Origin of the sequence: Pseudomonas sp. S60 (assembly GCF_016647865.1) — a bacterium.
In the GTDB taxonomy this organism is placed as follows: Bacteria; Pseudomonadota; Gammaproteobacteria; order Pseudomonadales; family Pseudomonadaceae; genus Aquipseudomonas; species Aquipseudomonas parafulva.
In genome coordinates, this window is the sequence record NZ_JACVVH010000004.1 from 1 (window position 1) to 115,343 (window position 115,343).

A 115,343-nucleotide genomic window follows, 5' to 3' on the forward strand; every position below is an offset into this window, starting at 1 on the left:
ATTTCTCGCATGGCCACTTGTGATGCTGATAATCTTTGTGACTATCAGTCCATACTCACAAGCACCCACACGAATTGCTTGATTCAATTTGTTAAAGAGCGTTTGGCTGAGAGCGTTTCGTCTCAACCGAGGCGCGCATTCTACGCTTTCCTCATTTGCTGTCAAGCGTTTATTTTGAAGTTTTTTGCGAGAAACTCGTTTAGCTTCAAACACTTGACTCGCTGCGATCGCTCGTAGCGGGAGGCGAATCATACAGCACTCAAGCGCGCTGTCAACCTTCATCTCAACCGCTTTTGATCGGGTGATCGTAGCGCCTCCAGAAACCCGTTAATCGCTTAACTCATTGAATCTCAAGAAGTTTTGCGTTCCGTTGTCGCTGGAAGTGGGGCGCATTATAAGGGGATTCGAGAGGGCGTCAACCGTTTATTTCATTAAAGTGAAACAAAAGCTGAAACAGCGCCGCCAATGGCGGCGCATCGCGAGCTACGCTCGCTCCTACGTTATAAAAGGTTACTCAGACTTGAGGGTAACTCGGGCGAACGACTTCTTGCCGGCTTGGCACACATGGCTGGCACCCAGGGCAAACATGAAATCACGGTCGACTGCAGCGCCATCAACCTTTACCGCTCCCCCGGCCAGCAGGTCACGTGCCTGCGCCGAGTTCTTCACCAGGCCAGCGCGATTCAGCACGGCAGCAATAGGCAGGCTCTCGGCAGACACCACTTCAACCTCCGGCAGGTCTTCTGGAAGCTCGCCTTCCTTCATACGGTTACCGGCCGCACGGTGGGCATTGGCCGCCGCCTCCTCACCATGGAAACGCGCAACGATTTCCTCGGCCAGCTTGATCTTGATGTCTCGTGGGTTGGCACCCTTTGCCACATCAGCACGCAGCCCCTCGATCTCTTCCATCGAGCGGAAGCTCAGCAGTTCGAAATAGCGCCACATCAAGGTGTCAGGAATCGACACCAACTTGCTGTACATCACCCCTGGCGCTTCCTGGATACCCACATAATTGCCCAGCGACTTGGACATCTTCTTCACGCCGTCCAGCCCCTCGAGCAATGGCATGGTGACGATGTTCTGGGCCTCCTGGCCATAGGCACGCTGCAACTCGCGCCCCATCAGCAGGTTGAACTTCTGATCGGTACCGCCCAACTCGACGTCCGCCTTCAGCGCTACCGAGTCATAACCCTGCACCAGCGGGTAAAGGAACTCATGGATGGCAATGGGCTGATTGGTGGTATAGCGCTTGTCGAAGTCATCACGCTCGAGCATGCGCGCCACGGTGTATTGCGACGCCAGGCGAATGAAGTCTGCCGGTGACAGGGTGTCCATCCAGGTGGAGTTGAACGCGACCTCGGTCTTGGCCGGGTCGAGAATCTTGAACACCTGCTGTTTATAGGTTTCGGCGTTTTCCAGCACCTGCTCGCGGGTCAGGGGTGGGCGCGTGGCGCTCTTGCCGCTGGGGTCGCCGATCATGCCAGTGAAGTCACCAATGAGGAACACCACCTGATGGCCAAGGTCCTGGAACTGACGCAGCTTGTTGATCAGCACCGTGTGGCCGAGATGAAGATCGGGCGCCGTGGGATCGAAGCCTGCCTTGATGCGCAAGGGCTGACCGCGCTTGAGCTTCTCAACCAGTTCCGACTCGACCAGTACTTCTTCGGCACCGCGCTTGATAAGCGCCAGCTGCTCTTCAACCGACTTCATAGACAAACCCGCAAGGCTCAGATTCAGGGGGAGCCAACCATACAAGATCGGCCGTCAAATACAAGTTCGCAAAGGGATGTGACCCGGACCCGGCATCGCGACGTCTACGCGCCCTTGCGTGAAAATGCTTTTGGTTATATTTTATACAGTTATTTCATCTTCATCATGTCATTCATCTTTTCCATTTCACCTTTTTCAAAGTCCTTAGCCCATGACCAACGAACCGCCTAAAGCGCCTCCGCTTTATCCGAAGACCCATATTCTGGCCGCCAGTGGCATCGCGGCCTTGCTCAGCCTGGCCCTGCTGGTATTCCCCTCCAGCGACGTAGAAGCCAAGAAAACCACCCTTAACCTGGAGCTGGAAAGCCCCGCCGAGCAGCTCAAGGACGAATCGCGCACTGCCCCGTTGGTACAGGCCGAAGGTGAGCAAGGCTCGCCGTTCGCCCAGATCGAAGAGCCGGCACCCAGCACACAGAATGCTGAGCAAAAAGCGTCGGCGACCGAGCCCGCCGCACAGGCTGCCAAGGCACCTGGCCACCGCGAGGTGACCGTCGCCAGCGGTGACACCCTCTCTACCTTGTTCGCCAAGGTTGGCCTACCTGCCAATGCCGTCCACGACATCCTGGCCAGCAGCAAGCAGGCCAAGCAGTTCAGCCAGCTGAAGCATGGCCAGGTACTGCAGTTCGAGCTGGACAAAGACGGCCAGCTCGCCAACCTGCACAGCAAAGTCAGCAGCCTTGAAACCATTCGCCTGAGCAAGACCGACAAGGGCTACACGTTCAACCGAGAAATCAGCAAACCGGTCGTACGCACCGCTTACGCCCACGGCGTGATCAAAAGCTCCCTGTCGGCCTCTGCCCAACGCGCCGGGCTGTCCCACAGCCTGACCATGGACATGGCACGGGTGCTGGGCTACGACATCGACTTTGCCCAGGATATTCGCCAAGGCGATGAATTCGACGTGGTCTACGAGCAGAAGGTCATGGATGGCAAAGTGGTCGGCACCGGCAACATCCTGTCAGCGCGCTTTACCAACCGCGGCAAGACCTACACCGCTGTGCGCTACACCAACAAGCAGGGCAACACCACCTACTACACGGCCGATGGCAACAGCTTGCGCAAGGCGTTCATCCGCACGCCGGTAGACTTTGCCCGTATCAGCTCGCGGTTTTCTGCAGGCCGCAAGCACCCCATTCTGAACAAGATCCGTGCGCATAAAGGCGTCGACTATGCAGCGCCTCGCGGCACACCGATCAAGGCTGCAGGCGATGGCCGTATCGAACTTGCCGGGCGCCGCGGCGGTTACGGCAATACGGTCGTTATCCAGCACGGCAACCGCTACAAGACCCTTTACGGGCACATGCAAGGTTTCGCCAAGGGCATCAAGACCGGCGGCACGGTCAAGCAAGGCCAGATCATCGGGTATATCGGCACCACCGGCCTGTCCACTGGCCCTCACCTGCACTACGAGTTCCAGGTGAACGGTGTGCACGTCGACCCGCTGAGCCAGAAAGTGCCGATGGCCGACCCGATCGCCAAGAACGAGCGCCAGCGCTTCCTGCAGCAGAGCCAGCCCCTGATCGCCCGCATGGATCAGGAAAAGGCCACGCTGCTCGCTTCCAACAAGCGCTGACAGCATGGCCCTCTACATTGGGGTAATGTCCGGCACCAGCCTCGACGGCCTGGACATTGCCTTGGTAGAACAAGGCGAGCAGCTTCAACTGCTCGCCACCCATTACCTGCCGATGCCCGACGACCTTCGCCAGGCGCTACTCAGCCTGTGCAGTAGCGGGCCCGACGAAATCGCCCGAGCCGCACTGGCGGAAAACCGCTGGGCCACACTGGCCGGTGAAGGTATTGCGCAGTTGCTGGCACGTCAGGGGCTGCGCCCCGAGGACATCCGCGCCATTGGCAGCCATGGGCAGACCATTCGCCATGAACCTGCACGCGGGTTTACGGTGCAGATTGGCAACCCGGCGCTGCTGGCCGAGGTCACGGGCATCCGCGTTGTGGCCGATTTCAGACGCCGCGATGTCGCTGCCGGAGGCCAAGGTGCGCCCCTGGTACCGGCCTTTCACGAAACCTTGTTCAGCCACATTGGCCAGCGCCTGGCAATCCTCAACGTCGGTGGTTTCAGCAACCTGAGCCTGATTGCACAAGGCACACCCGTACACGGCTTCGACTGTGGCCCCGGCAACGTGCTGCTGGATGCCTGGGTAGAACGCAAGCGCGGCCAGGCCTACGATGCTGACGGCGCATGGGCCGCAACCGGGAAGGTGCAACCTGCCCTGCTCGGTACATTGCTGGCTGATCCGTTCTTTGCGGGGAGTGGCCCAAAAAGCACAGGCCGTGAGGTGTTCAACCTGCCCTGGCTGGACAGCCACCTGGCCACGCTGCCCGCTTACCGCGACGAAGACGTGCAGGCGACGCTGCTGGAACTGAGTGCGCGCAGCATCATCGACTCGCTGAACAATGCGCAACCGGGTACCCATGCCCTGCTGGTATGTGGGGGCGGCGCCCGCAACGGCGCATTGATGGCTCGCCTGGCCCAGTTGCTGCCGCAGGCGAAGGTTGCAAGCACAGCCGCCTATGGCATCGACCCTGACTGGGTGGAGGCCATGGCGTTCGCCTGGCTGGCCCATTGCTGCCTCGAAGGGGTTGCTGCCAACCGCCCCAGTGTCACCGCTGCACGTGGGCTACGCATACTGGGCGCCATCTACCCTGCATAGCACCCTGCTGCAGGTAGCAAAACGCCGCGCAATTGCGCGGCGTTTTTTTGCAGCAAACTTCAGATCGAGAAGGAAGAGCCACAGCCGCAGGTGGTGGCGGCATTCGGGTTCTTGATCACGAACCGCGAACCTTCCAGGCCTTCCTGGTAGTCCACTTCGGCACCCGCCAGGTACTGGAAGCTCATCGGGTCAACCACCAGCGACACCCCTTCGCGCTCGACGATGGTGTCATCTTCGGCGACATCTTCATCAAAGGTGAAACCGTACTGGAAGCCCGAGCAGCCGCCACCGGTGACGAATACACGCAACTTCAGGCGGTCATTGCCTTCCTCGGAAACCAGTGTCTTCACCTTTTGCGCAGCGCCGTGGGTAAATTCCAAAGCCGTGGGGGTGAAGGTTTCGACGCTCATGTTGATTCTCCCGGCGTGGTAGCCGCCATAAAACTCGATGGCGGCTATTATCCGCTTTCCCGAGAAAATCGGTCAACAATAGCAAGCGTCACCCTGCCGCTTGCCATTCATCTGTGTCAGGGCAACAGGCCGGCATGGCCAAGGCCCATACGCTCGTCCAGGCCGAACAGGATGTTGAGGTTCTGCACCGCCTGGCCGGAAGCACCTTTGACCAGGTTGTCGATGACCGACAGCACCACCACCAGGTCGCCACCTTGTGGCCGGTGAACGGCGATGCGGCAGACGTTCGCACCGCGCACGCTGCGGGTTTCCGGGTGGCTGCCGGCGGGCATCACGTCGACGAACGGTTCGTTGGCGTAGCGCTTCTCGAACAGTGCCTGCAGGTCTACCGACCTGTCGGCAACCGTGGCGTACAGGGTCGCGTGGATGCCGCGGATCATCGGTGTCAGGTGGGGCACGAAGGTCAGGCCGATGTCCTTGCCCGCAGCCAGTCGCAAGCCCTGGCTGATTTCTGGAAGATGGCGATGGCCCTTGACCGCATAGGCTTTCATGCTCTCACCAGCCTCGCAGAACAAAGAGCCCACGGCCGCGCCACGGCCCGCGCCACTGACACCGGACTTGCAGTCGGCAATCAGGCGGGTCTCGTCAGCCAGCCCCGCCTCCAGCAAGGGCAAGAAACCCAGCTGGGTAGCGGTAGGGTAGCAGCCCGGTACCGAAATAAGGCGTGCCTGGCGAATCTTGTCGCGGTTCACCTCAGGCAAACCATACACCGCATCTGCCAGCAACTCCGGGGCGCCGTGGGGCTGACCATACCATTTGCCCCATTCTTCAGCGTCCTGCAGGCGGAAGTCTGCCGAAAGGTCGATCACCTTGGTGCCGGCAGCCAGCAGTTCACCCGCCAAGGCATGGGCCACACCGTGTGGCGTAGCAAAGAACACCACATCGCAGGCACCCAGCGCCTTGCTGTCAGGCACGCTGAATGCCAGCCCGTCGTAATGACCGCGCAGGTTCGGGTACATGTCCGCCACTGGCAAGCCTGCCTCGGAGCGCGAAGTGATGATCGCCACTTCCGCCTGTGGGTGCTGTGCCAGCAGGCGCAACAGTTCGACGCCGGTGTAACCCGTGCCGCCGACGATACCGACCTTGATCATAACGCTTGCCCCTTATCAACGAGTCGCCTGGAAAAGTCACGATGATAGGGGCGCGATGCGTCTGTAACAACTCTTCGGGTGCCCCTGATGACACTTGGGCACTACTATCTGACGACCGTGAATACCCTGAAGGAACTACCTCGATGCTCTATCTATGGATCAAAGCGCTGCATATCGTCAGCGTGGTCTGCTGGTTTGCCGGCCTGTTCTACCTGCCACGGCTGTTCGTGTACCACGCCCAAAGCCAGGACAGCGTCAGCCAGGACCGTTTCGTGACCATGGAGCGCAAGCTGTACCGGGGCATCATGAACCCGGCGATGATCGCCACGTACGTGTTCGGCATCTGGATGCTCTACCTCACGCCGGGCTGGCTCAGCCAAGGGTGGCTGCACGCCAAGCTGACACTGGTAATCCTGCTGACCGGCTACCATCACATGTGCGGCGCCCAGCGCAAACGCTTTGCCAGCGGCAGCAACACCCGCAGCCATGTGTACTATCGCTGGTTCAACGAAGTGCCCGTGCTGTTTCTGCTGGCTATCGTGATCCTGGTGGTGGTCAAGCCCTTCTGACGCAAAACGCAACGCCAGGCACCACAAGCTGTACACTACGCGCCCTCTTCAGCCCCAGGAGCCTTGCATGACCCGTTACGCCATGATCACCGGTGCTTCCAGCGGCCTGGGCCTGGCCCTGGCGGAAGCCCTGGCAAGGCGTGGGCGCAACCTGATCCTGGTGGCCCGCCACCGAGAAACGCTGGAGCCGGTGGCTATCGAGCTGACCCAGCGTTTTGGCGTTGAAGTGCTGTTGCGCGCCTGCGACCTCAGCCAGCCCCTGCGCCTGTCGGGCTTCGTGCTGGAACTCGAAGAAGGCGAGCGGCGCATCGACCTGCTGGTCAACTGCGCCGGCCAACGCACCTACGGGCCGTTCCTGGCCCACGAGTGGGCAGACGAGCAGGACCTGCTGGAAGTCAACGTTCTTGCCCTGAGCCGCCTGTGCCACGCCATTGGCAACCTGATGGCGGTACAGGGCGGTGGCCAGATCCTCAACGTGGCCGGCCTTGCGGGTGTTGCACCCGGCCCCTGGCTTGCTGCCTATGCCGCCAGCAAGGCATATGTCATGAGTTTTACACTGGCCCTGCGTGAAGAACTCGGGCGCACCGGCATCAAGGTTTCGGTGCTCTGCCCAGGCCCGGTGCGCTCATCGCGCCGGCGCATACCCCGCCTGGATGGCAAGGCCCGGTGCATCAGCCCGGAGGAACTGGCACTGTACACCGTACGTGCGCTGGACAAGAACCGCGCAGTGATCATGCCGGGCAGGCGCAACCGTTGGCTGGCATTCGCCCCTCGCCTGCTGCCGCGCTGGCTGGTGCGCAAGCTGGCCGGGGTCATCCACAGGCGCTATTGCCCGGCTGGCATGGAATAGCCACTGGGCGAGCGCCGCCCGGCTGAGTACACTCGGGCCGGACCTTCACCATGGAGCAAGTGCTGTGGACGATTTATTCATCAAGATCATCAACCGGGAAATCCCGGCAAAGATCATCTACGAGGACGACCAGGTTCTGGCGTTCCACGACATCGCCCCCCAGGCGCCGGTGCACTTTCTGGTCATTCCGAAAAAGCACATCCGCACCCTCAACGACCTGACCGAGCAAGACAAGGGCCTGGCCGGCCACATCCTGTTCACCGCCCAGCGTCTGGCCAAGGAGCTAGGCTGCGAAGAGGGTTTCCGGGTGGTCATGAACTGCAATGAACAGGGCGGCCAGACGGTGTACCACATCCACATGCACGTGCTTGGCCAGCGCCAGATGAACTGGCCGCCGGGCTGATCCACGGCAAGCGACCCTGATGCTATTGGGGTAAACTGTCGGGCACATTCTTGCGGAGGTGCCCGATGGCTACCGAACGTCACTATTCCCCGCTCGACCGCTTGTTGCTGCAGGCCGATACCGCCATGCGCACCTTGCTGCCTTTCAGCGGCCAGCCGTCCCGGCCTTCACCGGCCATCATCCAGCCCGACGTCGACCTCGATGCCCAACAGGCGCGCCATGTTGCCGGGCTGATGCGCATCAACCACACCGGTGAAGTCTGTGCTCAGGCGCTGTACCAGGGCCAGGCCCTGACGGCGAAACTGCCGGAAGTGCGCAAGGCCATGGAACACGCTGCAGAAGAAGAAATCGACCATCTGGTGTGGTGCGAGCAGCGCATTCGCCAACTCAACAGCCACCCCAGCGTGCTCAACCCCCTTTTCTATGGCATGTCGTTCGGCATTGGCGCACTTGCCGGGCTGGTCAGCGACAAGGTCAGCCTGGGCTTCGTCGCCGCCACCGAGCACCAGGTGTGCAAACACCTCGACCATCATCTCCAGCAAATCCCTGCCGATGACCAGAAATCCCGGGCGATTCTCGAGCAGATGCGCATCGACGAGGAACAGCACGCCGAAACCGCACTTGAGGCGGGCGGCTACCGCTTCCCGGCGCCCGTACGCTTTGGCATGAGTCTGCTGGCCAAGGTCATGACCAAGAGCACCTACCGTATCTAAAGGGCAGGCATGACCGAACGCTACCAAGCAACGGACCTGGCACGTGCGGTTGAGGCCGGGGTTCTGCAACCCGGCCAGGACCGGGCGCTGTTGGCGTTTCTGCGCCAGCAGCCGGCCGCTACCGGCAACCTGCAACTGGCGCACACGGCGTTCTACTTCGGTGCCCTGTTGATCATGGCGGCCATGGGCTGGCTGCTGAATGAGGCCTGGTTGCGCGTGGGTGACGGCGCCTTGTTGCTGGTCGCCAGCCTCTACGTCTTGTTCATTACCCTGTTCGCACTCAGGCTGCAGCGGCGGGCACAACCGGTGGCGGCCGGCGCACTGGCAGCAGTGGCGGTCAGCATCGTGCCCCTGGCGGTTTTTGCCGTCGAACGCCTTCTGGGTTGGTGGCCGCTGGAAGACACCCAAAGCAACTATCACCAGTACTACACCCATGTTCAGGGCGGCTGGCTGTTGATGGAGGCCGCAACCATCCTGGCCGGGCTGCTGATGCTGCGGCTTGTGCCCTACCCTTTCATCGTGATGCCGATTGCCGTGGCGCTGTGGTTCATGTCGATGGACATGAGCGAGTGGTTCTTCGGCTCGCCGTTCACCTGGGAGCAGCGCCGTGAAGTGTCACTGTGGTTCGGGTTGGCGACCTTACTGGTGTTTCTGGTGGTAGATGGCCGCACCCGGCAGGATTATGCCCACTGGGGTTATCTGGCGGGCCTCGCCGCGTTCTGGGGAGGGCTGACGCTGGTGGATAACGGCAGCGAATTGGGCAAGGCCGTGTATTGCCTCATCAACCTCGTACTGATCGCCATGGCCGTGCTGCTGCGCCGGCCGGTGTTCATGGTGTTCGGCGCGCTGGGCGTGGCGACCTACCTGGGGTACCTGGCTTACGAGGTATTTGTCGACTCGTTGCTCTTCCCGGTCGTACTGACCTTGATCGGGCTGGGGGTGATCGGCCTGGGGTTGTTTTACCAGAAGCGGCGTGAGCGGTTGAGCCAGTGGATGCGGGGAAGGTTGCCGGGGTGGGTACAGGTGGCCCTGCCAGCGCTGCGCAGCTGATGGCACGGGTCACCCCGCCAAATCAAGCCGTCACGTACAGTTCTGCCAGAGCCGGCGATGTAACCCAAAAACCTGCTTCAACCGAGCTCTACAATTTCGTAGCCATGGGTAATCTCGACCCCGGCACGCTCTAGCATGATCGATGCAGAGCAATACTTCTCAGCGGACAACTCAACCGCCCGTTTAACCTGGGCTTCCTTCAGCCCGCGGCCTTTGACCACGAAGTTCATGTGGATCTTGGTAAAGACTTTCGGGTCTTCGCTGGCACGTTCGGCCTCAAGGAACGCTTCGCAGCTTTCCACTGCCTGACGCGACTTCTTGAGGATGCTGACCACATCGAAGCTGCTGCAGCCGCCCAGGCCCAACAGCAGCATTTCCATCGGCCGCACACCCAGGTTGCGACCACCCGCCTCGGGCGGGCCGTCCATCACCACGACGTGGCCGCTTCCCGATTCGCCGAGGAACATTGCCTCACCGGCCCACTGGATACGTGCCTTCATCTGCCTGGACTCCTGAATTCAAAAAAGGGTGTCAGCTTAGACCTTGTGCAGCCGCGGGAAAAGTACATGAAGCACCGGTTTAATACCGAAACATTTTGTAAGCGTCTGATAAGCTGGCGCCAAATGACTGGCGCCTTCGCCGGCTTGCTGTTGTAAAAGCCTATGGGTCGTATCGAACAGGATTTCGTGATGGTTGCTTCTGCCACAACCCCCAAGCTCAAGAACATCGACAGGCTGCTGGCGCACTGTCAGCGCCGCCACTACGCCGCCAAGAGCAACATCATCTGCGCCGGTGATCGAGCAGAGACGCTGTCGTTCATCATCAAGGGTTCGGTCACCATCCTCATCGAAGACGACGAAGGCCACGAAATGATCATCGCCTACCTGAACAGTGGCGACTTTTTCGGTGAGCTGGGCCTGTTCGAACCCGGGGGAGCCGAACAACACCGCAGTGCCTGGGTCAGGGCCAAAACCGAGTGTGAAGTGGCAGAGATCACCTATGGCAAGTTCCGCGAACTGGCACGCCAGGACCCGGACATGCTCTACGCCCTCGGCAGCCAGATGGCCCAGCGCCTGCGCAACACCACGCGCAAGGTAGGCGACCTGGCCTTTTTCGACGTCACTGGCCGGGTTGCCCGCTGCCTGCTTGAGCTGTGCAAGCAACCCGACGCCATGACCCACCCCGACGGCATGCAGATCAAGATCACCCGTCAGGAGATCGGCCGCATCGTGGGGTGCTCAAGGGAAATGGTTGGCCGCGTCCTGAAAGACCTCGAGGAGCGCAGCCTGGTACAGGTCAAGGGCAAGACCATGGTGGTGCACGGTACCCGCTAGGTTTTGGGGACATCGGCCAGCACCTTGGCATACGCCTGGGACAACCGTGCGAACCACGGCGCTTCGGGCGCCACTTCATGTAGCGCAATATGCGCATCGGCACGGCAGCGCTGTTCAAGCTCACAGCACTGGTTGAACCGATTGACGGCAGCCACCATCGATTCGCGCTCGTTGTCCAGCAGCAGCGCCCCGTGCACCAGCACCACCGGGCGCTTGCCCGCCAGGCTCTGCCGCCAGCGCTGGGCGGTACCGACCAGCTTGCGGCCGTTGAGGTTGACGTTGTAACGGCCGTCGCAGAACGCGCCTTCAATTTCCCCCACCGAGGCCACACCGCCCCACTCACGCAGCACGTCGCACAACGGCAGGCATAGACGCTGATAGGCGTTTTCGATGCGGCCGTGGTCGCCTTCACTACGAGGAGCGGGGTAAACCAGCGCGATGTTCACAGTGGAATGCGATTGAGGCACTGGCTCACCGCCGGTCTCACGCAGCAGCACCGGCCAGCCGCCAATCGCCAGTTCTGCGCAGGCGGCCTCGAAGTGTTGCAGCCGGCTCATACGACGGGGCATGACCAGCGCATGGTCCGTCGGGCGCCAGAACAGCACGCCACTTTCACGTTCGCCGCGGCACACTGCCCCCAGCAGTTGCTGCTCGGCGTGCAGGCCTTGTTCCACAGTCAGGGCAAGGGGTTGATCGGTCATTGATCCACCTATGATCGTTTCTTCGCTGCCTTGAAGGCCTGCCCCGGAAGCGGCAATGGCAGGGCCTGTAAAAAAGCCGGCAGTTGCGCCGGCTTGTTTTGCTCAGTCCAGTTGCTGAACGGTTTTCTTCACCTGCTCGGGGAAGAACAGACGCTGCAGCTCAAGGCCCGGCTGCTCGGCCCGCATGAACGCCTCGCCCACCAGGAACGAGTAGACGTCGTTGATTTCCATCAGCTCGACGTCGGCACGGTTGAGGATACCGCTCTCGGTGATGGCCAGGCGGTCACGAGGAATACGCGGCAGCAGGTCCAGGGTGGTCTCCAGGCTGACCTCGAAGGTGTGCAGGTTACGGTTGTTCACCCCTACCAGCGGTGTGTCCAGGGTCTTCAGGGCACGCTCCAGCTCATCGCCGTCATGCACCTCCACCAGTACATCCAGCCCGACGTCTTTGGCCGTGGCGGCAAGCTCAGCCATTTTCACATCGTCGAGCGCAGACACGATCAGCAACACACAGTCGGCGCCCAAGGCACGGGCCTCGACGATCTGGTACGGGTCGACCATGAAGTCCTTGCGGATAACCGGTAGCGACACCGCGGCGCGAGCCTGCTGCAGGTACTCATCGGCGCCCTGGAAGTAATCCACATCGGTCAGCACCGACAGGCAGGTGGCACCGCCCTTTTCGTAGCTGACCGCAATCTCGGACGGCACGAATACCTCACGGATCACGCCTTTGCTGGGCGACGCTTTCTTGATCTCCGCAATCACCGCCGGCTGCTTGCGCTTGGCCTGCTCGATCATGGCATTGGCAAAACCGCGGGGGGCATCTGCTGACTTGGCCAGCACTTCCAGCTCGGCAAGGCTCACCCGAGCCCGGCGCTCTGCCACTTCCTGAAATTTGCGGGCGATGATCCGTTCCAGCACCGTTGGCACACTCATGCTTCGTTCTCCACCTTGAATACCGCCGTAAAGGCGCCCAGCTCCTGCATTTTCTCCCAGGCCAGCCCCGTGTGCAGTACATCGCTGGCCAGTTCCACGCCAGCCTTCAGGCTCATGGCATGGTCGGCTGCATAGAGCGCCGCACCTGCGTTGAGAACGATCATTTCTGCAGCCTTCTGGCCGTTCTCGGTCTTGCGCCTGCCGAGGGCGTCACGAATAAGCGCCAGCGAAGCCTGCGGGTTTTCTACGGCGAGGCCATGCAGACTCTGGCTCTTCATGCCGAGGTCTTCAGGCTCCACCCAGTACTCGGTGATTTCGCCGTTTTTCAGTTCCGCCACGAACGTGGGGGCGGCCAGGCTGAACTCGTCCAGGCCGTCCTTGGAATGCACCACCAGGACATGCTTGCTGCCCAGGCGGTGCAGCACTTCAGCCAGCGGGCGGCACAGGGCCTGGGTGAACACCCCGACTACCTGGTGCTTCACTCCGGCCGGATTCGTAAGCGGGCCGAGCATGTTGAACAAGGTGCGCAGCCCCAGGTCGCGGCGCGGGCCAGCGGCATACCTCATAGCAGTGTGATGGCTTTGCGCAAACATGAAGCCGATGCCCAGGCTGTCGATGCAACGGGCGACCTGCACAGGCGTGAGGTTCAGGTAGATGCCGGCTGCCTCCAGCAAGTCGGCACTGCCGCTTTTACCCGAAACGGCCCGGTTGCCATGTTTGGCCACCGTGCACCCCGCCGCCGCCAGCACGAACGACGAAGCGGTGGATACGTTGAAAATGTTGGCGCCATCACCGCCTGTGCCAACAATATCCACCACGCCATCAAGATTCTGCAGTTCGACCTTGTCGGCCAGTTCGCGCATCACGGAAACGGCGCCGACGATTTCATCGATGCTCTCGCTCTTCATGCGCATGCCCATCAGGAAGGCGCCAATTTGCGCCTCGCTGCACTGCCCGGTCATGATTTCGCGCATGACACTGCGCATTTCTTCGGTGGTCAGGTCCAGGTGGCCGACGATACGGCTCAACGCGCTCTTGATATCCATATTCGATCCTTAGCGGTGGCCGCCAGTCTGCTTGAGGAAGTTGGCGAACAGCTCGTGCCCTTGTTCGGTCAGTATCGACTCAGGGTGGAACTGCACCCCTTCAACATTCAGCGTCTTGTGGCGCAGCCCCATGATTTCATCCACCGAGCCGTCTTCGAGGGCCGTCCAGGCGGTGACTTCCAGGCAGTCTGGCAGGGTGTCGCGCTTGACCACCAGCGAGTGGTAGCGGGTAACGGTCAACGGGTTGTTGAGGCCGGCAAACACACCGAGGTCACGGTGGTAGACCGGGCTGGTCTTGCCATGCATCACCTGGCGCGCGCGCACTACATCACCACCGTAGGCCTGGCCGATGGACTGGTGCCCCAGGCACACACCCAGAATCGGCAGCTTGCCGGCAAAATGCAGAATGGCCTGGATGGAGACACCGGCCTCGCTCGGCGTGCAAGGGCCGGGGGAAACGACGATGCGCTCAGGCTGCAGGGCTTCGATCTGGGCGATGGTCAGCTCGTCATTGCGAATGACCTTGACCTCGGCACCCAGCTCGCCAAGGTACTGCACGACGTTGTAGGTGAATGAGTCGTAATTGTCGATCATCAGTAACATCGGGTTAAACCTCTTGAATCTACTGACTTCATAATTCGAACCTTCCCACACCTGTGGCAGGCGCGGCTTCGCCACAAAGGGCTGATACAGGAAGGCAAACAGGGACGGGCCGGGCAGGCCGGCAGGGGATAAAGTCAGGCGCGCCAACGCCAACGGGCGTGGGCCTTGATTACGCGCATCAAGAGTTTGCTGACGATCAACACAGGGTAGGTCTCGCTCATACGTTCGGGCACAGTAGCCTACCGGGGCGGCGGGCGCAATACGCCCGTAAACACTGGGAAACGAATGGACTTCGGAGCGATGCCCGCCGATTTGCTAAGGTCGATGGGGCTCCCCTGATAAAAACAAAGAAAAGGATGTTCCATGATGCGAAAACCCGCACTGCTGCGCCTCACCCTCAGCACCTTGGCCCTGGCCTGCAGCCAGGCATTCGCCGGCCCATCGCCCTACTCCAACCTGATCGTGTTCGGCGACAGCCTCAGCGATGCCGGGCAGTTTGGCGGCATGCGCTTCACCAACCGTGACGCCAACGGCAACTACGCACCCGTGTCGCCGATGATCCTGGGCGCACACCTTGGCGTGAACCCGGCAGCCCTTGGCCCTTCCACCTCCCCGCTCAACCAGGCCGTAGGCCTGCCTGACGGAAACAACTGGGCGGTAGGCGGTTACACCACGCGGCAAATTCTGGACTCCATCACCACCACCTCGCAGACGGTGATCCCGCCAGGGCGCCCAGGGGCCGGTCAGTTGCTGCGGGAAAAACCGGGTTACCTGGCCAACGGCCTGCGCGCGGCCCCCAACGCACTGTATTACCTCACCGGCGGAGGCAACGACTTCCTGCAGGGGTTGGTCAACGGCCCTGCTGATGCCGTGGCAGCCGGCGCCCGGCTGGCCGCCAGCGCCCAGGCCCTGCAGCAGGGGGGCGCGCGCTATATCATGGTCTGGCTGCTGCCTGATCTAGGCCAAACCCCCAACTTCAGCGGCACGCCGCAACAAAACCCGCTGTCCCAGCTATCCGGCGCGTTCAACCAGTCGCTGCTCAGCCAGCTCAGGCAGGTGGACGCGCAAGTCATTCCCTTGAACATTCCGGGGCTGCTGAGCGAAGCCCTGGCCAACCCCAACGCGTTCGGGCTGGCCAGCAACCAGAACCTTGTCGGCACCTGCTACAGCGGCGAAGGTTGCGCAGGCAACCCCGTGTACGGCCTCAATGGCACAACACCCGACCCGAGCAAATTGCTGTTCAACGATGCGGTACACCCCACCATCGCCGGCCAGCGGCTGATTGCCGATTACGCCTACTCCCTCATCGCCGCCCCGTGGGAGATCACCCTGCTGCCCGAGATGGCCCACGCCAGCGTGCGTGCCCATCAGGATGAACTCCGCAACCAGTGGCAGGCGCCCTGGCAGGCCGTTGGCACGTGGCAACCCTTTGTTGCCACAGGTGCCCAGGACCTGGATTTCGGTAGCCAACCTGGCGCCGCCAGCGGTGATGGCCGTGGCTACAACCTGACCGTGGGCGCCAGCTACCGGCTCGACGATGCCTGGCGCCTGGGCCTGGCCGGTGGCGCCTACCGACAGAAGCTGGAAGCAGGGGCACAGGACTCTGACTACAGGCTGGACAGCTACCTGGCCAGCGCATTCGCCCAGTACCGCGAACACCGCTGGTGGGCAGACGCTGCATTGACTGCGGGCCACCTGAACTACGGCGACCTCAAGCGGACCTTCGCCCTGGGTACCCATAACCGCAGCGAAAAGGGCAACACCGATGGCGAGACCTGGGCCGTGTCTGGCCGCGTCGGGTACAACCTGGCGCCAGACAGCAGCCGGTGGCAATTGGCACCGTTTGTCAGCGCCGACTATGCACGGGTGAAGGTGGACGGCTACGACGAGAAGAGCGGTCGCTCAACGGCGCTGGCCTTCGATGACCAGGACCGTACATCACGGCGCCTGGGCGTCGGCTTGCAGGGCAGCCTGCAGGTAGTGCCGGCAACGCGGTTGTTTGGCGAGGTGGCGCAGGAGCACGAATTCGAAGATGACCAGCAAGACGTGACGCTGCACCTGACGGGGCTGCCTGCCAACGACTTCACCTTGGCGGGGTATACCCCAGCCAGCAACCTGACCCGGGTTGGCCTGGGTGTCAGCCATGAAATCGTGGCAGGCGTGCACCTGCGAGGCAGCTATAACTGGCGCAAAAGCGACGAGCAGAAACAGCAGGGCCTAAGCCTGGGCGTTTCTGTCGACTTCTAACCTAGCCGCGAACGTAGCCTGCGATCTGCCTTGCGTGAACTTCAGAAGGCGGATCGCGAGCTTTGCCCGCGCCTACAAGGCCGAGCGTGTGGTCAGTTCTGTTCGGCCAGTGCGACGGCGCGGAACATCGCCCGGCGCTTGTTGATGGTTTCTTCCCACTCCAGTGCCGGCACCGAGTCGGCAACGATGCCGCCGCCCGCTTGCACATGCAGTTCGCCGTCCTTGATCACCGCCGTACGGATGGCAATGGCGGTGTCCATGTTGCCGTTCCAGGCGAAATAACCGACTGCGCCGCCATAAACGCCACGCTTGACCGGCTCCAGCTCATCAATGATTTCCATCGCCCGGATCTTCGGGGCCCCCGACAGGGTGCCTGCCGGCAAAATCGCCCGCAGCGCGTCCATGGCTGTGAGGCCTTCGCGCAACTGGCCGGTGACGTTGGAAACAATGTGCATCACGTTGGAGTAGCGCTCGATCACCATCTTCTCGGTCAGGCGCACGCTGCCGGTGGCGGCCACGCGGCCCACGTCATTGCGGCCCAGGTCGATCAGCATCAGGTGCTCGGCGATTTCCTTGTCGTCCGACAGCAGGTCATCTTCCAGCGCCCGGTCCGCGTCTTCGGTTGCGCCACGCGGGCGGGTGCCGGCGATGGGGCGCACGGTAACCAGGTTGTCCTCGACCCGCACCAGCACTTCCGGCGAGCTGCCCACCACGTGGAAGTCACCGAAGTTGAAGAAGTACATGTAAGGCGTTGGGTTGAAGCAGCGCAGCGCGCGGTACAGGTCGATGGGCGCTGCCTTGAAGTCGATGGACATACGCTGCGAGGGCACGACCTGCATGCAGTCGCCGGCCAGGATGTACTCCTTGATGCGCCCGACAGCGTTTTCGTAATCCTCGCGGGTGTAGCTGGAGCGGAACTCGGGCTCTGCCGCCGGTGGGCCGCTCAAGTCCAGGCCACGGCGCGGGGTGATGGGCTGGCGCAAAGTTTCGAGCAAGTCCTGCAAGCGGGCATTGCCCTGGTCGAAGGCGTGCTCATCGGCCGGGTCGACCAGCACGATGGCGTGCATCTTGCCGGCCAGGTTGTCGAACACCACCACCGCATCAGACACCATCAGCAGAATATCCGGCACCGCCAGCGGGTCCGGGTTGGGGCTTGCACCCAGGCGTGTTTCCACGTAGCGCACGCAGTCGTAACCGAAGTAACCCACCAGGCCGCCATTGAAGCGCGGCAACCCCGGAATGTCGGCCACCTTGTAACGGTCCTTGAATGCCTCGACGAAGGCCAGCGGGTCTTCGACCTCATGGCTTTCGACCTCAACGCCGTCCTGCAGGATGCTAACGTGATAACCGTGCACCCGCATCACTGTGCGCGAAGGCAGGCCGATCATGGAATAACGGCCCCACTTCTCGCCGCCCTGCACGGACTCGAGCAGGTAGGAGTTAGGCTGATCAGCCAGCTTCAGGTAGATCGACAACGGCGTGTCGAAGTCGGCCAGGGTCTCGCAGGCCAGGGGGATGCGGTTAAAGCCGGCTGCAGCCAGGCGCAGGAATTCTTCGCGGGTCATGAGTAGCCTCGTGGCATAAAGCTTATGGTCGGGCAAACGGATGGGCCGGCACGCGCCGGCAGGCAGAAGTCAGGCGCGCCAACGCCAGCGGGCCAGGGCCTTGATGACTTTCATCCAGAATTTGCCGGTAACCGCCACGGGGGACTCTCTGTCGTGTGAGGCTTGAAGGTCCGCCAACGTTATCCCAGTGGCAGGGTCTACGCAACCGGGCAGCAGTGCGCGCAGGTCATCGATCACCAGGCTGGGGGACTCTTCACCGATCGGCCGCCCATGGTTGTAGCCATAGGTAAGGCCAACACTCTGCACGCCAGCGGCCTTGGCCGCCTGCACGTCGCTGCGCGAGTCGCCAACAAACAACGACTGTTGCGCGGTCACGCCCGCCATCTGCATGACAAACAGCAGCGCCGCTGGGTCGGGCTTCTTCTGCGGCAGAGTGTCGCCACCGATGATCCAGCGGAAGTAGCTGCCGATCTTCATCTGGTCCAGCAGCGGCCCGACAAAACGCTCGGGCTTGTTGGTGATCAGCGCCATCTCCACACCGCGCTTGCTCAACCAGCGCAGGGTGTCTTTTACGCCCGGGTAGACCTGCGTCAGCGCATGGCTGTCGGCGTAGGCCTCCATGAACAACGCCAGGGCCCGTTCGGCCAGTGCATCATCTACCGAAGCATGATCGATGCCACCGGCCAAGGCGCGGCGCACCAGCACCTGTGCACCGTTGCCCACCCACTGGCGCACGGCAGCAAGGCCGGCCGGGGGGCGGCCGAGTTCGAGCAGCATGCGGTCGACAGCGGCCGCCAGGTCTGGCACGGAATCGATCAGGGTACCGTCCAGATCGAACATCACCAGCCTGGGCAGCGTCCCCGGGAACAGCTGCTCGAAGCCGCTCATGGGCGGGCCTGAGCCAGTTCGCTGCGCATCTGCGCGATCACTTGTGCGTAGTCCGGGGCATTGAAAATGGCAGAACCGGCGACGAAGGTATCGGCACCTGCTGCAGCGATTTCACGGATGTTGCCCACATTGACCCCGCCGTCGATTTCCAGACGGATATCACGGCCGCTGGCGTCGATCAGGGCACGGGCTTCACGCAGTTTGTCGAGGGTGCCCGGGATGAACTTCTGCCCGCCAAAACCCGGGTTGACGCTCATCAGCAGCACCATGTCGACCTTGTCCATCACATACTTCAAGGCATCCAGGCTGGTGGCCGGGTTGAACACCAGGCCGGCCTTGCAGCCGCCATCCTTGATCAGTTGCAAAGAGCGGTCGATGTGCTGCGAGGCTTCCGGATGGAAGGTGATGTAGCTGGCGCCGGCTTCGATGAAGTCGCCGATGATACGGTCGACCGGGCTGACCATCAGGTGCACGTCGATGGGCGCGGTGACGCCATACTTGCGCAGGGCGGTACACACCATCGGGCCGATGGTCAGGTTGGGGACATAGTGGTTGTCCATGACATCGAAGTGGACGATGTCTGCACCCGCAGCCAGAACCTTGTCGACATCCTCGCCCAGACGGGCGAAATCGGCAGAAAGAATGGAGGGGGCAATAGCGTAGGGCTGCATGGCGCACCTGTTGGCAGAATCACGGTGGCGCGCATTGTAACTCAGGCAAGCGAATGAGGGCTGACTGGTATCAATCGCGATGCGCCGCAGGTGGCGCACCGCGAGCAGCGGTCAGGCAGGCTGCTGGGTCCTCAGTTTTTCGCTGCGCCCACGCAGCCACTCCAGGGTCAGCAGCAGTACCACCGAGAACGCGATCAGCAAGGTGGCCGCCGCCGCGATGGTGGGGCTGAGGTTCTCGCGTATGCCGCTGAACATCTGCCGTGGCAGAGTCGCCTGCTCAGGCCCGGCCAGGAACAGCGTCACCACCACCTCGTCGAACGAGGTAGCAAAGGCAAACAGCGCCCCCGAAATCACGCCTGGGGCGATCAGCGGCAAGGTCACCCGACGGAATGCCAGCAGTGGCGATGCCCCCAGGCTGGCCGCCGCCCGCACCAGGTTGTGGTTGAACCCTTGCAGGGTTGCCGACACGGTGATGATGACGAACGGTACACCCAATACGGCGTGTACCAGAATCAGCGAGGTGAAGCTGTTACCCAGGCCCAGCGGGGCGAAAAACAGGTAACTGGCCACACCGATGATCACCACCGGCACCACCATGGGCGATATCACCAGGGCCATCACCAGCGACTTGCCTGGGAAATCGCCCCGGGTGAGGCCGATGGCCGCCAGCGTACCGAACACCATGGCCAGCGCCGTGGCTGCCGGGGCAACGATGATGCTGTTCTTCAGCGCACGCATCCACTCGGCAGAGCCGAAGAAATCCTGGTACCACTGCAGCGAGAAGCCCTGCAACGGGTACACCAGGAAACTGCCGCTGTTGAATGACAGCGGCACGATGACCAGCACAGGCAGAATCAGGAACAACAGGATCAGGCCGCAGAGAATGCGCAGGCTGTAGAACCAGACCCGCTCAACGGGTGACATGTATGGGCTCAGCATGACGAGGCTCCTCAGCTCAGGCGCAGGCGGCTGGCGCCAACCAGCCAGCTATAGATCAGGTACAACAGCACGGTCGCCAGCAACAGCAGCCCGCCAAGGGCGGTGGCCATGCCCCAGTTGATACTGGTGTTGGTGTAGAAGGCCACGAAATAGCTGACCATCTGGTCGTTCGGGCTGCCGAGCAGCGCCGGGGTGATGTAGTAGCCGATGGCAAGGATGAACACCAGCAGGCACCCGGCCCCTACACCTGCGTAGGTCTGCGGGAAGTACACCCGCCAGAAACTGGCGAACGGGTGGCAGCCCAGCGAAATGGCGGCACGCATGTAGCTGGGCGAAATGCCTTTCATCACGCTGTACAGCGGCAGAATCATGAACGGCAACAGAATGTGCACCATCGAGATGTACACACCCGTACGGTTGAAAACCAGCTCCAATGGTTGATCAATGATGCCCATGGCCATCAGCGCACTGTTGATCAGGCCGCCCGACTGCAGCAGCACGATCCACGCCGCCACACGCACCAGAATCGACGTCCAGAACGGCAGCAGTACCAGGATCATCAGCAGGTTGCTCTGCCGGGTCGGCAGGTTGGCCAGCAGGTACGCCAGGGGGTAGGCCAGCACCAGGCAGATGGCAGTGATCACCACCCCCATCCACAGTGTGCGGGTGAAGATATCCAGGTAGATGGCCTGGTCGGGGGTGGCCTTGGCCAGTTCGCCAAGGTCGTCGATACGGTGGTCGAGCGAAGCCAGCAGGTAGAACGAGGTCACCGTGCTGGTGTTACGGCGTATCGCCTGCCAGTAGGCGGGGTCGCCCCAGCGCTCGTCCAGGGTTTGCAGTGCATCCTTGTACGACGCAGGCTCGCTTTTGAACGGCAGCGCGCGTGCGGTCTTGGCCAGCAGGCTGCGATAGCCGGCCAGCTCCATGTTCAGGCGCTTGGAAAGGTCGCCCAGGGTCTGGTTCTTGCGCGACTCGGCCAGGTCCTGGCTCAGTGCCTTGTAGACGTCCTCGCCGGGCAGGCTCTTGCCGTCCCACTGGCCGATGATCTCGACTGTGCGCGGCAGGCCGCTGACTACTTCCGGGTTGCCGACGCTCTTGAACAGCAGCGCGCCGATAGGCACCAGGAACACCAGCAGAAGAAACAGCGCCAGCGGCGCGATCAACGCCTGCGCCTTCCAGCGGTTGACCCGCTCGGCGCGCTTGAGGCGCTGCTTGAGATTTGAACCTGCGCCTTCTTTGAGGGGCACTGCGATGGCCATGGCACACTCCGCGATACGAACTGAAAATGGGGCCGCAACGCGGCCCCCTTACGCTGGGCGTTTACTTCTTCGCCGCCCAGGCGTTGAAGCGTTGCTCCAGCTGCTCGCTGTTGTCGGCCCAGAAGGCCACGTCGATCTGCACCTGGTTGGCAATGTTCTCAGGCGTGGTCGGCATGTCTTTCTTCACATCTTCGGACAGCAACTCCACAGCCTTGGAATTCGCCGGCCCGTAGGCGATGTTCTCGGAGTAGGTCTTCTGCTGCGGCGGCTGCACGCTGAAGGCGATGAACTTCTTGGCCTGCTCGATATCCTTGGCGCCCTTCGGAATGGCCCAGGCATCAAAGTCGTAGATACCGCCGTTCCACACCACCTTGAGGTTGCTTTCTTTTTGCACGGCGGCAATGCGCCCGTTGTAGGCCGAGCTCATGACCACGTCACCCGAGGCCAGGTACTGCGGTGGCTGGGCACCGGCTTCCCACCACTGGATGCTGGGCTTGAGCTCGTCGAGTTTCTTGAAGGCGCGGTCCACCCCTTCCTTGGTGCCCAGCACCTGGTAGACGTCCTTGGGTGCCACGCCGTCGGCCATCAGGGCGAATTCCAGGGTGTACTTGGCCCCTTTGCGCAGGCCGCGCTTGCCGGGGAATTTCTTGGTGTCCCAGAAATCGGCCCAGCTGGTGGGGGCCGTCTTGAGCTTGTCGGCGTTGTAAGCCAGCACCGTGGACCAGACGAAGAAGCCCACGCCACAAGGCTGAATGGCGCCGGGCACATAATCGCCTTCGTTGCCGAATAGCGCAGGGTCGAGTTCTTCGAACATGCCCTCGTCACAGCCACGGGCGAGCTCCGGCGACTCCACTTCCACCAGGTTCCAGGACACGCTCTTGGTGTCGACCATCGCCTTGACCTTGGCCATTTCACCGTTGTACTCACCGGCGACGATCTTGCCATTACCGGCCTTTTCCCACGGCTCGTAGAACGCCTTCACCTGGGCCGCCTTGTTGGCGCCTCCGAACGACACCACGGTCAGGTCTGCAGCCATGCTCTGGCCAGCGGCGAACAGCCCCAGGGCCAGGGCGGTCAGTTTCAACTGCTTGCGCATTGTTATTCTCTCCACAGTACAGGGTTGGTGCAGCAAACCTTCATTGGGCTTCGGTAACCGGGTCGAGCGCACGGGCGTGCTCCACCTCCCAGCCCAGCGGTACCACATCGCCCACGGCCAGGGCCGGGTCGAGTTCGGCAATGGGCTGCTTCACGAAGAAATCGGCCTTGCCGCAAACCTCCAGGCGCACCCGCACGTGGTCGCCCAGGTAAATGAATTCGGCCACCCGGCCAGAGAAGCGGTTGACGCAGGCTTCGCTGTGGCCGTTGAGGCGCACGCGTTCCGGGCGGATCGACAAGGTAACCGGCTCGCCCGGGCTTCCTACGTTCACCGCCAGCGCCTCAACCCGCTCACCGCGCGCCAGCTGCACCTGGCAACGGTTGCCATCGTGGCTCAGCAGGGTGCCGTTGATGCGGTTGTTCTCGCCGATGAAGTTGGCGACGAAGGTGTTGCAGGGCGCCTCGTACAGGGTGCGAGGGTCGGCGATCTGCTGGATCTGGCCCTGGTGGAACACCGCCACGCGGTCCGACATGGTCAGCGCCTCGCCCTGGTCGTGGGTCACGTACACCACAGTGACGCCAAGGCGCTGGTGGATATGCTTGATTTCCATCTGCATGTGCTCACGCAGTTGCTTGTCCAGCGCCCCCAGCGGCTCATCCATCAGCACCAGTTGCGGCTCGAACACCAGGGCCCGGGCCAGCGCCACACGCTGCTGTTGCCCACCGGACAACTGGCCGGGGTAGCGCTTGGCGAAGGCCTCCAGCTGCACCATGTTGAGCACGCGCTTGACCCGTTCGCTGATGTCGGTCTTGCTCAGGTTGCGCACCGTCAGCGGGAAGGCCAGGTTCTCGGCCACGGTCATGTGCGGGAACAGCGCGTAGTTCTGGAACACCATGCCGATGTCGCGCTTGTGCGGCGGCACGTTGTTGATGGAGCGCCCGGCCAGCTGAATCTCACCTGCGGTAGGGGTTTCGAAGCCGGCGAGCATCATCAGGCTGGTGGTCTTGCCTGAGCCAGAGGGGCCAAGCAGGGTCAGAAACTCGCCCTTGCGGATGTCCAGGTTGAGGTCTTTGACGATCAGCGATTCGCCGTCGTAGCTCTTCTGCACACCACGGAAGCTGACCAGCGTTTCGCCGGTTGCAGCGTTCGACTTCGCCTCGCTCATGCCTGCACCTTCTTGTTGGATGACTGCGTAGGCAAAAGCGTAGAAGAGTGGCAAGCACCGGGAAATCGGGGGCGCTGAGAGAATGCCATCATCCGGATGGAAGATTGTGTGTAGGGATTGCCCTACAAGGATGACGCGATTGGGACACCGGCCAGCACTGCCATCCACCCCTTGTGGGGGCGGGCGCAACCTGTGTGTCGCAATCAGACCAGCTTGTGCTCCATGGCGTACTTCACCAGCTCCGCCAGGGAGTTCACTTTCAGCTTCTGCATCAGCCGCGCCTTGTGGGTGCTGATGGTCTTGCTCGACAGCGCCAGCTGCTGGGCAATGTCGTTGACGTTAGCGCCCTGGGCCAGGCGCTCGAACACTGAAAACTCCCGTTCCGACAGCAGCGTATGCAGCGGCCGAGACTCGGTCAGGCCCACTTCGAAAACCATGCGGTCCGCCAGCGCCGGGTCGATGTAGCGCCCACCCCCGGCCACCCGGCGAATCGCCGCCAGCAACAGCGCCGGGTCGCTGTCCTTGGTGGCATAGCCTGCCGCCCCGGCTTTCAATGCACGCGCCGCCATCTGCGCCTCGTCATGCATCGACAGCATCAGGATTGCCGGTGGGTCCTGCAGTGCGCGGATGCGCGGGATGGCTTCCAGCCCATTGACGCCCGGCATGGAGATATCCAGCAACACCACTTCGCAGGGCGTATGCCTGAGGGTATCGAGCAACTGCTCGCCATTGCCGGCCTCGCCCGCCACCTGCATGTCCTTGGCCAGGCCGATCAACTGCTTGATGCCTTCGCGAACAATGGTGTGGTCTTCGGCCACCAGTACTCGAATCACGGTCGTTCTCCTATTCCAACGCAATGGCCACGCTCAGGCTGGTGCCCTCGCCCGGTTCACTGTGCAGCACCATGCTGCCCCCCAGCATGAGCACCCGCTCGCGCATGCCTACCAGGCCAAACGAGGTGGGCCGTGGCTGGTCGCGGCAAAAGCCCTGCCCGTCATCGCTCACGGTCATGCGCAATTGCCCCGCTTCACGCACCAGTTCTATTTCCACGCTGTGGGCGTTGGCGTGGCGCATCACATTGGTCAGCGCTTCCTGAAGAATACGGAACAGGCCCGTTGCCTTGGCATCGCTCAATGCTGGCAGATTATCGGGCACCTGCACCAGGCACGGGATCTGCGTGCGCGCCTCGAAGCGCCGCGCCTGCCACTCGATGGCCGACGCGATGCCTGCATCCAGAATCGGTGGGCGCAGGGCCGTGGCCACATCGCGTACCAGCTGGAACAGCTGGCTGATCAGCCGTTTCATAGTGGCCAGGCGCTCATTGAGGGCAGGGTCGAGTTCGGCAAACGCCAGCTCGCACATCGACACCTCCAGCTTCAACACCGTCAGCATCTGCCCCAGCTCGTCATGCACCTCCCGGGCGATGCGGGCTTTTTCTTCCTCACGCACGCTCTCCAGGTGCGCGGACAGTTCACGCAACTGCTCCTGGGAGCGTGCCAGGGCCAGTTCGGCCCGCTTACCCTGGGTGATATCCCACACCACCCCGTCCCACACCACCTGGCCATTGGCCAGGCGACGGGTACTGGCCTTGATGTCGGCCCAGCGCTGCTCGCCCTGGCGGGTCAGGATGCGGCCCTGCCATTGCCAGTCCTGCTCGCTGGCCAGGGCCAGGTTCTGCACGTGGTGGTAGTCGGCCCGGTCGTCGGGGTGTACCAAGGTGCGCAGCCCCATCTGCGGGTGCTGGATCTCGCTGGGGGTGTAGCCCACCAGCGCCTCGCTGCCCTCGCTGATGTACGGAAACTCCAGCCCGCCAACGGCCGGGTCGCGCTCCAGGCGGAACACCAGGCCCGGGACGTTACCGGCAATCCCCTTGAGCCTCGCCTCGCTCTCGCGCAGCGCGGCCATGGCCCGGTGGCGCTCGGTGACATCGGCAAGGTAGACCACCAGGTACTCGGCATCGCGAAAACGCAGAAAGCTCAGCGACAGCTCCACCGGGAGCAGGCTGTGATCGGCGCGCCGACACTGGGTTTCGAACTGCCCGATGCCCGCCTCGCCCGAGCGCGCGCGCCTCCACAGCTCCAGCCAGCGGTCCATGTTCAGGCCAGGCTCGAAATCGCCCAGTGGCCGGTCCAGCAGCGCCCCTTGCGCATACCCCAGCATGCGCTCGGCAGCAGGGTTGGCGTAGCGCACATGGCTGTCCCAGTTCACCCAGAGGGTGCCAACCGTGCTCTGATCGATCGCGAACTGGCTCAGCCGCGCAGCTTCATCGCGTGCATGCCGCTCCTGCAGACGTTCCCGGGTAGTCAGCAGGCTACGCTCAAGTTCGCGCTGCTGCCGGCGCTGCCACATCAGGGTGGCCAGGGCACCCAGCAGCAACATGCCCAGCAGCAAGGCCAGGTTCTGCCAGAACCCGGGCGACTCGCTCAGGCGGGGGTACCGGGGCTGCAGCCAGCGCTGGTGCAACTGCTCGAGCTGCTTGGCAGGCAACGCCTGCAAGCCACGTTCGAGCACATCGGCCAGCAGCGGCCAGTCCTGCCTCGAACCGATGCGCAGCAACTGCGGCAGGCCGATATCCCCCACCACTGCCAGCTCACCAAACTCACTTTCACGTGACAACCGGCTCAGCTGTGCTTCATCCATCACGGCAAAGCTGGCCTGCCCGCTCACCAACAGTTGCAGAGCCTCTCGCTCATCAGGCACCCCTTGCAGGTTCAGGTTCCCGTAGTTGCCCCGCAGGTAGGTCGCCAACTGGCTGGGCATGCGCACCACCACCCGCTGCGCGGCATCGAGTTTTTCAAGCTCGACCGCCATGGCGCCATTGCGCGGCCCAACGATCAGTTGTGGCACGCGCATGTACGGGTCACTGAACAACCACAGGCGCAGGCTGGCCGGGGTTTGCGTAAGGCCCGGGGCAAAGTCGATCTCGCCCGCCTGCAAGGCGTGCTCCAGGCTGGCCTGGTCCGGGAAGTTTCGCCAGGTAAGGTCCAGGCGCAGGGCCTGGGCAAGGCTACTCACCAATTCCACGTTGGCCCCGTACAGTTGCTGCAGGCGCCGGTCGAACTGGGCGTATGGCGCCTGCAGCACCAGGCCCACCCGCAAGCTGCGATGGCTGTCCAGCCACTGCTGCTGGGCAGGTTCCAGCGTAACGGTGGGCACCGGCTCTGGCCTGGCCAGCGCGATCAGGGGGAGCCACAGGAAGCCAATCACCAACAGGCGACGCATTCGGTTCATCTACAGGCTCTTCCAGGCGAGGCGGCCATCGCGCATGGCCGTCCCGGCCAAATACCATTACGCTGCAGAAATCATTCAGGCCTTGGGTTGATACATGTCCACACTCTATCGCACGACGCTGGCAATGTGCTGCCTTGCCTCGATTCTTCCACTGGCTGCGCTGGCAGCGGATGCCGAAAAACCTGCCGCCGCCACCGAGGCAACCGGCACTGAAGCGGTTCGCCCGCCCTTGCTGGAGCGTAGCCAGGAGGATGCCCAGGCCCTGGAGCGCCTGGTGCCCAAGGCAGAACAGGAAACCTTGCAGGCCGGCACCGACAGCTTCCTGGCCCTGTGGAAACCCGCCAACGACGCCGACCCGAAAGGGGCAGTGATCATTGTGCCCGGGGCAGGCGAAACCGCAGATTGGCCCCGAGCGGTCGGGCCACTGCGGCAGAAATTCCCGGATGTGGGCTGGCACAGCTTGAGCGTCAGCCTGCCGGACCTGTTGATAGACGGCCCCCAAGCCCGGGTCGAGGACAAACCAGCCGAGGTGCCCGCCAGCCAGAACGGCCAGCGTGCCCCCGTCAAGGATGAGCCGGCCGACGCTAATGCCAACGTCGCCCAGGCCACCGCAGCCGACCCGGACACTGCACAAGGTACCGATGCCGAAGTAGCCGACCAGCAGGCCGACCCCGCCGATGCCGAGCGCATCTTTGCCCGCCTGGACGCGGCCGTTGCCTTCGCCCAACAGCACAACGCCCGCAGCATCGTGCTGATCGGCCATGGCAGCGGCGCCTACTGGGCCGCCCGCTACCTCAGCGAGCGGCAGCCCCCGCAGGTACAAAAGCTGGTGATGGTGGCCGCGCAGACCCCGGCACGGGTCGAGCATGACCTGGAGAGCCTGGCGCCAACGCTGAAAGTACCAACGGCTGACATCTACTATGCCACCCGCAGCGCCGACCGTGCCGCAGCCGCGCAGCGCCTGCAAGCCAGCAAGCGGCAAAAGGACAGCCAGTATCGCCAGCTGTCGCTGATCGCCATGCCAGGCAACCAGGCTGCGGAGCAGGAGCAGTTGTTCCGCCGGGTGCGGGGCTGGATGAGCTCGCAAGGGTGACGCTTCAAATACCGCGCCGCTTGCGGATCATCGCATAGGCCTGGTGCAACTCGCGGGTGCGCTCGGTGGCTTCGCGCAGCTGCGCCTCGCTGGCCCCCGTGCCAGCCAGCTTGTCCGGGTGGTGGCGGCTTACCAGGCGGCGATAGGCCTGCTTGATCGCGGCGCCGTCGGTATCGGCCTCTACCGCCAGCAAGCGCATCGCTGCCGCATAGGTCATGCCCACGCCCGCCATGCCAGCGGTTTTGCGCGGCTCGTACTCTTGCGACATTGCCTGCACCTGGCGGCGGCTCATGCCCAGCTTGTGCCCCCAGTCCAGCAGCAGTTCACGCTCCTTGTTGCCCATCCTGCCGTCAGCCCAGACCATGCGCCAGCTGGCGCGCATGGTACCTTCCGCCGCATGCGGCTGCTGGCGGATGCGACGCAAGTAGGCGCCCAGCCGATCCTTGCCGGCCTTGCCGCGGTTGAACGCCTCGATTGCCCGCAGGCGCGCAGGCTCGTCCAGGTTCAGGCGCACCATCTCCTGCCGGGCCTGCTGGATATGCTGCTCGGCGACACGGCCGTCACACTTGGCCAGGCGCCCCAGCAAGACAAACAGCAGTTCCTCGTCACGCAGCGCAGGCCGCCCGCCGAGGCGTTCACGCACATCTTCCCAACCTTGCAGGCGCATATGGCGGTCCATCACCTGGCCGAGCAAGGCCCCCAGCAGGGCACCAGGAATGCTGGCGATGGCAAAGCCGGCACCGGCGCCAATCAACGTACCAGGCCACCACATGTCAGGCGTGCTCGCCAAGCAGGCGCTCGGCCTCGGCCAGGCGCTCCAGGGTGCCCACGTCCACCCATCGGCCAGCATGGCGCTCACCGCTGACCTTGCCGGCAGCTATGGCCTGGCGCAGCAGTGGCGCGAGCTTGAATGCGCCAGGCTGGCAACCGTCGAACAGTGATGGGTGCAGCAGGGAAATGCCGCTGAAGGTCAGGGTACCTGGGGCGTTATCCCCGTCGAGGACCTGGCCGTCGACCAGGCGAAAATCGCCGTGGCCGTGATGGCTGGGGTTGTCCACCAGCACCAGATGGGCCAGGCTCGGCAGCGGGCACTGCAACCGGGAAAAATCGTAGTCGGTCCAGATATCACCGTTTACCAGCACGAAGGGTTCATCGCCCAGCAAAGGCAACGCCTTGAAAATACCGCCACCTGTCTCAAGGGGCTCGCCCTCGGCGGAATAGCGGATACGCAGGCCAAAGCGGCTGCCGTCACCCAGGTGGCGTTCGATCTGCTGGCCGAGCCAGGCATGGTTGATCACCACATCGGTAATGCCCGCAGCGGCCAGCGCCTGCAGGTGGTATTCGATCAATGGCCGCCCGGCAAGCGGCACCAGCGGCTTGGGCGTGTGCAGGGTCAAGGGGCGCATGCGCTCGCCCTTGCCTGCCGCCAGAATCATGGCTTTCATGCACGTGCCCCCGCCTGTAGCCCGGCGATCAACTCACCCAACTCGGCCAGCTCGGGGCGGCGGGTGATCACCTCTTCTATATAGGCGAAAAAGCGCGGTACATCGCCCAGGTAACGTGGCTTGCCATCGCGGTGGCAGATGCGGGCAAAAATGCCGATCACTTTCAGGTGGCGCTGCACACCCATCAGGTCGCTGGCACGGTGGAAGGTGTCGAAATCGGCCTGTACCGGGATGCCGGCGGCCTTAGCCTTTTGCCAGTAGTCACGCAGCCAGCCCTCAACGCGGGCCTGCGGCCAGCTGACGAAGGCATCCTTGAACAGGCAAGTGATGTCGTAGGTGACAGGGCCATACACGGCATCCTGGAAGTCCAGCACCCCTGGGTTTGGCATGCTTTGCATCAGATTGCGCGGCATGTAGTCGCGGTGCACCAGCACCTTGGGCTGCGCCAGGGCGCTGTCGATCAGCAGTTGGCTGCAGCGCTGCCAGGCAGCAGCCTGCTGTTCATCGAAGGCCCGGCCAAGTTCGTGGCCCACATACCACTGGGGGAACAGCTCGACCTCACGGCGCAGCAAGGCTTCGTCGTAGCTGGGCAGTGCAGCCTCCATCGGCAGGCGCTGCACGGCCAGCAGTGCGTCGATGGCATCGGCGAACAAGGCGTCGGCATTGTCGGCATCGATGATGTCCAGGTAGGTCTGGCGGCCCATGTCGCCCAGCAGCAGGAAGCCTCGCTCCAGGTCCTGGGCGTGAATGAGTGGCACGTGCACCCCGCCACTGGCGAGCAGGTGGTCGATGGCGACGAACGGTCGGCAATCTTCTTGCGGGGGCGGGGCATCCATCACCACAAAACTGTGCCCTGCGCCTTCCCAGCGGAAGTAGCGGCGGAAGCTGGCATCACTGCTGGCCGGGGTCAGGCTGCCTGCTGGCACCTCGCCCCAGGCGTTGTTGCGGAAAAGATCCTCGAGCTGCTCGTGGAGCCACACCGTCAGTTGTTGCAGGCGTACATCGTGTTCAGGCATTACAAGGGTCTCCGACGGCCCTAGCCGTCAAGCGGGTCATGCTTTATTATCCAGCATCTTTTTCAGACCATCGAGAGGCGTGCGGCCCCACACGCGGGCAGATGGCACGCAGGAAGCCCGGACTAATAAGATGGCATTGAAATCCCCCGCGTTTCGTAGAAAGTTTCCGTTGCTGGTCACCGGCGGTCTGCTGGCCCTGCAACCTCTAGCCATGTCGCACGTCGTGGCAGCCGAACAATTCGACTGCCAAGTGTCCGCCTCCGGTGGTTGGGACTGCAAGCCCAAGGCTCAGGTCAACAACCTGCCGCCACGGCCGGTGCACGAGGGTGCTGCTGTCAGCGCCGGCACCAGCTCCGGTGGCGAAGCAGCCGGCGAGGCGCAAGCCGCCGACCGCCCGACGCTGGTTACCGAGGCCAAAGGCCGCGGCCTGAAGTCGCGCAGCGAAGACTACAGCCACCTGGACTGGGTCCCGCGTGACAAGCTCACCGCTGCTCAGCTGGCCGAAACCGGCCCGTATTGCGGTGGCGCCTATATCGAGCCAACCCGCCCAGGCATGGCCGACACCACGCCCAAGGACGAGTCGCCTACCTACATCAACGCCAAGGTGTCCAAGTACCAGCAGGAGCAGCAGATCGCTACCCTCGCCGGCAACGTGGTAATGCGCCAGGGCAGCATGCAGGCCGAGGCCGACGAAGCCAACCTCTACCAGACCGAAAACCGTGGCGAGCTCAAGGGCAACGTCAAGATCCGCGACAACGGTTCGCTGGTGGTGGGTGACCAGGCACAAATCCAGCTCGACACCGGCGAAGCCCAGGTCGACAACGCCGAATACGTGATGCACAAGTCGCACATCCGCGGCAGTGCCCTTTACGCCAAACGCGGTGAAAACGCGATCATCCGCCTCAAGGATGGTACCTACACCACCTGTGAACCGGGCAGCAACGCCTGGCAGCTCAAGGGCAACAACATCACCCTGAACCCGGCCACCGGTTTCGGTACCGCGACCAACGTCACCCTGCGGGTCAAGGATTTCCCGGTGTTCTACACACCGTATATCTACTTCCCGATCGACGACCGTCGCCAGTCCGGCTTCCTGCCGCCATCGTTCAGCACCAGCAGCGACACTGGCTTCATGCTGGTGACGCCGTACTACTTCAACCTGGCACCCAACTACGATGCCACGTTGTACCCGCGCTACATGACCAAGCGCGGCCTGCTGATGGAAGGCGAATTCCGCTACCTGACCCCTTCGAGCGAAGGCCAGTTCGGCGGCGCCTACCTCAACGACAAGAGCGACGAGCGCAAAGACCAGACTGATTACAAGGATCAGCGCTGGATGGTCAACTGGCAGCACAAGGGCGGCCTGGACGAGCGCCTGATGACCGAGGTGAACTACACCGACATCAGCGACCCGTTCTACTTCCAGGACCTGGAATCCGACCAGATCGGCGTCGACAACAAGGACTTCCTCGATCAGCAAGGTGCGCTCACCTACCGCGGCGACAGCTACACCGCCCGCTTGAACGTGCACGCCTACGAGGCGGCCACCATTTCGCAGATCACGCCGTACGACCGCCTGCCGCAGATCACCTTCAATGGTGTGCTGCCTTATCAGCCGGGCGGGCTGAACATGGCGTATGAAACCGAAGCGGTGCGTTTCGAGCGTGACTTGAAGAAAGGCCCGGTGTTCGACAAGGATGGCAACCTCGACCTGACCGCAGGTGCCGATGGCCGTCGTCTTGACGAGAACATCACCGGCATACAGCGCGCCAACGGCACGCGCCTGAACGTTGCGCCATCGATCAGCTATCCGATGCAAGCCAGCTATGGCTACCTGACGCCGAAGCTGAAGTATGCCTACACCCAGTACGATCTTGATCTGGATGGAAAAGGCAAGGCTGAAGCGATCAGTCAGCACAATGCCGATTCCAGCGTTTACGGTGACTACAGCAGCTCTGTGAACCGCAGCGTGCCGATCTTCAGCGTTGATAGCGGCCTGTATTTCGACCGCAACACCACCTTGTTCGGCAATAGCTACAAGCAAACCCTCGAACCGCGCCTGTACTACCTGAACGTCCCCTACAAGGACCAGAAGGACATTCCGCTATTCGACACGGGCGAAACCTTGTTCAGCTATGACTCGCTGTTCCGCGACAACCGCTTCAGCGGTACCGATCGTATCGGCGACGAAAACAAGCTGTCGCTGGGCGCCACGACTCGCTGGATCGAAGACAACGGCTTCGAGCGCCAGAACTTCAGCATCGGTCAGGCTTACTACTTCAAGGACCGCAAGGTTCAGTTGCCGGGTATCGACTACCGCACCCGCAAAGACTCGCAGTCCGATGTATCGCCGTATGCACTGGTGTACAACTACTACTTCAACCGCGACTGGCGCTTCAATTCGGACTTCAACTGGGACCCGGACAGCCGCAGCACCCGCTCGGGCAGTGCAATGTTCCATTACCAGCCTGAAGATAACCCGAACAAAGTGGTCAACCTCGGTTATCGCTATCGCAACGACACCATCGCCTATGACTCAACCACGGGTACGTGGAAAGTGGGCGGTGGTAACTATGGGGTCGAGGGGCAACCTAACTTCATCAAGGACTACTACAAGATCCAGCAGCATGACTTCTCGGTCATCTGGCCGATCGTCCCGCAGTGGAGCGTCATCGCTCGCTGGCAGCATGACTACAACCGCAACCGTACCCTGGAAGCCATGGGCGGTTTCGAATATGACAACTGCTGCTGGAAACTGCGCCTGATCAACCGCTACTGGCTCGACTTCGACGACTACAGCCAGGCATTGCCGCAGAACGAAAAAGGCGACCATGGTGTATTCCTCCAGATCGTCCTGAAAGGTCTGGGCGGCGTGGTTGGCAACAAGGTCGAATCTTTCCTCGACAAAGGCATTCAAGGTTATCGTGAACGTGAAGACCAAGCTTATTGATCGACTGCGCCCAGTGCTGCTGGGCGTCGCTTTGCTGAGTGGCGCAGTACATGCTGCGGTGCAGCCGCTTGATCGTGTGGTAGCCATCGTTGACAACGACGTGGTGATGCAAAGCCAGCTGGACCAGCGTGTCCGCGAGGTCCAGCAAACCATCGCCAAGCGCGGCGGCGGCGTGCCGCCCTCCGGCGCTCTGGAACAGCAGGTACTGGAACGCCTGATCGTCGAGAACCTGCAATTGCAGATCGGCGAGCGTTCCGGTATCCGCATCACTGACGAGGAACTCAACCAGGCCATCGGCACCATTGCCCAGCGCAATGGCATGTCGCTGGACCAGTTCCGTGCGGCCCTGGCCCACGACGGCCTGTCGTTTGACGACGCCCGTGAACAGGTCAAGCGCGAGATGATCATCAGCCGCGTGCGCCAGCGCCGTGTGGCCGAGCGCATTCAGGTTTCCGAGCAGGAGGTGAAAAACTTCCTGAATTCGGACCTGGGCAAGATGCAGATGTCCGAAGAGTACCGCCTGGCCAACATCCTCATCCCCACCCCGGAAGCGGCCAACTCCCAGGCCATCCAGGCAGCCGCCCGTCAGGTCGGCGATGTGTACCAGCAGCTCAAGCAGGGCGCGGACTTCGGCCAGATGGCCATTGCCCGCTCCGCCAGCGAGAACGCACTGGAAGGCGGCGAAATGGGCTGGCGCAATGCCGGGCAACTGCCACCGGACTTCGCCAAGATGCTGAGCAGCATGGCAGTGGGTGATATCACCCAGCCCATCCGCATCCCCAATGGCTTCATCATCCTCAAGCTCGAGGAAAAACGCGGTGGCAGCCAGAACGTGCTGCGTGATGAAGTGCACGTGCGTCACATTCTGATCAAGCCAAGTGAGGTGCGCAGCGAAGCGGCCACCGAACAACTGGCCGAGAAGATCTACGAACGCATCAACAACGGCGAAGACTTTGCCACCCTGGCCAAGAGCTTCTCGGAAGACCCGGGCTCGGCGCTCAACGGCGGCGACCTCAACTGGGTTGACCCGAACAGCCTGGTACCGGAGTTCCGCGAGCAGATGGCCAACGCCCAGCAAGGCGTAGTGACCAAACCGTTCAAGACCCAGTACGGCTGGCATGTCATGGAAGTGCTGGGCCGTCGTGCCACCGACAGCACCGAACAGGCACGCGAGCAGCAGGCCATGACGGTTTTGCGTAATCGCAAATACGACGAAGAGCTGCAAACCTGGCTGCGCCAGATTCGCGACGAAGCCTACGTTGAAATCAAGCTGCCTGGCGCTGACCAGGCCGCCCAGTGAAGCCACTGCGCTTCGCCGTCACCCCCGGCGAGCCAGCGGGCATAGGCCCCGACCTGTGCCTGCTGCTCGCCGCAGACGCCCAGCCCCACCCCCTGATTGCCATCACCAGCCGTGACCTGCTCGCCGAGCGGGCCACCCAGCTGGGGCTGGCGGTCGACCTGCTGCCAGTAGGGCCACAGCAGTGGCCTGACCGGCCCGCGCCAGCGGGCAGTCTCTATGTGTGGGACACGCCACTGGCGGCCCCGGTAGTGGCGGGCCAACTGAACAACGCCAACGCCGCGTTCGTCCTGCAAACCCTCACCCGCGCCGGCCAGGGCTGCCTGGACCAACACTTTGCCGGCATGATCACCGCGCCGGTGCACAAGGGCGTCATCAACGAAAGTGGCATCGCCTTCTCTGGGCACACTGAGTTTCTGGCCGAACTGACCCACACCGAGCAGGTGGTGATGATGCTGGCCACCCATGGCCTGCGCGTTGCCCTGGTGACCACCCACCTGCCCCTGCGCGATATCGCCGACGCCATCACCGCCGAGCGTCTTGAGCGGGTTACACGCATCCTGCATGCAGACATGCGTAACAAGTTCGGCATCCCCCACCCTCGCATCCTGGTATGCGGCCTCAACCCCCATGCGGGTGAAGGTGGCCATCTGGGCCGCGAGGAAATCGACATTATCGAGCCAGCCCTGGCCCGCCTGCGCGCCGAAGGCATGGACCTGCGCGGGCCATTGCCAGCCGATACCCTGTTTACCCCCAAATATCTGGAGCACTGCGATGCGGTGCTGGCGATGTATCACGACCAGGGCCTGCCCGTACTCAAGTACAAGGGCTTTGGTGCGGCGGTCAACGTGACCCTGGGGCTGCCCATCATCCGTACCTCGGTTGACCACGGCACTGCCCTGGACCTCGCTGGCACCGGCAACATCGACACCGGCAGCCTGCGCGTTGCGCTGCAAACTGCCTACCAGATGGCCGAGAACCGACCATGAACGAGCAATACCAACACCGGGCGCGCAAGCGCTTCGGTCAGAACTTCCTGCACGACGCAGGCATTATCGACCGCATCCTGCGGGCTATCAACGCCAAGGCTGGCGAGCACCTGCTGGAAATCGGCCCGGGCCAGGGCGCCCTCACCGAGGGGCTGCTGGGCAGTGGCGCGCAACTGGACGTGGTTGAACTGGACAAGGACCTTGTGCCGATCCTGCAGCACAAGTTCGCAGATCGCGGCAACTTCCGCCTGCACCAGGGCGACGCCCTGAAGTTCGACTTCAACCAGCTGGGCGTCCCCCCACGCAGCCTGAAAGTGGTCGGCAACCTGCCCTACAACATCTCGACGCCCCTGATCTTCCATTTGCTCAGCCATGCCGGGCTGATCCGCGACATGCATTTCATGCTGCAAAAGGAAGTGGTCGAGCGCATGGCTGCAGGCCCCGGCGGTGGCGATTGGGGCCGCCTGTCGATCATGGTGCAGTACCACTGCCGGGTCGAACACCTGTTCAACGTTGGCCCAGGCGCCTTCAACCCGCCGCCCAAGGTGGACTCCGCCATTGTGCGCCTGGTACCCCACGAAGTGCTGCCACACCCGGCGAAGGATGCACGCCTGCTGGAGCAGGTGGTACGCGAAGCGTTCAACCAGCGCCGTAAAACCCTGCGCAACACCATGAAAGGCCTGCTCGACAGCCAGGCCATCGAAGCGGCTGGTGTGGACGGCAGCCTGCGGCCCGAGCAGCTTGACCTGGCAGCCTTCGTGCGCCTGGCTGACCAATTGGCAGACCAGCAAGCCTGACCTCAGCGCGACCGTTGGGCATCTGCTCAATCCGCATGCCGAGCGGCGCAGGGCCAGTGCTGGCCCTGCGCACCATCAATGGCCTAGACTGCATCATTGCGTCAGTTCGCCCAAGGCCCTTGCATGACCGACCCCCGCTATCAGATCGACGTCAGCGTCGTGACCCGTTATCTCAAAGAACAATCCGACCCGGATAACAGCCGTTTCGCCTTCGCCTACACCATTACGGTGCAGAACAACGGCTCACTCAAAGCCAAGCTGCTGTCACGCCACTGGCTGATCACCAATGGTGATGGTGAAGTGGAGGAAGTGCGCGGCGCCGGCGTGGTCGGGCAGCAACCCAACATCGACCCGGGCCAGAGCCATACCTACAGCAGCGGCGCGGTGATCACTACCCGCGTCGGCACCATGCAGGGCAGTTACCAGATGTTCGCCGAAGACGGCAAACGTTTCGATGCCACCATCGCGCCTTTCCGCCTGGCTGTACCCGGGGCATTGCACTGATGGCTACCTACGCCGTCGGCGATCTGCAAGGCTGCCTGCAACCGCTCAAATGCCTGTTGGACCGGGTGAAATTCAACCCGAGTGTGGACCGCCTGTGGCTGGTGGGCGACCTGGTGAACCGCGGCCCGGAATCTCTCGAAACCTTGCGCTTTCTGTACGCCATGCGCGAGTCGCTGGTGTGCGTACTCGGCAACCATGACCTGCACCTGCTGGCCGCATGGCACAACGTCGAGCGCTTGAAAAAAAGCGACACGCTGCGTGAGGTCATCGAGGCGCCGGATGCCGATCAGCTGTTCGACTGGCTGCGCCAGCAAAAGCTGCTGCATTACGATGAAGCACGCGGCATCGCGCTGGTTCATGCGGGCATCCCCCCGCAGTGGACGCTGGGCAAAGCCCTTGAGTTGGCGGCAGAGGTGGAAGCAGTGCTGCGCGATGATAACCGCCTGCAGCTTTACCTGGACGGCATGTACGGCAACGAGCCGAACAAGTGGAGCAAGAACCTTGCGGGTGTCGAACGCCTGAGGGTGATCACCAACTGCCTCACACGCATGCGCTTCTGCACCGCCGAGGGCAAGCTGGACCTCAAGAGCAAGGAAGGCCTGGAAACAGCACCCAAGGGCTTCAAACCCTGGTTTGCCCACAAGGGCCGGCGCTCGCGCCACGTGAAGATCATCTTTGGCCACTGGGCCGCCTTGCAGGGCCAGGTCGACGAACCTGGCATCATCGCGCTGGACACCGGTTGCGTCTGGGGTGGCGCCATGACCCTGTACAACGTCGACAGTGGCGAATATCACCATTGCGACTGTGGCGAAGGCGGCACCCTGCGCTCAGCGGCGCACCCAACTACACTGAACGATCAGACATGAAGGAAGCAGTAATCATGAGCGAATTCAAACGCATCTCCCCCGAGCAGGCCCTGACGCTCAAGCAGGCAGGTGCGGTAGTGGTGGACATTCGCGACCCGCAGGCATTCGCCGCCGGCCATATCAGCGGTGCCCGGCACCTGGACAACCATTCGGTCCCGGATTTCATCTGCAGCGCCGACCTCGACGCCCCAACGTTGGTGGTGTGCTACCACGGCAACTCCAGCCAGAGCGCTGCGGCCTACCTGGTGAACCAGGGCTTTTCAGACGTGTACAGCATCGATGGCGGTTTTGAGCTGTGGCGTGCCACCTTCCCTGCGGAAACTGCCCAAGGCACCGCCGAATAATTTTTTCATAGTGACTGCAGCCCGCGCCCCGTGCGGGCTGGCGCCTAATCTGACGAACGGTCGTTCGCAACTTCTGCCTGCCCCGCCCTTGACCTTGCCGATAACCAACTATTCTTAGGCTCAGGCCATCCGGAAAAAGGGGAGAGCCGGTACACCGGCGTGCGGGTCATCGGTAGCGTTACAGGGTGTTCTGGGGGGTACACAGCAGCCGGGGAAATTCGGTTGCATGCCAGCATCAGCTGACTGATCCGGCGTCGTCTCTACGTATCGAGCGAGGTGACGTCATGAGTATTTTTAGCCACTTCCAACAACGCTTCGAGTCCACGCGCCAGGAAGAACTCTCGCTGCAGGAGTACCTCGAGCTGTGCAAAGAGGATCGCAGTGCCTACGCATCGGCGGCCGAACGCCTGTTGCTGGCAATCGGTGAACCCGAGCTGATCGACACCTCTGCCAACTCCAGGCTGTCGCGTATATTTTCCAACAAAGTCATTCGACGCTACCCGGCCTTTGCCGACTTCCATGGCATGGAAGAGTGCATCGACCAGATCGTCTCTTACTTCCGCCACGCCGCCCAGGGCCTGGAGGAGAAGAAACAGATCCTCTACCTGTTGGGCCCGGTTGGCGGCGGTAAATCGTCCCTGGCCGAAAAGCTCAAGCAGCTGATGGAGCGGGTACCGTTCTATGCCATCAAGGGGTCGCCTGTATTCGAATCCCCTCTGGGGCTGTTCAACGCCACCGAAGACGGGGCCATTCTCGAGGAAGAGTACGGCATCTCGCGGCGATACCTGAGCACCATCATGTCCCCCTGGGCCACCAAGCGCCTGCAGGAGTTTGGCGGCGACATCAGCAAGTTCAAGGTGGTCAAGCTGTACCCCTCTATCCTCAACCAGATCGCCATCGCCAAGACCGAACCGGGCGATGAGAACAACCAGGATATCTCTGCGCTGGTGGGTAAGGTGGATATCCGCAAGCTCGAGGAATTCCCGCAGAACGACGCCGATGCCTACAGCTACTCGGGCGCGCTGTGCCGGGCCAACCAGGGCCTGATGGAGTTTGTGGAAATGTTCAAGGCACCGATCAAGGTGCTGCACCCCCTGCTTACCGCTACCCAGGAAGGCAACTACAACAGTACCGAAGGCCTGGGGGCGATCCCCTACTCCGGCATTCTGCTGGCCCACTCCAACGAATCGGAGTGGCACACGTTCCGCAACAACAAGAACAACGAGGCCTTCATCGACCGTATCTACATCGTCAAGGTGCCGTATTGCCTGCGCGTCAGCGATGAGATCAGGATCTACGACAAGTTGCTGGTCAACAGCTCGCTGTCCAAGGCCCACTGCGCACCCGACACCCTGAAGATGCTCGCCCAGTTCACCGTCCTTTCGCGCCTCAAGGAACCGGACAACTCGAACATCTACTCCAAGATGCGCGTGTACGACGGTGAAAACCTCAAGGACACCGACCCCAAGGCCAAGTCCATTCAGGAGTACCGCGATTCGGCCGGTGTCGACGAGGGCATGAACGGCCTGTCCACCCGGTTTGCCTTCAAGATCCTGTCCAAGGTCTTCAACTTTGACCCGCACGAAGTGGCCGCCAACCCGGTACACCTGTTGTATGTGCTGGAACAGCAGATCGAACAGGAACAGTTCCCCGCCGAAGTGCGTGAGCGCTACCTGCGTTACCTGAAGGAATACCTGGCCCCTCGCTATATCGAGTTCATTGGCAAGGAAATCCAGACGGCCTACCTGGAGTCGTACAGCGAATATGGGCAGAACATCTTCGACCGCTATGTGCTCTACGCCGACTTCTGGATCCAGGACCAGGAGTACCGCGACCCGGAAACCGGTGAAATCCTCAACCGTATCGCCCTTAACGAGGAACTGGAAAAAATCGAGAAACCTGCCGGCATCAGCAACCCGAAGGACTTCCGCAACGAGATCGTCAACTTCGTGCTGCGCGCCCGCGCCAATAACAACGGCAAGAACCCGAGCTGGCTCAGCTATGAAAAGCTGCGGGTGGTGATCGAGAAGAAAATGTTCTCCAACACCGAGGATCTGCTGCCCGTCATCAGCTTCAATGCCAAGGCCAGCAAGGAGGACCAACAGAAACACAACGATTTCGTCACGCGGATGGTGGAGCGTGGCTACACCGACAAGCAGGTCCGCCTGCTGTCGGAATGGTACCTACGTGTAAGGAAATCGCAATAGAGCGCCAAGCTGTGAGCTGCAAGCTGCAAGCTGTTCGCCGTACGGTTCAGTACCGACGCAATAGCTTGCAGCAGCGCTGTCTGCTCTTTCTTGCAGCTTGAAGCTTGAAGCTTGTAGCTCGCAGGCTTGTAGCTCGCGGGCTTGTAGCTCCGCGCTGCATCCAGTTACCGGAGGGACCATGAGCTACGTTATCGACCGACGCCTGAACGGCAAGAACAAGAGCACGGTCAACCGCCAGCGTTTCTTGCGGCGGTACCGCGATCACATCAAGAAAGCCGTCGAAGAGGCGGTTAGCCGCCGCTCGATCATGGACATGGAGCACGGCGAACAGATCAGCATTCCGGGGCGCGATATCGATGAACCGGTGCTGCACCACGGGCGTGGTGGCAAGCAGACCATCGTGCACCCTGGCAACAAGGAATTCACCGCCGGTGAACACATCGCCCGGCCTCAGGGCGGCGGCGGCGGGGGTGGCCGGGGCAAAGCCGGCAACTCGGGTGACGGCATGGACGACTTCGTCTTCCAGATCACCCAGGAAGAGTTTCTGGAATTCATGTTCGAAGACCTGGAGCTGCCGAACCTCGTCAAGCGTCACATCACCGGGGCCGACACCTTCAAAACTGTGCGCGCAGGCGTGGCCAGTGAAGGCAACCCCTCACGCATCAACATCGTGCGCACACTGCGTTCGGCCCATGCCCGGCGCATTGCCCTGACCGGCAGCAGCCGTGCCCTGCTGCGCGAGGCGCAAAAAGAGCTCGAACGCCTGCGGGTGGAGGAGCCTGACAATTTCACTGATATCCAGGAGGTCGAGCAGGAAATCGTCCGCCTCAAGGCGCGCATCAACCGCCTGCCGTTCCTCGATACGTTCGACCTCAAGTACAACCTGCTGATCAAGCAACCCAACCCCAGCTCCAAAGCCGTGATGTTCTGCCTGATGGATGTCTCCGGCTCCATGACTCAAGCCACCAAGGACATCGCCAAGCGCTTTTTCATTCTTTTGTACCTGTTCCTGAAACGTAACTACGACCGAATTGAGGTAGTGTTCATCCGCCACCACACCAGTGCACGCGAAGTGGATGAAGAAGAATTCTTCTACAGTCGCGAAACGGGCGGGACAATCGTTTCCAGCGCACTCAAGCTGATGCAGGAGATCATGGCCGAGCGCTACCCGGCCAGTGACTGGAACATCTACGCCGCCCAGGCGTCGGATGGCGACAACTGGAATGACGATTCACCTATCTGCCGGGATATCCTGACCAAGCAGATCATGCCCCACGTGCAGTACTACACGTATGTCGAGATCACCCCGCGTGAGCACCAGGCGCTGTGGTATGAATACGAGCGCATCGGCGATGCATTCCCAGACACCTTTGCCCAGCAACAGTTGGTATCGGCCGGCGATATCTACCCGGTCTTCCGTGAACTCTTCCAGCGCAGGTTAGCCACATGACCGCCAGAGCACAGAGACGCCAGCCCATCTCCACCGGGTCAGAGTGGACATTCGAACTGATCCAGAACTACGACCGGGAAATCGGCCGCCTGGCCGAGCGCTACGCGCTGGATACGTACCCCAACCAGATCGAGGTCATTACCGCCGAGCAGATGATGGATGCCTATGCATCCGTCGGCATGCCTCTGGGCTATCACCACTGGTCGTACGGCAAACAGTTTCTCAGCACCGAAAAATCCTATACCCGTGGGCAGATGGGCCTGGCCTACGAGATCGTGATCAACTCCGACCCCTGCATCGCCTACCTGATGGAAGAGAACACCATGTGCATGCAGGCACTGGTCATTGCCCACGCCTGTTATGGCCATAACAGCTTCTTCAAGGGTAACTACCTGTTCCGCACCTGGACCGACGCCAGTTCGATCATCGACTACCTGGTTTTTGCCAAGCAGTACATTGCCCAATGCGAAGAGCGTCACGGCATCGACGCGGTAGAAGACCTGATCGACTCTTGCCATGCCCTGATGAACTACGGCGTGGACCGCTACAAGCGGCCCTACCCTATTTCCGCCGAAGAAGAGCGGCGCCGCCAAAAGGACCGCGAAGAACACCTTCAGCGGCAGATCAACGACCTGTGGCGCACCATCCCCAAGAGTGCCGAAAAGGGCAGCGACCGGGATGACGCTCGCTTCCCTGCCGAACCTCAGGAAAACATCCTCTATTTCATCGAAAAGAACGCGCCACTGCTGGAGCCCTGGCAGCGAGAAGTGGTGCGTATCGTGCGCAAGATCGCCCAGTACTTCTACCCGCAACGCCAGACGCAAGTCATGAACGAAGGGTGGGCTACATTCTGGCACTACACCCTCATGAACGACCTCTATGACGAAGGGTTGATCACTGAAGGGTTCATGATGGAATTTCTGCAGTCGCATACCAGTGTGGTGTTCCAGCCAGGCTTCGACAGCCCGTATTACAGCGGCATCAACCCCTACGCACTCGGGTTTGCCATGTACACCGACATCCGCAGGATATGCGAGCACCCCACTGAAGAAGATCGCCGCTGGTTCCCCGACATTGCCGGCAGTGACTGGCTCGCTACCATCAAGTTCGCCATGAGCAGCTTCAAGGACGAAAGCTTTATTCTTCAGTACCTGTCACCCAAGGTCATGCGTGATTTGAAGCTGTTCAGCATTCTCGATGATGACCAGCGCGACGACCTGCTGGTACCGGCCATTCATGACGAAGCGGGCTACCGTGTCATTCGCGAGCAACTTGCTGCCCAGTACAATTTGGGCAACCGTGAACCCAACGTGCAGATCTGGAGTGTGGACCGTCGTGGCGACCGCTCACTGACCCTGCGCCACCAGCAGCACAACCGCAAACCGCTGGGGGACTCCACCGAAGAAGTGCTCAAGCACCTGCATCGGTTGTGGGGCTTTGATATCCATCTCGAAACCGTACAGGGCGACAAAGTGATGAAAACCCACCACATGCCGCCGCGAGGCGACCACGCCGAAGGGGCTGATTACGGCCGCATGGACCTGGCGGTGGTCCACCACCTGTAACCCCACGCCATGGCTGCCGACGGGTTATCCTGTCGGCATTCATGGAGAGTTGTACATGCACATTTACAAAGTCGGCGGCGCAGTACGCGACCGCCTGCTCGGCCTTCCTGTCAGCGATACCGACTGGCTGGTGGTTGGCGCAACCGTCGAAGACATGCACGCCAAAGGCTATCGCCCGGTCGGCACAGACTTCCCCGTCTTCGTGGACCCACATACCGGCGATGAATACGCCCTGGCCCGTACCGAGCGCAAAAGCGGCCGGGGCTACGGCGGCTTCACTTTCTACGCCAGCCCCGACGTCACCCTTGAAGAAGACCTGATCCGCCGCGACCTGACCATCAACGCCATGGCCGAAGACGAACACGGCAAGGTCTATGACCCCTACCATGGCCAGGATGATCTCGAGAAGCGCCTGCTCCGCCATGTTTCGCCGGCCTTTGCCGAGGACCCGCTGCGCGTGTTGCGTGTGGCCCGCTTTACCGCCCGCTACGCACCCATGGGTTTCCGCATTGCCGACGACACCCTGTCGTTGATGCAGCAGATCAGTGCATCGGGTGAGTTGCAGGCACTGACCGCCGAGCGCAGCTGGAAGGAGATTCAGCGGGCACTGATGGAGGCGCAGCCACAGGTGTTCTTCCAGGTGCTAGACGCCTGCCAGGCACTCGAACAGATGATGCCAGAGCTTCACCGAGGGCCTTTGTGCCTAGCCGCACTCCAACAGGCAGCGGCCCATGCCCAGCCCCTGCACGTGCGCTGGGCGTGCCTGCTGGGCAGGCTGGCACCAGAGCAGGTCAAGGCGGTGAACAAGCGCCTCAAGGCCCCCAGGGAGTGCCAGGAGCTGGCCCAGTTGACCAGCCAATGCCTGACGCTGGCAGACAGCGCACTGGAGTTGCCTGCCACTGGCCTGCTGGAGCTGCTACAGCGGTTTGATGTGTACCGGCGCCCCCAACGTTTCGAGGACTTCATCGCCGCCTGCGAAATGACCGCCTTGGGCGATGGAAAAGCCGCTTACCCTCAGGCCGATCACCTGCGCAGCGCAGCAGCAGCAGCCAGAGCGGTGGATGCGCAGCCCCTCGTGCAGGCCGGCCTTACAGGCCAAGCGCTCGGCGAAGCCCTGAAGGCCGAAAGACTAAAAGCCCTGCAACCGTAGGCGCGAGCACAGCGCACGAGCGCAACCCAGGCGGCGACATCCGCGTGTCTGCCGATCAAGCTGGCGTCAACTGCACCCCACGCCAGTCGAATGCAACAGGCGCCAGCACCTGATCGATCTGCGCTTCTTGCCAGAGCTGCCCCATGGGCTTGCCCACCCCCGGGTGCACCAGCTCCGGGGCCAGCAGCGCAAGGGGCCACAGCACAAAGGCGTTTTTCAGGATTTCAGCACGCGGCAGCACCAGCCCATCAAAATTGCCGTGCAGATCGTCATACATCAGCACATCGATATCCAGCGGCAAGCCCTTGCGATCCGGGGCGTAGCGGCCATTGTCGGCTTCGATGAACTTGAGACGGCGGTCCAGTTCGATCAGCGGCAATGTGGTCTGCCCGGTCACCACGAGATTGATGAACGGACCGCTCTTGATACCCACCGGCTGGCTCTCGAACACAGGCGAGCACCGCATGCCGGTGAGAATGGCGGCCAGCGCATCGAGCCCGGCACACAGGTGCGCATGGCGGTCGATATTGCTGCCCAGGCCCAGGTAAACCGTGCTTACAGACATCCGCGCTCGATCTCCACGCCAACACCGCCACGGGCTGCCGGAACGGCGCCTGGCTTGGTCAGCTTCAGCCGCACCCAAGGGATGTTGAACTCCTGCATCAGCACCGCTACCAGGCGCTCGGCGAAGGTTTCCACCAACTCGAAGCGCGCCTGCTCGGCAAAGGCCTGGATCCGCGCTGAGACGCTGGCGTAGTCCAGTGCCAGGCTCAGGTCGTCGCCGGCAGCCGCCGGGCGGTTGTCCCAGCCGAAGCTGAGGTCCAGGCGCAAGCACTGGCGAATATCCCGCTCCCAGTCATAGGCACCAATAACGGTATCGACTTCCAGGCCTTCGATGAACACTCTGTCCAAGCACTTCTCTCCACAGCACGACAAGGGCGACGGGCGCCGTTAGAATCAGGGCGTCCTCGCCCGGAATAGTTAGCATGTTTTGGTTACTGGCGTTACTCGCCTACCTGCTTGGCTCGCTGTCCTTCGCCATTGTTCTCAGCCGCCTTGCGGGCAGCCCGGACCCTCGTTCCAGTGGCTCGGGCAATGCCGGCGCCACTAACATGCTACGCCTTGCAGGGCGCAAGATGGCGATCCTGACCCTGCTCGGCGACCTGTGCAAGGGCCTGCTGCCAGTACTTGTCGCCCGCGCTGCCGGCCTCGACCTGCAGGCACAGGCCTGGATAGGCATTTGTGCAGTGCTGGGCCACCTGTTTCCGCTGTACTTCCGCTTCCACGGCGGCAAGGGCGTCGCAACGGCTGCCGGCATGCTCATGGGTCTGTACTTCCCGGCGGCGCTGCTGGCCATCTGTGCCTGGCTGCTCACCCTCTACCTTACCCGTACCAGCTCGCTTGCGGCACTGATTGCAACCCCGCTGACCCTGCCATTGCTGGCCTGGCGCCAACCCGAGGCGCTGCTGCCCATGACCGTACTGACGATACTGATCGTGTGGCGGCACCGCAGTAACCTGCGCGACCTGTTTGCCGGCCGCGAACGGCATTTTTAACACTCACTGCGGCCAAGCCTTACAGCGGGGGCAACTGCTCCATGGGCCAGCGGGCCTGCACGCTGATTGCCAGGTCCTGCTGTTGACCGGCCAGAAGCCGCTGGCAACCCGCATACGCGATCATCGCGCCATTGTCGGTACAGAATTGCGGACGCGCGTAATAGACGTTGCCTTTGATGCTGGCGAGCATGTCCTCGAGCGAGGTACGCAGGGCCTTGTTGGCGCTCACACCACCGGCAATGACCAGGCGCTTGAGGCCGGTTTGCTTGAGTGCCCGCTTGCACTTGATGGTCAGCGTCTCCACCACCGCCCGCTGGAACGCCAGGGACACGTCGCAACGGGTTTGCTCGTTGTCGTCCCCCGCATTGCGGCACTGCTGCCAGGTGTTCAGGGCGAAGGTCTTCAAGCCGCTGAAGCTGAACTCCAGGCCTGGGCGGTCCGTCATTGGCCGCGGGAATACAAAGCGCCCAGGCGTGCCGCGCTCGGCAAGGCGAGCGATTTCCGGGCCACCGGGGTAGTTCAGGCCAATCAGCTTGGCCGTCTTGTCGAACGCCTCGCCCGCCGCATCGTCAAGGCTCTCGCCCAGCAACTGATACTGGCCGATGCCATCGACACGCACCAACTGGGTGTGGCCGCCGGACACCAGCAAGGCGACGAACGGAAACTCAGGCGGGCTCGCCTCCAGCATGGGTGCCAGCAGGTGGCCTTCCATGTGGTGCACGCCGATGGCCGGCACACCCCACGCAAACGCCAGCGCCTGAGCACACGACGCACCGACCAGCAGCGCACCCACCAGGCCAGGGCCAGCGGTGTAGGAGATGGCGTCGATATCGGTGGCCACGCGGCCTGCATCGCCCAGTACCTGGCGGATCAGCGGCAGCATGCGCTTGACGTGGTCGCGCGAAGCAAGCTCCGGAACAACGCCGCCAAACACACGGTGCAGGTCGATCTGGCTGAACAGCGCATCGGCCAGCAGGCCGCGTTCGCTGTCGTATAATGCGACGCCAGTCTCGTCGCAGGATGTTTCCAATCCCAGTACTAGCATGGGCTCGTCCCTTGTGGGGGCTGAATTCGAAGCCGCGCATGATAGTCCCCGTGTTGGATGCCGACCAGCGGTTTTCGATCAGAGGCTTTGCATTCCGGCGTGCTAAGGGTTAACATCCGCAACCCTTGAAAACCGACGTTCTCCAGCACACCTTTGTTTTGCCAGGAGCGCGTCTACCCCGGTAATGAATTAAGGTAGCCCTGGATGCCAGCCGTCAAAGTTAAAGAGAACGAACCCTTCGACGTAGCTCTGCGTCGTTTCAAGCGCTCCTGCGAAAAAGCCGGTGTACTGGCTGAAGTTCGTAGCCGCGAGTTTTACGAAAAGCCGACTGCAGAACGCAAGCGCAAGGCAGCAGCTGCTGTCAAGCGTCACGCCAAGAAAGTTCAGCGCGAACAGCGCCGCGCCGTTCGTCTGTACTAATACAGGCGTTCAACGCAAAGCTTCTGCCCTGCCCGGCTAACCGCCGGGCGATGGCAGTGGTCGTTTTACACTTGAGCAACTCGCTCAAGGCCCCTGCACACGCTTCACTCACCGTGCTGCGGGCAACCTGCCTTTAACGTCAGAGCTGGTCATCTTTGTTGTAGACCAGACGTGCACGTCCGACTGACGGGTCCCTAGGGCCGGCGACGAGCACACCTTCCCTCGCATTACTCCAAGCCGCACTCGCCACATTCGGCGTGTGAGCGATTAGACTTGCCAGCTGCCAGATTGACGAGACTGCCATGGCCGGGCTGATTCCCCAAAGCTTCATTGACGACCTGATCAACCGCCTCGACATCGTCGATGTGGTGAGTTCACGCGTGCAACTGAAAAAGACCGGCAAGAACTACTCGGCCTGCTGCCCGTTCCACAAGGAAAAAACCCCGTCCTTCACGGTCAGCCCCGACAAGCAGTTCTACTACTGCTTCGGCTGTGGTGCCGGTGGCAACGCCCTTGGCTTCGTCATGGACCACGACAACCTGGATTTTCCCCAGGCCGTGGAAGAGCTCGCTCGCGCCGCAGGCATGGAAGTACCCCGCGAGCAAGGCCGGCGTGACCACAAACCACGCCAGCCAACCGATTCGCCGTTGTACCCGCTGCTGGACGCCGCCTCGGAGTTCTACCGCCAGGCACTGCGCAGCCACCCTACCCGCAAGGCAGCTGTGGACTACCTCAAGGGCCGCGGCCTGTCCGGCGAAGTGGCCCGCGACTTTGGCCTGGGTTTCGCGCCACCGGGCTGGGACAACCTGCTCAAGCACCTGGGCGCCGACACCCTGCAGCAAAAGGTCATGATCGATGCCGGGCTGCTGATCGAGAACGCTGAAAGCGGCAAGCGTTACGACCGTTTCCGCGACCGGGTAATGTTCCCCATTCGCGACAGCCGCGGCCGCATCATCGCCTTCGGTGGCCGGGTGCTGGGCGACGACAAGCCCAAATACCTGAACTCCCCGGAAACGCCTGTGTTCCACAAGGGCCAGGAGCTGTACGGGCTGTATGAAGCACGCAAGCACAACCGCAACCTCGACGAGATCATCGTGGTGGAGGGCTACATGGACGTCATCGCCCTGGCCCAGCAAGGCCTGCGCAATGCCGTGGCTACGCTTGGCACCGCCACCAGCGAAGAACACCTCAAGCGCCTGTTCAGGGTGGTGCCCAGCGTGCTGTTCTGTTTCGACGGCGACCAGGCCGGGCGTAAAGCGGCCTGGCGCGCCCTCGAATCGACCTTGTCGAACCTGCAGGATGGGCGCCGTGCGCGCTTCCTGTTTCTGCCCGAGGGCGAGGACCCAGACAGCCTGGTGCGGGCAGAAGGCACAGATGCGTTCAAGGCGCGTATCAACCAGCACGCCCAGCCGCTGGCCGACTATTTCTTCGAGCAATTGAGCCTGGAAGCAGACCCGCGCTCGCTCGAGGGCAAAGCGCACATGGCGACGCTGGCTGCACCGTTGATCGAAAAAATCCCGGGTGCCAACCTGCGCCAACTGATGCGCAACCGCCTCAGGGAGATCACCGGGCTGGACCTGCAGCAGGTCGAGCAACTGGCCCAGCAGGCACCGCCCCCCAGCAGCGCACCGGACTACGACCCCGGCTACGATTACGATGCCATGGTCAGCTATACCGCCGATTACGGCGACATGCCGCAACCGGACTACGCTGGCGCCCACCAAGAGCAGGCGTGGACGCCGAAAAAAAGCGGAGGCAAGAAGCCCTGGGACAAGAACCGCAAAGGTGGCAAGCCTTGGCAACGCGACGAGGCGCCGCCGCGCGTACCGGCGCCGGTAGAGCCGCCCACACTGGCCGCCCTGCGCACACTGCTGCACCACCCGCTGCTGGCAGGCAAAGTTGAGGACGCCAGCCATTTTGCCGATGAAGAACACCTGTACAGCCAGTTGCTGGTGGCATTGATCGAAGCCGCACAGAAAAATCCTGGGCTAAGCTCAATGCAGTTGATCGCACGCTGGCACGGCACCGAACAAGGCCGCCTGCTACGGGCGCTGGCAGAAAAGGAATGGCTGATCGTGGCCGACAGCCTTGAACAACAGTTTTTCGACACCATTACTAGCTTGTCCGCCCGCCAACGCGAGCGCAGCCTGGAACAACTGCTCAGGAAATCACGTCAAAGCGAATTGACCAGCGAGGAAAAAACCCAGCTTCTCGCCCTGCTGAGCCGTAATGTTCCCGCACAAACGCCGACCTCATCTGGCGCGTGAGGCCCATGCTCGGGTATAATCCTCGGCTTGTTTTTTGCCCGCCAAGACCTTCAGTGGATAGGGTGTTATGTCCGGAAAAGCGCAACAGCAGTCTCGTATCAAAGAGTTGATCACCCGCGGTCGTGAGCAGGGCTACCTGACTTACGCGGAGGTCAACGACCACCTGCCCGAGGATATTTCAGATCCGGAGCAGGTGGAAGACATCATCCGCATGATCAACGACATGGGGATCAACGTATTCGAGAGTGCTCCGGATGCGGATGCCCTTCTGTTGGCGGAAGCCGACACCGACGAAGCCGCGGCCGAAGAAGCCGCTGCTGCGTTGGCGGCAGTTGAGACCGATATTGGCCGCACGACCGACCCGGTGCGCATGTACATGCGTGAAATGGGTACCGTCGAGCTGCTGACCCGTGAAGGCGAAATCGAAATCGCCAAGCGTATCGAGGAAGGCATCCGTGAAGTCATGGGCGCCATCGCTCACTTCCCGGGTACTGTCGACCATATCCTCGGCGAATACGACCGCGTGACCACCGAAGGTGGCCGCCTGTCGGACGTTCTCAGCGGTTACATCGACCCTGACGACAATATCGCCGCGCCTACCGAAGAAGTCCCTGTTCCAGGCGCCAAGGCTGCCGCGACCAAGGAAGAATCGGAAGACGAAGAAGAAGAGTCCGACAGCGACGACGAGGAAGAGACCGAGAGCGGTCCAGACCCGGAAGTCGCGCGTCAGCGCTTTGGGGCCGTCTCCGACCAGCTTCAGGTCACCAACAAGGTGGTCAAGAAGCATGGTCGTGGCCACAAGGAAAGCGTCGCAGCCCTGCAGGCACTGGCCGATCTGTTCATGCCGATCAAGCTGGTCCCCAAGCAGTTCGAAGTGCTGGTCGAGCGTGTTCGCGATGCCCTGAGCCGCCTGCGTCAGCAGGAACGCGCCATCATGCAGCTGTGCGTGCGTGATGCCCGCATGCCTCGTGCCGACTTCCTGCGCATGTTCCCAAGCAACGAAACCGACCAGACCTGGAGCGGTGACCTTGCCAAGCGCAACACCAAATGGGCTGCCGCCCTGGGTGAAAAGGACGCGGCCATCGTCGCCTGCCAGCAGAAGCTGATCGACCTTGAAAACGAAAGCGGCCTGACCGTTGCCGAGATCAAGGAAATCAACCGTCGCATGTCCATCGGCGAAGCCAAGGCTCGCCGCGCCAAGAAAGAAATGGTCGAGGCGAACCTGCGTCTGGTGATCTCCATCGCCAAGAAGTACACCAACCGTGGCCTGCAGTTCCTGGACCTGATCCAGGAGGGCAACATCGGCTTGATGAAGGCGGTGGACAAGTTCGAATACCGTCGTGGCTACAAGTTCTCCACCTACGCCACCTGGTGGATTCGTCAGGCGATTACCCGCTCCATCGCCGACCAGGCGCGCACCATTCGTATTCCGGTGCACATGATCGAGACGATCAACAAGCTCAACCGTATTTCCCGGCAGATGCTGCAGGAAATGGGTCGCGAACCGACCCCGGAAGAGCTGGGCGAGCGCATGGAAATGCCTGAGGACAAGATCCGCAAGGTATTGAAGATCGCCAAAGAGCCGATCTCCATGGAAACCCCGATCGGTGACGATGAAGATTCGCACCTGGGTGACTTCATCGAGGACTCGACCATGCAGTCCCCGATCGACGTTGCCACGGTCGAAAGCCTCAAGGAAGCCACCCGTGACGTGCTCTCGGGCCTGACCGCACGCGAAGCCAAGGTGCTGCGCATGCGCTTCGGTATCGACATGAACACCGACCACACCCTCGAAGAGGTGGGCAAGCAGTTTGACGTGACCCGTGAGCGGATCCGTCAGATCGAAGCGAAGGCGCTGCGCAAGCTTCGCCACCCCACCCGCAGCGAGCACCTGCGCTCCTTCCTCGACGAGTGACGGCGTAGCGTTAACGTATTGGGGCCGCTTTTGCGGCCCCAATTGCGTCTGCGGCAAAGCAAAAGGCCACCAGCGCATCGGCGCGCGCAAGGCCCTGTAACCCTTAAAAAAACTCCCCTTCCCAAGCCTACGCTCGCGGCATTGGCCGTCTACACTCGTTTCAGAACTTCTGAATGCGAGGCCGCTATGCCCCTGATGCCGGCCAACCTGGTGCTGTACGGCTTACCCACGGTACTGTTGCTGATGATGGTGCTGGCCGTTGTCATGCGTATCAATCGGCGCCTCAGCTCGGAAATTTCCCGCCGTATTGCCCTGGAACAGGAGCTGCGCAGCAGCGAGTACCACTACCGCGGCCTGGTCGAAAGCCTGTCGGCTATTGCCTGGGAGGCGGACGCCAACGACTTCACCTTCAGTTATGTGTCCCCCCACGCCGAAAACCTGCTCGGCTACCCACTGAGTGACTGGCTCAAGCCCGGTTTCTGGCGCAGCATTCTGCACGCCGACGACGCTCTCTGGGCCCAAGCCTATTGCGACAGCGAGACGGCGGCTGGGCGAGACCACAGCCTGGACTACCGGGTTATACGCGCCGACGGCCAGCCGCTGTGGGTGCGCAATATCGTCAGCATGATCAAACACGGCCACCAGCCCGTCATACGCGGCCTGATGATCGACATCAGCGAAACCAAGCGCACCGAAGATGCCCTGCGCTTGTCCGAACAGAAGTTTGCCTCGGTGTTTCAACAATGCCCGGACATCCTGCTAATCGCACGCCACAGCGATGGCTGCCTGCTGGAAGTGAACGAAGCGTTCGAAGAGCAGATTGGCCTTACGCCAGGCGAAGTGATAGGCCGTACGGCGACCGAACTCAACCTCTGGGCCGTGGCAGGTACAGGCCCACTGCTACTCGACCGCCTGCACCAGGGCGGTATCCGCAACCTGGAGATGAGCTTCCGCCGCAGCAATGGCCAGTTGTTCACAGGCCTTACCTCCGCTGAAACCTTTGAGCTAGACGGTACGCCCGCGCTGGTGGTGGCCGTGCGAGACATCAGCCAGCTCAAGGAAACCCAGGAACAGCTGCAAACCTCTGAGGAGAAGTTCGCCAAAGCCTTCCACGCCTCCCCAGACGGCCTGCTGTTGTCGCGCCAGAGCGATGGCCTGCTGCTGGAAGTGAACGAAGGTTTCTGCCGGCTTACCGGTTACGCACTCAACCCGACCATTGACCAGACTTCGCTCGACCTGGGCATCTGGGTAGACCTGAACGAGCGCAAACGCCTGCTTGCCCGGCTCAACCAGGATGGGTTCGTGCGCGACTTCACCTGCCACATACGCCGCAGCGACGGGCAGATCCGGCTGTGTGAGCTGTCTGCACGCCCGCTGCCGATTGCCGGCACCGACTGCATGTTGACCATCGCCCGCGACATCACCGAACGCCACCTGATGCAGGAAAAACTGCAACTGGCGGCCACGGTATTCGAGAACACCGCCGAGGGCGTGCTGATCACCGACATTGACCAGCGCATCAGTGCGGTCAACCGCGCCTTCAGTGAAATCACTGGCTACAGTGAAATCGAGGCCCTGGGCCAGACCCCTCGCCTGCTCGCGTCCGGTCAGCATGACAGTGCGTTCTACGCGGCCTTGTGGCATCAGCTGACCGCCGAGGGCCACTGGCAAGGCGAAATCTACAACAAGCGCAAGAACGGTGAGTTTTACCCCAGCTGGCTCACCATCAGCGCCGTGCGCAACACAGAGCGGGACATCACCCACTTCGTTGCGGTATTCGCCGACATTTCCAGTATCAAGCACGCCCAGGCCAAGCTGGACTATCAAGCGCACCACGACCCGCTAACCGGCCTGCCCAACCGCGCCCTGTTCGAGAACCGCCTGCAAGCCGTGCTCACCTGTGCGCAGGTGTCCAACCGCCAGGGCGCAGTGCTGTTCCTCGACCTCGACCGTTTCAAGCACATCAACGACAGCCTCGGCCACCCAGTGGGTGACCTATTGCTCAAGGGTATCGCCCAACGCCTCAAGGAGCAGGTGCGCGACGTAGACACCGTCGCCCGCCTGGGTGGCGACGAGTTCATCATCCTGCTGCCCGGCCTGCACAAGCCCAGCGACGCCAGTTCCATCGCCAACAAGCTGCTTGCCTGCTTTAGTGCGCCATTCCAGGCTGGCGAGCACGAGTTTTTCACCAGTGCCAGCATCGGTATCAGCCTTTATCCACAGGACGGCACTGATGTTGCCACCCTGATCCGCAACGCTGACGCCGCCATGTACCGGTCCAAGGCCAAAGGTCGCAACCGGGTCGAAGCCTACACCTGCGACCTTACTGCCCAGGCCAGCGAACGCATCGCCTTGGAGCATGAGTTGCGGCGAGCCATCGAGCGCAACGAGATGAGCCTGTGCTTCCAGCCCAAACTCAGCCTGCAAACCCAGACCCTGGTCGGCGCAGAGGCCTTGATCCGCTGGAGCCACCCGACCTTTGGCGAAGTGCCCCCGGAGCATTTCATCCACCTGGCAGAAGAAAACGGCACCATCCTGCAAATCGGCGATTGGGTACTGGAGCAGGCCTGCCGGCAGATGCAGGCCTGGAAACAACGCTACGAGCCTTTCGGCCCCCTGTCCATCAACCTGGCCGGCGCCCAGTTGCGCCAACCCCACCTGGCGCGCCGCATCGAGGCGCTACTCAAACAGCACCAGCTCAAGGCTGGCGACCTGCAACTGGAAATCACCGAGAACTTCATCATGAGCCAGGCCGAAGAGGCCCTGGCCGTGTTGCACCAGCTGAAAAGGCTCGGCGTGCAACTGGCCATCGATGACTTCGGCACCGGCTATTCGTCGCTCAGCTACCTCAAGCGCCTGCCGCTGGACATCCTGAAAATCGACAAGTCGTTCATTCGCGGCCTGCCAGACGACCCCCACGACGCCGCCATCGCCCGCGCAATCATCGCCCTGGGCCGCAGCATGCAGCTCACCATCATCGCCGAAGGCGTGGAAAACCAGGCCCAACAACGTTTCCTGGCAGCCGAGGGCTGCGAGCAGATCCAGGGCTACATCGTCAGCCTGCCGCTGATGCCTGACGAGTTCGCCGCCACATTCCTTCGCATAGCACTATCGGATCTTTCAGATGGCACTGGTGCGCAACCCTCGTTATAATCCCGGCCTCCTACTGAGGGCCTATAGCTCAGTTGGTTAGAGCAGAGGACTCATAATCCTTTGGTCCACGGTTCGAGTCCGTGTGGGCCCACCAAACCAAAAGCCGCGTATATACGCGGCTTTCGTGTTTTTGGCGAGGCCTTCCCAGCTGAAGCCCTGTCGGGTGAGCGTACTCATCAGGCAGTGCGGCAAGGCTTCCCCGTCTAGATGGAATGCGAGCAGCAACAAAAGCTGAATCGCAGCTGTTCACATCTTGATCGGGAAACATTAAGGTAACTAATTGCCACACACCGCCCTGGATGGCGCATAGCGCGGAACATGGAGCCGTTCTCCACTTCCCTCATGCCAAGATGCATGCACTCAACCTCGGCCCGCCCGCTATCCCTGGCGCAGCGTCGATTGGGTTACCGCCCCCAGAGCGCGAGTTCTTGATAACGCCTTACGACGATATCAACTTACATTTGCGGCCGAAGCTGAACCAGCTTCAGCTTACACGCTGGTATTCGCCAGGATTTGGCACGGGGAACTGAAAGGGAATGCTGAGCACGAAGACACTGCAATACACAGCGCTCGCCACGGCCATTGCCATGGGGCTCAGTGGATGCGCGACGATTGACAAAACCCTGGGAGAGAACTCAGGCAAGTTCGCCTGCGGTGCCGGCGCTGTGCTGGGTTCGCTCGTCGTGGGGGGTGTGGTCGCTGCCTCTGGTGGTAACGGCAACCAGATCGCCGCCGGCGCTGTTGCGGGAGGCGCTTTGGGCTGCGGCGCGCTGTATGCCTATAAGCAGCGCGTCGATCGCCTAAGGGCTGTAGCTGCCGAGCAGGGCGTGACGGCTGAAGTGCGAGAAGTCGAAATGGTCTCTGCCAGCGGCGACAAGAAGTCTGTCGGTGTGGAAGCCCAAATCGAAACGACCGAGATGTTCCCGTCGGGCTCGGCAACATTGACCAGTCAGGGCTACCGCAAACTGAGCGTAATGGCACAGGAATTTGCGCGTGATCGAACAGCCGCCCGACCCGGTGCCCCGACCAAGAAACTCCTGGTCGTTGGCCACACCGACTCTTCAGGCAGTGCTGAACTCAACCAGAAACTGTCCGAGCAACGGGCTCGAACCGTCGCCGACATGATGGCCGCGATTGGCGTCCCGCAGCAGGATATTTTCTTCCAGGGCGCAGGGTCCGCACGGCCTGTGGCTGATAACACCTCCCTCGCCGGCAGAGCGAAAAACCGTCGGGTAGAGATCGTCGAAGTCGACAACGAGCAGGTGCTGGCGCAGCGCGTGCGCGAGGAGCGGTCGGGTGCCAGGTATCTGGCTCATGGCACGGCCGTCGCGCCCAAGGTCAAGGTTGAAAAGGCGGCGGCAAAGCGTGGCGCTGATTCCAGGCCTACCCAGGTCGCCACAACTGCAAAGCAGCCGGTGAGCACGCCCACTCTTCCGCAAACCCCGGTTCTCAACGACAAGGCCCCCGTACTGCCAACCAGCCCTGGCGCAGAGGTGGTGGTGCAGCTTGCGGGCCAAGGCGGTATCGACTTCGGTGGCGTACCCGTCACCACCACCACCTCCATGCTGTCATCGAACATACAACCGAAGCGTTCGACCTTTTCCTTGATCAGTTCGGCATACGCCAATGCTCCGGTTACCTCGTGCGTTGGGGACCTGCCGCGGGTGCAGGGCGAGGTGAAGAACCTGGCCACTGGTGTTGGGCTGAAAGCGTTCTCCACCACTGACTTCCTGCCCGGCCTGAATGGCGGTGTCTGGGCAAGCAAGGTCAATGGCCACGTGGCTGCAGTAGGTCCTGTTGCCGTGCTGCGCGACACCGGTGCCGCGGCTGGTGCCCCGGTCATGCAGTTCATCACCAACGTCGGTACCGCCCAGAAGACAAACTCTGCCCCGGTCAAGTCGGTCGCCAACACCTATGAAGGTGAAACCCAGGTGCTGTACCGCGTCTTCGCGCTCGACCAAAAAAACACGCCGGTTTCATGCATGGACATCGTGTTCGACAAACGTGCAGGCAAGGCCGTCGCTGGCGAAATCTACTACCCGAAACAGGGTGACGCCTACGTGGCGCAGTTCCAACCGCTGAAGCGCGGCTAAGGAGAAGTACCCATGCTTGAAACCATTCAGACGTTTTTTGCCAGCTATTGGCACATCGTCCTGCCCATCGTTCTGCTGATATTTTTGACCATCCCGATCATCATCAACTGGTATGAGGTGCGCTACGCCCTGATGAAGGCGCGTATCAACGCCCCTTGGGTCGGCCGCCTGTCACATTGGGTCAAGAATCCGGGTTCGAAGGAGCTACCGACCCCGAAAAACCCGGAAGCGGTTGGCTTCTACGAGTCGGAGAGCCAGCTGAACCTGAAATACGAAACCTACTACCGCGACCACCAGCCGTCTGAAGCCCATTTCAAGCACTGCCAGAACTACCTGGGCAAGATCGGCGAAGACAACCGCAAAGAAAAAGGTTTCGGTATGTGGGCGATCATCATCGTACTGATGCTGATCGAGGCCACTGCTTTCGGTTACGCGCTTGCGCCCTTTGCCTTGACGCTGGCAACCCCCGACACGGCGGTAGCCGGTGCATTTGGCATCGGGTTGGTGATATCGATCATAGGTGTGTTTCTCTCCGAGTTCGCTGGCCGTCAGCTCTACCTCAACAGTATCGTCAGCAAGATCATGAGCTACGAGGAACTGCGTCACGGTGGCGCGGATGGCGACATGGTATCCCGTGACATCGTCACCATCGATAACACTCATATCGATGACGAGCGCCCGGAATATCAGCGCATGCTGAACCGTGTGAAGGTACCGCAGGATGGCGCCATGCCGGCCAAGCGTTACGGCATCGTTGTCGGCTATGCCGTATTTATTGTCATCCTGGCCGTCGCTGCGTTCTGGGTACGTGCTGAAACCCTCAATGCACAAGAGGCCGACCTGATCGCCAACCCACCGGCTGTGTCGCAAGGCGCCGACGACTTCCCTGCCAGCGGCCAGGATGACTTCCCGCTGCCAAGCGAGATGCAGTCCATCGCCAATGAGGCCGCTGGCAAATCAGCCCAGGACCAGATTGATGCGCTCCACCGCGCCAGCCTTGTCACGTTCGGGGTGCTGAGTTCGCTGTTCATCTTCATCCAGTTCACCTCGACCTTCCTGGCCTACAGCTTTGGCTTTGCCGGTACCTACTCGCGCAAGGCGTGGGAACGGGTGCACAAGTTCTCCAGTGCCAGTGAATTCGCGCGGTATCACCAAGCCAAAGCCCGCAGCATCGCCAATGACGCCCAGTCGGCCCTCGGCAAACTCCAGGCGCTTCAGCTGGCACACTTTCGCGTGAAAGGGGGGGACCGCGAAGCGCTGCGCAAAGACAATGTTGCCCGTACATTCGCACGCTTCATTGAAGAGCAGGATGCAGGCAAGGCCTGGGCTGACCAGAAAGCCATTGCTGATCAACTGGGTAAAGACAGCCGGGCGGTATTGGAAAACTACATCAAGAAATCCACTGCAGACCTGAACACTGCAATTGCCAACAACGATGTTGCAAGAATCGATGAAATCATTCGTTTCGCCTTGCCGCGGATGAATCAGATCGAAGAGCCTTCTCTGATACAGCTGTGCAATACCTTCAAAAGCGTAGCGAACACCTTCGTGGTACCCACCCCATCGGCCCCCGTTGTTGCCGCGCCAGCGCCTATGGCGACCCCCACTGTAGCCGTTCAAGTAAATGTCCCCGTCGAAGCTCCGCCGGTAATGGCCGTGATGCAGACTGGACGCGTCATTGAAGCGGCTCCAGCGGACGCAGTTACTGTTGTACCCGATGCTCCAGCGCCCATGGCGGGTGGCTTTGACCCCCACCAGTTCGGTGACCTGACTGAGTTCCACGAGGATGACCTGCCTTTCGTGGCAACGACCAAAGGCATTGATCTTGAAACCATCAAGCGCGCTCGCCGTCTGCAACTGATGGTCAAGCAGAGCGGCCAGCGTGCCTGAGCCTGTGCTGAGCAGCTGCGTGACTGCGCAGCTGCTTTACTAAAAATGGAGGTTTCATGAACATCAAGAGCTTGGCCCTGGCGCTGCTACTCGTGCCAACCGCTCTGGTGGCGGCGGAGCGTAATGACGTTCCTAGCTGCTACGCCAACGCCCGCATCACCGAGTTCCGCACCGCGCCGTCCGGCCGGATGCTGACCGTTGTCGTTGACCAGACCACCCCGCTGACCCAGGACCTGCAGCGAACGGCCTGGGGGCACATCAAACGCTTCATGCAGCCAGGCGACAAGATCCGCCTCTACTCCTTCAGCGCGTACCTTGAAGGCCACTACACGCGCCTGCGCTACGCTGGCGAGCTGGAAAAACCGATCGATCCGAAAGTGCTGGGTAGCGTGCCGATGATGGCGACCCGTAAATTCGAATCCTGCCTCAAGAACCAGCCTGCGCAGCTGTTCCAAGGCTTCGGTAGGGCCTTTGCTGCCACCATGGGCAAGTCCAGCTCCGATATTCCCCGCAGTGAAATCCTGTTCAGCCTGAAAGCCGTGGGAGAGGACCTGACCAAGGCCGAAGGCGTCAGCGAGCATGTCATGCTGGTGATGTCCGATATGCTGGAGTACAGCGACTTTGGAAGTTTCTATCAATCCAACGGCATCCGCCAAATCGATCCGAAGGTCGAAATCGCCAAGGTCGAGAAGCAAAAGTTGCTGGCGGACTTCCAAGGCGCGCGGGTTTACATACATGGTGCAGCGTTTGTGCCGACCACAGCCAAAAACGGCTACCGTAGCGGAAAAATGATCCAGAACCTGGAACAGTTCTGGCGTAGTTACTTCCAGGCGTCCAATGCCAGTCTGGCTGGTTTTGGCAATCCTGAACTGACGACGGCTGTCGAGTAGACCCGGAAGCCAGCACCCGGCGAACCCTGACCCTCAAAACCGCAGAGACTCACCATGCCGGACTCCCGCCCGCTTGCACTGGACGAAATCGACCGCCAGCTCATTGCCCTGCTGCAGCTGAATGCCCGCGAAAGCGTCGCCACCCTCGCCCGCCACCTGGGCATCGCCCGTACCACCGTCAATTCGCGCCTGGAGCGGCTGGAGAAGAACAAGGTCATCACCGGCTATGGCGTGCGCCTGGGGCAGCGGGTGATGGGCGGGGGGTTGCAGGCCTATGTGGGCATCAAGGTACAACCGCGCTCGGGCAAGGACGTGGTCAAGCGCCTGAGTGCCATGGGGCAGGTTCAGCAGTTGTGTGCAGTGAGCGGTGAGTTCGATTACGTGGCTTGGCTGCAGACCGATTCGCCTGAGCAGCTTGACCAGCTGCTTGACCAGATCGGCAGCCTGGACGGGGTGGAGAAAACCACAACGTCGATCATTCTCAGCAGCAAGGTCGATCGCGGGCAGCCGGTTTAACCCGCTCGCTCTTCGAGTCCGTGTGGGCCCATCAACTTGAAAGCCCTGGCTTGAGCATTAGACAGTGAGCCAAATAGCAAGCATTATCGGCTCACTAGATGAGCCGAATAGGCTCCCTAATCGGCTCACAGATGAGTGCCCCTATGAATGACCCGCTTTGGATCTGGCAGCACACAGACTGGCCGCACTTCAGCTGGCAAGCCGAAGCGCTTGCACCACTGCTGCGCGCGTGCGGTCAGGCTCAGGGCCGTTTGTTGGGAATGCTCGGCGCGGTAGGCACTGAGACCGAAGTGCAGAGCAGCCTGGATGCCATGCTGCAGAACATCGTCACCTCATCAGCCATTGAGGGAGAGCAGCTGAATGTCGGCTCCGTACGTTCGTCACTGGCGCGGCGCTTGGGGCTGAACGAAGACGGCCGCATCACCCCCCGCTCCGAAGGGCTGGCAGAACTGCTTCTCGATGCTACCCGCGCACATCAAGAGCCACTTGACGACCAGCGACTCTTCACCTGGCACCGTTGGCTATTTCCCCGCGATGACCAAATGCTGGCAAGACCATTACAGATCGGTTCATTGCGCGGTGAAGAGGCGATGCAAGTGGTCTCCGGGCGTATCGACCAACCGACCGTGCATTTCGAAGCACCTCCGCGAGCAGGGCTGGAAACCCTGCTGGCAGACTTTCTCGCCTGGTTCGAGAGCAGCCGAAGCGATGTCAGCCTGGATCCGTTTCTTCGCGCCGGCATCGCCCATTTCTGGTTCGTTACCCTGCACCCTTTCGATGACGGCAATGGTCGCCTCACCCGTGCCATTACCGACCTTGCACTGGCCCAGGGTGAACAACAGGCTATCCGCTTTTATGCGATGTCCGCGAGCATGCTCGACGACCGCGCCGGGTATTACCGCATCCTGGAAGCCAGTCAGAAAGGTGTGCTGGATATCACCGGGTGGCTGCAGTGGTTTCTCGCAACCTTGCTCAACAGCTTGGAGCAGGCCCTTGCCCGCATTGACCGTGTGGTGGCGAAGGCGCGCTTCTGGCAGGCACACCGCCGCCAAACCCTGGCGGCAGAGCAGATCAAAGTGCTCAATCGTTTACTCGATGGCGGAGAACGGGGTTTCGAAAACGGTATCAGCGCAGGCCAATACCAAGCTGTGGCCAAGGTTTCCAAAGCAACGGCGACCCGCCATTTGAGCGACCTGCTGGAAAAAGGCTGCATCGAGCGGCTGCCCGGTGGCGGGCGCAGCACCCGTTACAAGATCGCACGCTGAGCACCGAGGCCGGGCCTTTGTGCCATGGGGCAGGTTCAGCAGCAAGGTCGAGCGCAGGCAGCCGATTTAACCCGCTCGCTTGGGTTTTATCAGAGCTTCATCGTCAAACTCCATTACTAACCAGGCATTTAGACGAAAACAAAGACAAAAAGACAACACTCTGCACCTTAATAACGACCATCCCACCTCCTAGAATGACCTCCAGCCTCCCCTATACTCAGGCTACGCCCCTCGCGCAGCCGCTCTGGCAAGGTCCACTTCATGAACAAGAAAAACCGCCACCCCGCCGACGGCAAACAACCTGTCACCATCTTCGGCCCGGACTTTCCGTTCGCCTTCGATGACTGGCTGGAGCACCCTGCCGGCCTGGGCAGCATTCCGCCTGAGCGTCACGGCGAAGAAGTCGCCATCATCGGCGCAGGCATCGCCGGCCTGGTAGCGGCCTACGAATTGATGAAGCTGGGCCTCAAGCCTGTGGTGTACGAGGCGTCGAAGCTAGGCGGGCGCTTACGCTCCCAGGCGTTCAACGGCACCGACGGCATCGTCGCCGAACTGGGCGGCATGCGCTTCCCGGTATCGTCCACGGCGTTCTACCACTATGTGGACAAGCTCGGGCTGGAAACCAAACCCTTTCCCAACCCGCTGACAGCAGCCTCGGGCAGCACCGTGATCGACCTGGAAGGCCAGACCTACTACGCCGAAAGCGTTGCCGACCTACCCAAACTGTTTCACGAAGTGGCAGATGCCTGGGCCGATGCGCTGGAGAGCGGGGCTCAGTTCGCCGACATCCAGCAGGCTATCCGCGACCGCGATGTGCCGCGCCTGAAAGCGCTGTGGAACAAACTGGTGCCACTGTGGGATGACCGCACATTCTACGATTTTGTCGCCACCTCACGCTCGTTTGCCAAACTGAGCTTCCTGCACCGCGAGGTGTTCGGGCAGGTGGGCTTCGGCACAGGGGGGTGGGACTCTGACTTCCCCAACTCGATGCTGGAAATTTTCCGCGTGGTGATGACCAACTGCGACGACCACCAGCACCTGATCGTGGGCGGCGTGGAGCAAGTCCCTCAAGGCATCTGGCGCCATCAGCCAGAGCAATGTGCGCACTGGCCACAGGGCACCAGCCTGAGTTCACTGCACGGCGGTGCACCGAGCACCGGGGTCAGGCGCATCGCCAGGGCGGCCGACGGGCGCCTGGCGGTCACCGACACCTGGGGAGGCACACGCCACTATGGCGCCGTCCTTACCACCTGCCAGACCTGGCTGCTGACCACCCAGATCGACTGCGAAGAGTCGCTGTTTTCGCAGAAGATGTGGATGGCCCTGGACCGCACCCGCTACATGCAGTCTTCGAAGACCTTCGTCATGGTCGATCGGCCGTTCTGGAAGGACAAGGACCCGGAAACCGGTCGCGACCTGCTGAGCATGACCCTGACCGACCGCCTGACCCGGGGTACCTACCTGTTCGACAACGGTGATGACAAGCCGGGGGTGATCTGCCTGTCCTACGCCTGGATGAGCGACGCCTTGAAAATGCTGCCGCACCCTGTGGAAAAACGCGTGCAGCTGGCGCTCGATGCGTTGAAGAAGATCTACCCGAAAACAGACATTGCCGGGCACATCATCGGCGACCCGATCACCATCTCGTGGGAAGCCGACCCTTACTTCCTCGGCGCCTTCAAGGGTGCACTGCCGGGCCACTACCGCTACAACCAGCGCATGTATGCGCACTTCATGCAGCAGCACCTGCCCGCCGAGCAGCGCGGCATCTTTATCGCCGGCGACGACGTGTCGTGGACACCGGCCTGGGTGGAGGGCGCCGTGCAGACTTCGCTGAATGCAGTATGGGGTATCATCAACCACTTTGGTGGCAGCACCCACCCCGACAACCCCGGCCCGGGCGATGTGTTCGACGAGATCGGCCCCATCGCCCTGGCCGACTGACCCAGGAGGCGCCATGCACATCGCGCTGTTCCAAGGCACGCCCAGGCCGCTGGACGTGCCCGGCAACCTGCAGCGCCTGCGCCAGCAGGCCAGGCTGGCTGCCGAACAGGGCGCCGGCCTGCTGGTGTGCCCGGAAATGTTCCTCACCGGCTACAACATCGGCGCCGCGCAGGTGCAACGCCTGGCCGAGACCGAGGATGGCCCGTCGGCCATGCACGTGGTCGAGATCGCTCAGGCGTACCGCATCGCCATTGCCTACGGCTACCCGGAGCGGGGGGGTGACGGGGCGATCTACAACAGCGTGCAGCTGGTCGACGCCCACGGTCGAAGCCTGAGCAACTACCGCAAAACCCACCTCTTCGGCGAACTTGACCGGGCCATGTTCAGCCAGGGGCCTGACCACTTTCCGGTTGTCGAGCTGGGCGGCTGGAAGGTCGGCCTGCTGATCTGCTACGACATCGAGTTCCCGGAAAACGCACGCCGGCTGGCGCTGGGCGGTGCCGAGCTGATCCTGGTGCCCACGGCCAACATGGCACCTTACGATTTCACCTGCCAGGTCACCGTGCGCGCCCGGGCGCAGGAAAACCAGTGTTACCTGGTCTACGCCAACTACTGTGGCTCGGAGGGCGACATTCACTACTGCGGGCAGAGCAGCATCGTTGCGCCGGACGGCAGCCTGCTGGCCATGGCCGGCCACGACGAGTGCCTGCTGACAGCGCAGCTGGAATATGACCGGCTGATCCAGGGGCGCGAAGCGTTCCCTTACCTGCGTGACCTGCGCCAGGAGCTGCACCGGCGCCATGCCTGACGCAATTCGGCATGTCACCCTGGCCAACGGCCTGCAACTGCGCCTGCGCCACGCCCCGCGGCTGAAGCGTGCGGCGGCGGCCATACGGGTGCATGCGGGTAACCATGATGCGCCGGGCAAGTGGCCAGGGCTGGCGCACTTTCTGGAGCATCTGTTCTTCCTGGGTACGCCGCAGTTTCCGCTGGAAGACGGCCTGATGCGCTACGTGCAAGGCGTGGGTGGGCAGGTCAATGCCAGCACCCGCGAGCGCACCACGGACTACTTTTTCGAAACCCCGCCTGCTGCTCTGGCAGGTGGGCTGGTGCGGCTGTGCCAGATGCTCGCCGAACCCGACCTTGGGATTGCACGACAGCACCAGGAACGTGAAGTGATTCACGCCGAATTCATTGCCTGGTCGCGCAACCCGGCGGCGCAACAACAGTACGCCCTGCTGCAGTCGGTAGCATCCCACCACCCCCTGGGCGCTTTCCATGCCGGGAACCGCTATACGCTGCCAGTGCAGAATGTCGCGTTCCAGCAGGCGCTTGCAGGCTTTCACCAGCGTTACTATCAGGGCGGCCAGACAGTACTGGCCCTCTGCGGCCCCCAGCCGCTGGACGAGCTGGAGCAGTTGGGCAGGCAGCAGGGGCAGCGGTTTGCCAAAGGCGAGCGTGTGGAGCAGCCCCAGCCTGCGGCACTGGCGGCAAGTGCGCACCCGTTGGTGTTCAGCCTGAACGCACTGCCAGAGGGGGCCGAGCAGGCCCTGGCACTGCTCACGGCGTGCCTCGGCGATAGCCGCCCCGGCACCTGGCTGGATGCGCTGCGCCAGCGCGGCTGGTTGCAGGGGTTCAATACCCAGACGTTGTATGGGTTTGGCGGGCAGTTGTTGTGGCATATCGACCTGAAACTGACCGCCGCCGCTCGCCGGGATGAAGCCACTGCACTATTGCATGGCTGGTTGGGCTTCATTCGAGGGGCAGGCCTGGAGGCGCTCAACCAGGGTTTCGGCCTGCTGCAGCAAAGCCGTGAACGCAGTGCGGGAGCACTGGAGCTGGCCCAGCGGGACAGCATTGGCCAGCCGTTCGCGCCGCTGGATACCCAAGGTAAGCGAGCCTTTGAAGCACTGCTCGCGGCATTGCCGAGTGGCAGGCATGGCCAATGGCAGCTACCACCGCCGGAGCCATTGCTTAGCGCAGGCTGGGCACAACACGAAACCCAGCGGTTGCCCGGTTCCCTGCATGTGACCGAAGTACTGCCCTGCAAGCGGCAATATGCTGCACTTTACCTGCGCTGGAAGGTGCCGAGGGACCTGCTTCAGCCTTTGTATCCGGTTCTTGAGCACGCACTGGCACCCTTACAGGAGCGCTGCGACCGAGCCTCGGTGCAATTGCGCCTGGCCAGCGTTGGCGACCACCTGCAACTGCGTTGTACCGGGCTGCCGGCAGCCGTGGTTTATGCAACCGAGCACGCATTGACGGCACTGCTACACCCCCCCGCCGATTGCTGGCAGCCGCCCATTACGGCGGCGTTGCCATTGATGCCTATACGCGCCTTGCTTGAGCAACTGCCAGCCGCCGTGCAGGGGGCCGCGCGTGTGGCGGCCACCGAAGGCACACACACTCAGTTACACCTCGACGCGCTATGGCAGCAGGCAACCTGGCACGGCCTGGCCGTGGGGTTCGAGCCGGCCGCCCACAATGCCATGGCCGCAGCGCTGCAGCAGTGCCCGGGCCAGGGCTCGGCCCCGGCGCCACTGTCCCCTTGGGCCGCGCGACGCTGGCACCCGGTGCAGGTCCCAGGCAGTGAGCACGCCCTGCTGCTGTTCTGCCGGTTGCCTGCGGCCAGCGAAGCAGCCGGCCGCCTGCTGGCGAAACTGCTGCAGGGGCCGGTGTACCAGCGCCTGCGTGTAGAGCTGCAACTGGGCTATGCCGTATTCAGTGCCTTCCGCCAGGTGGAGGGGGCATACGGCCTGCTGTTTGGCGTGCAGTCGCCCCACGCCAGGCCGGCCGATGTTCTGGGGCACTTGATGGAGGTATTTAAAGTTGGCGTCACGCTGACGCCGAGCAGTCGCCAGGCCCTCGCAGCGCAGTTCGACGAAGCGGTCATGGTCAATGCCGAGGTCGCCGAATGGGCCTGGCAGACACACCTCGCTACACAACCCGTCAAGCTGGAAGCGTTGCCCAAGGCTATTCTGAAGGTGCGGCAGTCGGATCTGGACCAACTGCTAAGCGACCTGCTCAGCGCAGATTGCCCCTGGCTCTGTTTGGCCAACGCTGCCGCGCCACCCTCCCCCTGGCAGTGGGGTGAGTGATTGTTACGCAATATGCAACGGCACTTTTCAGATAATTAACCTTTCGGTACATAATTATCTTGTAAGATAGCGCAATCCGCGCTCAGGGAACCTCCTGCCCACGGCGGTACCCAAGTAGTAGCTGAGCAATCCGTAACCCCTTCCGAAGGAGTAATCCCATGTGGACCAAACCTGCATACACTGACCTGCGTATCGGCTTCGAAGTCACCATGTACTTCGCCAACCGCTAAGCCAGGCTTACGGTTTCACGCCTCGGCCTGCCGGGGCGTTTTCGTTTTTCCGACACGGTTTTCTGCACAGTAAAGAGAGTGCCCATGCATATCCAGGTTCTCGGCTCGGCCGCCGGTGGCGGGTTCCCCCAGTGGAACTGCAACTGCGTCAACTGCAAGGGCTTGCGCGACGGCACCCTGCGCGCCACAGCCCGCACCCAATCCTCCATTGCGCTATCCGACGACGGCGTGCACTGGGTATTGTGCAACGCCTCGCCCGATATCCGTGCGCAACTCCAGGCCTTCGCGCCCATGCAGCCGGCCCGCGCCCTGCGCGACACCGGGGTCAACGCCATCATCCTGCTGGACAGCCAGATCGACCACACCACCGGCCTGCTCAGCCTGCGCGAAGGCTGCCCGCACCAGGTATGGTGCACCGACATGGTCCACCAAGACCTCACCACCGGGTTTCCGCTGTTCAACATGCTCAGCCACTGGAACGGCGGCCTGCAATGGAACCGCATAGCGCTCGAAGGCAGCTTCGTTGTCGAGGCCTGCCCCAACTTGCGCTTTACCCCCTTCCCGCTACGCAGCGCCGCGCCGCCCTACTCGCCCCACCGCTTCGACCCGCACCCTGGGGATAACCTCGGCCTGCTGGTGGAGGACACCCGTACGGGTGGCAAGCTGTTCTACGCACCGGGCCTGGGGCAGGTTGACGACAACCTGCTGGCGATGATGCAGGGCGCCGACTGCCTGCTGGTAGACGGCACCCTGTGGGAAGACGACGAGATGCAACGCCGGGGCGTGGGCACGCGCACAGGCCGCGAAATGGGCCACCTGGCGCAGAATGGCAGCGGTGGCATGCTCGAAGTGCTGGACGCCTTCCCGCGCCAACGCAAGGTGCTTATCCACATCAACAACACCAACCCGATTCTCGACGAGGACTCACCCGAGCGCGCCGAGGTGGTGCGCCGTGGCGTGGAAGTCGCCTTCGACGGCATGAGCATCGAGTTGTAACGAACCATGAGGCGCCACTCACCTTCACCCGTGGGCCGAGACGCTGCTTTACAGGAGCCAGCCGCATGAGCGACGCACTGCCGATGTCCCCTGCCGAATTCGAGCAGGCCCTGCGCGCCAAGGGCGCCTACTACCACATTCACCACCCCTACCACGTGGCCATGTACGAAGGCCGCGCCACCCGCGAGCAGATTCAGGGCTGGGTGGCCAACCGCTTCTACTACCAGGTCAACATCCCGATGAAGGATGCGGCGATCCTGGCCAACTGCCCCGACCGCGAAGTGCGCCGTGAATGGATCCAGCGCCTGCTCGACCATGACGGCGCCCCGGGTGAAGACGGCGGCATCGAAGCCTGGCTGCGCCTGGGCCAGGCCGTTGGCCTGGACCCGGATCAACTGCGCTCCCAGGAGCTGGTACTGCCGGGCGTACGCTTTGCCGTGGATGCCTACGTCAACTTTGCCCGCCGCGCCAGCTGGCAGGAAGCCGCCAGCAGCTCGCTCACCGAGCTGTTCGCCCCGCAAATCCACCAGTCGCGCCTGGACAGCTGGCCCCAGCACTACCCGTGGATCGACCCCGCCGGCTACGCCTACTTCCGCACCCGCCTGGGCCAGGCCCGCCGCGACGTTGAGCATGGCCTGGCGATCACCCTGCAGCACTACACCACCTGGGCCGGCCAGCAGCGTATGCTGGAAATCCTGCAGTTCAAGCTGGATATCCTGTGGAGCATGCTCGACGCCATGAGCATGGCCTACGAGCTGAACCGCCCGCCCTACCACTCGGTTACCCAGCAACGGGTATGGCACAAGGGGATCACCCTATGAGCTTTGATCGCAACCAGGTGCCAAACTGGCGCCCAGGCTACCGCTTCCAGTACGAACCCGCGCAGAAGGGCCATGTGCTGCTGTACCCCGAGGGCATGATCAAGCTCAACGAGAGCGCCAGCCTGATTGGGGGCCTGATCGACGGCCAGCGCAGCGTCAGCGCCATCATCGAGGCACTTCAACAGCAGTTCCCCGATGTGCCGGAAGTGGCTGACGACATCGAGCAGTTCATGGAGGTGGCCCGTGCCGAACACTGGATCCAGCTCAACTGAGCTGCCGGCCACGCCGGCGGTCGGCCTGCCGCTGTGGCTGCTGGCCGAGCTCACCTACCGCTGCCCGCTGCAGTGCCCCTATTGTTCCAACCCGCTGGACTTCGCTGCCCAGGGGCAGGAGCTGAGCACTGCACAGTGGTTCAAGGTAATGGCCGAAGCGCGGGAAATGGGTGCGGCGCAAATCGGCTTTTCCGGTGGTGAGCCCCTGGTGCGTCAGGACCTGGCCGAGCTGATCGGCGAGGCGCGGCGGTTGGGCTATTACACCAACCTGATCACCTCGGGCATCGGCCTGACCGAGGCCCGCATCGCGGCGTTCAAGCAGGCCGGGCTGGACCATATCCAGATCAGCTTCCAGGCCAGTGACGAGCAGGTGAACAACCTGCTGGCCGGCTCGAAAAAGGCTTTTGCGCAAAAGCTGGAGATGGCCCGCGCGGTAAAGGCCCACGGCTACCCGATGGTGCTCAATTTCGTGACCCACCGGCACAACATCGACAAGATCGACCGCATCATCGAGCTGTGCGTTGCCCTGGACGCAGACTTCGTCGAGCTTGCCACCTGCCAGTTCTATGGCTGGGCTCACCTCAACCGCCTCGGGCTGCTCCCCACCCGTGCGCAGCTGGAGCGGGCAGAAGCCATCACCAATCAGTACCGTGAAACGCTCAAAGCCGCAGGCAACCCGTGCAAGCTGATCTTCGTCACCCCGGACTACTATGAAGAACGCCCCAAGGCCTGCATGAACGGCTGGGGCAGCGTGTTCCTCACCGTTACCCCGGATGGCACGGCGCTACCCTGCCATGGCGCCCGTCAGCTGCCCGTGCAGTTTCCCAACGTGCGTGACCATAGCCTGCAGCACATCTGGTATGACTCGTTCGGCTTCAACCGTTTCCGCGGTTACCAGTGGATGCCGGAACCGTGCCGCTCGTGCGACGAGAAGGAAAAGGATTTCGGCGGCTGCCGTTGCCAGGCCTTCATGCTGACCGGGGATGCCAGCAATGCCGACCCGGTATGTGCCAAGTCGGCCGACCACGGCATCATCCTCAAGGCTCGCGAGGAGGCGCAAAGCGCTGACCTTGCCATTGAACAGATGACTTTCCGCAATGAACGAAACTCACGTGTCATCGCCCGTGGCTGACTTCACCGCCGCGCAGGCTGTCGCCGCCGGCACCGACTTCGCCGAATTGAAGGCCAGCGATGCCGGGCTGTTCTGGGTCGAGTTCCGCCCGGCCGACGGTGCCTGCCGCATCTGGTGCTGGCAGCATCAGCAGGCCCGCTGCCTCACGCCCGACGGTTTCAGTGTGCGCAGCCGGGTTTATGAATACGGCGGTGGTAGTTTCTGCCTGGGCGGCGACGGCCTGGTGTTCGTCAACGAGCGCGATCAGCAGGTCTACACCCAAGCCCTCGACCACCCAAAGCCACGCCCCCTCACCGACGACAGCCGCTGCCGCTACGGTGATGTACTGTGGCACGACGGCCAGGTGCTGGCCGTGGAAGAGCGCCACGCACACACCGTGGAGCATCGCCTGGTCGCCCTGGGGCACGGCAGCCGCGAAGTGCTGGCCGAAGGCGCCGACTTCTACGCATCGCCCATCGTCAGCCCTGATGGGCAGCGTCTGGCCTGGGTAGAGTGGGATCGCCCGGCCCAACCCTGGACCTTCACCCGGCTGATGTGCCGTCAGCGCGCCGCCGATGGCAGTTGGGGGCCACCTCAGCCTGTGACCACGGCGCAGGCGTCATTGCAGCAGCCCCGGTTCGACCACGCCAACCAGCTGTATTGCCTGTCGGATCACAATGGTTTCTGGCAGCCGTGGGGCGAGGTCGAGGGGCGTTGGCAGGCACTGCCCGCCGAACCTGCCGACCACGCAGGCGCGCCGTGGCAATTGGGTGCCTGTACCTGGCTACCGCTAGGCCCAGCGAGTTACCTGGCTACCTGGTTCGACGCGGGGTTCGGGCAACTGGGGCTGCGCGCTGAGCATGGCCCCGTGGAACGCTTTGCCAGTGCCTATACGCGCTTTCGCAGCCTGGCCATGGATGCGCAGTACCTGTATGCGATCGCCGCCTCGCCCATCAGCCCGCCAGCGGTTATCGCCATCGCCCGCGACACCCATCAGGTCAGTGTGCTGGCCGGTGGCGCCGAGGTACTTGCGGCCGAACACATCAGCCTGCCGCAGTCGTTCCACTGCGGCCGTGGCGAGGCACTGGCCCACGGCTTTTTCTACCCCGCTGCCCACAGCAAGGGCGCGCCGCCACTGGTGGTCTTTATCCATGGCGGCCCCACCTCAGCCTGCTACCCGGTGCTGGACCCGCGTATCCAGTACTGGACCCAACGCGGCTTCGCCGTTGCCGACCTCAACTACCGGGGCAGCAGCGGGTATGGCCGTGAGTATCGCCAGGCCCTGCACCTGCGTTGGGGCGAAACCGATGTGGAAGATGCCTGCAATGCCGTCGAGCACCTGGCCGCACAAGGGCTGATCGACCCGCGCAAGGCCTTCATCCGTGGCGGCAGCGCCGGCGGTTACACCACCCTGTGCGCCTTGGCATTTCGCGATGTGTTCCGCGCAGGTGCCAGCCTGTACGGCGTGAGCGACCCCACCGCCCTGGCCCGGGCAACGCACAAGTTCGAAGGCGATTACCTGGACTGGCTGATCGGTGACCCACAACAGGATGCCGAGCGCTATCGCCAGCGTACACCGCTGCTGCATGCAGCACAGATCACCGTGCCGGTCGTGTTTTTCCAGGGCGAGCTGGACGCCGTGGTGGTGCCCGAGCAGACGCGCTCGATGCTGGCAGCATTACAAGCCAACGGCATCAAAGCCCAGGGGCATTTCTACGAGGGTGAGCGGCACGGGCTGCGCAAGGCTGAGAACCTGGCGCATGCACTGGAGGAAGAATGGAGGTTCTACTGCGAAGTGCTGGCGGGTGAATGACACAGGGGGCGCGGGCCCCCTGGTCGCAAAATGGGTTATACCTCACCGCTTGGCAATGATGTACACCGCGTGCACGATGCCAGGGATGTAGCCCAGCAGCGTCAGCAGAATGTTCAACCAGAACGCGCCGGCAAACCCCACCTGCAGAAATACGCCCAGTGGTGGCAGCAGGATAGCGATGATGATGCGAATGAAGTCCATGAGAGTCTCTCCGTAAAGGGGTTACATCACAGACTCGCCGCCGGTCGCAGAGGTTCCACAGGCAAAAAAAACGCCCCGGGCCGAATGTAACAGGCCAGGGGCGGTGCGCAGAAACGCCAGACGGTTCGTTGAATCAGGGGTTGGCAACCTAGGCCGGCATCTCGCGGCGGCTCTGTTGGCGGGCGTGCAACCGGGCAAAGGCGCGGGTCAGGCGCTGCAGCATTTCGTCGATATTGCTCCGGCTCACGGTCAGCGCCGGCGTAAAGCGCACTACGTCGGGCTGTGGAGCATTCAGCAACAGCCCCTCCTGCAGCGCGGCAGCCACAAGCGCGGGGGCCAGGTTTTCCTTCAGCGGTAGCGCCCAGAGCAAAGCTTGCCCGCGTATCGGGCCCTGGCCGAAGCGGCCCGCCAGCCGCCCGAGGCCCTCGCGCAGGTGGCGGCCCTTGTCCTGCACCTCGTCGAAGAACCCTGGGGCCAGCACCGTGTCCAGCACCGTAAGGCCGGCAGCGCACATCAGCGCATTGCCATGGTGGCTGCCCTGCAGTTCGCCCGCCTCGGCACAGCAGGCCGCCCCCCGCGCCAGCAACGCCGCCAGCGGCACGCCCCCACCCAGGCCCTTGCCCAAGGTGACGATATCGGCGCGTACCCCGTAGGTTTCCTCTGCCAGCAATGCACCACAGCGGCCAAGGCCGGTTTGCACTTCGTCCAGAATCAACAGGATGCCCAGCTCCCGGCACAGGGTTTCCACACCCTGGAGGTATTCGCGCGTGGCCGGGATAACACCCGCTTCACTCTGCACAGGCTCAAGCATAATCGCCACCGTGCGAGAGTCCACCGCGGCGTGCAGTGCTGCGAGGTCATTGAAAGGCACCCTGCTGAAGCCGGGCACGCCGGGCTCACAGCGGCTACATGCCGTCGGGTCGGAGGCAGACAGCGTACCCAGGCTGCGCCCATGGCAGCCCCGGCTGGCGGTGATGATGTGGTACGCGCCATTGCGATGGCGCTGGCCCCACTTGCGCGCCAGCTTGATCGCACCTTCGCAGGCCTCGGCACCCGTGTTCAGCAGGTAAGCCTGGTCGCTGGCGGTGGCCTGGCAGAGCCGGCTGGCCAAGGTCAACAAAACCGGGCTATGGAACGCCGAGCCTGGCTGGATCAGCGCCTGAGCCTGATTTGCGAGCGCGGCTGCCAGCGCGTCTGGGCTATGGCCCAGGCTGTTGACGCCGCCGCCTTGGGTGAAGTCCAGGCAGGCTCGCCCCTGGTCATCCCACAACCACGCCCCCTGGCCACGCACGAACACGGGCGTTGCCCGGTTGTGCTTGGGCATCAGGTTGCCGGTTGAAGGCTGCTGCGGCATCTGCCTTGGCTCGACAACAGCCTTAGGGGCCGGGCGGCGCAGGTTGAACAGGTTCATCAGGATTCCAACCCATCACGGTGGCGGCAGCAAAGCGCGATCAAATGATCAATGTGCGTTCTGTTGCCTTGCCTATCAAAACGCTTTGCGGGTAGCTGCAATAATGTGACCATCAATTGCTGTAACCCCTTGTAGTAGGGCGATAGACTAGGCGAGCAAGCGGTTTTACGACATTTCGATTTAGTAGCAATTTCAATAAGCAAACCTTATGGATTTTCGCCAACTGCGTTATTTCGTCGCGGTGTATGAGGAAGGCCACGTCGGGCGCGCCGCCGAGCGGCTTTCGCTGTCACAGCCCGCGCTCTCACAGCAGATTCGCCAACTGGAACATGGCCTGGACCTGAGCTTGTTCGAGCGCAGCAACAAGCGCCTGCTGCCCACACTCGCCGCCCACACCCTCTACAACCACGCCCTGCCGCTGCTCGATGGCCTGCAGCGCGCCACCGATGCCATGCGCAGCTTCAAAGGCCAGTCGCTGCGCACCCTGGCCATCGGGGTACTGCAAACCGTGCGCCCCAGCCTGGTGCCCCGGTTGCTCGAACGGCTGCGCAAGGCCCAGCCTCACCTGGTGGTGCAGATCTATGAACTGTCAGGCCTGGAGATCGAACGGCGCCTGCTCAATGGCAACCTGGACATTGGCATCAGCTACCTGCCGCCACGCCAGCCAGGGCTCCATGGGCTGCTGCTGTATGAAGATGAGTTGCAACTGGTCATCCCCAACACGCATCCCCTGAAGGACTTCAAGAAGGTTTCCATTCGCCAGGCAGCCGAATTGCCGATGCTCATGCTTGGGGAAGAGTTCCAGATGCGCCAGATCTGGCAGGCACAACTGGCCAGCCAAGGCCGCAGGCCGCAGGTTCAGGCCGAGATGAACAACATGGCAGGTATTCTGGACAGCCTGGCGCATACATCGCTGGCGACGATTCTGCCGGGGCGCGCCAAAGAGGCGGCAGAAGATGAGCAAGGCTTGCTGTGGAAGCCGCTGAGCGAGCCACGGGTGCCGCTGAAAGTGGGGCTGGTGTTCCGCGATGCGCAGCGCCAGCAGGCTTCAGTAGAGCTGCTGCGCAACCTGCTGGAAGAAGAGACCGATACCCGGCAACCCGCCCTGGACGTATTGGCCTGAAAAACACTCGCACAAAGAAAACCCCGCCTAAGCGGGGTTTTCCAGACTGTTTCCCTGTGACATCCGTATCGCCCCGCCACCCTGGCAGGAAATCCTTCGTCGTCGTCCTTGATCTGTCCTAGGCGCTTCCTGCGCTCCGTCCATGTGATAAAGATTAACCGTGGATCCAATCTGAGAACAGTGGTGAAAAGTCACCACGTGATGTAGGAAAAAGCTTACAAACCCAGAATCATTCTCAAAAAGCCAAACCCGGGGGGAGTTCTGCCAGCCCCTGGACAGTTATCAGAACTGCTGTGCATCCAGCAGGTACAGTGACTCACTCCCAGCCCTCACCGATGCCACCAGCGAGCCGACCCGCGGCAGCAGCCGGGCAAAGTAGAAGCGCGCCGTGCCCAGCTTGCCCTGATAGAACCCTTCGTCGCCTTCCCCGCGCTGCGCTGCCTGCGCCATGCGTGCCCACATGTAGGCGTAAGCCACATAACCGAATGCATGCAGGTACTCCACCGAAGCAGCCCCAATTTCGTTAGGGTTGCCCTTGGCCTGCTCCAGCACCCAGTCGGTGAGCGCATCCAGCTGACCGAGCGACGCCGCCAGCGGCTGGGTGAACTCGCCCAGCTCATGGCCGGCACTGGCAATAAACGCGCGCACTTCATCGGCGAACAGTTTGTAGTAGGCCCCACCGCTGGCCACCACCTTACGGCCCATCAGGTCGAGGGCCTGAATACCGTTGGTGCCTTCGTAGATCTGGGTGATGCGTACGTCACGCACCAGTTGCTCCTGGCCCCACTCACGGATATAGCCATGCCCGCCGAATACCTGCTGGCCGTGCACCGTGCACTCCAGGCCCAGGTCGGTGAGGAACGCCTTGGCCACAGGCGTCAACAGCGCCACCAGCTCTTCGCTGCGCTTGCGTACACTGGCGTCTTCGCTGTACTTGGCGCTGTCCAGTTGCATGGCCACGTAGGTGGAGAACGCACGCCCGCCTTCGATCAGCGCCTTCATGGTCAACAGCATGCGCCGTACATCAGGGTGCACGATGATCGGGTCGGCAGGTTTGTCTGTGGCCTGTGGGCCGGTGGGGGCACGGCTCTGCAAGCGGTCGCGGGCGTATTCCACCGCGTTCTGGTAAGAACGTTCGGCCGAAGCCAGGCCCTGGATGCCAACCCCCAGGCGCTCGTAGTTCATCATGGTGAACATGGCCGCCAGGCCTTTGTTGGGTTCACCCACGATATAACCGACCGCGTCGTCGAAGTTCATCACACAGGTGGCCGACGCCTGAATGCCCATCTTGTGCTCGATGGAACCGCAGGTTACCGGGTTGCGCGCGCCCAGGCTGCCGTCCTCATTGACCAGGAACTTAGGAACCAGGAGCAACGAGATGCCCTTCGGCCCAGCCGGGGCATCCGGCAGCTTGGCCAGTACCAGGTGGATGATGTTTTCGGTGAGATCGTGTTCGCCGCCGGTGATGAAGATCTTGGTCCCGGTCACTTTGTAGCTGCCGTCGGCCTGGGGCTCGGCCCTGGTGCGGATGATGCCGAGGTCGGTACCGGCATGGGGCTCGGTAAGGCACATGGAGCCCGCCCAAACGCCGGCATACATGTTCGGCAGGTACTTCTGCTTCAGCGCCTCGCTGGCGTGGGCATTGATGGACAGGCAGGCGCCTGCGGTCAGCATCGGGTACAGGCCGAAAGCCAGGCTCGCCGCGTTGACCATTTCTTCAACCTGCGCCGACACCACCTTGGGCATGCCCATGCCACCCAACAGCGGGTCACCGCCCACGCCCACCCAGCCGCCCTCGGCATAGGTGTTGTAAGCCTCGATGAAGCCTGCCGGCGTCTGCACGGCGCCGTTATCCCAGTGGCAGCCTTCTTCATCGGCAGCACGGCTCAACGGCGCGATGGAGCGGGCCGCGACCTTGCCGGCCTCCTCAAGCACTGCCAAGGCGGTCTGCACATCGACAACGTCGCCGAGCCCGGGCAATTCTGCCCATTGCTGCCCCACGTCGAAGACTTCATTCAGTACGAAGCGCATGTCGCGCAGGGGCGCTTTATAGTCAGCCATGACAACCTCTCGCTGGTCGGAACGGGCGGTGTCAGGCACCGCAGCACTGGAGTTGCAGTGAGTGTAACCGAACAACTTTTACGAGACATAGGGTCATCAACAGACCGCATGGTCAGTTATGGTCACGACGCACGCTCTGCCCCCCGGCGGGTTTTCAGGCCGTGCACCATCAGGCAGTTACGCCCGGCCGCCTTGGCGCTGTAGAGCGCCTGGTCGGCGGATTTGAGCACGTCATCTGGGTTGCGGTGGTCCACATGCCGCTCTGCCACACCGATGCTGATCGTGACTGACACCGCACCACCACGGCTGCCGGCGCGCCGCTGCCGGCCCGTGTTGTCGTCGTGGGGGCGAGCGCCCTGGTCACGCAGGCGCATGGCATAGCCGGCAATCGCTTCACGCACCGCCTCCAGGTGCGCCACGCAGTGCTCGGTGCTCTTGCCGGCAAACACCACCGCAAATTCCTCGCCGCCGTACCGGTACGCCTTGCCACCGCCCCCCACCTTGCCCAGGCGGCTGGCGACCAGGCGCAACACCTGGTCGCCGACGTCATGGCCGTGGGTATCGTTGAAGCGCTTGAAATGGTCCACATCGCTCATCGCGATCACATAGTTGCGCCCCAACCGCTGCATGCGCTCATTGAGCGCACGCCGGCCCGGCAAGCCGGTGAGCTCGTCCCGAAAGGCCATCTGGTAGGCCTCATGTGCCACCGCCGCAGCTATCATCAGCATCACCTGGCTGCACATGATGTTCAGGGTGAAGGGCAAGATGAACGTTTTGGGCAGCATCCAGAAGAGCCCCACCAACCCCATCACCAGCGCTGCATTCAAAGGCCTCGGCGCCCGCAGGTACTGCACCACCAGCAGCACCAGCACCCCAATGAACAACGGGTACGCCAACTGGATCAGGCTCATCCACTCCCCATGCAGGGCCGGCCAGCGAATATCGGCCAAGCCGGCCAACAGGGCGGCGGGGAAGCGTTGCTCCAGCGCCACCGCCACCGCACCTACAACCAACAGCACAGCGCCCCTGGCCACCATGTCCTGCAGCAGGTGCATGCGTTCCTGCCATACGCCGTAGATGCCATACAACGCCGGCAGTAGCAGGCACACCAGGTGGAAGATGACGGCAGCGTCATCGCGCACATGCCCGTTATCTCTGTAGAAGTCAGTCTGGGTATCGAGCAGAAAATAAGCGATGTACACCGTCAGCATTAAAAACAGCTCACGCTGGCGCCTGTAGACCGCGCAGTAGGCACCACCCAGCAGCAACACCAGGGTGGGCAGCACATTGAACAAGGAGGTGAAGAACACGCTGAGGTCTTTGGCGTAGGCCGCAGCGAGGCCCGCTATCAGCAACAGCAGCGAGGGCAGAAAGTGGCTTGCACGAACGGCGTCAAGGCGAAACACAGTAATCTCCAACCCGGCAGATCAGTAATGGCATTGTGCCCTTACTTGATCGGCCGTGCACCCGGACAGTTTAATCAGGCTCCGTCCGTGGAATGCAAAAAACCCGCCTGCCATAACAGGCAGGCGGGTTTCGCTGGAGCAATTGCGCTTAGTACGCCAGGCCGAAGTGCGCTTCGTCCATGGCCATCAGGTTGTCGGCACCCGACAGCATGGCGGCCACATGGGTACGGGTGCGCGGCAGGATGCGCTGGAAGTAGAAGCGCGCAGTCTGCAGCTTGGCCGTGTAGAACGCCTGGTCGCCGCTGCCGGCGGCCAGCTTCTCCGCTGCAACACGTGCAATATCTGCCCAGAAATAAGCCAGGCAGGCGTAGCCGGAGTACATCAGGTAATCCACCGACGCTGCGCCCACTTCCTCGCGGTCCTTCATGGCGGCCATGCCCACTTTCATGGTCAGCTCGCCCCACTCCTTGTTGATGGCCGCCAGCGGTTGTACGAAGTCGTTCAGCGCGTCGTTGCCTTCCTGCGCCTGGCAGAACTTGTGCACGATCTTGGTGAAGCCCTTCAGCGCTTCGCCCTGGGTCATCAACACCTTGCGGCCCAGCAGGTCCAGGGCCTGGATACCCGTGGTGCCCTCGTACAACATGGAGATGCGGCTATCGCGCACGTTCTGCTCCATGCCCCACTCGGCGATGAAGCCGTGGCCGCCGTAGATCTGCACGCCATGGTTGGCAGCTTCGAAGCCCACTTCGGTCATGAAGGCCTTGGCGATCGGCGTCAGGAAGGCCAGCAGGGCATCGGCCTTCTTGCGGGCTTCTTCGTCCTGGCTGTACTTGACGATGTCCACCTGCTGCGCGGTGAAATACACCATGGCCCGGTTGCCCTCGGCGAAGGCTTTCATGGTCAGCAGCATACGGCGTACGTCCGGGTGGACGATGATGGGGTCAGCCGCTTTTTCCGGGGCCTTTGGCCCGGTCAGCGAACGCATCTGCAGGCGCTCGCGGGCATACTTGAGGCCGCCCTGGAAGGCCACTTCGGCGTGCGCCAGGCCTTGCAGTGCAGTACCCAGGCGCGCAGTGTTCATGAAGGTGAACATGCAGTTCAGGCCTTTGTTGGCCGGGCCGATCAGGTAGCCGGTAGCGCCGTCGAAGTTCATAACGCAGGTGGCATTGCCGTGGATGCCCATCTTGTGTTCGATGGAACCACAGCTGACGCCGTTGCGCTCACCCGCCGCGCCTTCGGCGTTGGGCAGGAACTTCGGCACGATGAACAGCGAGATGCCTTTGGTACCGGCAGGCGCATCGGGCAGGCGGGCCAGCACGATGTGCACGATGTTCTCGGCCATGTCGTGTTCGCCGGCAGAGATGAAGATCTTGGTGCCCGACACCTTGTAGCTGCCGTCGGCCTGGGGCTCGGCCTTGGTGCGCAACATGCCGAGGTCGGTGCCGCAGTGTGGCTCGGTAAGGCACATGGTGCCAGTCCACTCGCCAGATACCAGCTTGGTCAGGTAGGTGTGCTGCTGTTCGGCTGTGCCGTGAGCAGAAATGGTGTTCATCGCGCCGTGGGAGAGGCCTGGGTACATGCCCCACGACCAGTTGGCGCCACCCACCATCTCGCTCAGCGCCAGGCCCAGCGACTCCGGCAGGCCCTGGCCGCCGTGCTCCACGTCGTGAGCCAGGCTCGGCCAGCCGCCTTCGACGAACTGCTCGTAAGCTTCCTTGAAGCCGGTCGGGGTTTTCACGCCCGACTCGCTCCAGGTGCAGCCTTCCTGGTCACCTACGCGGTTTAGCGGCGCCAATACCTGCTCACAGAACTTCGCGCCCTCTTCCAGAATGGCATCGACCATGTCCGAGGTAGCGTCCTGGCAACCCGGCAGGCTTTGATAATGCGCCTCATAGCCAAGCAGCTCGTCACGAACGAAGCGGATATCACGCAAGGGAGCTTTGTAGTCAGGCATCGCGATGAACCTCTAAGTGAGTTCTGTGGGGGGACCGGCGCACGCGGCAAGGTCTGTCAAACAGTTGTTTGAAACTTACGTTTACCGCAGGCTGATGTCAAGGATGGACGATGGTGCCATTTACGCCGCGGAAAACGACGAAACCGCCACACGGTTGCGCGGCCGTGAAATCACGGGCAGTTGGAGGAGAATGGCTTGAATGAAAAGCGACGGCTGGCTGCGTCGCGCAGGCGGGAGACGCCCCTGCGTCACGCGTGGCTAGCGGAGTAAAGCAGAGGTGTCAGGCGTGGATATCGATGATACGGCCGAGCATGTCATCAGAGGCCTTGGCCACTTTCGCCCCCAGTTCGACCTCGAGCTTGCCCAGCGCCATTTGTACGGTACTGGTGGCAAGGTCCATCTGCTGACTGCGGTCGACGCCGCGCAGGCGTTCTGCCTGGAAGTCGCTGGACTGGCTGGTGGCAGTGCGTTCGGCACTGAGGTTGGCAACCTGGCTGGCGGCCTGGTCGACGCGTTCCTGGCCGGCCTTGATGGCGCCAAGGCCCGCATAGTAGGCAGAACTACCGGTGATTTCCATGTCAGGGCTCCATTGAACCTGGATAACAGACAAGGCTGATTAAAACAGGCCTTGGGTAAAAAGGCCCGTTTAAAACAGTAATAGCTTGTTGCCATCTGATAGGCCCTGGGTATGTCGGTCAGTCCAGCAGGTCCAGTTGCAAGTGCTCAGCGACCATGTCGGCACTCGCCTGCTTCAGCTTAGGCACCCGCCCAAGGCAGGGCGCAGGCAGGCGCTCGGCCAGGCTGGCCAGGTTCTCTTCAAGCCGAGAGGTACGCGGCTCGATGATGTTCGCTACCCACCCCGCCAGTTGCAAGCCATCACGCTCGATAGCCTCGGCGCTGAGCAAGGCATGGCTGATGCAGCCCAGGCGCACGCCAACCACCAAAATGACCGGCAGCTTCAAGGCCACTGCCAGGTCGGACAGGTTTTCCAACCCTGACAACGGCACACGCCACCCGCCGGCCCCTTCTATGAGGGTGAAGTCGGCTTCCTGCTGCAACACAGTGCGCATCGCCCCCAGCAGGTGCGACACCGAGAGCGTGACGCCAGCCTCGCGCGCAGCCACATGGGGTGCGATAGCCGGCTCGAAGGCGAACGGGTTGACCTGCGCGTATTCGAGCTTGACGGTACTTTCGTCAATCAAGGCCTGGGCGTCACTGTTGCGCAAGCCCTTGGCGGTCAGGGTGCAACCGGAAGCCACGGGTTTGGCGCCAAGGGTACTCATCCCCTGCAAACGCGCGGCATGCAGAAGCCCTGCCGCGATGGTGGTCTTGCCGACATCGGTGTCGGTGCCAGCGATGAAATAGGCGTGCCTCATGTGGCTCCCCTTATGCCTGTGGCTTGCGCAACACACCATAGACCACCTGATAGGTGGCTGGCAGCCCCGAGGGTTGGCGAAATGCCTCATAGGCGTGCAGCAACCCCTGCATACGGGCACGGCCAGTCAGGCCAGAAGGCCGGCCAGGGTTGAGGTTGTGCGCGCCCAATGCCTTCAGCTCGTGGGTCAGGCTGCGCACGTCCGGATAATGCAGCACATGCGGGCACTGTTGCAGGGCCAGCGGGCGCAGGCCGCTGGCCGCGCACAGGCGCTGGTACTCATCGAAGCGGCGAAAACGGTTCACATGCACCAGGCCGTCCACTGCCTGCCAGCTGGCCCGCAACTCATCGAGGGTGCCCGTGCACAGGCTGCTGAATGCCAGCACACCGCCGGGCCGCAACACGCGCTGCGCTTCTGACAGCACGCTGGCGAACTGGCTGCACCATTGTACTGCCAGGCTGGAAAACACCAGGTCGACACACCCATCGCTCAGCGGCAGGCGTTCGGCATCGCCCGCCACGTGATACAGCGCACCGCCGTGTGCCTCGCGGGCGTGGCGCAGCATGCCTTCGGCGATATCCACTGCCACGCCGCCGGCCGCAACATAGCGTTGGGCCAGCGCCCGGCTGAAGTGGCCAGTGCCGCTCCCCAGGTCTAGCCAGCGGGAGGGCTGCAGGTCTGCCGGCAGTTGCGCCAGCAGGCGCGTGCCCACCTCGCGCTGCAGGGCTGCAACACTGTCATAGCTGCCTGCGGCCCGGGAAAAGGACGCCGCCACCTGGCGTTTGTCCGGCAGCGTACCGGGCAAGGCGGGTTGGGAAAGGTCAGTCATCGCCACTCTCATGCAAAAAACTCTTGATGCCCGCCGCCAACTCCTGAGGGTACTCCAGCAGAAACGCGTGGGAACTGTCTTCAACCAGGCCCACTTCCACATCTGGCAACAACTCGCTCAGCGCCTGGGCAGCTTCGGCCGGCACCAACGCGTCGCTGCCGGCGAACAGGTGCAACTGAGGGCCGGCAAATGCCTGAAGCGCTTCGCGGGTGTCCAGCTGGGCCAGCACTTCCAGGCCGGTCGCGAGGTAAAGCGGGTCGGTGTCCGGTACACCCACACCGAGCTGGCGCAGGAGGGTGCGCGGTTGCAAGGCACCGTCGCTGCACAGGCTGCGAAAACGCTTGAGGGTCACGGCGGTATGGCTGCGACACCCATCCAGGAAGGTGCCAAAGGTATCTTGCGCCATGCCGTGGGGCCAATCCGCCCGGGCCACGAAACTGGGGTTGCTGGCCAGCGTCAGCAGGCCGCAGCAGTGATCGCCGCGTTTGTGGGCCAAGGCGCTGGCAAGCATGCCACCGAATGACCAGCCGCCCAGCCACACATCGTTGGGCAGCTTGCGGTCCAGGTGGTCGACCCAGCCCTGCACATCCGCGTGGTCAAGCTCCGGCAGTGGCATCAAGGTGATCTGCAGGCGGGCGTCCTGCGCACGCAGGCTGGCGGCGAGCGGCTCCAGGGCCGCGGTACCCAAACCCCAACCCGGCAACAATACAATTCGGTTACGCATCGGCGCGCTCCAGTTGTGGATAACACTCTGCCAATGCATTCAACAATAGCTGCACCTGCGCAGGCGTGTGCGCAGCGCTCAGTGTTACCCGCAGGCGTGCGCTGCTAGCCGGCACGGTGGGCGGGCGAATGGCGGTTACCAGCAGGCCGCGCTCGCGCAACATGGCCGACAGGCGAAGTGCCCGCGCACTGTCACCGATCAGGATCGGCTGGATCGGTGTGGGGCTGTCCATCAGTTGCAGGCCGATCTGGCGTGCCCCCTCACGGAACTGGCCGATCAAGGCGTTCAGTTGTTCACGGCGCCAGGTTTCGGTGCGCAACAGCTCAAGGCTCTTGAGCGTGGCGCAGGCCAAGGCCGGGGGCTGGCTGGTGGTGTAGATGTAAGGGCGGGCGAACTGCACCAGCGTGTCGATCAACGCTTCACTGCCGGCCACAAAGGCGCCAGCGGTGCCGCAGGCCTTGCCCAGGGTACCGATCAGCACCGGCACATCCTCCACGCCCAGGCCAAAATGTTCCACCACGCCACCCCCGCCTACGCCAAGGGTACCCAGCCCATGGGCATCGTCCACCATCAGCCAGGCATCACGGGCGCGGGCAGCACGGGCCAGGCCAGGCAGGTCGGCCACATCGCCATCCATGCTGAACACGCCGTCGGTCACCACTAGGGTGTTACCTGCCGCTTTCTCCAGGCGGGTGGCCAGGCTGGCAGGGTCGTTGTGCAGGTAGCGGCTGAAGCGGGCACCACTGAGCATGCCGCCATCGAGCAGCGAGGCATGGTTAAGGCGGTCCTGCAGCACCGTATCGCCCTTGCCCACCAAGGCCGTGATGGCACCCAGGTTGGCCATGTAGCCGGTGGAAAACAGCAACGCCCGGGGGCGACCGGTCAGTTCGGCCAGGGCCTCCTCGACCTGGTGATGGGCCGTGGTATGCCCCACCACCAGGTGAGAGGCACCGCCGCCCACGCCCCAGCGCTCTGCACCCGCCTGCCACGCCGCAATCACCTGTGGGTGATTGGCCAGGCCCAGGTAGTCATTGCTGCAAAAGGCCAGCAACTGCTGGCCATCGACCACTACCAGCGCCCCCTGAGGGCTGCCCAGCAGCGGGCGTTGCCGGTACAGGTCTGCCGCGCGTCGTTCGGCCAGACGCGTTGCCAGGTCGAACGCCATGTCAGGCCGATGCTGCGTCGTAGAACATCTCGCTGCTGCGCTGCTCCACCAGCGCCTGTTCGATGGCGGCCTGGTGCACTTCGTCGGCATGCTCTTCACGGGCTTCGGGCTTGATGCCCAGGCGCGCGAACAGTTGCATGTCCTTGTCAGCCTGCGGGTTGGCAGTGGTCAGCAGTTTCTCGCCATAGAAGATGGAGTTGGCACCCGCCATGAAGGCCAGGGCCTGCATCTGCTCGTTCATCTGTTCGCGCCCGGCGGAAAGGCGCACATGGGACTTGGGCATCAGAATACGGGCTACGGCCAGCATGCGGATGAAGTCGAAGGGGTCCACGTCCTCTTCTTCGGCCAGCGGCGTGCCGGCAACCTTCACCAGCATGTTGATCGGCACCGACTCGGGGTGTTCAGGCAGGTTGGCCAGCTGAATCAGCAGGCCGGCGCGGTCGTCCAGCGACTCGCCCATGCCCAGAATGCCACCGGAACAGATCTTCATGCCGGCATCGCGCACGTAGGCCAGGGTCTCCAGGCGCTCACCATAGGTACGGGTGGTGATGATGCTGCCGTAGAACTCCGGAGACGTGTCGAGGTTATGGTTGTAGTAGTCCAGCCCGGCCTGGGCCAGTGCCTGCGTTTGCTCCTGGTCAAGCTTGCCCAGGGTCATGCAGGTTTCCAGGCCCATGGCTTTCACCCCTTTGACCATCTCCAGCACGTAGGGCATGTCCTTGGCAGAGGGGTGTTTCCAGGCGGCGCCCATGCAGAAGCGCGTCGAACCGATGGCCTTGGCGCGGGCAGCTTCCTCCAGCACCTTCTGCACTTCCATCAGCTTCTGTTTTTCCAGCCCGGTGTTGTAGTGCCCGGACTGTGGGCAATATTTGCAATCCTCCGGGCAAGCGCCGGTCTTGATCGACAGCAGCGTGGAAACCTGCACGCGATTAGGGTCGAAATGCGCGCGGTGCACGGTCTGCGCCTGGAACAGCAAATCATTGAAAGGCTGCTGGAACAGCGCCCTGACCTCGGCCAGGGACCAGTCGTGACGTGTTGTTGCAGTTGTGCTGGCGCTCATCGGCGTTTCCTTGTTTAGGCTGTAGCTGGTGCCGGGACAAGAACGCCCGCCAGCGGATCACGGATAGCTCGCATAGTCATGGAAGGCCTATGAACTGTCAACCACGCATCAGAAGACTGGTTTACAAGTGGTTATTTAATAATCAAACATGCCTGCTGTGCGATGGCCCGGCGCGGCAGGCTTATCCGCTGTGCATGGCGTGTGAGCAACAGCTGCCCTGGCTGGGGGACCACTGCCTGCGCTGCGCGCTGCCGTTGCCCATGGCCGGCATGACCTGCGGCCAGTGCAGCCGTCGGCCCCCTGCCTTCGATCAGGTCGTAGCGCCTTGGGCCTTCGGCTTTCCGATCGACACCCTGATCAGCCGCTTCAAGCACAACCGCCAGTGGCCCATGGGGCGCCTGATGGCCGAGCAGCTGGGGCAGGCTCTGCTGCATCAGTTTGCAGAGGGGCTGCCGCGCCCACACCTGTTGCTGCCAGTGCCCCTGGCCAGGCGCCGGCTGCGCGAGCGAGGTTTCAACCAGGCGGCGATGCTGGCGCGTTGGCTGTCGGCGCAGCTGTCGGTGCGCTTCGACGAGCGCTTGCTTACCCGCAGCCGTCACACCCCCGCCCAGCAGCAGCTGGACGCCAAGGCCAGGTGGCGCAATCTGCGCCAGGTGTTCTGCCTGTCGGGTGAGGTGCGGGGCTTGCATGTGGCAATCATCGATGACGTGATGACCACCGGGGCCACCGCCCAGGCCATTGCCCAGGTGTTGCGCAAGGCCGGCGCGCAGCGTGTCGATGTATATTGCCTGGCACGCACCCCAAAACCTGGGTATGCATGATCAACCGTGGACCGCCCATGCCCCTGCCAACATCTCTCACCCAGCATATTGCCCATCGCCCGCAGCGTATCGCGCTGCTGCAGCATGTTGCCGAACAGGGCTCCATCACCCGCGCCGCCAAGGCGGCCGGCATCAGCTACAAGGCCGCCTGGGACGCCATCGACGAGCTCAACAACCTGGCCAGCAGGCCGTTGGTGGAGCGCAGTACCGGCGGCCGCGGCGGGGGCGGTGCCAGGTTGTCTGCAGAAGGCGAGCGGGTACTGCGCCTGTACCAACGGCTGCAGGCGCTGCAAACACAAATACTCGAGGCCGCTGAAGAATCCAGCGACCTCGGCCTGCTTGGCCGCCTGATGTTGCGCACCAGTGCGCGCAACCAGTTACAGGGCCAGGTCAGCGGGCTGCGCCGGGAGGGCCGACACGACCGGGTCAGCCTGGCCTTGGGCGGGGGGCTGGAAATCGACGCACTCATTACCCATGACAGCACTGAGCGGCTGGAGTTGACGCTGGGAGCGGTGGTGGTAGCACTGCTGAAGGCTGGCTGGGTGAAGCTGCTGGCGCAGGCGCAAGAAGCGGAGCCTGGCAGCAATTGCTTGAACGCCACCGTGGAAGAAGTACTGGCAGAAGGTGACGGGCCCAGCGAGGTCCGGCTGGCACTGGGAAATGGGCAAACGCTGTGTGCCATTGCCGAGGCTGACTGGTTGGCCGAGCAGCAGGTGCAGGCTGGCAGCGCGGTTCGGGTGCAGTTTCACCCGTCCTATGTGTTGATCGGGATTGCGGCATAGCTGGGCCGGCCTTGTCCAACCTGTGGGCGCAGGTTCAGCCGCGAACAGGCCGGCACCCGTAGAACGCGTTACCATGCCGTATCGTTCACCCCCGGAGTCACCATGTCTCACCCCTTCGCTACCCTGACACCCGACCTGGTGCTGGACGCCGTCGAAAGCCTCGGCTTTCTGAGCGACGCCCGCGTGCTGGCACTCAACAGCTACGAGAACCGCGTGTATCAGGTGGGCATCGAAGGTGAACAACCTCTGATCGCCAAGTTCTACCGCCCCGGGCGCTGGAGCAATGAGGCCATCCTCGAAGAACATGGCTTCACTGCGGAGCTTGCCGAACATGAGGTGCCGGTCGTGGCGCCACTTCAGCACGCAGGCCGTACGCTGTTCGAACACCAGGGTTTTCGCTTTGCCCTGTTCCCGCGCCGCGGTGGTCATGCGCCAGAGCCGGGCAACGCGGACCAGCTTTACCGCTTGGGCCAATTGCTGGGGCGGCTGCATGCGGTCAGCGCCACCAGACCCTTCGAACACCGCGAGGCGCTGGCTGTGGACAACTTCGGCCATGCCTCGCTCGAAACCCTGCTGCAAGGCGGTTTTGTCCCGAGGGAGCTGCTACCCGCCTTCGAGTCCGTGGCCCGTGACGTGCTCAAGCGGGTCGAAGACATCTATGCCCGCACCTCGCACTCGCTCATTCGCCTGCACGGTGACCTGCACCCCGGCAACCTGATGCACCGGGACGAGGTGTACCACGTGGTCGACCTGGACGACTGCCGCATGGGGCCGGCGGTGCAGGACCTGTGGATGATGTTGGCGGGCAGCCGTGAGGAACGTCTGGGGCAACTGGCCGAACTCATCGATGGCTACAACGAATTCCATGACTTCGCGCCGCGCGAACTGGCACTGATCGAACCCTTGCGGGCGCTGCGCCAACTGCACTACAGCGCCTGGCTGGCACGGCGCTGGGATGACCCGGCGTTCCCGCTCAGCTTCCCCTGGTTCGGCCAGCCCCGTTATTGGGGCGACCAGATACTCGCACTGCGCGAACAGATGGCAGCGCTGGATGAAGCCCCTCTTAAATTGTTCTAGAAGCAGGGCCTGGGCTGTCTACAATACGCACTGTTTTATTAGTGACCTGAGCAAGGACTCTGCATGCACGCTGCAAACCCGCGTCGCGGGTATCTGTTGGGCCTCAGTGCCTACATCATCTGGGGCCTGTTCCCCCTTTACTTCAAGGCCATCCAGAGCGTGCCGGCGGTGGAGATCATCGTCCACCGGGTGCTCTGGTCCGCCCTGTTCGGTTCGTTGCTGCTGCTGGTATGGAAGCACCCAGGCTGGTGGCAAGCGCTGTGGCAAAACCCACGCAGGCTTGCCATTCTGGCCTTGAGTGGCACGTTGATCGCGGCCAACTGGCTGACCTATGTGTGGTCGGTTAACAACGGCCGCATGCTCGAGGCCAGCCTGGGCTACTACATCAACCCGTTGATCAATGTGCTGCTGGGCATGCTCATTCTAGGCGAGCGTTTGCGGCGCCTGCAGTGGCTGGCCGTGGCCATGGCAGCATTGGGCGTGGCACAGCAGGTGTGGCAAGTAGGCAGCCTGCCCTGGGTGTCGCTGGCGCTGGCACTCACGTTCGGCTTCTATGGGCTCATCCGCAAACAGGCACCCGTTGCGGCCCTGCCTGGGCTTGTGGTGGAGACCTGGATGCTGGTACCACTGGCCCTGGGCTGGCTGCTGCTGCACCCCACCGCGATGAGCGCGCAAGGTACGTTCTACATCAGCACCGAAGCCTTGTGGCTGATGGCAGCCGGCCCGGTTACGCTGGTGCCCCTGGTGTGCTTCAACGCTGCTGCACGGCACCTGCCCTACACCACCCTGGGCTTCCTGCAATACCTGGCGCCCACCCTGGTGCTGCTGCAAGCAGTGCTGCTGTTCAACGAGCAGTTGTCATCCAGCACGTTGGTGGCGTTCATGTTCATCTGGGCAGGCCTGGCGATTTACAGCGTTGATGCCTGGTGGAATCTGCGCAAGCGCAACTGATCAAAAAACGACCTGATCTCTGCAGGCCAAGCCCTGCAAGGCCTGCAGAGACATCTCCAGAGGTTATCCACACCCTCGTCCCCGCCGTTTGTGCACAACCCGTCAATGCCTGAGCGTTTTTTGACCAAACCTCTGGAAGGCTTGCAGCAGCTGGGCTGGAGGCGAATAGCCCCAGGATATCCACAGGGCCTTCCCCGTTAAACCGGGATAACCCAGACGCTGATCGGGCATGCCTGCGTATCAGTCCTGCGCACGGACCTCCAGTTCGACCATCAGGTCATCCGCCAGGCTCTCCAGGCGCTGTTGCAATGCATCAAGTGGCACATCCAGTGGCAGCGCCAGCAGCGCATTGGCATGGAACAGCGGCTCACTGCTCATGGGCGCCGGCCGCACCTCGGTGGTGAAGCGCTCCACGTTGACCTTCAACTCGGCCAGCAGGCGGGTAATGTCGCGCACAATCCCAGGCCGATCATTGCCCACCAACTCCATGGCGATAGGTTTGGACGAACTGGCAGCATCGGCGCCGCTCTGCGCGATCAGCACCCGTATGCCATGGCTCGTAAGCCCCTCCAGGCCCTGCACCAGCGCTTCATAGTGATCTGCAGGCACGGCGACACGCAGAATGCCGGCAAACTGCCCAGCCATGCGCGACATGCTGCTTTCCAACCAGTTGCCACGGTGGTCGGCAATGCATTGGGCAATGCGCTCCACCTGCCCGGCCTTGTCGGGAGCAATTACAGTGAGTACAAGATGGTCCACGCGTCGTTCCTCCTGTGAGTCTGCGCAAGGCGGCTGGAAACCCGCACCGGTTCAGTATAGGCAAGGCGCGGCAACCTGCCGCAGGGCAATCCTGGATATAAATCGTGTACTGTTTTTAGATTTATCTGGAACAATCACACGTTTTCTTGCGAACATACCGCTTCCCAACGTGACCCTGCGCGACCAATGGGTCGCACAAAGGCGCTTTTAGTCTGATGTTGCCCCGTGTGCTGCTTCATGTAGTATCCCGTGGCGCGGACTACAAAACGTCGTGTGGATGTCTGCCGAGGCGCCTGTGAAGCAGGCACGTTGCCTGCCGTTTGTTAGGGCAGGCCGCACCCAGCCGTGTTCGGGCCCGCCCGGGCGCATGCACTGGTGCTGTGCTTAATGAAGCGCTACAGGCTTAATACAGAAGAGCGAAATAGCTGAGCAGAGTGAGGCAAGCAATGACTGGATACGTTCAAGTCGGTGGCCTTCAGGTCGCCAAGGTCCTGCACGACTTCGTGAACAACGAAGCCATTCCCGGGACCGGCATCGTCGCCGAGCAATTCTGGGCAGGTGCAGAAAAGATCATCAATGACCTCGCTCCAAAGAACAAAGCCCTGCTCGCCAAGCGCGACGAGCTGCAAGCCAAGATCGACGCCTGGCACCAGGCGCGCACAGGCCAGGCCCACGACGCCGCAGCCTATAAGGCCTTCCTGCAAGAAATCGGTTACCTGCTGCCACAAGCCGACGATTTCCAGGCCACTACACAGAACGTGGACGAAGAAATCGCCCACATGGCCGGGCCACAACTGGTGGTGCCGGTCATGAACGCCCGTTTCGCACTGAACGCCGCCAACGCCCGTTGGGGGTCGCTGTACGATGCGCTCTATGGCACAGATGCCATCAGTGACGAAGGCGGCGCTGAAAAGGGTCAGGGCTACAACAAGGTGCGCGGCGACAAGGTCATCGCCTTCGCGCGGGCCTTCCTGGACGAAGCAGCGCCATTGGCGGCCGGCTCACACGTAGAGTCCACCGCCTACCGTATCGAGGCCGGCAAGTTGGTAGTCGCCTTGAAAGGCGGCAGCAACAGCGGCCTGCGCAACGACGCACAACTGGTCGGCTTCCATGGCGACGCCGCCGCCCCCACTGCCGTGCTGCTCAAGCACAACGGCCTGCATTTCGAAATCCAAATCGACGCCAGCACGCCGGTTGGCAGCACCGATGCGGCCGGTGTCAAAGACATCCTGATGGAATCGGCACTGACCACCATCATGGACTGCGAAGACTCGGTCGCCGCCGTGGACGCCGATGACAAAGTCATCGTCTACCGCAATTGGCTGGGCCTGATGAAAGGTGACCTAGCCGAAAGCGTCAGCAAGGGTGGCAAGACCTTCACCCGCACCATGAACCCGGACCGCGAGTACGCAGCGCCTAACGGCGGCAGCGTGACCCTGCATGGCCGTTCGCTGTTGTTCGTGCGCAACGTGGGCCACCTGATGACCAATCCGGCCATCCTCGACGCCCAGGGCAACGAGGTGCCAGAGGGCATTCAGGACGGTCTGTTCACCAACCTGATGGCGCTGCACAACCTCAACGGCAGCAGCAGCCGCAAGAACACCCGCACCGGCAGCGTGTACATCGTCAAACCGAAGATGCACGGCCCTGAAGAAGTCGCCTTCGCCGCCGAAATCTTCAGCCAGGTCGAAGACCTGCTGGGCATGCCGCGCAACACTGTCAAGGTCGGCATCATGGACGAAGAGCGCCGCACCACGGTCAACCTCAAGTCGTGCATCAAGGCGGCTGCCGAGCGTGTGGTGTTCATCAACACCGGCTTCCTCGACCGCACCGGCGATGAAATCCACACCTCGATGGAGGCCGGCGCAGTAGTGCGCAAGGGCGCCATGAAGAACGAGAAATGGATCGGCGCCTACGAGAACAACAACGTTGACGTGGGCCTGGCCACCGGCCTGCAAGGGCGCGCGCAAATTGGCAAAGGCATGTGGGCCATGCCCGACCTGATGGCCGCCATGCTCGAGCAGAAAATCGCCCACCCACTGGCCGGCGCCAACACCGCCTGGGTGCCCTCGCCTACCGCTGCCACCCTGCACGCCCTGCACTACCACAAGGTGGACGTGCAGGCCCGCCAGCGCGAACTGGCCTCGCGCACCCCGGCTTCGGTTGACGATATCCTGGCCATCCCGCTGGCCGCAGACACCAACTGGTCGGCCGAGGAAATCCGCAACGAGCTGGACAACAATGCCCAAGGCATTCTTGGCTACGTGGTTCGCTGGATCGACCAGGGTGTGGGTTGCTCGAAAGTGCCGGACATCAACAACGTCGGCCTGATGGAAGACCGCGCCACCCTGCGCATTTCTGCCCAGTTGCTGGCCAACTGGCTACGCCATGGCGTGGTCAGCCAGGCGCAGGTGTTGGAAAGCCTCAAGCGCATGGCCGTGGTCGTCGACAAGCAAAACGCCAACGACCCGCTGTACCGGCCAATGGCGCCCAACTTCGACGACAACGTGGCGTTCCAGGCTGCCGTGGAGCTGGTAGTAGAAGGGGGCAAGCAGCCCAACGGCTATACCGAGCCGGTGCTGCACCGCCGTCGCCGTGAGTTCAAGGCCCGTAATGGCCTCAATTGAGTGCTTGGGGGCTGCTTTGCAGCCCCCATTTTCTACTGCAGCTTAAGCTCCCGCCTCACCAACTCCAGCAGCTTGTCCAGGTCCACCGGCTTCAGCAGAAAGTCCACGACCCCCAGGTGCATCACATCCACCGCTTCTTTGACGTCGGTATCGCCCGATACCACGATGATCGACAGCGCAGCCCGCCCTGAGTCCGGGATCATGCGCACTTTGCGGATCAGCTCCAGGCCATCTTCGGGCTGCATGCGCAAGTCGGTAATCATCAGGGCGATGCGCGGCTCCCAATGCAGCTTCCACAGCGCCTCCTTGGCACCGTCGGCGGTCATGCAATCGATACCACGGCTTTTCAGGAAATAACCCAAGGCCTCACTGTTGACGGGGTTGTCATCGACGACCAGCACCACAGGCCGCAACGGCGGGGGTGATGTCACGGCTGCCAATGCCTCGCGCTCCGCGTCGCTCAGGATATCGGTATGCTCGGTCATGGTCGTCTCGTCAAAAAATTTTCGCTTCAGTGGTAAGACCGCAGAACATTCGCCACCCGTTTGGCCTTTCGTCGGATCTTTGACAGGGGCAGCCCATAGACTTACGTCCAATGGGCACCATCGCCCTGCGGCCCGACCATGGAGACTGAAAACAACAAAGCCGGCACCTATATATAGATATATATAGTTCGGCGTAGCGATACGGTCAGGTCGATGAGCAAAAAGGACGCCTACAACCAGGCGGGCAGAACGGCGGTGTTGCAGAACATTCAGGGCACCTTGCAGTTCTTGCAGCGCTTCGCACCGTTCAACCAGATGGAACACAGCCATCTGGCCTATCTGGTGGAACAGTGCCAGCTGCGCTTCTATGCCAGCGGCGAGAGCATCATCAAACCCGCCGACGGCCCGGTGGAGCACTTCTACATCGTCAAACAAGGGCGCGTGGTCGGTGAGCGCCAGCACCGGGTGAAACCTGGCGTCGAAACCACCTTCGAGATCACCAGCGGCGAATGCTTCCCACTGGCGGCCCTGCTGGGCGAACGGGCCACCCGTACCGAACACCTGGCCGGTGATGACACCTTCTGCCTGCAACTGAACAAGGCAGCGTTCATCCGCGTGTTTTCGATGTCCGGGGTATTCCGCGATTTTGCCTTGCGTGGGGTCAGCAGCCTGCTCGACCAGGTCAACCAGCAAGTGCGCCAGCGTGCCGTGGAAACCTTGGGTACTCAGTATTCACTGAACACCCCGCTGGGCGAGCTCGCCATGCGCCACCCGGTGGTATGCAGCCCCGATACCCCGCTGCGCGAGGCCGTGCAGCTGATGCACGAACAGCAGGTGGGCAGCATCGTGGTGGTGGACGAGCAGCGTTACCCAACCGGCATCTTCACCCTGCGCGACCTGCGCCAGGTGGTGGCGGCGGCCGATGCCGACCTGAACGCGCCGATCGAGCGCAACATGACCGCCAAGCCGTTCTATCTGAGCCCACAGGCCAGCGCCTTCGACGCCGCCATGGCGATGACCGAGCGGCATATCGCCCATGTGTGCCTGGTGTACAACCAGCGGCTGTGTGGTGTGGTGTCGGAGCGTGACCTGTTCTCGCTGCAACGGGTCGACCTGGTGCACCTGGCCCGCACCATTCGCCATGCCCCGCGCCTGGAAAGCCTGGTTTCGCTGCGTGGCGAAATCAGCCAGCTGGTGGAGCGCATGCTGGCACACGGCGCTTCGTCCATGCAGATTACCCAAATTATCACCCTGCTCAACGACCATACCGTGTGCCGGGTGATCGAGCTGGCACTGGCCGAGCGTGGCGACCCCGGGGTCGCCTTCAGCTGGCTGTGCTTTGGCAGCGAGGGCCGCCGCGAGCAGACACTGCATACCGACCAGGACAACGGCATCCTGTTCGAAGCCACCGACAGTGCCGCCGCCGACGCCATCCGTGCCCGCCTGCTGCCATTGGCGCAGTACATCAACCAGTGCCTGGCCCAGTGCGGTTTCACCCTGTGCAAAGGCAACGTAATGGCCGGCAACCCCGAATTGTGCCTGTCACGTAGCGAATGGGCACGGCGCTTTGCGGGGTTCGTGCGTGAGGCCAGCCCGGAGAACCTGCTGGGCTCAAGCATCTATTTCGACCTGCGCGTGGTGTGGGGCGACGAACAGGGCTGCGAGCAACTGCGCCAGGGCTTGCTGGAGCAGGTGGCCGACAACCGCATCTTCCAGCGCATGCTGGCAGACAATGCACTTCGCCAGCGCCCGCCCGTTGGCCGTTTGCGTGATTTCGTGCTGACCCGCCAGGGCAACGACAAGGCCGCCACCCTCGACCTCAAGGTGCAGGGTCTCACCCCCTTCGTCGACGGTGCCCGGCTGCTGGCGCTGGCCAATGGCGTGGGGGCGTGCAATACCCTCGAGCGGATTCGCCAACTGGTGGCCAAGGGCATTATCGAGCCACTGGACGGCGCGGCCTATGAGGAGGCCTACCACTTCATCCAGCAAACCCGCATGCAGCAACACCAGCGGCAGGCGCGGGACAACCTGGCGTACTCCAACCGCCTGGACCCGGACAGCCTGAACCACCTGGACCGGCGCATTTTGCGCGAGTCCCTGCGCCAGGCCCAGCGCCTGCAAAGCAGCCTGGCGTTGCGGTACCAGCTGTGAGCCTGTTTACCTGGCTCCGCCCCAGTGCGGCACCGCAACTGCACCCCCTGGCCCGCCAGCGTCTGGCCCGGCTGCCCAAGCCTGCGGCCCTGGGGGTATGCACCCTGCGTGAGCAGCGCTGGGTGGTGCTGGACCTGGAAACCAGCGGCCTGAATACCCACCGCGACCAAGTGCTGTCGATGGGTGCGGTTGCCATCGAAGACGGCGCGCTGGACTTCGCGCAGCAGTTCGAGCGTACCCTGCACCGGCCCGAGCAGAAGACCAACGCCAGCGTGCTGATCCATGGCCTGGGGCCCGATGCCCTCGCGGCAGGTTGCGACCCGGCGGAAGCCTTGCTCGACCTGCTGGAATTTATCGGCGACAGCCCGGTGCTGGCGTTTCATGCCCCCTTCGACCAGCGCATGCTGGCGCGAGCGCTCAAACAGAGCTTGGGCCACCGCCTGCAGGTACCCTTCATGGACGTGGCAGAAATTGCCCCGATGCTGAACCCTGACACGGTGCTGCGCGAGGCCGGGCTGGACGACTGGGTAGCGCGCTTTGGCCTGCAGGTGCAGGAGCGCCATCATGCCAGTGCCGACGCCCAGGTGACGGCGGAGCTGGCCCTGATCCTGTTCAGCCAGGCCAGGCGCCAGCAACTGGACAGCCCACTACAGCTGGAACAACGGCTGCGTGGCTGGCGCCGGCGCACTACCCATACCCACGGTATATAGCGCCTGCGAATCACGACAGACGGCACCGTAGCAGGGTCCTGGGGAGTAACTGTCTTCCACAAGGTCTCAAAGTTGACGCAATCACTGTGTGAGCAACTGTCTGCCACAAGATCTCAAAGCTGGCGCAATCACTGTGGGAGCGGGTTGATGTGGCCTGCTTGCGAAATAAATCAATTGCGCGGCATCGCAAACCTAAAGGCTGGGTACCCGATGACCGTGCATTGCACATCCCCCCGCGCCTCTGTAACAATCGCGAATAGTTATCGTTAGTTAGTGCATACGTTCCAGGGGGGACGCTGCTTGCCTGCTCAGAGCCCACACGCCGATCTGGTCGGTGCGTTGTACCGCGACCATCGCGGCTGGCTGCTCGCCTGGCTGCAACGCAGCATGGCCTGCCGCCAACGCGCCGAAGACCTCAGCCAGGACACTTTCGTGCGCCTGCTCGGCCGTGAGCAGTTGCAAGCCCCGCGTGAGCCACGGGCGTTCTTGGCTGCGGTGGCCAAGGGCCTGATGTTCGATCACTTCCGCCGCGCTGCCCTGGAGCAAGCCTACCTGGCCGAGCTTGCGCAGCTGCCCCCTGCCGAACATCCCTCGCCCCAGGTGCAGCACCTCATCCTCGAAGACCTCAAAGCCATCGACCGCCTGCTGGGCAAGCTGTCCAGCAAGGCCCGCACCGCCTTCCTGCACAACCGCCTCGACGGCATGGGCCACGCCGAAATCGCCGAACGCCTCGGGGTATCGGTATCCCGGGTGCGCCAGTACATCGCCCAGGGCATGCGCCAGTGCTACGTGGCCCTGTATGGGGAACCCACGTGAACAACGCACCGGTATCGGCCAAGGTGCTGGAGGCCGCCATCGCCTGGAAGCTCAGCCTGGACGACATTGGCACAGCCCCGGATGAGCGCAGTGCCTTCATGCGCTGGCACGCCGCTAGCGATGAACATGCCCGTGCCTGGCGCCAGCTTGCGGCCCTGGATACCCGCGTCAGCGCGGCCGCAGGCCCGGCACGCCAGGCCCTGCTGCAATCACGGGCAGGTTTGCGCCAGCGTGTCAGCAAGCTTGGCGGGGGGGTGGCAGGCCTGTTCCTGCTCGGTTCCTTGCTGGCGTGGGTGGGCGCGCCCTCACTGGCGCCGAGCTACTGGCTGGCAGACCAACGCACCGCCACCGGCGAGTTGCGTACCCTGCGCCTGGAAGACGGCACCATGCTCAGCCTCAATACCCACACCGCCGTGGATATCAATTACCAAGGCCAGCAGCGGGTAATCGTGCTGCATCAGGGTGAAATCTCCATCGAGACCGGCCATGAAGACCCGCGCCCACTGCTGGTACGCACCGATGACGGCCGCCTGCGGCCACTGGGCACGCGTTTTCTGGTACGCCGGGAGACCGAAGGCACGCGCCTGGAGGTGTTGCAGGCCTCGGTAGGCGCCCGGCCCTCCAACAGCGGCGATGAGCAGGTGCTGAGCGAGGGCCAGCAGGTGCTGATGAACGCCAATGGCCTGGGCCAGATCGGCGCCGTGGCGCCCGGCGCAGATGCTTGGACCCGCGGCATGCTGGTGGTGGAAGACATGCGCCTGGCCGACTTGTTGGCCACCCTGGGGCGGTACCGCAGCGGCTACCTGGGCGTGGACGACAAGGTCGCCGACCTGCGGGTAAGCGGCAGCTTCCCGCTGGCCGATACTGACCTGGCGCTGGAGTCACTGGTACCCGCGCTACCGGTCAAAATCGAGCGACATACCCATTGGTGGGTCAACGTCACACCCCGGTAAGTTGGCCAGGCATTGCACCGGCCCATTATTTTTTGCCCTACCCCTGTCACTTTTCAAACCTCGCCCGGCAAGGAAGCAGTTAGCACTTATCCGTTTAGGAGCCGCTGCATGTCCCGAGCTGTCGATCGTATCCTGCGCCCCAGCCTGATGGCCCTGGCCATCGCCGTGAGCGCGCCCCTGGCAAGCCCCGCCTTGCTGGCCGCCGAGCAGGCCAACACCCGAGCCTACGCGCTGCCGAGCGGGCCGCTGGCCGCTACCCTGAACCAGATCGCCAGCCAGGCCGGCATCGCCCTGGCCATCGACCCGGCGCTGGTCAGCGGCCGCAGGTCGGCACCGGTCAATGGCCAGTACAACGGCCTGGGCGCCCTGCAGGCCGCGCTGCAAGGCAGCGGTCTGCAGTTGCAGCAGAGCAGCGTGGGCAGCTACAGCCTGGTAGCCGTTGCACAGGGCAGCCTGGCGCTGCCGGCCACCACCGTGGATGCCGCCAGCGTCAGCGAAAATGCCTGGGGCCCCGTGGAAGGTTACGTGGCAAAACGCACCGCGGCGGGCACCAAGACCGATACTGCGCTGGTCGAGGTGCCCCGCTCCATCTCTGTGGCCACCCGTGAGCAAATGAAAGACCGTGGCGTTCACAGCCTGGATGATGCGGTGCGTTACATGCCGGGCATCGTCTCGGCAAGCTTTGGCAGTGACACGCGCTATGACTGGATGCGCGTGCGCGGCTTCGAACCCACCCAGTTCCTCGACGGCCTGCCATTGCCCCGTGGCGTGTATGCCAACCCAAAGGCAGAAACCTGGAACCTCGACCGCCTGGCCCTGCTGCGCGGCCCGGCCTCATCACTGTATGGCCAGACCCCGCCCGGTGGCCTGCTGGACATGGTCAGCCGTCGCCCGCAGGCCGAGAGCAGTCATGAAATCGAGTTGCAGTATGGCAGCGACAACCATCGCCAGATCAACTTTGCCAGCACGGGCAAGATCGACGACCAAGGGCAATGGCTTTACGGCATCAGCGGTGTAGTTCGCGATGGCGGTACGCCCATCGATCATATCGATGACAAGCGCTACAACATTGCGCCCAGCCTCACCTGGAACATCGACGAAGACACCTCGCTGACCCTGCTCAGCCAGTTCACCCGCGACGATACCGGTGCCACCAGCCAGTTCCGGCCCGTACAAGGCACCAAGATCGACATGCCGTTCGGCAAGGTATCGCACCACAAGAACCTGGGCGACCCAGGCTACGAATACTACGACCGTACTTACTACGCGCTGGGCTATGCCTTCGAGCACCGGTTGAATGACGTTTGGCAGTTCCGCCAGAACGTGCGCTACACCAAGTCCGACCTGGCGTTCCAGACCATCACCCCCGGCAGCTACAACCGCGAGAACCCGCCTGTGAGTGACGATGGCACCGTTCGGCGGATGTCCACCAACACCGATGAAGACATCAGCCAGTTTGCGGTGGACAACAATTTCCAGGCGGACTTCAACACCGGCGCCCTCAGCCATACCTTGCTGATAGGCCTGGACCACCAGCGAATCAACACCAACTACCTGTCGATCTTCGGCTTTGACGTGCCGGACAGCAACGTCAACAACCCGGTGTATGGCTTGCCCATCACCCGCCCGCCCCGCTCCACGGCGTTCTATGACTACAACCAGAAAACCCGGCAAACCGGCGTGTACCTGCAGGATCAGATGGCACTGGACAACTGGCGCCTGACCCTGGGCGGTCGTGAAGACTGGGTGCACACGGGCACCAAATTCTTCAATAAAGACGACGCCACCCATACCCAGCGGGACAAGCAGTTCAGCGGCAACGCCGCGCTCAGCTACGTATTCGACTCAGGCTTCGTGCCTTACCTGTCCTACGCCGAGTCGTTCCAGCCCACCCTCAACGCAACGGCATCACCTACCGAGTCGTTCAAGCCTACCGAAGGCAAGCAGTGGGAGCTGGGGGTGAAATATCAACCGCCAGGCTCCAGCACCCTGCTTTCTGCTGCTGTGTACGACCTGACCCAGAAGAACGTGTCAGTAACCAACACCGTCGGCGGCATCACCCTCACCAGCCAGACCGGTGAAGTGAAGGTACGTGGCCTGGAACTGGAAGCCGTGTCGGATGTGAGCGACAACCTGAAGGTGATCGCCACCTATACCCTGGCCAAATCTGATGTCCAGAAAGGCGACTACAAAGGTAACCGCCTGCAACTGATGCCCAACCAGCAGGCATCGGTATGGGGCGACTACACCTGGCATGCAGGGGTACTCGATGGGTTCGGCATCGGCTTGGGCGCGCGCTACACCGGCAACACCTATGGCGACCAGGCCAACACCTACCTGGGCAAGGCGAATGCCTACACCGTGTTCGATGCCTCCGTGCATTACGACCTGGGCCGCCTTGCCAACAGCCTCAAAGGTGCGTCGGTTGCGGTCAATGCCACCAACCTGTTCAACAAGGACTACCTGTCGACCTGCGACAGCTACTACTGCTACTACGGTGACGAACGCAGCGTGGTGGCCAGCGCTTCCTACCAGTTCTGAGTAACGGGGCGGCCGCGTTGCGCCCCCCCAGCTTGAACGCCCCAACCGGTACCCCGATGAAAAGCCCAACCATCCGCCGCTGGTCGACGGTCCATACTTACAGCAGCCTGGTGTGCACGGTGTTCCTGCTGTTGCTGGCCATTACCGGCCTGCCGCTGATCTTCCACCACGAACTGGAACACCTGCTGGGCGATGCGCCCGAGCTGCGCCAGATGGCTGCGGGTACTCCACACCTGGACCTGGAGCAGTTGGTACTCAAGGCCGAGCGGCACCGCCCGGGCGAAGTCATGCAGTACTTCGGCTTCGATGCCGACGAGCCCGACGGTGTGGTTGCCATTACCGCCGCCACGGCCGGCACCGAGCCCAATGCCTCCCACACCTTCATGCTCGACGCCCGCACCGGCGAGGCCGTGGCCATGCCCGCCGCCAATGGCGGGTTCATGATGGTCATGCTGCGCCTGCACGTGGACATGTTCGCCGGGCTGCCGGGCAAGCTGCTACTCGCTTTCATGGGTGTGCTGTTCATCGTGGCGATCGTCTCCGGCACCGTGCTGTACGCACCGTTCATGCGCCGGCTGCCCTTTGCGGCAGTGCGCCGGGACAAGTCCACCCGGCTGCGCTGGCTCGACCTGCACAACCTGATTGGCATCGTCACGTTGACCTGGGCCTTGGTGGTCGGGGTAACGGGCGTGATCAGCGCGCTGTCCGACCTGGTGATCGCCGCCTGGCGCAACGACAGCCTGGTGACCATGGTGGCGCCTTACCGTGATGCCCCGCCGCTGACCGAGCGGGCGCCGGCCAGTCACCTGCTGCACATTGCCGAGCAGGCTGCACCCGGCATGCAGGCAGACTTCATCGCCTTCCCTGGGACGCGCTTTTCCAGCGAGCACCACTATGCCGTATTCATGAAGGGTGCCAGCCACCTGACGTCGCACCTGCTCACCCCGGTCCTGATCGACGCCCGCAACCTGGCGGTGACCGCCGTTGGCGAGCGCCCCTGGTACATGGATGCCATGGGGCTCTCGCAGCCGCTGCACTTCGGCGATTACGGCGGGCGGCCCATGCAGGTGCTCTGGGCGGTACTCGATACCCTGACCATCGTGGTACTGCTCAGTGGCCTGTACCTGTGGTGGGGCAAGCAGCGTAGAGCGCGGGAGCAAAAACCATGAGCCACAGCTCACGCAGTACCTGGCGTATCTTCGCCTGGCCAGGGCTGATCGCGATACTTGGCGCGGCGGGGCTGTTCGCCGCGCTGCTCGGTGACGGCGTATGGGACATGCTGGCCTGGCTGGGCCTTGGCCTGCCGGCGGTACTGGGCGCATACGGCCTTGGCAAACGTTGAGGTAGCCGGGTAACGCGCCTGAGCCTGCCAGGCCCACCAGGCTATGGCGCCACCCCACAGAGTGCCGCCCATGAGCCTGCAACAATTCATCGCCTACGACCAGCAGTTGGCCGACCTGCTCGCCCCGCTACCCCAACCCGACACCCGCTTGCCCTGGCTGGAGGCCCGCCAGCGTTATTTTGCCGACCTCGCCGCCTATTGGCTGGACACCGGCGTCACCCCCTCAACACGCCAAGCCAGGCTGGCCGCCGTGCTACGCTCCCAACTGCTGGCGCAGATCAACCTGCGCATTGGTGACCATACCCTGGGTTCGAACCACGCCGAGTTGATGAAAACCTGCATCGAGTTGCCGCTGCCGTGGCAGCGCCAGCACCTGCCCGGCCCCAGGCGGCCACAGGTTTACCGGCCCGTGCTGGATATCAGCACCCCGAACTGGCGTGGCTACCTGCCCGGCACCTTCATCATCGTCGAAGGTGGCCCTGAAGGGCGCATGCCAGACCCGGCAAAACCCAGTGAATATGCGCTGCTGTGCAGCTTGTCCCACGGCATCGAGGCCTTCGATGACCTGGCGGAGTTGCATGTGGAACTGTGCGAGCGGCTGGATGACCCACTGCAGAGCCAGCCGCTGCTGCGTCATATGCCTGATGAGGGCGAGCGCGATCGGGTGCGCAATGCCGAGCGCCTGCGGTACGAGTGGTTCAACGATGACCTGGTGCAGAACCAAACTCAGGTGCTGATTGATGGCCAGCGTGCACGCCTGACCCAGGTATGGGAGGCAGCCGTGCCAGCAGGCCAGGTCGACTGGCCCCAGCTGGCTGAGCGGCTGAAACACGCTGCCGACTTGCTACCCCTGGCCGGCAGCCAGCCCGCCCTGCATACCCGCTACGGCCTGCTGCTGGAACGCAATTCGCCGGCCTGGCTGAAGAACGCCTCGCCGCAAGCCCTCACCCACGTGATGCAGACCATGCAGGAGCTGATCATCGCCATCGACCGCGCCGCCGCACCCGGCATCCTCAGCCACGAGCAGTTTCTGGACCAGAACAGCCTGAGCGCCTGGACCCATGAGCGCCTGCGCGCGGCCCTGCGCCAGCGCCACCAGTTCGACACCGATCCGCTCGAGCTGTATGTCAGCGTAACCATGGCCCGACAGCGCGGCCCCGTACTGCATCCAGGCCTTGCCACAGGCTACATCCCGGCGGCAAGCCGCCCACAGGTCGGCGACACCATCGAGCTGGTGGGCAAAACCTACCGCCTCGACCAGTTGGCAGCACTCAATGTTGCCTGGCTGGACATCGACTACTGGCTCACCGCACGCGTACACCGCAAAGACAACAGCGCCGTCCCGCAGGTTACCCCCGCACAGATCAAGCAACTGGTCCGCGACCTGAACGTGGGTGATACCTACAGCCGGTACCTGCGTGCCCACCTGCTGGACTCACCCGATGCACAGTGGCGTCAACAGCAATACATTGCGATCAGCACGGCGCGCATGCAGGCCGAGGCAGCGAAGGCCCGTTACGCCGGGCATTACCTTGAAGACGTGTTCGAACGGGGCTATGCCTGGAGCAGGGCGATCATCGATCACCCGGACAGCGAACAGCGGCACAGTCATGGCCACCGGTTGAGTGTTCGTCAGTGCCTGATCGACAGCCACACAGTCATGGGCGTCATGTTGATCACACCAAATACCCCTGGCCTGCAGCGGTTCGTGGTGTACACCCCCGACGCACCGGACCGACGGGCCTGGCGCGAGTACCGCAACGCCCGCCACCTGCTGCGCACACTGCGCGCTCAGCCCCTGCTGCGTGACTACCTCAAGGAGCGCCTGCCACTGGCAGACCATGCACAGCTGGAACGGGGCCTGCTGAAAGGCCGCATGGGGCCAAGAACCGCCACGCCAGCCATCACTGGCGATTTTCAGCAGGCCCGCTACCTGGCCGAAGTGCGGGCAGCACTCGCCATGGTGGATGCCAGCACCAATACCAAGCTGGAGCTGATTGGCGAATTCAGCCTTCATGCCCTGTGGGTTCTGCTCGACCTGGTTAGCCTGGTACTGCCAAACCGCGCGCTGACACCACTGTCATTCGGCCGTGCGGTGATCTCTGTTCTGGACATGACCAAGGCCTACAGGCAGGAAGATCGAATGGGGGTGCTGAAGCATCTGGTAGAGGCCTTTACCCATGTCAACGACGGTATCAACAGCATCGGTGGCTCCACCGTAGTGCGCAGGGCGATAAGGGGTATGCCACCTACGCCGCCTGTGCTGTTACCGCCTGCCCTGGCCCTGCGCATAGACACCCAGAAGCTGCATTACCGGGTGGACGGTATTCACAAGGAAGGCATCTACGAACAGAAATCCCCCTATCCTGGGGTTACCCTCTACTTCATCAAGGACTCGGCAGGCCGCACGTATCAGGTCGCCTTCGACGGCTACCGCTGGCGCGTGGTCGACCCTCGCCAGCCCGACGCGTACACCAAGGTGCCGGTGAAGCGCCGCGAGGACGGTGAGTGGGTGGTGGATTCGCCCGTGCTCTGGTACGACGGCCTGCCTGACCTGCGTGCGCTGCTGGATGGCTGTCGCCTGGCCGAAGTGCCACTCGGCACCCCTGCGGGTACCCCGGGCCTGTACCTCAGCACCGGCCAGCTCTACCTGCTGGCAGGTGGGCACGCCTTGCCCGTGCGCAGGCACCTGCTGGTGGATCACTACCACCTGCAATTGGGAAGCGCCTCGGCGGCCGTCGTTCACGCCTGGGTCATCCTGCGCTGGCAGGGCCAGCAGTGGCGCATGCGGGTGCGCCAGTCCGGGCGCAGCAGCGCCTGGCTGGCGCTACCGCAGGGCTACGCGGTCAGCTTGGGCAGCAGTTGATCCAGGCGTTGGTACAGGGCACTGCTGCTGGGCCAGTTGCGCAGCAGCCGCGCACGGTCGCGGGCATAGGCCGGGGCAAAACTCAGCTGGGTCGCATGCTGGGTCATGGCATCCAGGTCGATCAGCGACCATTGGCCGCCCTGCCAGAACAGGTTATGGCCCTTGAAGTCGCCATGGCTGATGCGCTCGGCGATCAGCCGCTGCATCAGCTGTACCAGCGCCTGAACCTGCTCTTCAGGGGCCTGCCCCGTTTCAACGTGCGGTGCGAAGCAGGCGCTGAGGTCTGGCCCGTCGATGTATTCGGTCACCAGGTAGGCCGTGCTGCGCAAGCCCATTACCCGCTGCTCCAGCACCGCCAGGGGGCGCGGCGTGGCGATATCCAGAAAACGCAGGCGGTGCCCTTCGATCCATGAATGCCAGGCACGGCTCGGGCGCCAGAACCGCTTGAACCAGTGCGCGGTGTTCTTGATGTTGTAGCGTTTGAGCACCAATGGGCGGCCATTGACCTCAATGCGCGCCACACTGGCGGCGCCGCCGGTCTTGTAAAGGTGCCCTTGGTCGATCAGTGCATCGGCCTGTTCAAGCACCGGCAGCATGGCCGGGGCCTCACTGCGCACCACTGCGCGCAGGCCAGCCAGGCTGCGCTGCACACTGAACAGGCTGCATTCGCGGCCGGCTTTTTCCAGGTAGTCCTTCTGCCGCCAGGCGCGCACCTTGTCTACCTGCTTCTGCAAGGCTTCCAGGGGCAGCGCATGTTCGGCATTGGCCAGCAGGTAATGCACCAGCAGCTCCTCGATGAAGGGCTCCAGGCGTTTGGGCAACTGGGCAAAGAACACCCCGAGGTTTTCCAGCACCCGAGGCCGCGAGAGCTGCTGACCGGGCGTTTCGGCCTTGATGCCGGCACCGTCGATCAGGTACAGCTTGCCGCCGTGGCGCAGCAGGTTGTCCAGGTGCAAGTCTTCCTGCCACAGGCCCTGCCGGTGCATGTGTGCCACGGCGGTCAGCGCCTCGCCCAACACGGCCTGCTGTTCGTCGGCCAGTGCAGGCAGTTGTTCCACGCCAGCCCAGGCATCAGCCAGGCTCTGTGCGCCATCGAGAAATTCGAACAGCAACCAGCCGCCTTCACCTTCCACCAGGCCGTCAGCCAGCAGCTTCGGTGTCGTCAGGCCTTGCTCGGCCAGCAGTTTCACCCCTTGCAGCTCACGCTGGAACTGGCGTGCGGCGTTGCTGCCTACCAGCAGCTTGGCCAGCACCGGAATGCCCCGCCAGATACCCGCGCCTACGTAACGCTGGCCTGGCAGCACACGCAGCAGGCTCAGCAACTGCAAATCGGCACCACCGGCAGCATCTGCCAGGGTCAGGCTCAGGGGCAGCGACGGGTGGCGACCTGCCGCTTTCAGTTCAGACAGGTGCATCAGCGTGCCTCTTTGTGATGGCGGCGTTGCATCAACCGCTGCAGCCAGGTGTCGACCAGCGTGCTGCCTGCGGGCTGCGCCAGGTAGGCCGCCAGCAACGTGCGCACGTCATGCTCACCCCACACCGGCGCCCGGCGCAGCAATGGCTCCAGGTCGCGCAGGCGGTCACGCATGCCGAACAGCAACGGCCGGGTTTTTTCCAGGTCGATCAGCTGTGCGTCCCAGCCTTCCCGGCGCTGGCGCAGGAAGATGTGCTTGGGGTAAAAGCACCCATGCACCTGGCCGGCGCCGTGCAGCGTACGCGCCAACTGGCCGCACGCTATCAGCATGCCGTCGCGCGCAGCGGCGCCCAGCTGCGCCCACTGCGCCAGTTGGCTGTCGAGGTCGCTCCAGTCGTCCAGCGCACGGGTCATCAGCACCGCCCGGTGTTGGCCAGCCTGTTTGCGTTCGCCGTAGAACACCGCCTGCAGGGCCGGTATGTGCAGCTTCTGGTAACGCACGATGTTGCGAAACTCGCGGGCGAAGGTGGGTTCGCCGAACGGCCGGTGCAGGGTGCGGGTCAGGTAGTCGCTTTGCCGCTTGAGGTAGTAACCCTTGCCCTCAAGCTCCAGGCGGAACACGCTGCTCCAGCCACCACGGCCGGTATTGGGCTCGTCCACCGCATCCAGTTGCAACGCCCACAGCGCCTCGAAATCGTCCAGGCCATGGCGTTTGAGCAGCGCCCTGTCGTCGCTGGCCACGTAGTCGGTCATTCCCTTCCCTCGAAAAAGCCCAGTACCTGGCGGATACGCTTCTTGTCCCGGTCGTTCAGCCGGTTGCGCTCACGGTACTGCAGGTAGAAGCGCAGACGCTGGGTGGCAGACAAGTGATACTTGGCCACTTTGTCCAGGCAGGCCAGGTCCTTGATCAACCGGTGACGCCACATGAAGCCCCGCCAGAAGTCGCCAGTGGGGCAGTCGATGAAGAACACCGTGCCCTGGTCGTCGACCAGCAGGTTGCGCCATTTCAGGTCGTTGTGGGCAAAGCGGTGCTCATGCATGACCCGGGTGTGGCGGGCCAGCTGGCGGCTGATATGGTCGACCCACGCGCGGTCGGCCAGGCGCGCATCATGGCGTTCGGCCAAGGCCGACAAGTCTTCGGTGTTGGGCAGCTCGCGGGTGATCATGGCACCGCGGCCGAAGGCCAGGCCGTTGCGCTCAAGCCCCCAGGCCACCACTTCGGCCGTGGGAATGCCCCACTTGTCGAACTGCTTGAGGTTCTGCCATTCGGCCTTGATACGCGGCCGGCCCAGGTAACGGCGCATGTGCTTGCCGGCACCGGTGTAGCGTTTGACGTAGTAGTTGACCCCGTCACGCTCGATCCGCACCACCTCGCTGAGTGGGTCGCGGGTAAGGCGCTCGCCCTGGATGGCAAACACCGCATCGAGGCTGCCGAAGTCCGCCGCCAGATGTTGATAACCTGGCGCCAGTGTCCAACTCGCCATCAGAGTGCATCCCCATAGCGTTGCTTACGGTCGTAGAGTTTCTGCGCCTTGCGTTCCAGCCAGGCCAGCAGCGCGGCCTCGTCCCGCAGCACCTCGCGCAACGGGCGCTGGAAGTACGCGCGCAAAAAGCGCAGCTTGTCGCGGGCGGTCAGGCCAATGTCCAGGGCCGAGAAATACAGGGCGGCCAGGTCTTTGTCGCGCCAGCGCCGGCTGATTTTCGCCCGTGTCTGCGCACGGTGCAGGTCGATCACCGACAGTTTGAAGCCATCCGCCGTCACCGGTCGGTCTGTGTGCAGCAGGAAATGGCAGATGTAGCAGTCACGGTGGTTCACCCCGGCGCGGTGCATGCCACCGGTCATCTCGGCCACCCGTGCAATCAGCGCATGCTTCAGGCGCGGCTGGGGCGGTTGCTTCACCCAGTCGAGGCTGAAGTCTTCCAGGCTGATGGTGGGCGCCAGTTCTTCGGTGATGATGAACGAGTGCTGCGTGGCCGGGTTACTGCCGCGCTCACCGTAGGCAACGGCGGTCATGGTCGGTACGCCCACTTCGTGCAGGCGCTGGATGGCTTGCCATTCCTGGCCTGCACCGAGCACCGGCAGCTTGGCCGTGAGCAGGTTCTTGGCAATCTCCCCCCAGCCGATGCCGCGGTGAATCTTCACGAAAAAGCCTTCGCCAGCCACCTCGGTACGCAGCGTGCGACGCCCTTCCAGCTCCCGGTACACCTCGCCTTCCAAGGCTTCCACGGCGTCGAAGGCATCACGCCCGGCCCACAGGCTTTTGAAGGGTTCGGCCAGTATCAGCTTCATACGCCCTCCTGCCCCAGGATCACGTCGGCAGCGTCCTGCGGCATGCTGTACAGGTCGGCGGTATCAGCGAAGCGCAGGCCGTTGCGCGACCAGTCGGCGCGGGCTTGCGGGTCTTCGAGCATGCGCTGCAGGTAGCCGTTGAGCTGCTCTTGTTCGAACGGCTCGTCCAGCACCAGGCCACACTCGGCTTCGGCAATGTAATGCGCGTAGCCGCACACCTTTGACACCAGCACCGGCAAGCCTGCCACCAGCGCTTCGAGCAACACCGTGCCGGTGTTCTCGTTGTAGGCCGGGTGGATCAACAGGTCGGCACCCAACAGGAAACGCGGGATGTCGCTGCGCCCTTTCAGGAACTGCACCTGGTCACCCAGGCCCAGGGTTGCGCTCTGCAGCTGGAACACCTTGGGGTCATCCTGGCCGATCACCATCAGCCGGGTGCGCTTGCGCAAGGCCGAAGGCAGCGCAGCCAGCGCCTTCAGGCTACGGTCCACACCCTTGGTCTTGAAGCCGGAGCCAATCTGCACCAGCAGCAGTTCGTCATCTGCCAGGTTGAATTCCTGGCGGAACCCCGCGCGAATCTCGGCGGCGTTGGCCGGGGCCCGGCGGTCCTGGGAAATGCCCGGCGGCAGCAGGTGAAAACGCTCGACCGGGGTGCCGTAATGCTTGATGAACAGCGGCTGCTGCACTTCGGAGATCATCAACACTTCGGTGCTGGCGTGCTTGTCGAACACGGCCCGCTCGTACTCGGCAAAGTGCCGGTAACGGCCCCAGCGGCGGTACAGGCCACCGCGCAGGGTCTGGGCCTTGTCTTCAAAGCAGCCATCGGCAGCGTAGTAAACGTCCAGCCCCGGCATCTTGTTGAAACCGATCAGGCGGTCGACGGGGCGCTCGGCCAGGTCGGCCTGCATCCAGGCGGTGAGCTTTTCGTTGCGGCGGTGGTTGAAGATCGCCTTGACCGGCGCCACCAGCACTTCGAAACCTGCGGGGATGTCGCCCTCCCAGATCAGCGTGTACACCCGGATCTGGTGGCCGCGCCGTTGGCACTCCAGGGCGATGCGCATGAAGTCGCGCTGCAGCCCACCGAAGGGGAAGTATTTGTAAAGCACGAAAGCCAATTGCATCAACGGACATCCTCAGCCAGCAGCAGCGCGCTCAAGCGGCTCGCCACATGCTCGGGATTCAGGCGAGTGAAGCACAGCGGCCACTCGCGGTTCGGATCGTACCGGCGCAGGTCTTCGGCGCTCGGTTTGTAGGTGCATTTTTTTTGCAGGCAGGGCGCGCACGGCCAGTCACTGGCCTGGTGCACCTGGGTCCGCCCATAGGCACCGGTAAGGCCCGGGTTGGTTGGGCCAAACAGCGACAAGGTAGGCACATCGAGTGCTGCGGCCAGGTGGCCCAGGCCGGTATCGACCGCGACGCAGGCCTTGGCGGCAGCGAGCACGCGGGCCACGCCTGCCAGGTTCAACTTGGGCAGCACCTGGCAGTTGTTCAACCCCTGGGCAATACGCTCGGCCCGGGCCTTTTCCGCCGGGTTGCCCCAGGGCAGGCGCACTTCCAGCCGGCGACGGCCCATGCGCTCGGCAAGCTCGCGCCAATAGGCTTCGGGCCAATGCTTGGTGGCCCAGGTGGTGCCATGCAGAAACACCACATAGGGTGCAGCCGGTGGCAGTTGCAGGCGGTCGAGGTCCAGGCCGTATTGGCCGATCCCTTCCGGCAGGTCATAGGCCAGGGCCATGGCGAACAACTGGCGAACACGCTCCACGGCATGCTGGCCGACGGCAACCGACAGGCGCCGGTCGTAGAAGCGGCTGGCCCAGCCTTCACGGGCAGAATAGCGGTCCAGCCCGGCGATGGGCGCCTTGACGTAGCGGGTAAGCCAGGCCGACTTGACCAGGCCTTGGGCATCGATCACCAGATCGTACTTGCGCGCGCGCAGGCGCTGCTTGAACGCCTTCCATTCGCCGCTGCGCAGCGTCTGCCACGGGTTCTTGCGCCAACGGCGTATCGCCACCGGGATCACCTGGTCCACGGCCGGGTGCCAGCTGGGGATTTCGGCAAAGCCTTCTTCCACCACCCAGTCGAAACGGATGCCGGGTATGGCGTGGGCCGCATCGGTAAGTGCCGGCAGGGTGTGGATCACATCACCCAGCGACGAAGTCTTGATGATCAGCACCCGCACTTATTCGACCTCGACCACAGCATCGATCAGCCCCGGGCCACTCAGGCTGTGCAAGGCCGCGATGACGCTGCCTGGCTGCAGCAGGCGCAGGCAGTTGTAGTGGCCAAACCGGCAGGTGCGGTCGAAACACGGGCTGCACTCGATGCCGGTGCGCACCACTTCCACCTGTTCGGCCAGCGGCGGTGTGAAGCCAGGCGATGTCGAACCGTACACTGCCACCAGCGGGCGGTTGAGGGCAGCTGCCACGTGCATCAGGCCAGAATCGTTGGACACCACGGCCTGGGCACAGGACATCAGGTCGATGGCCTCGGCCAGGGAGGTTTCACCGGCCAGGTTGGACGACTCTTCACGCAAGCCAGGGATTAGCCGGTCACGGATCTGCTCACCCACCGGGTGGTCGTTTTTCGAGCCGAACAGCCATACCTGCCAGCCCTGCCGGATCATCGCGTCGGCAACTGAAGCGTAATGCTCGGCAGGCCAGCGTTTGGCCTCGCCAAACTCGGCACCTGGGCACAGTGCGAGCACCGGGCGGTCCAGCTCCAGCCCGAACTTGGCCAGGGCAGCGTCGCGGCTCTGGGCTTCGATCTGCAAGCTGGGGCGCGGGTAGGGTTGCGGCAGCGCTGCCCCCGGCGCGTAGGCCAGGGCCATGAAACGCTCGATCATCAGCGGGTAGCGGGCCTTGTCCAGCTTGCGCACATCATTCAGCAGGCCAAAGCGCATCTCGCCGCGCCAGCCGGTGCGCTTGGGGATACCGGCAAAGAACGGCACCAGCGCCGACTTGAGCGAATTAGGCAACAGGATGGCCTGGTCGTACTGACCGGCCAACGACTTGCCAATGCGCCGGCGGGTGGCCAGCTCCAGCGCACCATGGCCAAGCGGGAAGCTAAGCGCCTGCCGCACCTCAGGCATGCGCTCGAGGATAGGCCGGCTCCACTCGGGGGCGAGCACATCGATCATGCAGTCGGGGTGCTGCTGTTTCAGGCACTGGAACAGGGTCTGCGCCATTACCATGTCGCCGACCCAGCTGGGGCCAATGATCAGTATTCTCATGCTTAGTCCAGAAACACTCGGGGAGGCTGCAGGCTGCGGTAAGCCTGGCCTCCCCTCTTTATATTCAGGCTATGTGGCGGACAGTGTACCACCCACGTGGGCCATTCGCGGGCAAGCCCGCCTACAGGCGATAGGCCCTTCACGTAAGGCCCAGCTCACCCCATATACGCCGTACCTCACGGCGTTCATCGGCAAACTGCGCCGCGTCGATCACCCCGGCCTGCTTCTGCAATGCCTGGCGGTGCGAGGCCGAGCGGAACGCCTTGTACACTTCACGCAACAACGCCGCGTCGCTGGCCGGCATCAGGTTCGCCTGCTCCAGCTCTTCCAGGATGCGGATATTATCGGTCCATCGCAGTATGGCCGCGTGGTCGTGCGACCAGGCCAAAGCGGCGTATTGCACCATAAATTCGATATCGACGATACCGCCCGCATCCTGCTTGATGTCAAAGGGCATGCCGGCATCGAATGCATTGGCCGCCGTGCCGGCAGCGGTTGCCTTGGTGCCCAGGTTGTCACGCATCTTGGCGCGCATTTCACTCACGTCGATGCGCAGCTTTTCCAGGTCCCGAGGCTGGCCCAGTACCTGGGCACGTACGCCCTCGAAGGCTGCGCCCACCTGCGGGCAACCCACCAGCACCCGGGCGCGTACCAGGGCCTGGTGTTCCCAGGTCCAGGCTTCGTTCTGCTGGTAGCGCTGGAACGCCCCCAGCGAGCTGACCAGCAGCCCGGATGCGCCAGAAGGCCGCAGGCGCATGTCCACGTCATACAGCTGCCCCGAGTTGGTCTGGGTGGTCAGCAGGTGAATGATGCGCTGGCCCAGGCGGGTGAAGAACTGCGCGCTGTCGATAGGTTTGGCGCCGTCGGTTTCCGCCTGCGGGTCACCGTCGTGGATGAACACCAGGTCAAGGTCCGAGCCATGACCCAGCTCCAGGCCGCCGACCTTGCCGTAACCAATGATGATGAAGCCCGGGTCGCAGGGGCTGCCGTCGCTGCGCACGGGCTGGCCGTGGCGGGCCACAGTCTGGCGCCAGGCCAGGGCCAGCACCTGGTCGAGGATGGCTTCGGCCAGCCAGGTAAGGTAGTCGCTGACCTTCATCAGCGGTAGGTTGCCGCTGATTTCAGAGGCCGCCACGCGCAGGCTGTGGGCCAGCTTGAAGTGGCGCAAGGCCTCCATCTGCTGCTCCAGGTCGTCCTCGGGGATACGGGTCAGCCTTTCACGCAGCTCGCTGGCCAGCTCCGGCGCCAACGGCGGGCTGAACAGGCGCCCTTCGTTGAGCAGCTCATCGAGCAGCAACGGGTAGCGGGCAATCTGCTCGGCAATCCACGGGCTGGCCGCGCACAGCGTCAACAGCCTCCGCAACGCCCCGGGGTTTTCCGTCAGCAGCACCAGGTAGGCCGAACGCCGCGCCACGGCTTCGACCAGCGGCAACACCCGCTCCAGCACCAGGTCGGGGTTTTCGTGTTCGATGGCCTGGGCCAGCAGGCGCGGGATGAAGGCATCCAGGCGCTCGCGCCCGATACGCTGCATCGAGCGCAACTGCGGGCTGGAGCGCAGTGCCGCCAGGCGGCGCAAGGCTTCAACGGGTTGCCGGAAGCCGGCTTGTTCAAGCTGGCGGCCCGCTGCTTCCTCGTCCTGGGCCTGCTCCCACAGCGGCGACCACTCGCCGCCCACCACCAGCTCGCTTTCACCGTCCTCGTCATCCGGGTCGGCGATCACCTGCCGGAAATGCCAGTCGATACGGCCCCGCCAGTGGCTGAGCTGGGCCCGGAAGCCCTGCCAGTCAGCAAACCCGAGCATGTACGCAACCCGTGCCTGGTCGGTGTCGCTTTCGGGCAGCATCTGCGTCTGGCGGTCGGCAATGGCCTGGATGGCATGCTCGGTATAGCGCAGAAACGCATACCCCTCGCGCAGCTCCGCCACCACAGCGGGCGGCAGGTAGCTCTGCCCCTCCAGCGTTGCCAGCACCTTGAGCAGCGGCCGCTGTTGCAGGCTCAGGTCCCGCCCGCCATGGATCAGCTGGAAGGCCTGGGCAATGAACTCCACCTCGCGGATACCACCAGCACCCAGCTTGATGTTGTCGGCCATGCCCTTGCGCCGCACTTCCTGCTGGATCAACTGCTTCATGGTGCGCAGGGCTTCGATTGCCGAAAAATCCAGGTACCGGCGGTACACGAACGGGCGCAGCATTTCTTGCAACTGCGCACCGGCTGCCTGGTCCCCGGCCACCACCCGCGCCTTGATCATGGCATAGCGTTCCCAGTCGCGGCCCTGGTCCTGGTAGTACTGCTCCAGCGCATTGAAACTGAGCACCAGTGCGCCAGACGAGCCGTAGGGCCGCAGGCGCATGTCGACGCGGAACACGAAGCCGTCGACGGTGACAGGGTCCAGCGCCTTGATCAGGCGCTGCCCCAGGCGGGTGAAGAATTCCTGGTTATCCAGCGAACGCTTCACACCTTCGGTTTCGCCACCCTCCGGGAAGGCGAAAATCAGGTCGATGTCCGACGACAGGTTCAGCTCGCCGGCCCCAAGCTTGCCCATGCCCAGCACCACCATGTGCTGCGGCTGGCCACTGCGGTTACCAATGGGCGTGCCGAACTGCTGGCAGTGGCGCGGGTACAGCCACTGGTACGCTTCATCGATGGCGGCATCGGCCAGGTCGGACAGGTCGCGGCAGGTCTCAGCCAGGTCGGCTTGGCGGGTGATGTCCCGCCAGATGATCCGCAGTTGCTGGCGGTTGCGCTCACGGCGCAGGTTACGCGCCAGTTCTTCTTCTGTTTGCGCCGCCTGGGCTACCTCGGCGACCTGGGCACGCAGCTCCCCGGGCGCATGGCGCCGGTCCAGAGCGCCCGCAGCCAGCAGGCCGAAGAGCATGGAAGGGTCACGCTGGGCCAAACCGAGCACGAAATCGCTGGCGGCGGCCACCTGATCGAATTGCTGGCGGTGCAGCGGGCTCCAGAGGCTCAGGTCCAGGCCGGGGTGGGCAGCCACGGCATCTTGCAGAAACTGTCCATTGCGCGTGGCCAGTGGCTGCAGGGCAGGTGGCAGATCGGAGGGCAAAGGTAGGCGCATGGTCTATCCTTGATCGGCGTGAAAAGGGAGAGGGAAAGCGGCCAAGGAGACACCGGCCCACGGTTGGACTGTCGTACAAAGGTTGGAAATAGCTGAAATGCCTGATTTTGTGGCAACAAAAATCAATGACCACCCGTTCGCGACTCACTACCAACCAACATGAACGTTTTTCCTCACAAGCCGAGATGCGACCGAACGTCGCACAGCTGTAGTTTTACTACTACCCATGGCGTGCAAAGGCATGAAATGAGAAAGCAAATGTAGTAAAACTACACGGCGCCGGACGATACCCCGGTATTCCAAGAATTCACGACGTCTGCCCATAAGGCCAGTCGCAATCTCAGGCAATCGATTCTGGTTGCCTTTCCGCCCTGGAGCAAGCCATGCAAGACCTCGATCCAATCGAAACCCAGGAATGGCTGGATGCCCTGGAGTCGGTCCTCGACAAAGAAGGCGAAGACCGCGCTCATTACCTGATGACCCGTATGGGCGAGCTGGCCACCCGTAGTGGCTCTCAGCTGCCGTATGCGATCACCACGCCATACCGCAACACCATCCCTGTCACCCACGAAGCACGCATGCCTGGCGACCTGTTCATGGAACGCCGCATTCGCTCGATGGTGCGTTGGAACGCCCTGGCCATGGTCATGCGCACCAACCTGAAAGACTCGGACCTGGGCGGACACATCTCCAGCTTCGCCTCCAGCGCCACCCTGTACGACATCGGTTTCAACTACTTCTTCCAGGCCCCGACCGAAGAACACGGCGGCGACCTGGTGTTCTTCCAGGGCCACGCCTCGCCAGGCGTCTACGCCCGCGCCTTCATGGAAGGCCGCATCAGCGAAGAACAGATGAACAACTTCCGTCAGGAAGTGGACGGCAACGGCCTGTCCTCGTACCCACACCCGTGGC

General features: G+C 62.7%; 99 protein-coding genes, 1 tRNA gene and 1 pseudogene (1 of these 101 running past the window's edge). 56 read left to right on the plus strand and 45 right to left on the minus strand.

The window, feature by feature from the left end; all coding sequences use genetic code 11:
• On the minus strand, positions 1-282 hold a 282-nt coding region (locus IAE33_RS24505), incomplete at its 3' end, for a hypothetical protein (protein ID WP_236406009.1).
• Positions 283-510: 228 nt separating this feature from the next.
• A complete protein-coding gene (gene tyrS, locus IAE33_RS02790; protein WP_201162043.1) occupies positions 511-1,710 on the minus strand; it encodes a tyrosine--tRNA ligase in 1,200 nt (399 codons plus the stop codon).
• A gap of 211 nt (positions 1,711-1,921) precedes the next feature.
• On the opposite strand from tyrS, the gene IAE33_RS02795 reads away from it, so the two are divergent.
• Together IAE33_RS02795 and IAE33_RS02800 are read left to right on the plus strand one after the other, a co-directional pair.
• Positions 1,922-3,343, plus strand: coding sequence for a peptidoglycan DD-metalloendopeptidase family protein (locus tag IAE33_RS02795; RefSeq protein ID WP_201162045.1), 1,422 nt, complete (start codon positions 1,922-1,924; stop codon positions 3,341-3,343).
• Between the two features lie 4 nt (positions 3,344-3,347).
• Positions 3,348-4,439, plus strand: coding sequence for an anhydro-N-acetylmuramic acid kinase (locus IAE33_RS02800; RefSeq protein WP_201162046.1), 1,092 nt, complete (start codon positions 3,348-3,350; stop codon positions 4,437-4,439).
• A gap of 59 nt (positions 4,440-4,498) precedes the next feature.
• Here the strand turns inward: IAE33_RS02800 and erpA are convergent, their stop codons facing one another.
• Both erpA and argC read right to left on the minus strand, forming a co-directional pair.
• On the minus strand, positions 4,499-4,849 hold the full coding sequence (gene erpA / locus IAE33_RS02805; RefSeq protein WP_028633511.1) for an iron-sulfur cluster insertion protein ErpA: 351 nt from the start codon (positions 4,847-4,849) through the stop codon (positions 4,499-4,501).
• Between the two features lie 116 nt (positions 4,850-4,965).
• Positions 4,966-6,000, minus strand: a complete 1,035-nt coding sequence (gene argC, locus IAE33_RS02810) for an N-acetyl-gamma-glutamyl-phosphate reductase (RefSeq protein WP_201162048.1) — start codon at positions 5,998-6,000, stop codon at positions 4,966-4,968.
• Positions 6,001-6,143: 143 nt separating this feature from the next.
• Here argC and hemJ point away from each other — a divergent pair, with 143 nt between their 5' ends.
• From hemJ to IAE33_RS02835, 5 genes are all read left to right on the plus strand, one after another.
• Positions 6,144-6,569 carry a protoporphyrinogen oxidase HemJ gene (hemJ, locus tag IAE33_RS02815; protein WP_028633513.1) on the plus strand — a complete coding sequence of 142 codons (426 nt, stop codon included), beginning with the start codon at positions 6,144-6,146 and terminating at the stop codon, positions 6,567-6,569.
• A gap of 67 nt (positions 6,570-6,636) precedes the next feature.
• Complete coding sequence (locus tag IAE33_RS02820) at positions 6,637-7,419, plus strand: SDR family NAD(P)-dependent oxidoreductase (RefSeq protein WP_201162049.1); 783 nt, start codon at positions 6,637-6,639, stop codon at positions 7,417-7,419.
• A 64-nt stretch (positions 7,420-7,483) separates the two neighbouring features.
• Positions 7,484-7,822: a histidine triad nucleotide-binding protein gene (locus IAE33_RS02825; protein WP_028633515.1), complete on the plus strand. Its 339-nt coding sequence runs from the start codon at positions 7,484-7,486 to the stop codon at positions 7,820-7,822.
• A 65-nt stretch (positions 7,823-7,887) separates the two neighbouring features.
• Entirely contained in the window at positions 7,888-8,535 is a 648-nt protein-coding gene (coq7, locus tag IAE33_RS02830) for a 2-polyprenyl-3-methyl-6-methoxy-1,4-benzoquinone monooxygenase (protein WP_060482849.1), read from the plus strand.
• Between the two features lie 9 nt (positions 8,536-8,544).
• Positions 8,545-9,585, plus strand: a complete 1,041-nt coding sequence (locus IAE33_RS02835) for a DUF2157 domain-containing protein (RefSeq protein WP_201162050.1) — start codon at positions 8,545-8,547, stop codon at positions 9,583-9,585.
• Between the two features lie 77 nt (positions 9,586-9,662).
• On the opposite strand, the gene IAE33_RS02840 is transcribed toward IAE33_RS02835, so the two are convergent.
• Positions 9,663-10,085 carry an OsmC family protein gene (locus tag IAE33_RS02840; RefSeq protein ID WP_004376171.1) on the minus strand — a complete coding sequence of 141 codons (423 nt, stop codon included), beginning with the start codon at positions 10,083-10,085 and terminating at the stop codon, positions 9,663-9,665.
• A gap of 189 nt (positions 10,086-10,274) precedes the next feature.
• On the opposite strand from IAE33_RS02840, the gene crp reads away from it, so the two are divergent.
• A complete protein-coding gene (gene crp / locus IAE33_RS02845; RefSeq protein WP_201162052.1) occupies positions 10,275-10,919 on the plus strand; it encodes a cAMP-activated global transcriptional regulator CRP in 645 nt (214 codons plus the stop codon).
• On the opposite strand, the gene IAE33_RS02850 is transcribed toward crp, so the two are convergent.
• The 4 genes from IAE33_RS02850 to IAE33_RS02865 form a co-directional block, all read right to left on the minus strand.
• Complete coding sequence (locus IAE33_RS02850) at positions 10,916-11,620, minus strand: lipoate--protein ligase family protein (protein ID WP_201162054.1); 705 nt, start codon at positions 11,618-11,620, stop codon at positions 10,916-10,918. The genes crp and IAE33_RS02850 overlap by 4 nt on opposite strands.
• 102 nt (positions 11,621-11,722) lie before the next feature.
• Positions 11,723-12,556 (minus strand): indole-3-glycerol phosphate synthase TrpC, encoded by an 834-nt coding sequence (gene trpC, locus IAE33_RS02855; protein ID WP_201162055.1) that lies wholly within the window; start codon positions 12,554-12,556, stop codon positions 11,723-11,725.
• A complete protein-coding gene (gene trpD / locus IAE33_RS02860; protein WP_201162057.1) occupies positions 12,553-13,602 on the minus strand; it encodes an anthranilate phosphoribosyltransferase in 1,050 nt (349 codons plus the stop codon). The genes trpC and trpD overlap by 4 nt, the downstream gene beginning before the upstream one ends.
• A 9-nt stretch (positions 13,603-13,611) precedes the next feature.
• Positions 13,612-14,205, minus strand: coding sequence for an aminodeoxychorismate/anthranilate synthase component II (locus IAE33_RS02865; RefSeq protein WP_060482854.1), 594 nt, complete (start codon positions 14,203-14,205; stop codon positions 13,612-13,614).
• 366 nt (positions 14,206-14,571) lie between these two features.
• On the opposite strand from IAE33_RS02865, the gene estP reads away from it, so the two are divergent.
• Positions 14,572-16,452 (plus strand): esterase EstP, encoded by a 1,881-nt coding sequence (gene estP / locus IAE33_RS02870; RefSeq protein WP_201162216.1) that lies wholly within the window; start codon positions 14,572-14,574, stop codon positions 16,450-16,452.
• A 92-nt stretch (positions 16,453-16,544) separates the two neighbouring features.
• Here the strand turns inward: estP and trpE are convergent, their stop codons facing one another.
• The 9 genes from trpE to IAE33_RS02915 all read right to left on the minus strand — a co-directional run bounded on the left by trpE (position 16,545) and on the right by IAE33_RS02915 (position 27,266).
• Positions 16,545-18,017 carry an anthranilate synthase component I gene (gene trpE / locus IAE33_RS02875; protein ID WP_201162058.1) on the minus strand — a complete coding sequence of 491 codons (1,473 nt, stop codon included), beginning with the start codon at positions 18,015-18,017 and terminating at the stop codon, positions 16,545-16,547.
• Positions 18,018-18,086: 69 nt separating this feature from the next.
• Positions 18,087-18,905 (minus strand): phosphoglycolate phosphatase, encoded by an 819-nt coding sequence (locus tag IAE33_RS02880; RefSeq protein WP_060482857.1) that lies wholly within the window; start codon positions 18,903-18,905, stop codon positions 18,087-18,089.
• Positions 18,902-19,576, minus strand: coding sequence for a ribulose-phosphate 3-epimerase (gene rpe, locus IAE33_RS02885; RefSeq protein WP_028633526.1), 675 nt, complete (start codon positions 19,574-19,576; stop codon positions 18,902-18,904). The genes IAE33_RS02880 and rpe overlap by 4 nt, the downstream gene beginning before the upstream one ends.
• 111 nt (positions 19,577-19,687) lie before the next feature.
• Positions 19,688-20,515 (minus strand): ABC transporter permease, encoded by an 828-nt coding sequence (locus tag IAE33_RS02890; RefSeq protein WP_028633527.1) that lies wholly within the window; start codon positions 20,513-20,515, stop codon positions 19,688-19,690.
• Between the two features lie 11 nt (positions 20,516-20,526).
• A complete protein-coding gene (locus IAE33_RS02895) occupies positions 20,527-21,774 on the minus strand; it encodes an ABC transporter permease (protein ID WP_201162060.1) in 1,248 nt (415 codons plus the stop codon).
• A 61-nt stretch (positions 21,775-21,835) separates the two neighbouring features.
• Positions 21,836-22,870, minus strand: a complete 1,035-nt coding sequence (locus tag IAE33_RS02900; RefSeq protein WP_201162062.1) for an ABC transporter substrate-binding protein — start codon at positions 22,868-22,870, stop codon at positions 21,836-21,838.
• A gap of 40 nt (positions 22,871-22,910) precedes the next feature.
• Positions 22,911-24,035 carry an ABC transporter ATP-binding protein gene (locus IAE33_RS02905; protein WP_201162064.1) on the minus strand — a complete coding sequence of 375 codons (1,125 nt, stop codon included), beginning with the start codon at positions 24,033-24,035 and terminating at the stop codon, positions 22,911-22,913.
• Positions 24,036-24,238: 203 nt separating this feature from the next.
• Entirely contained in the window at positions 24,239-24,868 is a 630-nt protein-coding gene (locus IAE33_RS02910) for a response regulator (protein WP_028633531.1), read from the minus strand.
• Between the two features lie 10 nt (positions 24,869-24,878).
• Positions 24,879-27,266, minus strand: coding sequence for a PAS domain-containing sensor histidine kinase (locus IAE33_RS02915; protein WP_201162065.1), 2,388 nt, complete (start codon positions 27,264-27,266; stop codon positions 24,879-24,881).
• A 94-nt stretch (positions 27,267-27,360) separates the two neighbouring features.
• Between IAE33_RS02915 and IAE33_RS02920 the strand changes: the two genes are divergently transcribed.
• A complete protein-coding gene (locus tag IAE33_RS02920; protein ID WP_201162067.1) occupies positions 27,361-28,359 on the plus strand; it encodes an alpha/beta hydrolase family protein in 999 nt (332 codons plus the stop codon).
• Positions 28,360-28,363: 4 nt separating this feature from the next.
• Here IAE33_RS02920 and IAE33_RS02925 read toward each other — a convergent pair whose 3' ends face one another.
• The 3 genes from IAE33_RS02925 to IAE33_RS02935 are packed head-to-tail and all read right to left on the minus strand — an operon-like array spanning position 28,364 to position 30,820.
• Positions 28,364-29,131, minus strand: coding sequence for a TerB family tellurite resistance protein (locus IAE33_RS02925; RefSeq protein ID WP_201162069.1), 768 nt, complete (start codon positions 29,129-29,131; stop codon positions 28,364-28,366).
• 1 nt (position 29,132) lies between these two features.
• Positions 29,133-29,804, minus strand: a complete 672-nt coding sequence (gene murU, locus IAE33_RS02930; protein ID WP_201162070.1) for an N-acetylmuramate alpha-1-phosphate uridylyltransferase MurU — start codon at positions 29,802-29,804, stop codon at positions 29,133-29,135.
• The gene (locus IAE33_RS02935) at positions 29,801-30,820 is read right to left on the minus strand and encodes an aminoglycoside phosphotransferase family protein (protein ID WP_201162072.1); all 1,020 of its coding nucleotides are present in this window, start codon (positions 30,818-30,820) and stop codon (positions 29,801-29,803) included. The genes murU and IAE33_RS02935 overlap by 4 nt, the downstream gene beginning before the upstream one ends.
• Before the next feature lie 130 nt (positions 30,821-30,950).
• On the opposite strand from IAE33_RS02935, the gene IAE33_RS02940 reads away from it, so the two are divergent.
• The 11 genes from IAE33_RS02940 (at position 30,951) to IAE33_RS02990 (ending at position 44,939) form a co-directional block, all read left to right on the plus strand.
• Positions 30,951-33,770, plus strand: a complete 2,820-nt coding sequence (locus IAE33_RS02940; RefSeq protein ID WP_201162074.1) for an LPS-assembly protein LptD — start codon at positions 30,951-30,953, stop codon at positions 33,768-33,770.
• Positions 33,751-35,070: a peptidylprolyl isomerase SurA gene (surA, locus tag IAE33_RS02945; RefSeq protein ID WP_201162076.1), complete on the plus strand. Its 1,320-nt coding sequence runs from the start codon at positions 33,751-33,753 to the stop codon at positions 35,068-35,070. The genes IAE33_RS02940 and surA overlap by 20 nt, the downstream gene beginning before the upstream one ends.
• A complete protein-coding gene (pdxA, locus tag IAE33_RS02950; protein ID WP_201162078.1) occupies positions 35,067-36,056 on the plus strand; it encodes a 4-hydroxythreonine-4-phosphate dehydrogenase PdxA in 990 nt (329 codons plus the stop codon). Before surA ends, pdxA begins: the two co-directional genes overlap by 4 nt.
• Positions 36,053-36,853, plus strand: coding sequence for a 16S rRNA (adenine(1518)-N(6)/adenine(1519)-N(6))-dimethyltransferase RsmA (gene rsmA / locus IAE33_RS02955; RefSeq protein WP_028633540.1), 801 nt, complete (start codon positions 36,053-36,055; stop codon positions 36,851-36,853). The genes pdxA and rsmA overlap by 4 nt, the downstream gene beginning before the upstream one ends.
• Positions 36,854-36,976: 123 nt before the next feature.
• On the plus strand, positions 36,977-37,357 hold the full coding sequence (gene apaG / locus IAE33_RS02960; protein ID WP_028633541.1) for a Co2+/Mg2+ efflux protein ApaG: 381 nt from the start codon (positions 36,977-36,979) through the stop codon (positions 37,355-37,357).
• Positions 37,357-38,223, plus strand: a complete 867-nt coding sequence (locus IAE33_RS02965; RefSeq protein ID WP_201162079.1) for a symmetrical bis(5'-nucleosyl)-tetraphosphatase — start codon at positions 37,357-37,359, stop codon at positions 38,221-38,223. Before apaG ends, IAE33_RS02965 begins: the two co-directional genes overlap by 1 nt.
• A gap of 14 nt (positions 38,224-38,237) precedes the next feature.
• Positions 38,238-38,567: a thiosulfate sulfurtransferase GlpE gene (glpE, locus tag IAE33_RS02970; protein WP_201162081.1), complete on the plus strand. Its 330-nt coding sequence runs from the start codon at positions 38,238-38,240 to the stop codon at positions 38,565-38,567.
• 284 nt (positions 38,568-38,851) lie between these two features.
• Entirely contained in the window at positions 38,852-40,774 is a 1,923-nt protein-coding gene (locus tag IAE33_RS02975; RefSeq protein WP_028633544.1) for a PrkA family serine protein kinase, read from the plus strand.
• A gap of 178 nt (positions 40,775-40,952) precedes the next feature.
• Entirely contained in the window at positions 40,953-42,224 is a 1,272-nt protein-coding gene (locus IAE33_RS02980) for a YeaH/YhbH family protein (protein WP_060482870.1), read from the plus strand.
• Entirely contained in the window at positions 42,221-43,789 is a 1,569-nt protein-coding gene (locus tag IAE33_RS02985) for a SpoVR family protein (protein WP_201162083.1), read from the plus strand. The genes IAE33_RS02980 and IAE33_RS02985 overlap by 4 nt, the downstream gene beginning before the upstream one ends.
• A 55-nt stretch (positions 43,790-43,844) precedes the next feature.
• The gene (locus IAE33_RS02990) at positions 43,845-44,939 is read left to right on the plus strand and encodes a multifunctional CCA addition/repair protein (protein ID WP_201162085.1); all 1,095 of its coding nucleotides are present in this window, start codon (positions 43,845-43,847) and stop codon (positions 44,937-44,939) included.
• A gap of 55 nt (positions 44,940-44,994) precedes the next feature.
• On the opposite strand, the gene folK is transcribed toward IAE33_RS02990, so the two are convergent.
• Together folK and folB are read right to left on the minus strand one after the other, a co-directional pair.
• Complete coding sequence (gene folK, locus IAE33_RS02995; RefSeq protein ID WP_201162086.1) at positions 44,995-45,504, minus strand: 2-amino-4-hydroxy-6-hydroxymethyldihydropteridine diphosphokinase; 510 nt, start codon at positions 45,502-45,504, stop codon at positions 44,995-44,997.
• Positions 45,495-45,851 carry a dihydroneopterin aldolase gene (folB, locus tag IAE33_RS03000; protein WP_028633549.1) on the minus strand — a complete coding sequence of 119 codons (357 nt, stop codon included), beginning with the start codon at positions 45,849-45,851 and terminating at the stop codon, positions 45,495-45,497. Before folB ends, folK begins: the two co-directional genes overlap by 10 nt.
• A 74-nt stretch (positions 45,852-45,925) precedes the next feature.
• Between folB and plsY the strand changes: the two genes are divergently transcribed.
• On the plus strand, positions 45,926-46,495 hold the full coding sequence (gene plsY / locus IAE33_RS03005) for a glycerol-3-phosphate 1-O-acyltransferase PlsY (RefSeq protein WP_201162087.1): 570 nt from the start codon (positions 45,926-45,928) through the stop codon (positions 46,493-46,495).
• A 19-nt stretch (positions 46,496-46,514) separates the two neighbouring features.
• On the opposite strand, the gene tsaD is transcribed toward plsY, so the two are convergent.
• Complete coding sequence (tsaD, locus tag IAE33_RS03010) at positions 46,515-47,540, minus strand: tRNA (adenosine(37)-N6)-threonylcarbamoyltransferase complex transferase subunit TsaD (RefSeq protein WP_201162088.1); 1,026 nt, start codon at positions 47,538-47,540, stop codon at positions 46,515-46,517.
• A gap of 204 nt (positions 47,541-47,744) precedes the next feature.
• Here tsaD and rpsU point away from each other — a divergent pair, with 204 nt between their 5' ends.
• The 19 genes and pseudogenes from rpsU to IAE33_RS03105 all read left to right on the plus strand — a co-directional run bounded on the left by rpsU (position 47,745) and on the right by IAE33_RS03105 (position 72,234).
• Positions 47,745-47,960, plus strand: a complete 216-nt coding sequence (rpsU, locus tag IAE33_RS03015; protein ID WP_003255575.1) for a 30S ribosomal protein S21 — start codon at positions 47,745-47,747, stop codon at positions 47,958-47,960.
• A gap of 302 nt (positions 47,961-48,262) precedes the next feature.
• Positions 48,263-50,227: a DNA primase gene (dnaG, locus tag IAE33_RS03020; protein ID WP_201162089.1), complete on the plus strand. Its 1,965-nt coding sequence runs from the start codon at positions 48,263-48,265 to the stop codon at positions 50,225-50,227.
• 67 nt (positions 50,228-50,294) lie between these two features.
• On the plus strand, positions 50,295-52,142 hold the full coding sequence (rpoD, locus tag IAE33_RS03025; RefSeq protein WP_201162090.1) for an RNA polymerase sigma factor RpoD: 1,848 nt from the start codon (positions 50,295-50,297) through the stop codon (positions 52,140-52,142).
• A gap of 201 nt (positions 52,143-52,343) precedes the next feature.
• Positions 52,344-55,295: pseudogene (locus IAE33_RS03030) on the plus strand (EAL domain-containing protein); the annotation flags it as partial.
• Positions 55,296-55,312: 17 nt separating this feature from the next.
• Positions 55,313-55,389: transfer RNA gene (locus IAE33_RS03035), tRNA-Ile, on the plus strand.
• A 442-nt stretch (positions 55,390-55,831) separates the two neighbouring features.
• Positions 55,832-57,388, plus strand: a complete 1,557-nt coding sequence (locus IAE33_RS03040; RefSeq protein WP_201162092.1) for an OmpA family protein — start codon at positions 55,832-55,834, stop codon at positions 57,386-57,388.
• A gap of 12 nt (positions 57,389-57,400) precedes the next feature.
• A complete protein-coding gene (locus tag IAE33_RS03045; protein ID WP_201162093.1) occupies positions 57,401-59,278 on the plus strand; it encodes a hypothetical protein in 1,878 nt (625 codons plus the stop codon).
• Between the two features lie 56 nt (positions 59,279-59,334).
• Positions 59,335-60,168, plus strand: a complete 834-nt coding sequence (locus tag IAE33_RS03050; RefSeq protein ID WP_236406011.1) for a hypothetical protein — start codon at positions 59,335-59,337, stop codon at positions 60,166-60,168.
• 54 nt (positions 60,169-60,222) lie between these two features.
• A complete protein-coding gene (locus tag IAE33_RS03055; protein WP_201162094.1) occupies positions 60,223-60,684 on the plus strand; it encodes an Lrp/AsnC family transcriptional regulator in 462 nt (153 codons plus the stop codon).
• A gap of 143 nt (positions 60,685-60,827) precedes the next feature.
• A complete protein-coding gene (locus tag IAE33_RS03060) occupies positions 60,828-61,949 on the plus strand; it encodes a Fic family protein (RefSeq protein ID WP_201162095.1) in 1,122 nt (373 codons plus the stop codon).
• Between the two features lie 261 nt (positions 61,950-62,210).
• Positions 62,211-63,893: a flavin monoamine oxidase family protein gene (locus tag IAE33_RS03065; RefSeq protein ID WP_028633639.1), complete on the plus strand. Its 1,683-nt coding sequence runs from the start codon at positions 62,211-62,213 to the stop codon at positions 63,891-63,893.
• 13 nt (positions 63,894-63,906) lie between these two features.
• Positions 63,907-64,701, plus strand: a complete 795-nt coding sequence (locus IAE33_RS03070; protein ID WP_201162096.1) for a carbon-nitrogen hydrolase family protein — start codon at positions 63,907-63,909, stop codon at positions 64,699-64,701.
• Positions 64,694-66,991 carry a pyrroloquinoline quinone biosynthesis protein PqqF gene (gene pqqF, locus IAE33_RS03075; RefSeq protein ID WP_201162097.1) on the plus strand — a complete coding sequence of 766 codons (2,298 nt, stop codon included), beginning with the start codon at positions 64,694-64,696 and terminating at the stop codon, positions 66,989-66,991. The genes IAE33_RS03070 and pqqF overlap by 8 nt, the downstream gene beginning before the upstream one ends.
• Positions 66,992-67,149: 158 nt before the next feature.
• Positions 67,150-67,221, plus strand: coding sequence for a pyrroloquinoline quinone precursor peptide PqqA (gene pqqA, locus IAE33_RS03080; RefSeq protein WP_003243383.1), 72 nt, complete (start codon positions 67,150-67,152; stop codon positions 67,219-67,221).
• An 84-nt stretch (positions 67,222-67,305) separates the two neighbouring features.
• Complete coding sequence (gene pqqB / locus IAE33_RS03085; RefSeq protein ID WP_028633642.1) at positions 67,306-68,217, plus strand: pyrroloquinoline quinone biosynthesis protein PqqB; 912 nt, start codon at positions 67,306-67,308, stop codon at positions 68,215-68,217.
• A 65-nt stretch (positions 68,218-68,282) separates the two neighbouring features.
• Positions 68,283-69,038, plus strand: a complete 756-nt coding sequence (pqqC, locus tag IAE33_RS03090; RefSeq protein ID WP_060482883.1) for a pyrroloquinoline-quinone synthase PqqC — start codon at positions 68,283-68,285, stop codon at positions 69,036-69,038.
• Positions 69,035-69,310: a pyrroloquinoline quinone biosynthesis peptide chaperone PqqD gene (gene pqqD / locus IAE33_RS03095; protein ID WP_201162098.1), complete on the plus strand. Its 276-nt coding sequence runs from the start codon at positions 69,035-69,037 to the stop codon at positions 69,308-69,310. The genes pqqC and pqqD overlap by 4 nt, the downstream gene beginning before the upstream one ends.
• The gene (gene pqqE / locus IAE33_RS03100; protein ID WP_028633645.1) at positions 69,282-70,442 is read left to right on the plus strand and encodes a pyrroloquinoline quinone biosynthesis protein PqqE; all 1,161 of its coding nucleotides are present in this window, start codon (positions 69,282-69,284) and stop codon (positions 70,440-70,442) included. The genes pqqD and pqqE overlap by 29 nt, the downstream gene beginning before the upstream one ends.
• On the plus strand, positions 70,408-72,234 hold the full coding sequence (locus IAE33_RS03105; protein ID WP_201162100.1) for a S9 family peptidase: 1,827 nt from the start codon (positions 70,408-70,410) through the stop codon (positions 72,232-72,234). The genes pqqE and IAE33_RS03105 overlap by 35 nt, the downstream gene beginning before the upstream one ends.
• A 42-nt stretch (positions 72,235-72,276) precedes the next feature.
• On the opposite strand, the gene IAE33_RS03110 is transcribed toward IAE33_RS03105, so the two are convergent.
• Positions 72,277-72,435, minus strand: a complete 159-nt coding sequence (locus IAE33_RS03110; protein ID WP_033727371.1) for a YqaE/Pmp3 family membrane protein — start codon at positions 72,433-72,435, stop codon at positions 72,277-72,279.
• A 148-nt stretch (positions 72,436-72,583) separates the two neighbouring features.
• The gene (locus IAE33_RS03115; RefSeq protein ID WP_201162102.1) at positions 72,584-73,846 is read right to left on the minus strand and encodes an aminotransferase class III-fold pyridoxal phosphate-dependent enzyme; all 1,263 of its coding nucleotides are present in this window, start codon (positions 73,844-73,846) and stop codon (positions 72,584-72,586) included.
• 208 nt (positions 73,847-74,054) lie between these two features.
• Between IAE33_RS03115 and IAE33_RS03120 the strand changes: the two genes are divergently transcribed.
• Entirely contained in the window at positions 74,055-74,969 is a 915-nt protein-coding gene (locus IAE33_RS03120) for a LysR family transcriptional regulator (RefSeq protein ID WP_060482887.1), read from the plus strand.
• A 282-nt stretch (positions 74,970-75,251) separates the two neighbouring features.
• Here IAE33_RS03120 and IAE33_RS03125 read toward each other — a convergent pair whose 3' ends face one another.
• From IAE33_RS03125 to bioB, 9 genes are all read right to left on the minus strand, one after another.
• A complete protein-coding gene (locus IAE33_RS03125; protein ID WP_201162104.1) occupies positions 75,252-77,030 on the minus strand; it encodes an acyl-CoA dehydrogenase C-terminal domain-containing protein in 1,779 nt (592 codons plus the stop codon).
• 122 nt (positions 77,031-77,152) lie between these two features.
• Positions 77,153-78,436, minus strand: a complete 1,284-nt coding sequence (locus IAE33_RS03130; protein ID WP_201162105.1) for a GGDEF domain-containing protein — start codon at positions 78,434-78,436, stop codon at positions 77,153-77,155.
• Between the two features lie 148 nt (positions 78,437-78,584).
• Positions 78,585-80,390, minus strand: coding sequence for a phenylacyl-CoA dehydrogenase (locus IAE33_RS03135; RefSeq protein WP_201162107.1), 1,806 nt, complete (start codon positions 80,388-80,390; stop codon positions 78,585-78,587).
• A gap of 280 nt (positions 80,391-80,670) precedes the next feature.
• Entirely contained in the window at positions 80,671-80,967 is a 297-nt protein-coding gene (locus IAE33_RS03140; RefSeq protein WP_028633652.1) for a hypothetical protein, read from the minus strand.
• Between the two features lie 118 nt (positions 80,968-81,085).
• Positions 81,086-81,766 carry a dethiobiotin synthase gene (gene bioD / locus IAE33_RS03145; protein ID WP_201162109.1) on the minus strand — a complete coding sequence of 227 codons (681 nt, stop codon included), beginning with the start codon at positions 81,764-81,766 and terminating at the stop codon, positions 81,086-81,088.
• A gap of 10 nt (positions 81,767-81,776) precedes the next feature.
• Complete coding sequence (gene bioC, locus IAE33_RS03150) at positions 81,777-82,595, minus strand: malonyl-ACP O-methyltransferase BioC (protein WP_201162111.1); 819 nt, start codon at positions 82,593-82,595, stop codon at positions 81,777-81,779.
• A complete protein-coding gene (locus IAE33_RS03155) occupies positions 82,588-83,319 on the minus strand; it encodes an alpha/beta fold hydrolase (RefSeq protein ID WP_201162113.1) in 732 nt (243 codons plus the stop codon). Before IAE33_RS03155 ends, bioC begins: the two co-directional genes overlap by 8 nt.
• Entirely contained in the window at positions 83,312-84,484 is a 1,173-nt protein-coding gene (gene bioF / locus IAE33_RS03160) for an 8-amino-7-oxononanoate synthase (protein ID WP_201162114.1), read from the minus strand. The genes IAE33_RS03155 and bioF overlap by 8 nt, the downstream gene beginning before the upstream one ends.
• A gap of 1 nt (position 84,485) precedes the next feature.
• Positions 84,486-85,544: a biotin synthase BioB gene (gene bioB, locus IAE33_RS03165; RefSeq protein ID WP_201162116.1), complete on the minus strand. Its 1,059-nt coding sequence runs from the start codon at positions 85,542-85,544 to the stop codon at positions 84,486-84,488.
• Between the two features lie 89 nt (positions 85,545-85,633).
• Between bioB and IAE33_RS03170 the strand changes: the two genes are divergently transcribed.
• From IAE33_RS03170 to rarD, 4 genes are all read left to right on the plus strand, one after another.
• Entirely contained in the window at positions 85,634-86,365 is a 732-nt protein-coding gene (locus IAE33_RS03170) for a ComF family protein (protein ID WP_201162118.1), read from the plus strand.
• A gap of 17 nt (positions 86,366-86,382) precedes the next feature.
• Positions 86,383-87,147, plus strand: coding sequence for a TOBE domain-containing protein (locus IAE33_RS03175; RefSeq protein ID WP_028633659.1), 765 nt, complete (start codon positions 86,383-86,385; stop codon positions 87,145-87,147).
• A gap of 102 nt (positions 87,148-87,249) precedes the next feature.
• Positions 87,250-88,224: a serine/threonine protein kinase gene (locus tag IAE33_RS03180; protein ID WP_201162120.1), complete on the plus strand. Its 975-nt coding sequence runs from the start codon at positions 87,250-87,252 to the stop codon at positions 88,222-88,224.
• Between the two features lie 63 nt (positions 88,225-88,287).
• Positions 88,288-89,175, plus strand: coding sequence for an EamA family transporter RarD (rarD, locus tag IAE33_RS03185; protein WP_201162122.1), 888 nt, complete (start codon positions 88,288-88,290; stop codon positions 89,173-89,175).
• Between the two features lie 240 nt (positions 89,176-89,415).
• On the opposite strand, the gene IAE33_RS03190 is transcribed toward rarD, so the two are convergent.
• Entirely contained in the window at positions 89,416-89,934 is a 519-nt protein-coding gene (locus IAE33_RS03190; protein ID WP_201162124.1) for a glycine cleavage system protein R, read from the minus strand.
• A 446-nt stretch (positions 89,935-90,380) separates the two neighbouring features.
• Here IAE33_RS03190 and IAE33_RS03195 point away from each other — a divergent pair, with 446 nt between their 5' ends.
• On the plus strand, positions 90,381-92,561 hold the full coding sequence (locus IAE33_RS03195; protein WP_201162125.1) for a malate synthase G: 2,181 nt from the start codon (positions 90,381-90,383) through the stop codon (positions 92,559-92,561).
• A 32-nt stretch (positions 92,562-92,593) separates the two neighbouring features.
• Here IAE33_RS03195 and IAE33_RS03200 read toward each other — a convergent pair whose 3' ends face one another.
• A complete protein-coding gene (locus tag IAE33_RS03200) occupies positions 92,594-93,046 on the minus strand; it encodes a response regulator (protein WP_236406014.1) in 453 nt (150 codons plus the stop codon).
• A gap of 213 nt (positions 93,047-93,259) precedes the next feature.
• On the opposite strand from IAE33_RS03200, the gene IAE33_RS03205 reads away from it, so the two are divergent.
• The 8 genes from IAE33_RS03205 (at position 93,260) to IAE33_RS03240 (ending at position 104,425) form a co-directional block, all read left to right on the plus strand.
• Positions 93,260-95,197 (plus strand): DUF294 nucleotidyltransferase-like domain-containing protein, encoded by a 1,938-nt coding sequence (locus IAE33_RS03205; protein WP_201162129.1) that lies wholly within the window; start codon positions 93,260-93,262, stop codon positions 95,195-95,197.
• Entirely contained in the window at positions 95,194-95,907 is a 714-nt protein-coding gene (locus IAE33_RS03210; RefSeq protein ID WP_201162131.1) for a 3'-5' exonuclease, read from the plus strand. Before IAE33_RS03205 ends, IAE33_RS03210 begins: the two co-directional genes overlap by 4 nt.
• 300 nt (positions 95,908-96,207) lie before the next feature.
• Positions 96,208-96,723 (plus strand): RNA polymerase sigma factor, encoded by a 516-nt coding sequence (locus tag IAE33_RS03215; RefSeq protein ID WP_201162133.1) that lies wholly within the window; start codon positions 96,208-96,210, stop codon positions 96,721-96,723.
• Entirely contained in the window at positions 96,720-97,676 is a 957-nt protein-coding gene (locus IAE33_RS03220) for a FecR domain-containing protein (protein ID WP_201162135.1), read from the plus strand. Before IAE33_RS03215 ends, IAE33_RS03220 begins: the two co-directional genes overlap by 4 nt.
• Positions 97,677-97,784: 108 nt before the next feature.
• Positions 97,785-100,217 (plus strand): TonB-dependent siderophore receptor, encoded by a 2,433-nt coding sequence (locus tag IAE33_RS03225; protein WP_201162137.1) that lies wholly within the window; start codon positions 97,785-97,787, stop codon positions 100,215-100,217.
• A gap of 56 nt (positions 100,218-100,273) precedes the next feature.
• Entirely contained in the window at positions 100,274-101,386 is a 1,113-nt protein-coding gene (locus IAE33_RS03230) for a PepSY-associated TM helix domain-containing protein (RefSeq protein WP_201162139.1), read from the plus strand.
• Complete coding sequence (locus tag IAE33_RS03235) at positions 101,383-101,559, plus strand: hypothetical protein (RefSeq protein ID WP_201162141.1); 177 nt, start codon at positions 101,383-101,385, stop codon at positions 101,557-101,559. Before IAE33_RS03230 ends, IAE33_RS03235 begins: the two co-directional genes overlap by 4 nt.
• 70 nt (positions 101,560-101,629) lie before the next feature.
• A complete protein-coding gene (locus IAE33_RS03240) occupies positions 101,630-104,425 on the plus strand; it encodes a dermonecrotic toxin domain-containing protein (RefSeq protein ID WP_201162143.1) in 2,796 nt (931 codons plus the stop codon).
• Here the strand turns inward: IAE33_RS03240 and IAE33_RS03245 are convergent.
• The 8 genes from IAE33_RS03245 to glnE form a co-directional block, all read right to left on the minus strand.
• The gene (locus tag IAE33_RS03245; RefSeq protein ID WP_201162145.1) at positions 104,398-105,840 is read right to left on the minus strand and encodes a lipopolysaccharide kinase InaA family protein; all 1,443 of its coding nucleotides are present in this window, start codon (positions 105,838-105,840) and stop codon (positions 104,398-104,400) included. The two genes, IAE33_RS03240 and IAE33_RS03245, sit on opposite strands and share 28 nt — an antisense overlap.
• The gene (locus IAE33_RS03250) at positions 105,840-106,592 is read right to left on the minus strand and encodes a lipopolysaccharide kinase InaA family protein (RefSeq protein ID WP_028635259.1); all 753 of its coding nucleotides are present in this window, start codon (positions 106,590-106,592) and stop codon (positions 105,840-105,842) included. The genes IAE33_RS03245 and IAE33_RS03250 overlap by 1 nt, the downstream gene beginning before the upstream one ends.
• Positions 106,589-107,323 (minus strand): lipopolysaccharide kinase InaA family protein, encoded by a 735-nt coding sequence (locus tag IAE33_RS03255; protein WP_028635260.1) that lies wholly within the window; start codon positions 107,321-107,323, stop codon positions 106,589-106,591. The genes IAE33_RS03250 and IAE33_RS03255 overlap by 4 nt, the downstream gene beginning before the upstream one ends.
• Complete coding sequence (rfaP, locus tag IAE33_RS03260) at positions 107,323-108,129, minus strand: lipopolysaccharide core heptose(I) kinase RfaP (RefSeq protein WP_201162147.1); 807 nt, start codon at positions 108,127-108,129, stop codon at positions 107,323-107,325. Before rfaP ends, IAE33_RS03255 begins: the two co-directional genes overlap by 1 nt.
• The gene (locus IAE33_RS03265) at positions 108,126-109,250 is read right to left on the minus strand and encodes a glycosyltransferase family 4 protein (RefSeq protein WP_201162149.1); all 1,125 of its coding nucleotides are present in this window, start codon (positions 109,248-109,250) and stop codon (positions 108,126-108,128) included. Before IAE33_RS03265 ends, rfaP begins: the two co-directional genes overlap by 4 nt.
• Positions 109,250-110,308, minus strand: a complete 1,059-nt coding sequence (gene waaC, locus IAE33_RS03270; RefSeq protein WP_201162151.1) for a lipopolysaccharide heptosyltransferase I — start codon at positions 110,306-110,308, stop codon at positions 109,250-109,252. The genes IAE33_RS03265 and waaC overlap by 1 nt, the downstream gene beginning before the upstream one ends.
• On the minus strand, positions 110,309-111,358 hold the full coding sequence (gene waaF / locus IAE33_RS03275; protein WP_201162153.1) for a lipopolysaccharide heptosyltransferase II: 1,050 nt from the start codon (positions 111,356-111,358) through the stop codon (positions 110,309-110,311). It abuts the gene before it with no gap.
• A 139-nt stretch (positions 111,359-111,497) separates the two neighbouring features.
• Positions 111,498-114,431 (minus strand): bifunctional [glutamate--ammonia ligase]-adenylyl-L-tyrosine phosphorylase/[glutamate--ammonia-ligase] adenylyltransferase, encoded by a 2,934-nt coding sequence (gene glnE, locus IAE33_RS03280; RefSeq protein WP_201162155.1) that lies wholly within the window; start codon positions 114,429-114,431, stop codon positions 111,498-111,500.
• A gap of 383 nt (positions 114,432-114,814) precedes the next feature.
• Between glnE and aceE the strand changes: the two genes are divergently transcribed.
• Positions 114,815-115,343 carry the start of a pyruvate dehydrogenase (acetyl-transferring), homodimeric type gene (gene aceE, locus IAE33_RS03285; RefSeq protein WP_201162157.1) on the plus strand. Its footprint extends 2,117 nt past the window's final position, so only the first 529 of its 2,646 coding nucleotides appear in the window; the start codon lies at positions 114,815-114,817; its stop codon lies off the right edge, out of view.

Coding starts and splice junctions, on each gene's coding strand:
- folK (WP_201162086.1), bottom strand. CDS start 45,504: ATGTCTGTAAGCACGGTTTACCTGGGCCTGGGCAGCAATATCGACCGC.
- pqqC (WP_060482883.1), top strand. CDS start 68,283: ATGAGCGACGCACTGCCGATGTCCCCTGCCGAATTCGAGCAGGCCCTG.
- IAE33_RS03245 (WP_201162145.1), bottom strand. CDS start 105,840: ATGCACCTGTCTGAACTGAAAGCGGCAGGTCGCCACCCGTCGCTGCCC.
- IAE33_RS03045 (WP_201162093.1), top strand. CDS start 57,401: ATGCTTGAAACCATTCAGACGTTTTTTGCCAGCTATTGGCACATCGTC.
- rpoD (WP_201162090.1), top strand. CDS start 50,295: ATGTCCGGAAAAGCGCAACAGCAGTCTCGTATCAAAGAGTTGATCACC.
- tyrS (WP_201162043.1), bottom strand. CDS start 1,710: ATGAAGTCGGTTGAAGAGCAGCTGGCGCTTATCAAGCGCGGTGCCGAA.
- IAE33_RS02850 (WP_201162054.1), bottom strand. CDS start 11,620: ATGACCGATCAACCCCTTGCCCTGACTGTGGAACAAGGCCTGCACGCC.
- rarD (WP_201162122.1), top strand. CDS start 88,288: ATGCACGCTGCAAACCCGCGTCGCGGGTATCTGTTGGGCCTCAGTGCC.
- IAE33_RS02880 (WP_060482857.1), bottom strand. CDS start 18,905: ATGAGCGGCTTCGAGCAGCTGTTCCCGGGGACGCTGCCCAGGCTGGTG.
- pqqD (WP_201162098.1), top strand. CDS start 69,035: ATGAGCTTTGATCGCAACCAGGTGCCAAACTGGCGCCCAGGCTACCGC.
- tsaD (WP_201162088.1), bottom strand. CDS start 47,540: ATGCTAGTACTGGGATTGGAAACATCCTGCGACGAGACTGGCGTCGCA.
- IAE33_RS02820 (WP_201162049.1), top strand. CDS start 6,637: ATGACCCGTTACGCCATGATCACCGGTGCTTCCAGCGGCCTGGGCCTG.
- erpA (WP_028633511.1), bottom strand. CDS start 4,849: ATGAGCGTCGAAACCTTCACCCCCACGGCTTTGGAATTTACCCACGGC.
- IAE33_RS03140 (WP_028633652.1), bottom strand. CDS start 80,967: ATGGAAATCACCGGTAGTTCTGCCTACTATGCGGGCCTTGGCGCCATC.
- IAE33_RS02990 (WP_201162085.1), top strand. CDS start 43,845: ATGCACATTTACAAAGTCGGCGGCGCAGTACGCGACCGCCTGCTCGGC.
- IAE33_RS03255 (WP_028635260.1), bottom strand. CDS start 107,323: ATGGCGAGTTGGACACTGGCGCCAGGTTATCAACATCTGGCGGCGGAC.
- IAE33_RS02985 (WP_201162083.1), top strand. CDS start 42,221: ATGACCGCCAGAGCACAGAGACGCCAGCCCATCTCCACCGGGTCAGAG.
- IAE33_RS03040 (WP_201162092.1), top strand. CDS start 55,832: ATGCTGAGCACGAAGACACTGCAATACACAGCGCTCGCCACGGCCATT.
- crp (WP_201162052.1), top strand. CDS start 10,275: ATGGTTGCTTCTGCCACAACCCCCAAGCTCAAGAACATCGACAGGCTG.
- IAE33_RS03115 (WP_201162102.1), bottom strand. CDS start 73,846: ATGAACCTGTTCAACCTGCGCCGCCCGGCCCCTAAGGCTGTTGTCGAG.
- rpe (WP_028633526.1), bottom strand. CDS start 19,576: ATGCAGCCCTACGCTATTGCCCCCTCCATTCTTTCTGCCGATTTCGCC.
- rpsU (WP_003255575.1), top strand. CDS start 47,745: ATGCCAGCCGTCAAAGTTAAAGAGAACGAACCCTTCGACGTAGCTCTG.
- bioC (WP_201162111.1), bottom strand. CDS start 82,595: ATGACTGACCTTTCCCAACCCGCCTTGCCCGGTACGCTGCCGGACAAA.
- IAE33_RS03225 (WP_201162137.1), top strand. CDS start 97,785: ATGTCCCGAGCTGTCGATCGTATCCTGCGCCCCAGCCTGATGGCCCTG.
- IAE33_RS03105 (WP_201162100.1), top strand. CDS start 70,408: ATGAACGAAACTCACGTGTCATCGCCCGTGGCTGACTTCACCGCCGCG.
- IAE33_RS03265 (WP_201162149.1), bottom strand. CDS start 109,250: ATGCAATTGGCTTTCGTGCTTTACAAATACTTCCCCTTCGGTGGGCTG.
- IAE33_RS03195 (WP_201162125.1), top strand. CDS start 90,381: ATGACTGGATACGTTCAAGTCGGTGGCCTTCAGGTCGCCAAGGTCCTG.
- dnaG (WP_201162089.1), top strand. CDS start 48,263: ATGGCCGGGCTGATTCCCCAAAGCTTCATTGACGACCTGATCAACCGC.
- IAE33_RS02900 (WP_201162062.1), bottom strand. CDS start 22,870: ATGCGCAAGCAGTTGAAACTGACCGCCCTGGCCCTGGGGCTGTTCGCC.
- rfaP (WP_201162147.1), bottom strand. CDS start 108,129: ATGAAGCTGATACTGGCCGAACCCTTCAAAAGCCTGTGGGCCGGGCGT.
- IAE33_RS02920 (WP_201162067.1), top strand. CDS start 27,361: ATGTCCACACTCTATCGCACGACGCTGGCAATGTGCTGCCTTGCCTCG.
- IAE33_RS03180 (WP_201162120.1), top strand. CDS start 87,250: ATGTCTCACCCCTTCGCTACCCTGACACCCGACCTGGTGCTGGACGCC.
- trpE (WP_201162058.1), bottom strand. CDS start 18,017: ATGACCCGCGAAGAATTCCTGCGCCTGGCTGCAGCCGGCTTTAACCGC.
- IAE33_RS02800 (WP_201162046.1), top strand. CDS start 3,348: ATGGCCCTCTACATTGGGGTAATGTCCGGCACCAGCCTCGACGGCCTG.
- IAE33_RS03120 (WP_060482887.1), top strand. CDS start 74,055: ATGGATTTTCGCCAACTGCGTTATTTCGTCGCGGTGTATGAGGAAGGC.
- IAE33_RS03235 (WP_201162141.1), top strand. CDS start 101,383: ATGAGCCACAGCTCACGCAGTACCTGGCGTATCTTCGCCTGGCCAGGG.
- IAE33_RS03055 (WP_201162094.1), top strand. CDS start 60,223: ATGCCGGACTCCCGCCCGCTTGCACTGGACGAAATCGACCGCCAGCTC.
- IAE33_RS02835 (WP_201162050.1), top strand. CDS start 8,545: ATGACCGAACGCTACCAAGCAACGGACCTGGCACGTGCGGTTGAGGCC.
- argC (WP_201162048.1), bottom strand. CDS start 6,000: ATGATCAAGGTCGGTATCGTCGGCGGCACGGGTTACACCGGCGTCGAA.
- IAE33_RS03065 (WP_028633639.1), top strand. CDS start 62,211: ATGAACAAGAAAAACCGCCACCCCGCCGACGGCAAACAACCTGTCACC.
- IAE33_RS02925 (WP_201162069.1), bottom strand. CDS start 29,131: ATGTGGTGGCCTGGTACGTTGATTGGCGCCGGTGCCGGCTTTGCCATC.
- IAE33_RS03230 (WP_201162139.1), top strand. CDS start 100,274: ATGAAAAGCCCAACCATCCGCCGCTGGTCGACGGTCCATACTTACAGC.
- bioD (WP_201162109.1), bottom strand. CDS start 81,766: ATGAGGCACGCCTATTTCATCGCTGGCACCGACACCGATGTCGGCAAG.
- IAE33_RS03240 (WP_201162143.1), top strand. CDS start 101,630: ATGAGCCTGCAACAATTCATCGCCTACGACCAGCAGTTGGCCGACCTG.
- IAE33_RS02940 (WP_201162074.1), top strand. CDS start 30,951: ATGGCATTGAAATCCCCCGCGTTTCGTAGAAAGTTTCCGTTGCTGGTC.
- pqqB (WP_028633642.1), top strand. CDS start 67,306: ATGCATATCCAGGTTCTCGGCTCGGCCGCCGGTGGCGGGTTCCCCCAG.
- IAE33_RS02905 (WP_201162064.1), bottom strand. CDS start 24,035: ATGAGCGAGGCGAAGTCGAACGCTGCAACCGGCGAAACGCTGGTCAGC.
- IAE33_RS03050 (WP_236406011.1), top strand. CDS start 59,335: ATGAACATCAAGAGCTTGGCCCTGGCGCTGCTACTCGTGCCAACCGCT.
- IAE33_RS02865 (WP_060482854.1), bottom strand. CDS start 14,205: ATGTTACTGATGATCGACAATTACGACTCATTCACCTACAACGTCGTG.
- hemJ (WP_028633513.1), top strand. CDS start 6,144: ATGCTCTATCTATGGATCAAAGCGCTGCATATCGTCAGCGTGGTCTGC.
- trpD (WP_201162057.1), bottom strand. CDS start 13,602: ATGGATATCAAGAGCGCGTTGAGCCGTATCGTCGGCCACCTGGACCTG.
- trpC (WP_201162055.1), bottom strand. CDS start 12,556: ATGAGTGTGCCAACGGTGCTGGAACGGATCATCGCCCGCAAATTTCAG.
- IAE33_RS03060 (WP_201162095.1), top strand. CDS start 60,828: ATGAATGACCCGCTTTGGATCTGGCAGCACACAGACTGGCCGCACTTC.
- IAE33_RS02975 (WP_028633544.1), top strand. CDS start 38,852: ATGAGTATTTTTAGCCACTTCCAACAACGCTTCGAGTCCACGCGCCAG.
- apaG (WP_028633541.1), top strand. CDS start 36,977: ATGACCGACCCCCGCTATCAGATCGACGTCAGCGTCGTGACCCGTTAT.
- bioF (WP_201162114.1), bottom strand. CDS start 84,484: ATGGCGTTCGACCTGGCAACGCGTCTGGCCGAACGACGCGCGGCAGAC.
- IAE33_RS03110 (WP_033727371.1), bottom strand. CDS start 72,435: ATGGACTTCATTCGCATCATCATCGCTATCCTGCTGCCACCACTGGGC.
- IAE33_RS02965 (WP_201162079.1), top strand. CDS start 37,357: ATGGCTACCTACGCCGTCGGCGATCTGCAAGGCTGCCTGCAACCGCTC.
- rsmA (WP_028633540.1), top strand. CDS start 36,053: ATGAACGAGCAATACCAACACCGGGCGCGCAAGCGCTTCGGTCAGAAC.
- waaF (WP_201162153.1), bottom strand. CDS start 111,358: ATGAGAATACTGATCATTGGCCCCAGCTGGGTCGGCGACATGGTAATG.
- IAE33_RS03205 (WP_201162129.1), top strand. CDS start 93,260: ATGAGCAAAAAGGACGCCTACAACCAGGCGGGCAGAACGGCGGTGTTG.
- IAE33_RS02915 (WP_201162065.1), bottom strand. CDS start 27,266: ATGAACCGAATGCGTCGCCTGTTGGTGATTGGCTTCCTGTGGCTCCCC.
- IAE33_RS03175 (WP_028633659.1), top strand. CDS start 86,383: ATGCCCCTGCCAACATCTCTCACCCAGCATATTGCCCATCGCCCGCAG.
- IAE33_RS02895 (WP_201162060.1), bottom strand. CDS start 21,774: ATGGCCATCGCAGTGCCCCTCAAAGAAGGCGCAGGTTCAAATCTCAAG.
- glpE (WP_201162081.1), top strand. CDS start 38,238: ATGAGCGAATTCAAACGCATCTCCCCCGAGCAGGCCCTGACGCTCAAG.
- glnE (WP_201162155.1), bottom strand. CDS start 114,431: ATGCGCCTACCTTTGCCCTCCGATCTGCCACCTGCCCTGCAGCCACTG.
- murU (WP_201162070.1), bottom strand. CDS start 29,804: ATGAAAGCCATGATTCTGGCGGCAGGCAAGGGCGAGCGCATGCGCCCC.
- IAE33_RS03170 (WP_201162118.1), top strand. CDS start 85,634: ATGAACTGTCAACCACGCATCAGAAGACTGGTTTACAAGTGGTTATTT.
- estP (WP_201162216.1), top strand. CDS start 14,572: ATGCGAAAACCCGCACTGCTGCGCCTCACCCTCAGCACCTTGGCCCTG.
- pqqF (WP_201162097.1), top strand. CDS start 64,694: ATGCCTGACGCAATTCGGCATGTCACCCTGGCCAACGGCCTGCAACTG.
- IAE33_RS02890 (WP_028633527.1), bottom strand. CDS start 20,515: ATGCTGAGCCCATACATGTCACCCGTTGAGCGGGTCTGGTTCTACAGC.
- IAE33_RS03125 (WP_201162104.1), bottom strand. CDS start 77,030: ATGGCTGACTATAAAGCGCCCCTGCGCGACATGCGCTTCGTACTGAAT.
- IAE33_RS02795 (WP_201162045.1), top strand. CDS start 1,922: ATGACCAACGAACCGCCTAAAGCGCCTCCGCTTTATCCGAAGACCCAT.
- coq7 (WP_060482849.1), top strand. CDS start 7,888: ATGGCTACCGAACGTCACTATTCCCCGCTCGACCGCTTGTTGCTGCAG.
- IAE33_RS03200 (WP_236406014.1), bottom strand. CDS start 93,046: ATGACCGAGCATACCGATATCCTGAGCGACGCGGAGCGCGAGGCATTG.
- IAE33_RS03070 (WP_201162096.1), top strand. CDS start 63,907: ATGCACATCGCGCTGTTCCAAGGCACGCCCAGGCCGCTGGACGTGCCC.
- IAE33_RS02935 (WP_201162072.1), bottom strand. CDS start 30,820: ATGCCTGAACACGATGTACGCCTGCAACAACTGACGGTGTGGCTCCAC.
- plsY (WP_201162087.1), top strand. CDS start 45,926: ATGTTTTGGTTACTGGCGTTACTCGCCTACCTGCTTGGCTCGCTGTCC.
- IAE33_RS03250 (WP_028635259.1), bottom strand. CDS start 106,592: ATGACCGACTACGTGGCCAGCGACGACAGGGCGCTGCTCAAACGCCAT.
- IAE33_RS03135 (WP_201162107.1), bottom strand. CDS start 80,390: ATGCCTGACTACAAAGCTCCCTTGCGTGATATCCGCTTCGTTCGTGAC.
- IAE33_RS02840 (WP_004376171.1), bottom strand. CDS start 10,085: ATGAAGGCACGTATCCAGTGGGCCGGTGAGGCAATGTTCCTCGGCGAA.
- bioB (WP_201162116.1), bottom strand. CDS start 85,544: ATGAGCGCCAGCACAACTGCAACAACACGTCACGACTGGTCCCTGGCC.
- IAE33_RS02980 (WP_060482870.1), top strand. CDS start 40,953: ATGAGCTACGTTATCGACCGACGCCTGAACGGCAAGAACAAGAGCACG.
- IAE33_RS03155 (WP_201162113.1), bottom strand. CDS start 83,319: ATGCGTAACCGAATTGTATTGTTGCCGGGTTGGGGTTTGGGTACCGCG.